The organism is Vibrio gangliei, assembly GCF_026001925.1.
In the GTDB taxonomy this organism is placed as follows: Bacteria; Pseudomonadota; Gammaproteobacteria; order Enterobacterales; family Vibrionaceae; genus Vibrio; species Vibrio gangliei.
In genome coordinates this window covers 57,672-173,014 of the sequence record NZ_AP021869.1, presented here as the reverse complement: position 1 = coordinate 173,014, position 115,343 = coordinate 57,672, and the positions used below count along the sequence as shown (strand labels likewise).

The 115,343-nt window shown below is 44.7% G+C and carries 93 protein-coding genes, 7 tRNA genes, 3 rRNA genes and 1 riboswitch (2 of these 104 cut by a window edge); of the genes, 48 read left to right on the top strand and 55 right to left on the bottom strand.

Annotated elements, in window-relative coordinates; translation table 11 throughout:
* A protein-coding gene (gene typA / locus Vgang_RS00805) for a translational GTPase TypA (RefSeq protein ID WP_105903649.1) crosses the window boundary here: on the bottom strand, positions 1 to 832 show its 5' portion. It extends 998 nt beyond the left edge of the window; the window shows 832 of its 1,830 coding nt (coding positions 1-832); it begins with the start codon at positions 830 to 832; its stop codon lies off the left edge, out of view.
* Positions 833 to 1,473: 641 nt separating this feature from the next.
* Between typA and glnA the strand changes: the two genes are divergently transcribed.
* The 5 genes from glnA to Vgang_RS00780 all read left to right on the top strand — a co-directional run bounded on the left by glnA (position 1,474) and on the right by Vgang_RS00780 (position 9,350).
* On the top strand, positions 1,474 to 2,883 hold the full coding sequence (glnA, locus tag Vgang_RS00800; protein ID WP_105903650.1) for a glutamate--ammonia ligase: 1,410 nt from the start codon (positions 1,474 to 1,476) through the stop codon (positions 2,881 to 2,883).
* 232 nt (positions 2,884 to 3,115) lie between these two features.
* Positions 3,116 to 3,781 carry a DUF4124 domain-containing protein gene (locus tag Vgang_RS00795; RefSeq protein ID WP_245879975.1) on the top strand — a complete coding sequence of 222 codons (666 nt, stop codon included), beginning with the start codon at positions 3,116 to 3,118 and terminating at the stop codon, positions 3,779 to 3,781.
* A 170-nt stretch (positions 3,782 to 3,951) separates the two neighbouring features.
* Positions 3,952 to 5,040 carry a nitrogen regulation protein NR(II) gene (gene glnL / locus Vgang_RS00790; protein WP_170066865.1) on the top strand — a complete coding sequence of 363 codons (1,089 nt, stop codon included), beginning with the start codon at positions 3,952 to 3,954 and terminating at the stop codon, positions 5,038 to 5,040.
* 61 nt (positions 5,041 to 5,101) lie between these two features.
* Positions 5,102 to 6,514 (top strand): nitrogen regulation protein NR(I), encoded by a 1,413-nt coding sequence (gene glnG, locus Vgang_RS00785; protein ID WP_105903651.1) that lies wholly within the window; start codon positions 5,102 to 5,104, stop codon positions 6,512 to 6,514.
* A 283-nt stretch (positions 6,515 to 6,797) separates the two neighbouring features.
* On the top strand, positions 6,798 to 9,350 hold the full coding sequence (locus Vgang_RS00780) for a bifunctional diguanylate cyclase/phosphodiesterase (RefSeq protein ID WP_170066866.1): 2,553 nt from the start codon (positions 6,798 to 6,800) through the stop codon (positions 9,348 to 9,350).
* Between the two features lie 312 nt (positions 9,351 to 9,662).
* Here the strand turns inward: Vgang_RS00780 and hemN are convergent, their stop codons facing one another.
* The 5 genes from hemN to Vgang_RS00755 form a co-directional block, all read right to left on the bottom strand.
* Entirely contained in the window at positions 9,663 to 11,036 is a 1,374-nt protein-coding gene (gene hemN / locus Vgang_RS00775; protein ID WP_211294121.1) for an oxygen-independent coproporphyrinogen III oxidase, read from the bottom strand.
* Between the two features lie 107 nt (positions 11,037 to 11,143).
* Positions 11,144 to 11,632 carry a DUF2489 domain-containing protein gene (locus Vgang_RS00770; protein WP_105903654.1) on the bottom strand — a complete coding sequence of 163 codons (489 nt, stop codon included), beginning with the start codon at positions 11,630 to 11,632 and terminating at the stop codon, positions 11,144 to 11,146.
* 54 nt (positions 11,633 to 11,686) lie between these two features.
* Positions 11,687 to 12,262 carry a Der GTPase-activating protein YihI gene (gene yihI, locus Vgang_RS00765; RefSeq protein WP_105903655.1) on the bottom strand — a complete coding sequence of 192 codons (576 nt, stop codon included), beginning with the start codon at positions 12,260 to 12,262 and terminating at the stop codon, positions 11,687 to 11,689.
* A gap of 18 nt (positions 12,263 to 12,280) precedes the next feature.
* On the bottom strand, positions 12,281 to 12,931 hold the full coding sequence (locus Vgang_RS00760; RefSeq protein ID WP_105903656.1) for a class I SAM-dependent methyltransferase: 651 nt from the start codon (positions 12,929 to 12,931) through the stop codon (positions 12,281 to 12,283).
* A 229-nt stretch (positions 12,932 to 13,160) separates the two neighbouring features.
* The gene (locus Vgang_RS00755) at positions 13,161 to 13,778 is read right to left on the bottom strand and encodes a c-type cytochrome (RefSeq protein ID WP_105903657.1); all 618 of its coding nucleotides are present in this window, start codon (positions 13,776 to 13,778) and stop codon (positions 13,161 to 13,163) included.
* Positions 13,779 to 13,961: 183 nt separating this feature from the next.
* On the opposite strand from Vgang_RS00755, the gene yihA reads away from it, so the two are divergent.
* Positions 13,962 to 14,672 (top strand): ribosome biogenesis GTP-binding protein YihA/YsxC, encoded by a 711-nt coding sequence (gene yihA / locus Vgang_RS00750; protein WP_319952079.1) that lies wholly within the window; start codon positions 13,962 to 13,964, stop codon positions 14,670 to 14,672.
* 850 nt (positions 14,673 to 15,522) lie between these two features.
* On the opposite strand, the gene polA is transcribed toward yihA, so the two are convergent.
* From polA to recQ, 4 genes are all read right to left on the bottom strand, one after another.
* A complete protein-coding gene (gene polA, locus Vgang_RS00745) occupies positions 15,523 to 18,348 on the bottom strand; it encodes a DNA polymerase I (RefSeq protein ID WP_105903659.1) in 2,826 nt (941 codons plus the stop codon).
* A gap of 1,005 nt (positions 18,349 to 19,353) precedes the next feature.
* Complete coding sequence (locus tag Vgang_RS00740; RefSeq protein WP_105903660.1) at positions 19,354 to 20,064, bottom strand: 7-cyano-7-deazaguanine/7-aminomethyl-7-deazaguanine transporter; 711 nt, start codon at positions 20,062 to 20,064, stop codon at positions 19,354 to 19,356.
* Between the two features lie 227 nt (positions 20,065 to 20,291).
* Positions 20,292 to 20,597 carry a DUF3630 family protein gene (locus Vgang_RS00735; RefSeq protein ID WP_105903661.1) on the bottom strand — a complete coding sequence of 102 codons (306 nt, stop codon included), beginning with the start codon at positions 20,595 to 20,597 and terminating at the stop codon, positions 20,292 to 20,294.
* A gap of 2 nt (positions 20,598 to 20,599) precedes the next feature.
* Positions 20,600 to 22,441, bottom strand: coding sequence for an ATP-dependent DNA helicase RecQ (gene recQ / locus Vgang_RS00730; RefSeq protein WP_105903662.1), 1,842 nt, complete (start codon positions 22,439 to 22,441; stop codon positions 20,600 to 20,602).
* 172 nt (positions 22,442 to 22,613) lie between these two features.
* Here recQ and rarD point away from each other — a divergent pair, with 172 nt between their 5' ends.
* The 3 genes from rarD to Vgang_RS00715 all read left to right on the top strand — a co-directional run bounded on the left by rarD (position 22,614) and on the right by Vgang_RS00715 (position 26,342).
* Positions 22,614 to 23,588, top strand: a complete 975-nt coding sequence (gene rarD, locus Vgang_RS00725; protein WP_406708289.1) for an EamA family transporter RarD — start codon at positions 22,614 to 22,616, stop codon at positions 23,586 to 23,588.
* The gene (locus Vgang_RS00720) at positions 23,585 to 24,235 is read left to right on the top strand and encodes a LysE family translocator (protein ID WP_105903663.1); all 651 of its coding nucleotides are present in this window, start codon (positions 23,585 to 23,587) and stop codon (positions 24,233 to 24,235) included. Before rarD ends, Vgang_RS00720 begins: the two co-directional genes overlap by 4 nt.
* A gap of 778 nt (positions 24,236 to 25,013) precedes the next feature.
* Positions 25,014 to 26,342 carry an IS4 family transposase gene (locus Vgang_RS00715; RefSeq protein WP_105903795.1) on the top strand — a complete coding sequence of 443 codons (1,329 nt, stop codon included), beginning with the start codon at positions 25,014 to 25,016 and terminating at the stop codon, positions 26,340 to 26,342.
* A gap of 58 nt (positions 26,343 to 26,400) precedes the next feature.
* Here Vgang_RS00715 and Vgang_RS00710 read toward each other — a convergent pair whose 3' ends face one another.
* Complete coding sequence (locus tag Vgang_RS00710; RefSeq protein WP_105903424.1) at positions 26,401 to 26,940, bottom strand: CpxP family protein; 540 nt, start codon at positions 26,938 to 26,940, stop codon at positions 26,401 to 26,403.
* Positions 26,941 to 27,148: 208 nt separating this feature from the next.
* Between Vgang_RS00710 and Vgang_RS00705 the strand changes: the two genes are divergently transcribed.
* From Vgang_RS00705 to trmL, 3 genes are all read left to right on the top strand, one after another.
* Positions 27,149 to 27,832, top strand: coding sequence for a response regulator (locus Vgang_RS00705; RefSeq protein WP_105903423.1), 684 nt, complete (start codon positions 27,149 to 27,151; stop codon positions 27,830 to 27,832).
* Complete coding sequence (cpxA, locus tag Vgang_RS00700) at positions 27,832 to 29,199, top strand: envelope stress sensor histidine kinase CpxA (protein ID WP_105903422.1); 1,368 nt, start codon at positions 27,832 to 27,834, stop codon at positions 29,197 to 29,199. Before Vgang_RS00705 ends, cpxA begins: the two co-directional genes overlap by 1 nt.
* A gap of 67 nt (positions 29,200 to 29,266) precedes the next feature.
* Complete coding sequence (gene trmL / locus Vgang_RS00695) at positions 29,267 to 29,746, top strand: tRNA (uridine(34)/cytosine(34)/5-carboxymethylaminomethyluridine(34)-2'-O)-methyltransferase TrmL (RefSeq protein WP_105903421.1); 480 nt, start codon at positions 29,267 to 29,269, stop codon at positions 29,744 to 29,746.
* Positions 29,747 to 30,242: 496 nt separating this feature from the next.
* Here the strand turns inward: trmL and Vgang_RS00690 are convergent, their stop codons facing one another.
* The gene (locus Vgang_RS00690) at positions 30,243 to 30,746 is read right to left on the bottom strand and encodes an FxsA family protein (protein WP_105903420.1); all 504 of its coding nucleotides are present in this window, start codon (positions 30,744 to 30,746) and stop codon (positions 30,243 to 30,245) included.
* A gap of 359 nt (positions 30,747 to 31,105) precedes the next feature.
* Here Vgang_RS00690 and aspA point away from each other — a divergent pair, with 359 nt between their 5' ends.
* The 8 genes from aspA to Vgang_RS00650 all read left to right on the top strand — a co-directional run bounded on the left by aspA (position 31,106) and on the right by Vgang_RS00650 (position 41,764).
* A complete protein-coding gene (gene aspA / locus Vgang_RS00685; protein ID WP_105903419.1) occupies positions 31,106 to 32,551 on the top strand; it encodes an aspartate ammonia-lyase in 1,446 nt (481 codons plus the stop codon).
* Between the two features lie 139 nt (positions 32,552 to 32,690).
* On the top strand, positions 32,691 to 33,992 hold the full coding sequence (locus Vgang_RS00680; RefSeq protein WP_105903418.1) for an anaerobic C4-dicarboxylate transporter: 1,302 nt from the start codon (positions 32,691 to 32,693) through the stop codon (positions 33,990 to 33,992).
* A 217-nt stretch (positions 33,993 to 34,209) separates the two neighbouring features.
* Positions 34,210 to 36,099 carry a protein-disulfide reductase DsbD gene (locus Vgang_RS00675; RefSeq protein ID WP_105903417.1) on the top strand — a complete coding sequence of 630 codons (1,890 nt, stop codon included), beginning with the start codon at positions 34,210 to 34,212 and terminating at the stop codon, positions 36,097 to 36,099.
* A gap of 122 nt (positions 36,100 to 36,221) precedes the next feature.
* Positions 36,222 to 36,857 carry a response regulator transcription factor gene (locus tag Vgang_RS00670; RefSeq protein WP_105903416.1) on the top strand — a complete coding sequence of 212 codons (636 nt, stop codon included), beginning with the start codon at positions 36,222 to 36,224 and terminating at the stop codon, positions 36,855 to 36,857.
* A 205-nt stretch (positions 36,858 to 37,062) separates the two neighbouring features.
* Complete coding sequence (locus Vgang_RS00665; protein WP_105903415.1) at positions 37,063 to 38,790, top strand: potassium/proton antiporter; 1,728 nt, start codon at positions 37,063 to 37,065, stop codon at positions 38,788 to 38,790.
* A 54-nt stretch (positions 38,791 to 38,844) separates the two neighbouring features.
* Complete coding sequence (locus Vgang_RS00660; RefSeq protein ID WP_105903414.1) at positions 38,845 to 39,468, top strand: MarC family protein; 624 nt, start codon at positions 38,845 to 38,847, stop codon at positions 39,466 to 39,468.
* Positions 39,469 to 39,783: 315 nt separating this feature from the next.
* Positions 39,784 to 40,050, top strand: a complete 267-nt coding sequence (locus tag Vgang_RS00655) for a DUF4212 domain-containing protein (RefSeq protein ID WP_105903413.1) — start codon at positions 39,784 to 39,786, stop codon at positions 40,048 to 40,050.
* Positions 40,051 to 40,060: 10 nt separating this feature from the next.
* On the top strand, positions 40,061 to 41,764 hold the full coding sequence (locus Vgang_RS00650) for a sodium:solute symporter family protein (RefSeq protein WP_105903412.1): 1,704 nt from the start codon (positions 40,061 to 40,063) through the stop codon (positions 41,762 to 41,764).
* A gap of 421 nt (positions 41,765 to 42,185) precedes the next feature.
* Here the strand turns inward: Vgang_RS00650 and Vgang_RS00645 are convergent, their stop codons facing one another.
* The 3 genes from Vgang_RS00645 to Vgang_RS00635 all read right to left on the bottom strand — a co-directional run bounded on the left by Vgang_RS00645 (position 42,186) and on the right by Vgang_RS00635 (position 47,226).
* A complete protein-coding gene (locus Vgang_RS00645) occupies positions 42,186 to 42,437 on the bottom strand; it encodes a hypothetical protein (RefSeq protein ID WP_105903411.1) in 252 nt (83 codons plus the stop codon).
* Positions 42,438 to 42,448: 11 nt separating this feature from the next.
* Positions 42,449 to 45,889 carry a hybrid sensor histidine kinase/response regulator gene (locus Vgang_RS00640; RefSeq protein WP_105903410.1) on the bottom strand — a complete coding sequence of 1,147 codons (3,441 nt, stop codon included), beginning with the start codon at positions 45,887 to 45,889 and terminating at the stop codon, positions 42,449 to 42,451.
* Positions 45,890 to 46,080: 191 nt separating this feature from the next.
* Complete coding sequence (locus Vgang_RS00635; protein ID WP_105903409.1) at positions 46,081 to 47,226, bottom strand: 3-phenylpropionate MFS transporter; 1,146 nt, start codon at positions 47,224 to 47,226, stop codon at positions 46,081 to 46,083.
* Between the two features lie 273 nt (positions 47,227 to 47,499).
* Between Vgang_RS00635 and Vgang_RS00630 the strand changes: the two genes are divergently transcribed.
* The 11 genes from Vgang_RS00630 (at position 47,500) to fis (ending at position 60,348) form a co-directional block, all read left to right on the top strand.
* The gene (locus tag Vgang_RS00630) at positions 47,500 to 49,386 is read left to right on the top strand and encodes a DUF294 nucleotidyltransferase-like domain-containing protein (RefSeq protein WP_105903408.1); all 1,887 of its coding nucleotides are present in this window, start codon (positions 47,500 to 47,502) and stop codon (positions 49,384 to 49,386) included.
* 5 nt (positions 49,387 to 49,391) lie between these two features.
* Positions 49,392 to 50,045, top strand: coding sequence for a 3'-5' exonuclease (locus Vgang_RS00625; RefSeq protein WP_105903427.1), 654 nt, complete (start codon positions 49,392 to 49,394; stop codon positions 50,043 to 50,045).
* Positions 50,046 to 50,641: 596 nt separating this feature from the next.
* Positions 50,642 to 52,588: an acetate--CoA ligase gene (acs, locus tag Vgang_RS00620; RefSeq protein WP_105903407.1), complete on the top strand. Its 1,947-nt coding sequence runs from the start codon at positions 50,642 to 50,644 to the stop codon at positions 52,586 to 52,588.
* 571 nt (positions 52,589 to 53,159) lie between these two features.
* A complete protein-coding gene (gene aroQ / locus Vgang_RS00615; protein ID WP_105903406.1) occupies positions 53,160 to 53,615 on the top strand; it encodes a type II 3-dehydroquinate dehydratase in 456 nt (151 codons plus the stop codon).
* Positions 53,616 to 53,719: 104 nt separating this feature from the next.
* Positions 53,720 to 54,187: an acetyl-CoA carboxylase biotin carboxyl carrier protein gene (accB, locus tag Vgang_RS00610; protein WP_105903405.1), complete on the top strand. Its 468-nt coding sequence runs from the start codon at positions 53,720 to 53,722 to the stop codon at positions 54,185 to 54,187.
* A gap of 53 nt (positions 54,188 to 54,240) precedes the next feature.
* Positions 54,241 to 55,584 (top strand): acetyl-CoA carboxylase biotin carboxylase subunit, encoded by a 1,344-nt coding sequence (gene accC / locus Vgang_RS00605; protein WP_105903404.1) that lies wholly within the window; start codon positions 54,241 to 54,243, stop codon positions 55,582 to 55,584.
* Positions 55,585 to 56,119: 535 nt separating this feature from the next.
* A complete protein-coding gene (locus Vgang_RS00600; protein ID WP_105903403.1) occupies positions 56,120 to 56,449 on the top strand; it encodes a YhdT family protein in 330 nt (109 codons plus the stop codon).
* A complete protein-coding gene (panF, locus tag Vgang_RS00595; protein ID WP_105903402.1) occupies positions 56,442 to 57,890 on the top strand; it encodes a sodium/pantothenate symporter in 1,449 nt (482 codons plus the stop codon). The genes Vgang_RS00600 and panF overlap by 8 nt, the downstream gene beginning before the upstream one ends.
* 98 nt (positions 57,891 to 57,988) lie before the next feature.
* A complete protein-coding gene (gene prmA / locus Vgang_RS00590; protein ID WP_105903401.1) occupies positions 57,989 to 58,873 on the top strand; it encodes a 50S ribosomal protein L11 methyltransferase in 885 nt (294 codons plus the stop codon).
* Positions 58,874 to 59,055: 182 nt separating this feature from the next.
* Positions 59,056 to 60,024, top strand: a complete 969-nt coding sequence (dusB, locus tag Vgang_RS00585; protein ID WP_105903426.1) for a tRNA dihydrouridine synthase DusB — start codon at positions 59,056 to 59,058, stop codon at positions 60,022 to 60,024.
* A 27-nt stretch (positions 60,025 to 60,051) separates the two neighbouring features.
* The gene (gene fis / locus Vgang_RS00580; RefSeq protein WP_027695356.1) at positions 60,052 to 60,348 is read left to right on the top strand and encodes a DNA-binding transcriptional regulator Fis; all 297 of its coding nucleotides are present in this window, start codon (positions 60,052 to 60,054) and stop codon (positions 60,346 to 60,348) included.
* A 113-nt stretch (positions 60,349 to 60,461) separates the two neighbouring features.
* Here the strand turns inward: fis and Vgang_RS00575 are convergent, their stop codons facing one another.
* The 3 genes from Vgang_RS00575 to Vgang_RS00565 all read right to left on the bottom strand — a co-directional run bounded on the left by Vgang_RS00575 (position 60,462) and on the right by Vgang_RS00565 (position 63,639).
* Positions 60,462 to 62,528 (bottom strand): starch-binding protein, encoded by a 2,067-nt coding sequence (locus Vgang_RS00575; RefSeq protein WP_105903400.1) that lies wholly within the window; start codon positions 62,526 to 62,528, stop codon positions 60,462 to 60,464.
* Between the two features lie 158 nt (positions 62,529 to 62,686).
* Entirely contained in the window at positions 62,687 to 62,857 is a 171-nt protein-coding gene (locus Vgang_RS00570; RefSeq protein ID WP_157946045.1) for a hypothetical protein, read from the bottom strand.
* Positions 62,854 to 63,639 carry an AraC family transcriptional regulator gene (locus Vgang_RS00565; RefSeq protein WP_105903399.1) on the bottom strand — a complete coding sequence of 262 codons (786 nt, stop codon included), beginning with the start codon at positions 63,637 to 63,639 and terminating at the stop codon, positions 62,854 to 62,856. The genes Vgang_RS00570 and Vgang_RS00565 overlap by 4 nt, the downstream gene beginning before the upstream one ends.
* A gap of 188 nt (positions 63,640 to 63,827) precedes the next feature.
* Between Vgang_RS00565 and Vgang_RS00560 the strand changes: the two genes are divergently transcribed.
* From Vgang_RS00560 to Vgang_RS00550, 3 genes are read left to right on the top strand one after another with little or no spacing between them, the layout of a single operon-like run.
* Entirely contained in the window at positions 63,828 to 64,121 is a 294-nt protein-coding gene (locus Vgang_RS00560) for a DMT family transporter (protein WP_264923457.1), read from the top strand.
* Complete coding sequence (locus Vgang_RS00555) at positions 64,066 to 64,362, top strand: DMT family transporter (RefSeq protein WP_264923456.1); 297 nt, start codon at positions 64,066 to 64,068, stop codon at positions 64,360 to 64,362. The genes Vgang_RS00560 and Vgang_RS00555 overlap by 56 nt, the downstream gene beginning before the upstream one ends.
* A 42-nt stretch (positions 64,363 to 64,404) precedes the next feature.
* Entirely contained in the window at positions 64,405 to 64,749 is a 345-nt protein-coding gene (locus tag Vgang_RS00550; protein ID WP_245879969.1) for a DMT family transporter, read from the top strand.
* 55 nt (positions 64,750 to 64,804) lie between these two features.
* On the opposite strand, the gene Vgang_RS00545 is transcribed toward Vgang_RS00550, so the two are convergent.
* Complete coding sequence (locus tag Vgang_RS00545; RefSeq protein ID WP_105903398.1) at positions 64,805 to 65,581, bottom strand: MalY/PatB family protein; 777 nt, start codon at positions 65,579 to 65,581, stop codon at positions 64,805 to 64,807.
* A 63-nt stretch (positions 65,582 to 65,644) separates the two neighbouring features.
* Between Vgang_RS00545 and malI the strand changes: the two genes are divergently transcribed.
* From malI to purD, 4 genes are all read left to right on the top strand, one after another.
* On the top strand, positions 65,645 to 66,667 hold the full coding sequence (malI, locus tag Vgang_RS00540; RefSeq protein ID WP_105903397.1) for a Mal regulon transcriptional regulator MalI: 1,023 nt from the start codon (positions 65,645 to 65,647) through the stop codon (positions 66,665 to 66,667).
* Positions 66,668 to 66,725: 58 nt separating this feature from the next.
* The gene (locus Vgang_RS00535) at positions 66,726 to 66,929 is read left to right on the top strand and encodes a hypothetical protein (protein WP_105903396.1); all 204 of its coding nucleotides are present in this window, start codon (positions 66,726 to 66,728) and stop codon (positions 66,927 to 66,929) included.
* A gap of 226 nt (positions 66,930 to 67,155) precedes the next feature.
* Entirely contained in the window at positions 67,156 to 68,748 is a 1,593-nt protein-coding gene (gene purH / locus Vgang_RS00530) for a bifunctional phosphoribosylaminoimidazolecarboxamide formyltransferase/IMP cyclohydrolase (RefSeq protein WP_105903425.1), read from the top strand.
* Between the two features lie 111 nt (positions 68,749 to 68,859).
* Positions 68,860 to 70,155: a phosphoribosylamine--glycine ligase gene (purD, locus tag Vgang_RS00525; protein ID WP_105903395.1), complete on the top strand. Its 1,296-nt coding sequence runs from the start codon at positions 68,860 to 68,862 to the stop codon at positions 70,153 to 70,155.
* A gap of 134 nt (positions 70,156 to 70,289) precedes the next feature.
* On the opposite strand, the gene Vgang_RS00520 is transcribed toward purD, so the two are convergent.
* The 3 genes from Vgang_RS00520 to Vgang_RS00510 all read right to left on the bottom strand — a co-directional run bounded on the left by Vgang_RS00520 (position 70,290) and on the right by Vgang_RS00510 (position 72,278).
* Positions 70,290 to 71,021 carry a DUF1481 domain-containing protein gene (locus tag Vgang_RS00520; RefSeq protein WP_105903394.1) on the bottom strand — a complete coding sequence of 244 codons (732 nt, stop codon included), beginning with the start codon at positions 71,019 to 71,021 and terminating at the stop codon, positions 70,290 to 70,292.
* Between the two features lie 94 nt (positions 71,022 to 71,115).
* Positions 71,116 to 71,388, bottom strand: coding sequence for a nucleoid-associated protein HU-alpha (gene hupA / locus Vgang_RS00515; RefSeq protein ID WP_086981777.1), 273 nt, complete (start codon positions 71,386 to 71,388; stop codon positions 71,116 to 71,118).
* Positions 71,389 to 71,684: 296 nt separating this feature from the next.
* Entirely contained in the window at positions 71,685 to 72,278 is a 594-nt protein-coding gene (locus tag Vgang_RS00510) for a YjaG family protein (protein ID WP_105903393.1), read from the bottom strand.
* A 109-nt stretch (positions 72,279 to 72,387) separates the two neighbouring features.
* Here Vgang_RS00510 and Vgang_RS00505 point away from each other — a divergent pair, with 109 nt between their 5' ends.
* Together Vgang_RS00505 and Vgang_RS00500 are read left to right on the top strand one after the other, a co-directional pair.
* The gene (locus tag Vgang_RS00505; protein WP_105903392.1) at positions 72,388 to 73,329 is read left to right on the top strand and encodes a D-2-hydroxyacid dehydrogenase; all 942 of its coding nucleotides are present in this window, start codon (positions 72,388 to 72,390) and stop codon (positions 73,327 to 73,329) included.
* Between the two features lie 36 nt (positions 73,330 to 73,365).
* Entirely contained in the window at positions 73,366 to 73,941 is a 576-nt protein-coding gene (locus Vgang_RS00500) for a uracil-DNA glycosylase family protein (RefSeq protein ID WP_105903391.1), read from the top strand.
* On the opposite strand, the gene Vgang_RS00495 is transcribed toward Vgang_RS00500, so the two are convergent.
* From Vgang_RS00495 to nudC, 6 genes are all read right to left on the bottom strand, one after another.
* A complete protein-coding gene (locus Vgang_RS00495) occupies positions 73,925 to 75,103 on the bottom strand; it encodes an ABC transporter permease (RefSeq protein WP_105903390.1) in 1,179 nt (392 codons plus the stop codon). The genes Vgang_RS00500 and Vgang_RS00495 overlap by 17 nt on opposite strands.
* Entirely contained in the window at positions 75,100 to 76,251 is a 1,152-nt protein-coding gene (locus tag Vgang_RS00490; RefSeq protein ID WP_105903389.1) for an ABC transporter permease, read from the bottom strand. The genes Vgang_RS00495 and Vgang_RS00490 overlap by 4 nt, the downstream gene beginning before the upstream one ends.
* Before the next feature lie 15 nt (positions 76,252 to 76,266).
* Entirely contained in the window at positions 76,267 to 77,253 is a 987-nt protein-coding gene (locus Vgang_RS00485; protein WP_105903388.1) for an HlyD family secretion protein, read from the bottom strand.
* On the bottom strand, positions 77,253 to 78,635 hold the full coding sequence (locus Vgang_RS00480; protein ID WP_105903387.1) for a TolC family protein: 1,383 nt from the start codon (positions 78,633 to 78,635) through the stop codon (positions 77,253 to 77,255). Before Vgang_RS00480 ends, Vgang_RS00485 begins: the two co-directional genes overlap by 1 nt.
* A gap of 175 nt (positions 78,636 to 78,810) precedes the next feature.
* Positions 78,811 to 79,878 (bottom strand): uroporphyrinogen decarboxylase, encoded by a 1,068-nt coding sequence (gene hemE / locus Vgang_RS00475; protein ID WP_105903386.1) that lies wholly within the window; start codon positions 79,876 to 79,878, stop codon positions 78,811 to 78,813.
* Positions 79,879 to 80,150: 272 nt separating this feature from the next.
* A complete protein-coding gene (gene nudC, locus Vgang_RS00470; RefSeq protein WP_105903385.1) occupies positions 80,151 to 80,942 on the bottom strand; it encodes an NAD(+) diphosphatase in 792 nt (263 codons plus the stop codon).
* A 187-nt stretch (positions 80,943 to 81,129) separates the two neighbouring features.
* On the opposite strand from nudC, the gene rsd reads away from it, so the two are divergent.
* Positions 81,130 to 81,621 carry a sigma D regulator gene (gene rsd / locus Vgang_RS00465; protein WP_105903384.1) on the top strand — a complete coding sequence of 164 codons (492 nt, stop codon included), beginning with the start codon at positions 81,130 to 81,132 and terminating at the stop codon, positions 81,619 to 81,621.
* Positions 81,622 to 81,682: 61 nt separating this feature from the next.
* Here the strand turns inward: rsd and Vgang_RS00460 are convergent, their stop codons facing one another.
* Entirely contained in the window at positions 81,683 to 81,898 is a 216-nt protein-coding gene (locus Vgang_RS00460; protein ID WP_264923541.1) for a DMT family transporter, read from the bottom strand.
* Positions 81,899 to 82,227: 329 nt separating this feature from the next.
* Here Vgang_RS00460 and Vgang_RS00455 point away from each other — a divergent pair, with 329 nt between their 5' ends.
* The gene (locus tag Vgang_RS00455; protein WP_055467088.1) at positions 82,228 to 82,560 is read left to right on the top strand and encodes a YnfA family protein; all 333 of its coding nucleotides are present in this window, start codon (positions 82,228 to 82,230) and stop codon (positions 82,558 to 82,560) included.
* A gap of 164 nt (positions 82,561 to 82,724) precedes the next feature.
* Complete coding sequence (locus Vgang_RS00450; RefSeq protein ID WP_105903383.1) at positions 82,725 to 83,141, top strand: hypothetical protein; 417 nt, start codon at positions 82,725 to 82,727, stop codon at positions 83,139 to 83,141.
* A 343-nt stretch (positions 83,142 to 83,484) separates the two neighbouring features.
* On the opposite strand, the gene Vgang_RS00445 is transcribed toward Vgang_RS00450, so the two are convergent.
* From Vgang_RS00445 to Vgang_RS00370, 16 genes are all read right to left on the bottom strand, one after another.
* Positions 83,485 to 84,279 (bottom strand): AraC family transcriptional regulator, encoded by a 795-nt coding sequence (locus tag Vgang_RS00445; protein WP_105903382.1) that lies wholly within the window; start codon positions 84,277 to 84,279, stop codon positions 83,485 to 83,487.
* 19 nt (positions 84,280 to 84,298) lie between these two features.
* Positions 84,299 to 84,910: a LysE family translocator gene (locus Vgang_RS00440; RefSeq protein WP_264923455.1), complete on the bottom strand. Its 612-nt coding sequence runs from the start codon at positions 84,908 to 84,910 to the stop codon at positions 84,299 to 84,301.
* A gap of 307 nt (positions 84,911 to 85,217) precedes the next feature.
* Positions 85,218 to 86,006, bottom strand: coding sequence for a DMT family transporter (locus Vgang_RS00435; RefSeq protein WP_105903721.1), 789 nt, complete (start codon positions 86,004 to 86,006; stop codon positions 85,218 to 85,220).
* A 148-nt stretch (positions 86,007 to 86,154) separates the two neighbouring features.
* Positions 86,155 to 90,354 carry a DNA-directed RNA polymerase subunit beta' gene (rpoC, locus tag Vgang_RS00430; RefSeq protein ID WP_105903722.1) on the bottom strand — a complete coding sequence of 1,400 codons (4,200 nt, stop codon included), beginning with the start codon at positions 90,352 to 90,354 and terminating at the stop codon, positions 86,155 to 86,157.
* Between the two features lie 88 nt (positions 90,355 to 90,442).
* A complete protein-coding gene (rpoB, locus tag Vgang_RS00425) occupies positions 90,443 to 94,471 on the bottom strand; it encodes a DNA-directed RNA polymerase subunit beta (protein ID WP_105903723.1) in 4,029 nt (1,342 codons plus the stop codon).
* 276 nt (positions 94,472 to 94,747) lie between these two features.
* Positions 94,748 to 95,116 (bottom strand): 50S ribosomal protein L7/L12, encoded by a 369-nt coding sequence (rplL, locus tag Vgang_RS00420; RefSeq protein WP_105903724.1) that lies wholly within the window; start codon positions 95,114 to 95,116, stop codon positions 94,748 to 94,750.
* 57 nt (positions 95,117 to 95,173) lie between these two features.
* On the bottom strand, positions 95,174 to 95,665 hold the full coding sequence (gene rplJ, locus Vgang_RS00415; protein ID WP_105903725.1) for a 50S ribosomal protein L10: 492 nt from the start codon (positions 95,663 to 95,665) through the stop codon (positions 95,174 to 95,176).
* A 285-nt stretch (positions 95,666 to 95,950) separates the two neighbouring features.
* Positions 95,951 to 96,655: a 50S ribosomal protein L1 gene (gene rplA, locus Vgang_RS00410; protein WP_105903726.1), complete on the bottom strand. Its 705-nt coding sequence runs from the start codon at positions 96,653 to 96,655 to the stop codon at positions 95,951 to 95,953.
* A gap of 6 nt (positions 96,656 to 96,661) precedes the next feature.
* Positions 96,662 to 97,090 (bottom strand): 50S ribosomal protein L11, encoded by a 429-nt coding sequence (rplK, locus tag Vgang_RS00405; protein WP_105903727.1) that lies wholly within the window; start codon positions 97,088 to 97,090, stop codon positions 96,662 to 96,664.
* Between the two features lie 144 nt (positions 97,091 to 97,234).
* Positions 97,235 to 97,783: a transcription termination/antitermination protein NusG gene (gene nusG, locus Vgang_RS00400; protein WP_105903728.1), complete on the bottom strand. Its 549-nt coding sequence runs from the start codon at positions 97,781 to 97,783 to the stop codon at positions 97,235 to 97,237.
* Positions 97,784 to 97,794: 11 nt separating this feature from the next.
* Complete coding sequence (secE, locus tag Vgang_RS00395; RefSeq protein WP_105903729.1) at positions 97,795 to 98,172, bottom strand: preprotein translocase subunit SecE; 378 nt, start codon at positions 98,170 to 98,172, stop codon at positions 97,795 to 97,797.
* 252 nt (positions 98,173 to 98,424) lie between these two features.
* Positions 98,425 to 99,609 (bottom strand): elongation factor Tu, encoded by a 1,185-nt coding sequence (tuf, locus tag Vgang_RS00390; RefSeq protein ID WP_264923430.1) that lies wholly within the window; start codon positions 99,607 to 99,609, stop codon positions 98,425 to 98,427.
* Positions 99,610 to 99,708: 99 nt separating this feature from the next.
* Positions 99,709 to 99,784 (bottom strand) — tRNA-Thr (locus Vgang_RS00385).
* 14 nt (positions 99,785 to 99,798) lie between these two features.
* Positions 99,799 to 99,873, bottom strand: a tRNA-Gly gene (locus Vgang_RS00380).
* A 67-nt stretch (positions 99,874 to 99,940) separates the two neighbouring features.
* A tRNA-Tyr gene (locus Vgang_RS00375) sits at positions 99,941 to 100,025 on the bottom strand.
* Positions 100,026 to 100,067: 42 nt separating this feature from the next.
* A tRNA-Thr gene (locus Vgang_RS00370) sits at positions 100,068 to 100,143 on the bottom strand.
* A 207-nt stretch (positions 100,144 to 100,350) separates the two neighbouring features.
* On the opposite strand from Vgang_RS00370, the gene coaA reads away from it, so the two are divergent.
* Positions 100,351 to 101,274 (top strand): type I pantothenate kinase, encoded by a 924-nt coding sequence (coaA, locus tag Vgang_RS00365; RefSeq protein WP_105903768.1) that lies wholly within the window; start codon positions 100,351 to 100,353, stop codon positions 101,272 to 101,274.
* A 12-nt stretch (positions 101,275 to 101,286) separates the two neighbouring features.
* On the opposite strand, the gene birA is transcribed toward coaA, so the two are convergent.
* Together birA and murB are read right to left on the bottom strand one after the other, a co-directional pair.
* Positions 101,287 to 102,261: a bifunctional biotin--[acetyl-CoA-carboxylase] ligase/biotin operon repressor BirA gene (birA, locus tag Vgang_RS00360; protein ID WP_105903764.1), complete on the bottom strand. Its 975-nt coding sequence runs from the start codon at positions 102,259 to 102,261 to the stop codon at positions 101,287 to 101,289.
* An 8-nt stretch (positions 102,262 to 102,269) separates the two neighbouring features.
* Entirely contained in the window at positions 102,270 to 103,316 is a 1,047-nt protein-coding gene (gene murB, locus Vgang_RS00355) for a UDP-N-acetylmuramate dehydrogenase (protein ID WP_105903765.1), read from the bottom strand.
* 66 nt (positions 103,317 to 103,382) lie between these two features.
* On the opposite strand from murB, the gene Vgang_RS00350 reads away from it, so the two are divergent.
* Positions 103,383 to 103,820: a GNAT family N-acetyltransferase gene (locus Vgang_RS00350; RefSeq protein ID WP_105903766.1), complete on the top strand. Its 438-nt coding sequence runs from the start codon at positions 103,383 to 103,385 to the stop codon at positions 103,818 to 103,820.
* Between the two features lie 85 nt (positions 103,821 to 103,905).
* Positions 103,906 to 105,246: a CDP-diacylglycerol--serine O-phosphatidyltransferase gene (gene pssA / locus Vgang_RS00345; RefSeq protein ID WP_105903767.1), complete on the top strand. Its 1,341-nt coding sequence runs from the start codon at positions 103,906 to 103,908 to the stop codon at positions 105,244 to 105,246.
* Between the two features lie 156 nt (positions 105,247 to 105,402).
* On the opposite strand, the gene Vgang_RS00340 is transcribed toward pssA, so the two are convergent.
* The 6 genes from Vgang_RS00340 to Vgang_RS00315 all read right to left on the bottom strand — a co-directional run bounded on the left by Vgang_RS00340 (position 105,403) and on the right by Vgang_RS00315 (position 110,744).
* Positions 105,403 to 105,479: transfer RNA gene (locus Vgang_RS00340), tRNA-Asp, on the bottom strand.
* A gap of 31 nt (positions 105,480 to 105,510) precedes the next feature.
* A 5S ribosomal RNA gene (gene rrf / locus Vgang_RS00335) occupies positions 105,511 to 105,626 on the bottom strand.
* Positions 105,627 to 105,762: 136 nt separating this feature from the next.
* Positions 105,763 to 108,650 (bottom strand): 23S ribosomal RNA (locus Vgang_RS00330).
* A gap of 295 nt (positions 108,651 to 108,945) precedes the next feature.
* A tRNA-Ala gene (locus Vgang_RS00325) sits at positions 108,946 to 109,021 on the bottom strand.
* A 36-nt stretch (positions 109,022 to 109,057) separates the two neighbouring features.
* Positions 109,058 to 109,134 (bottom strand) — tRNA-Ile (locus tag Vgang_RS00320).
* Positions 109,135 to 109,202: 68 nt separating this feature from the next.
* A 16S ribosomal RNA gene (locus Vgang_RS00315) occupies positions 109,203 to 110,744 on the bottom strand.
* Together the 16S, 23S and 5S rRNA genes with 3 tRNA genes alongside form the textbook arrangement of a ribosomal RNA operon.
* Before the next feature lie 583 nt (positions 110,745 to 111,327).
* Between Vgang_RS00315 and Vgang_RS00310 the strand changes: the two genes are divergently transcribed.
* Positions 111,328 to 111,774 (top strand): RNA recognition motif domain-containing protein, encoded by a 447-nt coding sequence (locus tag Vgang_RS00310; RefSeq protein ID WP_105903017.1) that lies wholly within the window; start codon positions 111,328 to 111,330, stop codon positions 111,772 to 111,774.
* On the opposite strand, the gene murI is transcribed toward Vgang_RS00310, so the two are convergent.
* Both murI and Vgang_RS00300 read right to left on the bottom strand, forming a co-directional pair.
* Complete coding sequence (gene murI / locus Vgang_RS00305; RefSeq protein WP_406708288.1) at positions 111,746 to 112,552, bottom strand: glutamate racemase; 807 nt, start codon at positions 112,550 to 112,552, stop codon at positions 111,746 to 111,748. The genes Vgang_RS00310 and murI overlap by 29 nt on opposite strands.
* Positions 112,553 to 112,672: 120 nt before the next feature.
* Positions 112,673 to 114,484 carry a TonB-dependent receptor domain-containing protein gene (locus Vgang_RS00300; protein ID WP_105903016.1) on the bottom strand — a complete coding sequence of 604 codons (1,812 nt, stop codon included), beginning with the start codon at positions 114,482 to 114,484 and terminating at the stop codon, positions 112,673 to 112,675.
* Positions 114,485 to 114,523: 39 nt separating this feature from the next.
* A riboswitch (cobalamin riboswitch) is annotated at positions 114,524 to 114,751 on the bottom strand.
* A gap of 168 nt (positions 114,752 to 114,919) precedes the next feature.
* Here Vgang_RS00300 and trmA point away from each other — a divergent pair.
* A protein-coding gene (gene trmA / locus Vgang_RS00295; RefSeq protein ID WP_105903015.1) for a tRNA (uridine(54)-C5)-methyltransferase TrmA crosses the window boundary here: on the top strand, positions 114,920 to 115,343 show its 5' end (the start). The gene runs 683 nt beyond the window's last position; only the first 424 of its 1,107 coding nucleotides appear in the window; it begins with the start codon at positions 114,920 to 114,922; the stop codon falls past the right edge of the window.

Genomic DNA, 115,343 nt, shown 5'->3' with positions numbered 1-115,343 from the left:
TGATGTCACCCGCGTTAGCTTGCTCAACTTCGTGACGCTCAAGGCCAAGGTAACCAAGCACTGTACCTACTTTACCGTTACGTTTTTTACCATCAGCACCAACGATAGTCACTTGTTGGTTAGGACGAACCGTACCACGAGTTACACGAGCAACACCGATAACACCTACGTAAGAGTTGTAATCAAGTTGAGAGATTTGCATTTGTAGCGAACCGTCGATGTCAACATTTGGACATTCAACGTTATCAACGATAGCTTGGAATAGTGGTTCCATGTTCTCGCCTGTTTCGCCTTCTTCAAGCGTCGCCCAACCGTTAAGCGCAGAAGCGTAAACCACTTGGAAGTCTAACTGTTCGTCAGTTGCACCTAGGTTGTCGAATAAGTCGAACACTTGATCCATAACCCAATCAGGACGAGAACCTGGACGGTCGATTTTGTTGATAACAACGATTGGTTTCAAACCGTGTGCGAACGCTTTTTGTGTTACGAAACGAGTTTGAGGCATTGGGCCATCAACTGCGTCAACAATAAGAAGCACAGAGTCAACCATCGACATGATACGTTCAACTTCACCACCGAAGTCGGCGTGTCCTGGAGTATCTACGATGTTGATGCGGTAATCATTCCAGTTAATTGCGGTATTTTTCGCAAGGATGGTAATACCACGTTCTTTTTCGATGTCATTTGAATCCATGACGCGCTCTTCAGCTTCACCACGAGATTCAAGGGTACCCGATTGTTGTAAAAGCTTATCAACCAAGGTCGTTTTGCCGTGGTCAACGTGCGCGATAATCGCGATATTTCTTAACTTATCAATCTGTGGAGTAGTCATGGAATTCGATTCACTTATAAAAGACGCCCAAACACTGGACGAACTTGATTAAAAAAACGGTCGTAAATGTACCAGATTTTGGAAAAAAACCTAGAAATAAGTCACATTAATGGACAAATATTACCCAGAAATGACGATTTAAGTGTAGACCACTCAGTACAAGGCCTGGACGAGCAACACAATTTTTCCTCTTCCTTTCATTTTTATCTTCTCTTTCTGATTGCGCGTTTTATTTTTCTTTTCCGTGAAGTGTGCCCTACGCACCATAGGGATGCTTTCCTTACTCATTACCTCCCCCCTTATTAATTACATTGACAAACCGTGCAATTCTCGGCTGAATAGGGAGAGTTATTTATCCTTTTTGCATCAGAATGGAACATAAAGCACCAATTTGGTGCAAATCGATTCCAAAACAGTGCAATGATATGCACTTAATTGGTATAGATAACTTTAATTCATTGTTTTTTAAGGATTTATATTTTTGGCACGATTTTAGCTTTAGTTTCAATAAGAAATAGTTTTAGCAACTAATAGTTTTGGCAAATTAGATTTGTATTTTAATCGAGATGCTTAAAGCTAGATATCCATTGGAATCGCTTTGATCGCTCAAACCATATTGTTAACACCGGAGGTTATCCAAGATGTCAGTAGAAAATGTTCTATCTCTGATCACAGAAAACGAAGTTAAATTTGTTGATTTACGCTTTACCGATACCAAAGGTAAAGAGCAACACATTTCAATCCCTGCACACCAAGTAGATGCTGACTTCTTTGAAGACGGTAAAATGTTCGATGGTTCTTCAGTTGCTGGCTGGAAAGGCATTAACGAATCAGACATGGTAATGATGCCAGACGCATCAAGCGCAGTTCTTGACCCATTCACAGAAGACGCAACGCTAAACATCCGTTGTGACATTCTTGAGCCTGCAACGATGCAAGGTTACGATCGCGATCCACGTTCAATCGCAAAACGTGCGGAAGATTACATGCGTTCTACTGGCATTGCAGACACCGTTCTTGTGGGTCCAGAACCAGAATTCTTCCTATTTGATGACATCAAATACGGCAACGACATTTCTGGCGCATTCTTCAAAATTGATGACGTAGAAGCCGCTTGGAACACAGGCACATCATACGAAGAAGGCAACAAAGGCCACCGTCCTGGTGTGAAAGGTGGTTACTTCCCAGTTGCTCCAGTGGATTCTTCACAAGATATCCGTTCTGCAATGTGTTTAATCATGGAAGAAATGGGGCTTGTGGTTGAAGCTCATCACCACGAAGTAGCAACCGCGGGCCAAAACGAAATCGCATGTCGTTTCAACACGCTAACTGAAAAAGCGGATGAAATTCAAATCTACAAGTATGTGGTTCATAACGTAGCGCACGCTTACGGCAAAACAGCGACTTTCATGCCTAAGCCACTGGTTGGCGACAACGGTTCTGGTATGCACGTTCACCAATCTCTAGCAAAAGACGGTGTAAACCTATTTGCGGGTGACAAGTACGGCGGTCTATCTGAACTCGCTCTTTACTACATCGGTGGTATCATCAAGCACGCGCGTGCAATCAACGCCTTTGCTAACCCATCGACTAACTCGTACAAGCGTCTAGTCCCAGGGTTTGAAGCACCTGTTATGCTTGCATACTCTGCACGTAACCGTTCTGCATCTATCCGTATCCCAGTGGTACCAAGCCCGAAAGCGCGTCGTATCGAAGCTCGCTTCCCAGATCCAGCAGCAAACCCATACCTAGCGTTTGCGGCACTGCTAATGGCAGGTCTTGACGGTATTAAGAACAAGATCCACCCTGGTGATGCCATGGATAAAGACTTGTACGATCTACCAGCAGAAGAAGCAGCTGAGATTCCAAAAGTAGCAGAATCTCTAGAAATCGCACTGAAAGCGCTAGATGAAGATCGTGAGTTCTTAACCGCTGGTGGCGTGTTCTCTGATGACTTCATCAACTCTTACATCAGCTTGAAATCAAAAGATGTAGAGCGCGTGAACATGGCGACTCACCCACTAGAGTTTGAATTGTACTACTCTGTATAATTTCAAGCTGGTGACTCTGTTCAGATTTTTTCTGTAACAGTGTAAACAATAAGAAAATTTTAGGCTCGCCTCTCAGGTGAGCCTTTTTTTTATTGTCGCTTTTTGACTATCAATTAAGCTAACTCTAACCTTCTTCTCTTTCGAGCATCTCTAGGAAGAAGAACAGCTCAAACGCAATGGAAAGTCGCCGTCATTGTGTGAATTAATATAAAACTGAAAAACGGTATTCATCATGAAATTGTTTCATCTCTCTATATTGTTTCATCTCTCTACAATGCTGGTTACCTTAGGTATTGGGCAAACGGCTCAGGCGGCACAAGTTTATAAGTGGACCGACAGTAAAGGCGTTACCCACTTTAGTGATAGCCCTCCGCCCTCTCAAGCGAGTAATAAAGAAACCGTATCGCTGCCCGATATCAAAGCGCCTGCACCAAAGCCACAATACGGTAATAGTCAGCAAATCGACGAATCTGTTGCCGCCGCAACGAGCTCTGCCGAGAGTACGTTAGCGCCGCAGACAGCAACAGAAGTAACAGAAGCAACAGAAGCAACAGAAGCAACAGAAGCAACAGACAAGGAGACCAGCACCAAAGCAGAGCAGCAAGAAGAAACCATCACGGTAACGCTAGCCAATTTACAGGACGATCAAACCATTCGTAGCAGCCGTGGCTATATCACGGTGCAGGGAGAACTCAGCCGTAAGCTCGGAATTAGCGAAGCACTGCAACTAATGATGGATACGCAACCTTATGGTGCACCACAAACTCCGGCCATTTGGGAATTGCAAAATATTGACCGAGGTACGCACACTTTTTCAGTCAATGTTGTCGAAAGCGGCAAGGTTATTGCATCATCTAAAACAATCACTGTGCACCTGCATAGAACAACAGTGAAATAGTTGCATCACTGCCTCATTGTGGAACTGAATCTGTGCCCCATTGAGCAAAGGCCACGATAAGTCTTTTATCTACAAACAAAAAAACACTTTCTGTTTGTGTTGATTTTTATCATGCCCCATACTGATGCTTTCAGGTGCACCATTTTAGTGCGTAAAAATGGATTTTGAGCATGATGACCCACAGTAGCTTTAACACTAATGAACTCTCGACCACCATACTCGGAAATATGGTGACCGCGACCTTATTATTGGATGAAAAGTTAACCATTCATTATGCCAACCCAGCAGCAGAACAATTATTCTCACAAAGCGCGAAACGTCTGATTCATATTCCACTGGCACAACTGATCCAACACGCTTCAATGGATTTGGCGCTATTTACTCAACCACTACAAAGCGGGCAAAGTATCACCGACAGTGACGTGACTTTTGTTATCAATGGCAAGCCTATGTTGCTAGAAGTCACAGCCAGTCCACTTTCAGTCAAATCAGACAACAAAACTCAATTAATGCTGCTGGTCGAAGTACGTAAAATTGACTATCAACGACGCTTAAGCCAAGAGCTCAATCAACACGCTCAACAACAAGCGGCCAAATTATTAGTTCGCGGCTTGGCACACGAAATCAAAAACCCACTCGGTGGGCTGCGCGGTGCAGCGCAATTACTGGGTCGAATGTTGCCCGACCCAAGCCTGAATGAATATACCCAAATCATTATTGAGCAAGCAGACCGTCTGCGAGCCTTAGTTGACCGACTACTTGGACCACAAAAGCCAGGCAAAAAATCACCGGTCAACTTACATGAAGTGCTAGAAAAAGCGCGTCAATTGGTGGAACTTGAATTTGGAAATCAAGTGATTATCGAACGCGATTACGATCCCAGTATGCCGCACATAGTGATGGATGCCGATCAAGTCGAGCAAGCCTTTTTAAATATCACCAGTAATGCCGCTCAAGTGTTAGCCCCCCAACCTAATGGCACCATCACCATCAAGACCCGCACCGTTTACCAAGCCAACATTCACGGCCAAAGGCACAAATTAGTGGCACGCATTGAAATCATGGATAACGGCCCGGGCATACCAGCAGAACTGCAAGATACACTTTTTTATCCTATGGTCAGCGGCCGTGAAGGCGGTACGGGCTTAGGCCTTTCTATCTCACAAAATATTATCGACCAACACAACGGCAAAATTGACGTTGAAAGTTGGCCAGGGCATACAGTTTTCACCATTTATCTACCAATTCAAACCGTCTAATGACGTATGGAGTATGCCTCATATTGTTTAACCTATTTACACTTGCGCAAGGAATTTGGATATGAGTAAAGGATTTGTATGGGTCGTCGATGACGATAGCTCAATCCGTTGGGTTTTAGAAAAAACATTATCTTCAGCCAATATACACTGCGAAACCTTCGCCGACGCCGAAAGTGTACTATTAGCACTTGAGCGAGAAACACCGGATGTCTTAATTTCAGATATTCGCATGTCAGGCATGGATGGATTAGCGTTATTAAAACAAGTTCAAGCCAGCCACCCAGATTTACCTGTGATCATCATGACCGCTCATTCGGATCTGGACGCAGCCGTCAATGCGTATCAGACGGGGGCTTTTGAATATCTGCCAAAGCCATTCGATATTGATGAAACCCTGACCTTGGTCGAAAGGGCAATTACCCATAGCCACGAACAAAAACACACCAGCACCAGTGAAGATGTCCTCAAAACCGTCACGCCGGAGATCCTAGGTGAAGCCCCAGCGATGCAGGAAGTGTTTCGTGCGATTGGTCGTTTATCACGTTCATCCATTTCAGTATTAATTAATGGTGAGTCGGGTACGGGTAAAGAATTGGTCGCTCACGCACTGCATCGCCATAGCCCTCGTTCTAAAAACCCGTTTATTGCTTTAAACATGGCAGCAATTCCAAAAGATTTGATTGAATCGGAATTATTCGGTCACGAAAAAGGCGCATTTACTGGCGCCAATAGTGTTCGCCAAGGCCGATTTGAGCAAGCCAATGGCGGTACGTTATTCTTAGATGAAATTGGTGATATGCCACTGGATATTCAAACTCGTCTATTGCGTGTTTTGGCTGACGGGCAGTTCTATCGAGTTGGTGGCCACGCTCCAGTCAGTGTGGATGTACGTATCATTGCGGCCACTCATCAAAACTTAGAACGTTTGGTAGAAAAAGGCGATTTCCGTGAAGACTTATTCCACCGTTTGAATGTCATTCGAGTACACATTCCCGCTCTGCGAGAACGTCGTCAGGATATCGAAAAATTGGCCACGCACTTTCTTGCCCGCGCGGCTGATGAGCTTGGCGTTGATGTCAAAACGCTACATAAAAGCACAGTCGAAACCCTTAACCGCCTACCTTGGCCGGGCAACGTACGCCAATTAGAAAATATCTGCCGCTGGCTGACCGTCATGGCCAGTGGTAGCGAAGTGTTACCTAACGATCTTCCTGCTGAATTGATTCATGAAAAACGAGCTAACAGCCAAGAGGGTGGAGCGGGTTCATGGCAACAACGCTTAGAATCCTGGGCACAATCGGCGCTTGCAGCTGGTGAATCAGAACTGCTGAATATTGCCCAACCGGAATTTGAACGCATTCTATTGCAAACCGCACTCACCCATACCAATGGGCATAAACAAGATGCCGCTAAATTATTAGGCTGGGGAAGAAATACCCTGACACGAAAATTGAAAGAGCTCAATATTGAGTAATCTTTATCGGCTTACTCTGTGAGAAATCATTATTACATTCACCGCATTTATAATTTAATGCGGTGAATTTTTTTTCATTTTTCAATCATGACCATTTCATATAAATACATCACATTTCATTTACAACAAGTAAACCAAAAAAGATTAATTAAATTTAAAATCAATAAGATAAATAACATCAATTAAAGTCTCATTTTTAAGACTTTTTTATCTTGTTAACTATTCTTGCCTAAAATTTTTTCCACTATAATTAACCATTCAACTTTTCAATATATAGATGCAGATGAAAGCACCTCGATTAACATTACGTACCGCCATTATTCTACCTTTGACACTCATTCTATTGCTCATGAGTGGCGTGATATACGTTATTCAATCGATCAGCTATGAAAACACCTTAAATGAGATCAGCCGTAAAGAATTAACGACCATGTCGCAAACCATCAAAGCGAACCTGGCCGATTACCTTTACCCTACTTTCATCATCAGCTCAGCTCTTAGCCAATCCGTTAAACACCAATTTTTGGCAGAAAACAGCACCTCTGAGAGCCGTATTCAATTTATTTTTGATACTTATAACCATATCAAAGACCAAGTCCCTCAATTAGATATGCTTAATATCGGGCTGAACAAAAGTGGTTATTACTATGGGTTCCGTCGTGAAGCTAATCAGTCGTTATCTCTATTGTTAAAAGATGAAACCACGCAAGACGATTTAGTGGTCTTCTCCGGCACAACCACTCACTCGACCCCAATTTACCGTGTTGAAAATTATGATATGCACCCAAGACCTTGGTTTGCCCCTGTCGTCAACGCTCGTAAGCAAATGTGGTCCGAACCTTATATCAATAACGACGAGAAACAAGACATCACCCTTTCTGCACTGACTCCAGTGTTAAACAACAATGAGCTCTACGGCGTAATTGCGGCGGATATTCGTATTTCCACCTTCAATAAATTCTTAACTGAACAAAAGAGCAAGCATAGTCGCTCGATATTCATCTTTGACTCAGAGCAACGCTTAATTGCCCAATCAGAAAATATAAACAACGTTTTTTCCGACAACGCGCCGAAAACAGAAGCCAATAGCCCACTTTCTATCAGTGGTGGTCGTCGTTCTATTTTTAATAGTAAAGACCCGTCCATCAAAGCAACGGCTCAAGCCTACGTGAATCTAGACCAAGTTGATGACACCGTATTCAGCTATGTGCTGAATAAGAAAAAACAATTCGCTTATGTGACCTCCTTCCGCGACGACTACGGGCTAGACTGGCATATCGCCATCTCGATTCCAGAATCAGAAGTATTAAGCAAGCTATCCAATCAACAAGACATGATGAACACTATGATCGTAGCCAGTACGCTCATTTTGTGTCTAGCTGGTTTTATCTTCTTAACTCGTGTGACATCGCCTATCACACAAACAGCCAAAGCAGCGCAGAAACTGGCGAAACGCGAATGGACGACACCACTGCCAGTGTCTGGTCAAACGTTTGAAACCTACAGCCTGGTGAAGTCTTTCAATGATATGGCGAGTGACTTACAAAATGCGTTTACCGACTTGCATAAACAGCTCGCGTATGACTCATTAACACAGCTCTACAGCCGTGAAGGGCTCATCGAAGCGGTCCAAAACATCAAAAAACTGGACGGTTTCGTGTTCGTCATTGGTTTTGATAACTTCCGTGATGTCAACGACAGTCTAGGTTACTTAAAAGGTGATCAACTACTGACGGCGATTGCGCAGCGTATTAAACATATCTCACCAGATACCAGCTACCATGCACGTATTGGCGGTAGTGAATTTGCCATTGTGATCCCATTCATGGAAGAAGGTTCCAAAGCCTCTTTTGTCAGTGTCATCCTAAAAGCCTTTGCCACCGCCATTCCAGTCGATATGGAAAACATCTTATTAGCGCCTTCCATTGGGGTCAGCCAAGCCGTCGATACACCTCAAGTTGAGCAATGGCTGCGCCAAGCGAGCATTGCACTCAGTCATGCCAAGAAGTTGCAACTGAAAGATGCGACTTATTCGGTTGAGCTTGAAGAAGCCTCGCTCCAGCGCACTAAGACGATTGTGCAAATCACTGAGGCGTTAAAACACCACGAATTTGAACCTTTCTATCAACCCTTGATTGATTTGAAAACCAATAAAATTGTCGGTGCTGAAGCCTTAGCTCGTTGGCTGTCACCTACTCGTGGCCTTATTCCACCATTCCAGTTCATTCCGGTGGCAGAAGAAAGTGGCTTGATTTTGCAAATTGGCCAGCAAATTTTAATGAAAGCCTGCCAAGATACGCAAAATGAAATCGACACCGGACGCTGGCCGAAAGACTTTCATCTGCACGTCAACATTGCGGTTGCCCAGTTAGCGTCAGAACAATTTATCTACGATTTAAAACACATCTTAGAGAAAACCCAAATAACGCCACACAACCTAACGTTAGAAGTAGTAGAAAGTAATCTAATCGATGATGAAACGGTACTGAAGAACATTAATGACATACGAGCACTCGGGGTCGGCATTGCCGTCGACGATTTCGGTACCGGTTATTCTTCATTGGCGTACTTACAAACCATTCCATTTGATTGCTTAAAAATAGACCGTGCTTTCATTAGTCCTTTAACACAAGAAAACTATGAAAACTCGATTGCTGCGGCCATTCTTTCTCTCATGAAAGATATGAAAAATGTCACCGTGGTTGCCGAAGGGATAGAAACAGCGGAACAAGCGCAAATCCTAGCTCAACTCGGCTGTGAACAAGTTCAAGGATTCTACTATGGCCGCCCAACACCAATTCAAGAATGGGCCACGCAGTTTCCATTAGATGTATAAAACGGCGACGATAGACCTTAGGGTCTGTTGACCTTTCGTGATTGTTTTTGCAGTGAATTGTTGGGTATTTGAACAAGGCAGAGGCTCCGTGGTGTAGCTAGCCTACACGAGGAGCCGATAACGCAGCACAAATGACCAACAAACGCTGCCCGAAGGGTTCGGCTAAAAGCATTTTATCTCGAACAAAATTTAACCACGAAAGGTCAACAGACCCTAACAACAAATAAAAAAATGCCGCGGTTCAATACATTTGATCCGCGGCATTTTTATCTCTAAATCGCTCTCAAAAATATAATATTTGTTATTTAACGATCAAATCACCCTAGAGAATTGCTGTTGACGCGCTCGGTTACGCAAATAAGTATCAAAGCACATACAAATATTACGAATTAATAAACGACCACGCAGGGTAACGCGGATATGCGAATCCGTCACTTCCACCAGCTCGTCATCAATGAAGGTTTGCAACAACGCTAAATCTTCAGAAAAATACTCATCGAATTGTAAATCAAAGGCCTTTTCAACCCATTCTTTATCGAGAGTAAAGTTACAAATCAGCTGCTTAATCACTTCACGACGGATCAAATCATCTTGGTTTAACACCACACCACGCCACAGAGCATGGCGCTGCTCGTCTACTTGCGCGTAGTATTTCTTTAATTCTTTCTGATTTTGCGCATAGCTGTTTCCGACCATCGAAATCGCAGACACGCCAAAACCAATCAAATCGCAATCGCCTTGCGTGGTATAGCCCTGAAAGTTACGATGCAGCACGCCTTCGCGCTGAGCCACGGCCAATTCGTCATCCGGCAAGGCAAAGTGGTCCATACCGATAAACTGATAACCTGCATCGGTTAAGGTCTGGATAGTATATTGCAAGATCGCCATTTTTTGCTCTGCACTTGGCATGTGCTCTTCTTTTAACTTCGCTTGGGCGGCAAACAATTGCGGCATGTGAGCGTAGTTAAAAATAGAAAGGCGACCGGGTTTCATCGCCAGCACTTTTTCTAGTGTATGAGAGAAAGTGGCGAGGGTTTGCTTTGGTAGCCCATAAATTAAATCAAGATTCGTCGAGCGGAAACCTAGCTCACGTGCACGTTCAACCATAGCGACAATGAAGTCCTCATCTTGCTCACGGTTCACTAGCTGTTGCACTTCTTTATCAAAGTCTTGCACGCCAATACTGAGGCGGTTAAAGCCTTCACCGCGCAAGTGATCTAACATGTCCAATTCGATTTCACGCGGATCCACTTCAATGCTGATTTCGGCATCGTCACTAAAGCTAAACTCAGCGCGTAATGCAGTCATAATGCGCGTCATTTGAATTTTAGTTAGGAAGGTGGGTGTGCCACCACCAAAATGCAATTGAGTGACGGTTCGCTGCTGAATAAGCGGAGCACGTTCACGGATTTCTTGAATCAAGACTTGCAGATAATCATCGGCTTTATGCTGATGACGAGTGATGACCTTGTTGCAGCCACAGTAGTAACACAGCTTGTGACAAAACGGGATGTGAACATATAAAGACAGTGGACGCTCAGGGTAATTGGCACACGCCATGTCTAAATCAGAAATGGTAAATGCCTCATGAAACTCAACCGCCGTAGGATACGAGGTATAACGCGGGCCAGAGTAGTTGTATTTCTCCAGCATAGCTTGATCCCACACGATTTGTTGTTTTGACATCTTCATTTCCACTTCACTTTTTACTACGACATTCAGGTGAGGTATCAATACTGGCTCTTTAGCAAAATTGATATACCCACAAAGGCTAGAACTGAACCAGATTTGTTCTACATCATTTTTATCGGAATTTGGTTATTCAGCGGTGCAATACGTTGTTTGAGTTCAGTCAGTTCTGCAATGATAGTCTCCGTTAGACGTGCTTCCGCTTTTTGACGCTCTAACGTCTGTTTCATGCGTACTTGTTTGTCTAACTTCTGCCTTTCATCGCCACGCGCCATATCTTTGACCACCTCATACAGCTCATAGATAGCAGGGTAATCCGCACTAAAATCAATTCGGTCTTCACCCTGCACATAATCCATGATGCAGTACACACGAATGACGATTTCCGATAAATCACACTGTTCGTGAATGCCTGCCATGCATAAAGTATGGACGTTTTCAAAAATATTAGCGTTACGTTTTTCGATTGCACGTTGCTGTTGAATTTCAATCAGATGCTTTTGCTTTTTTACTTTGATCAGTAAAAAACCAGCATAACTTGCTAAAGCAACAATAATGATGGCTCCAACTATGGCTAGCAATACGATAGACATAACACTCCTTACCCAATGCGACTATTGAAAAGCTGTGACTAGGATTGATTAACCCTATTTAAAATCATTAAGATCCAAATCTTCAAACTGAGAAAGCAGATCATCATCTGACGCTGGCTTTTTCGATTTAGACTGACGAGCGGGTTGCTCTTCCTGCTCTAATTCAGGCTCAGATTCTACCACGTCATCTTGCTCAAAAATGCCAAGTTGCTTCATTAATGCTTCTAAGCGATCTAATTTTTGATCAACGTACGCTTGCAGGCCTGCACCCAATTTTTCGCCATTATCTAAACGGTCGATCAACACATTCAATTGTGGATCATTTTGGATGGCTTCAAGCTCTTGCTCGGCATTTAATCGACGCTGCTGCTTACTTGGTTTCGCTTTCGCTTCCACCACTAATGGCACCGGTTTTTTACTGCCGTGACGCGGATCTTTCGCTTGAGATTGTGAGCGCGCTTGTTTGTTCTCTGCCGAGTCAGAATGGCGGCTGCCAGATTTCAGACCTTTACGCTTATTCAAACGCTTACGCAGACGACCTTCGACATCGGACTCTGAACGGTTACGAGTAACAATGATTTCATCTGCACCGGCTGAACCAGGCTTTCTCGATTTTTTCTTACGTGACATTCTTTTGTATTTCCTATTTTAAGCGCGAGATATTCGCTCGCCCTTTTTCAGTAACATGACGTCGTTACCGATAAATTCAAGTTGCAGTTGATCGCGCTTGGCTAAAAACTCAAAGGTAGCGCGGCTAAAAAACACCACATGAGTCGGATCATGGCGATAGTGCCAAGTCGCAAAGGCATCAACATCTTTGACCAATTTGGTCATCACTCCTAGCCAACCGCCCGGTTTCAAAAGGTCTAGCCACACCTGCCAGACTACATTCGGGCTAAATAAATGCTCGATCACTTCCGTGGCAGTCACAAAATCGTACTGCTGCTCAAGCACCTGTTTATTAGGGTAATAGTAATGATCATAAAGCGCTACTTGATGACCTTGCTCTTCAAGCATCATGGCAAGCGCCGGACCAGGACCACAGCCGAAATCTAACCCAGTCGAATTCGGTTCGATTCGTTCCAATATAGGATTGGCCATGCGAGATAAAAAGCGTCGGTAGCCAAGGTCTTGTGGATCATTTTCATGCAAATCATACACGGCTTTTTCAGCCTCGGCATCGACTCGCTGATCAGGATGAACAAACACCAACTGGCATGTCTGACATTGCCAATACTGGCGTTTATCTTCAAAGTAGATGTTGGTTTGCTGGCTTTCGCACAATGGGCAATGTGGCATCTGCTCCCCCTTTATATTAAGGATGCGCAACATACCAGAAATGGCGTTCGGAGTGGAGTTTTATTAATCAATATTCAGCATATTTTGTTGTAAAAGTCTAAATTAATCTCAGCTGAAGCATCACAATAAACAAAACCCTCAACAAACAAAGTCGCTGAGGGTTTCGATAAGTTCATAACGATGAGTGATTATTAAAATTCACGTCATCATTTTAATCCTACATATTCAATTAATGCAGGCCGCCAACATATTGTGACAAAATATTAATCTGCTCATCAGTGAGGTTTTTCGACACATCTTGCATCATGCCATTCATATCATTGTTACGATCACCTGAACGGAATTTTTCTAACTGAGCTTTAATATAATCGGCATTCTGACCTGAAATTTTAGGGAAGCCACCAAGCTCCATACCATGACCACGAGGACCATGACAGGCAGCACAAGCGGTTAAACCTTTTTCAGCATCACCAGCAAAATATAAGGCTTTGCCTTGTTCAACCACATTTTCAGGCGTAGAGCCTTCGCTTTGTGGAATAGAAGCATAATAAGCGGCTAAATCAGCAATGTCTTGATCGGTTAATGGCATTGCCATGGCGCTCATCACAGGATCGTAACGACCTTGCTTACCACCACTGCTCATGCCGAGTTTTAAATCATGTAATTGCTTTTCAAGATATTTGACGTGTTGACCCGCCAGTTTCGGATATTGCGCCACTAGAGCATTACCATCAGCACCATGGCAGGCCGCACAAGTGGCTGATTTTTCTTTTCCGGCTTCGATATCACCTTGTGCCCACACAGAGCAACTGGCAACTAAACTAATAAGGAGGACGATTTTTTTCATGACATTCCATTTATAATTATCAGCTTCCAGTACCACGATATAGAAAGGTTCGTGATACACTATGTCCAAGATTAGTTGGGCATTCTTTATTTTTAGTCTCGCCCAGATGAGTAAATCCCATTCTACACAATTATATAAAAAAGCAATCATTCCTCTACAAAAGTGGAGATGGAGTTAACAAATATGGAAAAAATCCATTATCAAAATACCCACTTTATTACGAGTGCCCCAGATATTCGCCACCTTCCTGAAGATGCAGGGATTGAAGTTGCTTTTGCTGGCCGCTCTAATGCGGGTAAATCGAGCGCCCTAAACCGCTTAACCAACCAAAAAAACCTGGCAAAAACCAGTAAGACCCCCGGTCGTACTCAATTAATAAACCTATTTAAGGTGACAGAAAATTGCCATATCGTCGATTTACCAGGTTATGGTTTTGCTCAAGTGCCTTTAGAAATGAAAAAGAAATGGCAGAAATCCCTGGGTGAATATTTACAAAAGCGCGAATGCTTAAAAGGCTTGGTGGTACTGATGGATATTCGCCACCCGATGAAAGATCTCGACCAACAGCTGATCTACTGGGCGGTCGAAGTGAACATTCCGGTACAAGTGCTACTCACTAAAGCTGACAAACTCAAGCAAGGTGCTCGCAAAGCGCAATTACTGAAAATTCGCGAAGCCTCCATGGCGTTTTGTGGCGATGTGCAAGTCGACGTGTTCTCATCTCTCAAAGGTATAGGGGTTGATCAGCTCCGTAATAAGCTCGATTCTTGGTTTGCTCCAGCCCTAATGACAGATGACATGATGGAACAACTGCGCCGTGAAGAACTGGCCGAGCAGTTTGCCGAAGAAGACGTAATCATTACCAATCCAGAACTGGATAATCACGACGATTAATCGCCTTGCCGACAAACAGGCTAACAACCAACGCCTAGCAACAAACAGATCAATAATAAGCAGCGGCCTATCCGCTGCTTTTTTTATTCCTACGAGAAATGAATGGATAAAAAAATCCCCAACAGCATGGCGGCCAGTGGGGACAATGGGAGAGAAATGGAGGTTTTCACTTTTTGTAATTTGTATGGATATAAGCATTAACGAGGATGAAAAAAAATTCAAATTGGTGATTTTTCCGTGCCCGGTTATCACACCATACCAAATTGAAAATCCAGCCAGATAGCCCCCATTTTCAATCCAATTACAAAATTTTCTCGAAGTATTTCACAACCTTGTTTTTAAGGCTGAATTAATGAGACAAGAAAGACAAGGTTTAGAAAGATGGGATTGTTATTTTACAACAAATACTGAAAGTGCGTTTCATATCCACGCCGAACAGATTGATATGGAAAGGTGTGGCAACCCAAGTAAGCGTAAAGAAAAATAATCGGCGAGATAACAAACCACAGGAAAAACCAAAATACCATTATAAATCAATAGCATTACATGACTTGAAACTTTTCTTTCGCCCAATAAAAAACGCCCCAGTCAAAAACTGACTGGGGCGGCTGAAACAGCCTAATCCAATAACGTGAAACAAAAGGTCTAAAAGATAGAACATCTTACCTCTGTACCCTACGCCTCTTAATTTACCGGAAATGATACTCAGATCAAGTTTTTTTTGTACTAAATTTACACATTTTTTATGAAAGCAACGATTTAATAAGCAAAATCAAAACTTTATTTAGAATAAAAAAAAGCCACCTCGTGAGGTGGCTCGTAAATCTAATGTAAATGTAACGGACTAGTCTTAGTGCGCCTGATCCCAATTATCACCATGGCCGAATTCTGCCACTAAAGGCACATTTAATTCTGCTGCTGATTCCATAAGAGATTGTATTTTTCTTTCAATTCGCTCCAATTCGCTTTCTTTGACTTCAAATACCAACTCATCGTGTACTTGCATCAGCAATTTCACTTCGCCGTTACCTTCGGCTTGGATCCATTCATCCACCAGCAGCATCGCTTTCTTGATAATGTCAGCCGCGGTACCTTGCATCGGTGCATTGATCGCCGCACGTTCCGCGCCTTTGCGACGCATCCCATTGCTCGATTTAATTTCCGGCAAATGCAGACGACGTCCAAATAAGGTTTCGACATAACCCTGTTGTGTCGCTTGTGAGCGTGTATCTTCCATATACTGCATTACCCCTGGGTAACGCTCAAAATACACATCCATGTATTGCTGTGCTTCTCCACGAGGAATACCTAATTGCTTGGCCAGACCAAACGCACTCATACCGTAAATCAAACCAAAGTTGACTGCTTTCGCACGACGACGTTGCTCTGAGGTCACTTGCTCAATACTGCACCCCATCACTTCAGCGGCGGTCGCAGCATGAATATCTTTGCCTTGGGCAAACGCTTCTACTAACGCTTTATCACCAGACAAATGAGCCATAATGCGCAATTCGATTTGAGAGTAATCGACCGCTAATATTTTCCAGCCATGTGGCGCGACAAAGGCTTGACGAATACGGCGACCTTCTTCATTACGAATAGGGATATTCTGTAAGTTTGGATCGGTAGACGATAAACGCCCTGTTGCCGTCACTGCTTGGTGATAAGAAGTATGGACTCGACCGGTTTGCGGATTGATCATTTTTGGCAGCTTATCGGTATAAGTCGATTTCAACTTAGCTAAACTACGATTTTCCAAGATCAATTTTGGTAATGGATAATCCAGCGCTAACTCTTGCAATACTTCTTCATTGGTAGAAGGTGCGCCAGAAGCGGTTTTCTTCACCACAGGCAAGCCCATTTTCTCAAACAAGATGGCTTGTAACTGCTTGGGTGAGTTTAAATTGAATTCTTGCTCGGCAATATCAAACGCTTTGGCTTTGAGTTCTTCAAGACGCGCTTCTAGCTCTTTTGATTGAGCATTCAGTAGCATGTCATCGATCATCACACCAGTACGTTCAATACGAGACAACACAGGCACAAGCGGCACTTCAATCTCTTGATAGATAGATTTCAAGCCGGCATCTTGCTCCAATGCCGCTTGCAGACGGTTATGCAAACGCAAGGTCACATCGGCGTCCTCTGCCGCATAAGGACCCGCCTCGTTAATATCAATTTGATTGAACGTCAGCTGGTTTTTACCTTTTCCAGCCAGAGATTCAAAGGAAATGCAGTTATGTTGCAAGAATCGGAATGCCAAGCTGTCCATATCATGCTTGCCACCGACACTATTAAACACATAAGAGGCCAGCATGGTATCAAATTTAATGCCTTGCATATCAATGTTATAGCGCGCCAACACGCTGGCATCGTATTTCAGGTTTTGCCCTACTTTCGCTTGAGCTTCGTCTTCTAAAATCGGTTTTAATTGTTCAAGTACCCAGGCGCGATCCAGTTGCTGTGGTGCATCTAGGTAATCATGCGCAACCGGCACATAGGCAGCCACACCTTCTTCAATCGCAAAAGACAACCCGACCAAATTCGCTTCCATGTAATTTAAACTGTCGGTTTCGGTATCAAAAGCAAAGACATCTGACTGTTTTAGCTTTTCTAGCCACACATTAAACGTTTCTTTATCGAAAATGATTTCATATTGACTGCGATCGATATTGGCTGGGCTCATGTCCACTTCTAACGCATCGGCTGTGGTAGCTGATTTAGTGGCGGTGTTATCCGCACGTTGTTCCGCTTTCACTTGCGCTAAGCCATCTACCGCCGCAATCTTGCCATCGCCACCTTCCAATAATTCATTTAGCCAAGATTTAAACGTCAATTCACCAAACAGCTTCATCAATTCATCTTTGTTTGGTTCGGCCTTGCATAAATCGGTAGGTTGGCAATCTAATTCCACGTCCAATTTGATAGTCGCAAGTTGATAAGACAGCTCGGCATTTTCTCGGTTTTCTTCAAGCTTTTTGGCCATGGTTTTCGAGCCACGGAACGACAAATCAGCAATTTTATCGAGGTTCTGATAAATGGATTCAAGATTACCTAACCCTTGCAGCAGTGCTACAGCGGTCTTATTACCCACACCCGGCACCCCCGGAATGTTATCGACTTTATCGCCCATTAATGCAAGGTAATCGATGATAAGCTCAGGCGGCAGCTCAAATTTATCAATCACGCCTTGGCGATCCATCACCACGTTGGTCATGGTATTTATCAACGTGACATTATCATCCACCAGCTGCGCCATATCTTTATCACCAGTACTGATCAATACCGGCATGCCTTGCTTTGAGGCTTGAGACGCCAGCGTACCAATCACATCATCCGCCTCTACACCGGGAACACAAATCAGCGGCAGCCCCATGGCACGAATAATGTTATGCAAAGGTTCGATTTGATCGCGCAACTCTTGCGGCATAGATGGACGATTGGCTTTGTAGTCAGCATACATCTCATCGCGGAACGTTTTGCCTTTCGCATCAAACACCACAGCGATACGTTCAGAAGAAAACTGCTTCATCATACTGCGCAGCATGTTAACCACACCGTATACCGCATTGGTTTGGATGTTACCGTTGTTCATACTCTCAGGGTAAGCATGAAATGCACGATATAAATAAGACGATCCGTCAATCAGAATCAATGAGTTGTCAGCAATTGTTGCCATAAGACCGATTACCTAAGCTAAGTAAAAATATTGATGGCCAATAGAATGCCACGTCTGGCTTTTTGAATCTATTCATAACTCGAAAGGCTGATCTTAATCACCTGTGGATAAGTTTGTTGTTAACTTTTCCAACAAAAATCTCAAAAAATCAAGATCATTATCACATTTCAAGAATAATCAAATGAAATCAACGACTTAAACAAAAAAGGATCATCATAGAACCAAAAGTAACATTGGGATCTTTTGTGGAAAACAGTTAACAACATCGGATCTTTAATCCCATTTGATTAGCTAATGACAACATTTCGCCGCTGAGGAAGTGGATAAGATAGAAAAAAGAAAGCGACACCGAATCGATGTCGCTTAGCAAAAGATGGTGAGATGTAAAACTGGTTCACCTACCACGAAAGCTTAAAATACACTGGAAGCAATGTGAGCAATGTCGTGTCTTAAAGAAGCTAAGAATCGAATACTTAAATGATTTAAAGTTTTCGTTTCTCTTTTTCCCTTCGACGGAGTTAATAATAATCATTCTCATTAATTCTTCAACCCCTAAATGAGAAAAAATATCATTTATTTAGCAAAAAAGTTAAAGGGTAAAATTAAACCATTGATATTTATAATTATTTAATCTAAAACTCTAGAAGGGATTTTATCGTTACTCGGGGTTCGGGCGCTACGCTGCTCGTGGCTAGGAAAAGATTGGGTCGAGATCCGTGAACGCTTCGCTCGAGAGCCGAAAAAATGTTTTGTTGCATATTAGAGGGTTCTAGGAAAGGGTGTTTCGTTATTCGGAAAAGATTGATCTCGTGATAAAAATCGTCATCCTGAAAAGCGACGAAGGAGCGCAGTTCAGGATCTCCCACCACGGTTTGAGTCTAATATGTGGCAGGAGATTCGATATAAAAGAAGGCTCGTGGCTTGAAAAAGAATAAGACGAGGTGCGCTTGCTTTTTCGCTTGTCCGAGAAACGAGCAAGCGCAGCGCCCGAGCAACGAGTCACGCTTACGCTTTCACTTCCTGTTGAGAGGAAACTTCAGCAACTGTCGTTAACTTCTTCATCAAGTAATTCAACAGCACGCCGTACATAGGAACAAACAGACCCAAACTAATGATCAATTTCACGCTGTAATCCACCAAAGCAATTTCTGTCCAATGCTCAGCCATAAATGGGTCGGTACTCATATAAAACGCAATCGAGAAAAACGCGATGGTATCAAGCGCATTACCAAACAAGGTTGAACACGTTGGCGCAACCCACCACTGCTTCAATTGGCGCAGGCGGTTGAACACATGCACATCCATAATTTGTCCCAGTAGGTACGCCATAAAACTCGCAATCGCAATGCGGGCAACAAACAGGTTAAATATTGCTAACTGATTGACCCCTTGGAATTTGCCTTCGAAAAACATCACCGACAAAACATAAGAAATCACTAACGCAGGTAACATGACCCAAAAAATGATTTTACGCGCCATACCCGCACCAAAAATACGTACGGTTAAATCTGTGGCTAAGAAAATAAATGGGAAAGTAAAGGCGCCCCAAGTGGTATGTAAACCAAATAAGGTAAAGGGAATTTGTACTAAGTAGTTACTTGACGCAATCACGATTAAGTGAAAAATAACCAACCAAAACAAAGCATTAGACTTTTGTCGTGGGGTGTATTGGACAGACGACAAGGCCGCCTGTTGAGCAGATTTAGAAGATGTCATATTGTGACCTTTTTTTAATATATGGGGGCGAGGGAACCCATAATTCCAATCAAATTTATTGCCTTTATACCTGACTAATTAGTCAACATATAAAACAGCGGGCGATTATACCGAAAAGCCCACCCACTTCAACTGTTCATTTTTAAAACAAGTTTCGAGTCGATTTTCATTCTAATTCTAGGAGCGAAGCGTAACTAGGGACTAGGGACTAGGGACTAGAAACCTAACTACCCCATCCCCATCGCAAACAACTTAGCCAAATACTGTAGTTCTTCTATGCCTTCTTGCGGAGACAGTGTTTCTAACCACAAGGTTTCTGAATAATGTTCACCACGTAAAAACAGCGGACAGCCTTCAAAATCAATCAACCAAGAATGCAAATCCGCATCGGCTTGCTTTTCGGTCACGCTGGCAGACAGCAGCGCCACTAATTCGCTAGCTAACTCAGCAAAAGAATCAAAATCAAAGCTTGGATTATCTAAAATCAATCGGCCAGCTTCGTCGTCAAATTCTCTTAAACTAAATGTCGCCATGGTTATATCTCACCTAAGGTAATGTGATCTTGAATCAAGTCTAAAAAGGCATCGGCGTATTTTTCTAGTTTGCGCTGGCCCACACCGTTCACCGCCAGCATTTCTCCGTAAGAAGTCGGCAAGATGTCCGCCATATCCACCAAAGTGGCATCACTGAACACCACATAAGGTGGCAAGCCATCTTCATCAGCAATGGCTTTGCGCAATTTACGCAACTTAGCAAACAGCTTCTTATCGTAGTTTTTGGTCACAAGCTTATCGTTTTTGGCAGCGCGCGCGGCGGTATCTAAACGCGGCACGGCCAACTCTAAGCTCATTTCACCACGCAATAACGGACGCGCTTCTTCCGTGAGCTGCAAGGTAGAATTGCGGGTAATGTTTTGGGTTAGCAAACCTTTATGGATCAACTGGCGCATAATGCTGACCCAATAATCATGGCTGTGTTCTTTACCTATGCCATAAGTGCTGATCTTATCGTGACCATTATCGCGCACGCGAATGTTTTGCATGCCGCGCAGCACTTCGACCACATAACCGACGCCGAAACTTTGATTAACACGATACACGCACGACAAGGCTTTTTGCGCCGCTTCCGTTCCATCAAAATGCTTAGGCGGATCAAGGCAAATATCGCAGTTCCCACACGGCTTGTGGCTGTATTCACCAAAGTAGTTTAACAAGACTTGGCGACGGCAGGTTTGCGCCTCGGCGAATGCATTCATAGCATTAAGTTTGTGGCTTTCGACTTGTTTTTGTGGCCCATCTTCTTTTTCATCTAACATGCGGCGCAGCCACCCCATGTCAGCAGGGTCATACAGCATCACCGCTTCAGCCGGCAAGCCATCACGACCGGCGCGGCCCGTTTCTTGATAATAGGATTCAATGTTACGTGGAATATCAAAGTGCAGCACAAAACATACATTCGGTTTGTTGATGCCCATACCAAAGGCAACAGTAGCCACCACAATTTGAAGGTCGTCTTTTTGAAACGCTTCTTGCACATAAGCGCGTTCGTCGTTATCCATCCCAGCGTGATAACCGGCCGCACGAATATGGTTGTTACACAACTTTTCGGTCACCATTTCCACTTTTTTACGGCTACCACAATAGATGATGCCGCATTGGCCTTTTTGTGTGGCTAAATAGCGGATCACTTGCGACACCGGCTTATGTTTTTCTAATAAGGTGTAACGGATATTGGGACGGTCAAAACTGCCTAGGTACTCAAACGGTTCATTAAGATGCAGGCGCGCAATGATGTCTTTGCGTGTGGCATCATCGGCGGTCGCGGTTAACGCCATAACCGGAACATGAGGGAAACGTTGCTTAATTTGTCCGAGTTGAGCGTATTCAGGACGGAAATCATGCCCCCATTGAGAAATACAATGCGCTTCATCCACCGCAATCATACTGATGGCTAAATGCTCTAAACGTTCACTAAAGTCACGGCTTAATATGCGTTCTGGTGAGATATACACCATTTTAAGCTGGCCATTATTCATGCGGTTATACACACGGATCAGCTCTTCTCTTTCCATACTGGAATTAATGCATTCCGCTGCGACACCATTGGCTTTGAGCTGATCAACTTGATCTTTCATTAACGAAATCAAAGGGGATATCACAATGGTTAAACCGGAATGCAGTAATGCGGGTACTTGGTAGCACAAGGATTTTCCGCCACCCGTTGGCATGATCACCAAACTGTCTCGACCATCCAATACACTGTCTATGACCTCACGCTGTCCGACACGGAAATCTTGGTAACCGAACACATCCCGCAGTGTTTGGGCTGGCGTCGCAGTGGACGATGTTAAAGCTGGTTCGGTTGACGTGGTCGACATGACATCTCAATGCAAATGGTGAATCAAAAAATAGCCGCCCATTGTAGTGCCCTTTGATGATGATTGAAACATGAAGAGCGGGCAATTTATCTATTCCTGTAATTCATTAGGTGAATTACATTTTGAATTTTATACTCTGCTTTTAAAAATCAAGAATATAAGAAAAACAATTATGGATGATGAATTAAAACGCACCCAACAAGGGGTGTTGCTCGCGGTTCTTGCCTATGTCATGTGGGGCATTGCGCCAATTTATTTCAAAGCACTCGGTGATGTTCCTCCTTTTGAAATCCTTTGCCACCGCGTGATTTGGTCATTTGTCTTTTTAGCCGCGCTTTTGTATCTCACTAAAGGTTGGCCAACCGTCAAAGCCACCCTGAAAAATAAGACTAAGTTACTGTATTTACTGGTCACCTCTGTCACCATTGGCGCAAACTGGCTGGTGTTTATCTGGGCGATCAGTATCGGTCATATGCTTGATGCCAGCTTAGGTTATTACATCAATCCACTCTTTAACGTCGTGTTAGGCATGCTGTTTCTCAATGAAAAGCTGCGTAAATTGCAGTGGCTTGCGGTTGCCTTAGCGACTATCGGTGTTGTGGTTCAGTTGGTGGTATTTGGCTCGGTACCGATCATTGCTATGCTACTGGCGTTTACTTTTGGCATGTATGGATTACTGCGCAAAAAGGTCAATTTGGATGCTTTTACCGGCTTATTTATTGAAACCTTAGTGCTGCTACCGATTGCCTTTTTATACCTGTTTGCCTTTGCCGATACCGCCACCAGCCATTTAGGTAATAATTCATGGCTATTGAATGTGCTGTTGATTTCCGCCGGCATCGTCACCACCTTACCTTTACTGTGTTTTGCCGGTGCTGCGGTTCGATTACGCTTAGCCACACTGGGCTTCATCCAATATATCGGTCCAAGTTTGATGTTTATTCTCGCGGTGTTTGTGTATGGCGAAGCATTCAGCAACGATAAAATCGTCACCTTTGCTTGTATTTGGGCAGCGTTAATCGTCTTTACTTGGGACGGCATCAAAAATAACGCCCACAACAAACGATTAGCCAAGCAGAAGCAAGACCCACTTGACGTGCCGATCACCAACGAAACCTTAACTCAGGAAGTCAACCAAACCAAATGAATGAGATCAGTATCCTTATTACGCTCGCCAGTGTTCATTTCATCGCTTTAATGAGTCCAGGGCCCGACTTTGCCTTGATCGTACAAAATACCAGTCATCATGGACGCAAAACTGGGCTCACTATTGCGGCGGGTTTATCGCTCGGTATTTTGATTCATTCTATTTTGAGTATTACTGGCATTAGCTATTTAGTTCAGCAACATCCCATTTTGTTTGCCGTGTTACAGCTGTTAGGGGGTAGTTACTTACTCTGGCTTGGAATTGGAGCGCTAAAATCGGTATATCATCATTACCGCACACCAGAAGTTGTTGCTGGTAAAGCCTCTCGAATCTTACATGATCAAACCAAAGCATTTTCCAAAGGTTTGATGACCAACTTACTTAACCCAAAAGCGCTGGTGTTTTTTGTCAGCCTCATGTCTTCGCTGGTTCCGGTGACCATGTCGGTCGCAGGTAAAACAGCGGCAGTGTTTATTTTATGGTCTCTCGCTTTATGCTGGTTTTCATTATTAGCTTGGATGCTATCAACCCAGAGGCTACAGCGTAAATTAGAGTCCGCCGCAATCTATATTGATGGACTGTGTGGCATTATTTTTACCCTTTTGGGTGGCGTTATTGTGACTCAAGCGATCTGGCACCTATTCTAACTTTGCAGATTTTCCACCAGCCTCGTGTGCGAGATCTCGCACAAATCGTTAAGAAAACCAATATAAATGCATAAATAAATCAGCCCAAAAACAGGACAAACTATTGATATATATAGAAAAAGGTAAAGTTACTGTCAATTTATTTAAAAAAATTTGAACTAACGCCATTGTTCAACATCGGTTTCTGGGTAATATTAACCCTGTCGGAAGGATGCTGACAGGAACAGGAAAGACCCAAGGATTGGTCATCTTCAGGAAGAAGATTTGGTTACTTAGGATGAGTAATCAGCATGGAGCAAACGGACATTGAATGGACGCAATCATTACTAGGATGGTAATGACTAAGGAAAGACAATGGACACCTCAGGATTGAGGCAAGGAACGAACATCAGGATGATGTAAGGGACACCGCTCATGGAACAAGTGATGCGCGCTAATTAGGATGAATTAGCAGGCTAGGATAAGGCCAAGGACACCGCTAGGAAGGCGATGAAAAGGAATACGCTGAAGGAAACAGCACTGCTATCAAGGATTTGATGCATGGAGCACTTTTAGTAGCCGGATTGCTGCGAGTAAGACTATAACCCCGATGGGCAAGATGCCCTCGGGGTTTTTCTTTTTCTGCGATTTATACTTGAGGTTATTTGGGTATATCAATCACACATAAAAAAGACAGCCCGTAAGCTAATGCCGATCAGTTAAGCAAAAAATGATCGGTTGAACGATCCTGCAGATAGCTTATAAAGGCTCTAAGTATTCCCACTTAGAGCCTTTTCTTTTGCAATTAACGACAGCCCTCTCACTCGCCAATAGCTATGCTTCAAATACAGAGCAACTAGGACAACTTAGTGACATCCTGTGCCCAGACTTCATTAATCAATGTCTTGAAACGTCGGGGGTAGCAACGGTTCGAAAGCGCAGAATCCCTCTTGATATGGCGGTTTGGTCTGTGATTGCTATGTCTCTCTATCGACAAGAACCTCTGTGGAGTATCGTTTCCAAAGCTCAATTGGCTCTGCCTGGAAAACGAGCGCTTGTCGCTCCTAGCGCCATCGTTCAGGCGAGACAGAGACTTGGTGAGCAGGCAGTGAAAGAAGTTTTTGTTCAAAGTCAGAAGCTGTGGAATGAAGTGGCTCAACATCCTACTTGGGCTGGCTTAAAGCTTCTTGCTGTCGATGGCGTGGTATGGCGAACACCGGACAGCGATGAAAATAGGAATACCTTTCAAGCCCCCTCGAACCAAAATAGCGAAGGCGCCTTCCCTCAAGTTCGTATGGTGTGCCAGATGGAAGTGACAAGTCATATGCTGATTGCAAGTGCATTCGATAGCTACAAAACCAATGAAATGGTATTGGCTGAACAACTCATCGACACGACACCAGATAATAGCTTAACCCTGTTTGATAGAGGCTTTTTCTCACTAGGTCTACTCAATCGCTGGGCATCGACAGGCGTTGAGCGCCATTGGTTAATGCCAATGAAGAAAGGTACGCAGTATACGATAATCAGTAAGCTTGGCAGGAATGATAGAATAGTCCGCTTGCAGTCTAGCCCTCAAGCCAGAAAGAAGTTCTCGGATTTACCAGAGTCAGTGACGGTTAGGCTCATAACCAAAACGATTAAGGGAAAAGAGGTCAATATCCTCACGTCGATGACCGATGCTTTGCGCTACCCTAGCGCAGAAATCGCTGACCTATACAGCCATCGATGGGAAATTGAGGTTGGTTATAGAGAAATGAAGTCATCGCTACTTAAGAACCAATTTACCTTACGCAGTAAAAAACCTGAGATGGTCCGTCAAGAGCTATGGGGGTTGCTACTGAGCTACAATATCATCCGTTATCAGATGATAAGTATGGCGAAACAAATCCCGGGGCTACACCCGAATCAGCTGAGCTTCACGACAAGCGCGAATGCCATTATCCACCTAATCCACAGCTTCTGGCTCGAGTCGGCTGGGACGATACCGAAACGAATAAATCACTTGCTTGAAGAAGCTCACCACCATGTTCTTCCTGTTAAGCGGGAAGATAGAATGTACCCTAGAGCGATAAAGCCCAAAGCGAAGAAGTACCCTAATAAAAAGAATGCCAGTCAGCTTAATTGACTGGCATTAGCCCGTAAGCTGCCTTTCAAGTCATCATTTTCATTAATGATGAAAGCGATTATTCGCCCATGTTACCTTCGCCACGTGGACCTTTCTTGCCAAAGTGGTCTTTCATTTCTTGCCACTTTTCCATGCATTGCTGATGTTGCTCGCCTTGCAGTTTAGAAAATTCTTGTTTTTGCTCTGGCGTTAATACGCTGAACATATCATGACGCGCTTTGGCCATTTTCACTTGACCTTCCACACGTTGATCCGCCATTTTCTGAGCTAACTCTTGTACCGCTGCTTGGTCGAAGTTATCGGCCATCACCAATTTTTGCATTTGTTCATGGTTAGCGCGCATTTCTTGCATATTCGCTTTAAAACCAGATTTCATCGCTTCGCGATCTTGCTGACGCAATTCCTTTAACTGTGTTTTCTGTGCATCCGTTAAGTCCAACTGCTTCCAGATACCACGTTCCATGCCCATACCACACTTACCATGCATTGGGCCTTTAGCATCATGCCCCCCCATGCCTGCTGCTAAAACAGACACAGAACCAAACGCTAACGGAGCAGCAAGTAAAACCAATGTTGTTTTCTTCATTAATGATTTCATAACGATCTACCTTCTATTAGAAGTTAATGCAGCAAACTGGATTCTATGCTGCGTTTCAGTGATGTTAGATAGAATAGAAGATGCAACGTAAAAGGGTGTATTCGTTGCGTAAAACAATGTAAATCCATGTCAAAGAAGTCGTTTTTCCAACAAAAACAGACATAATGCTATCATTGCACATAATCTCTCATTGTTTGGAAAGCGCCTTATGACACACATTCTTTTGGTCGATGACGACACCGAATTGACGGCATTACTTGAGGATATTCTCACTTTAGAAGGCTTTACTGTCTCGCAAGCCAATGATGGCATTCAAGGTCTAGCCGCCATCAATGAAGATATCGATTTGATCTTGCTCGATATCATGATGCCCAAAATGAACGGCATGGAAATGCTGAAACAACTGAGATTGCAATGGCAAACTCCGGTCTTAATGTTGACCGCCAAAGGCGAGGAAGTTGATCGCGTTATTGGCTTAGAGCTAGGCGCTGACGATTACCTGCCCAAACCGTTCAGCGACCGTGAATTAATGGCGCGAATTCGTGCCATTTTACGTCGTACTCAACCGCATAAACCTCAGGAAGAAACTGAAACGCCAACCCCACATGGTTTAAAAATTTTTCCTGGTAAGCAAGAAGCCTATTATCAAGACCATTTGCTCGAACTCACCACCACTGAGTTCTCTTTGTTGCAATATTTCTTAGATCATATGGGGCAGTCAATCAGCAAAGAAGATCTCAGTTTGGAAGTCCTCGGTAAGCGTTTAAGCCCGTTTGATCGTGCCATCGATATGCATGTATCTAATTTACGTAAAAAGCTATCAGAACACAGCGATCAAACCTTAATCAAAACTTTACGCGGTAAAGGCTACTTAATGATTGAGGACCAATAATGAACTTGCCGAAGTTCTCCAGTTTATACGGCCGTATCTTTGCCATTTTTTGGCTCACCATGTTATTGGTACTGATTGCGGTGATTGCCGCTTCACAATTCGATCCAAGACAATTGCATGATGTACCGAGTGGCCCACTGCAAGACATGAAAGAAAAAGGCCAAGAGATCACCTCTCGCTATCAAAATAGCCCATCATTACGCACGGCTTTGATGCAAATTGAACGTAATAATGTGGATAGAGGCAAACTAGACTATTACTTTAATGACACTAATGGACATTGGTTAAATCCACCAATGGGCATGAAAGTGCGCGCGCTCAATAACTTTATTACTCAATCCGATAAATCCGACCTGCCACAACAACGTTTGTATGGTCGTTTAATGTTGGCCGGCCCCATTCCTGTGGTCATCGCTAATCGTGAACTGCATATGTACTTCACGGTACGCTGGCATCAACCACCACCATTTTTATTACAACTGCTTGATAAACCGTTTCAATTACTGCTTGCGGTCATGCTAACCAGTACCCCATTGTTATTATGGCTCGCTTGGGCACTAAGTAAGCCGGCAATGCGGTTAGAAAAAGCCGCACAAAAAGTGGCACGTGGCGTGATAGAACTCGACCCTGAACTAGAAAAAGGTCCGAGTGAATTTAAACAAGCTGGCGCCAGTTTCAACCAAATGGTGATGGCGATTAACAATAAGATTTCCGAGCAACAACGTCTGCTATCCAATATCTCGCACGAATTACGCTCACCATTAACTCGTCTGCGTATGGCCAATGCGTTAGCCATTCGCAAGCAAGGTGAAAGCGCAGAACTCGCACGTATTGACACAGAAGCTGAACGTCTTGAGTTAATGATTAATGAATTGCTGGAATTATCACGCCGTCAAATCGATGCCCATCAAATTCGTCAACATTTATCCATTCAAGAACTGTGGGGTGACACCATTGAAGATGGCAAATTTGAAGCAGAGCAACAGAAGAAAACCTTGATTTGTCACCAAATTCCTAATGCTTTTATGACCGGAAACCCGAACCTACTCATCAGCGCGGTAGAAAACGTGATTCGCAATGCCATTCGATATTGTGAACGGTTTGTCTGGGTCGACTTTCAACATAATAATGGCGGATTAACCATTAAGATCGAAGACGATGGGCCCGGTGTTGATGAAGAAGAATTAGACGCCATTTTCCGGCCTTTTTATCGTGTATCGACCGCGAGAGATCGACACAGTGGAGGCGCAGGATTGGGCTTGGCGATCACTCACAGTGTGGTAACGCAACATAATGGTCACATCAAAGCCTCACGTAGTCAGCGTGGTGGATTAGAGGTACAAATTACCTTGCCAGTGGATTTGTAATTCACCCATTTATGGCTTGCTGCTATGATACGTGCAACTTTTATTATGGAAAGAACACAGGCTCAACATGTTTGATATTGCTTTATACGAACCAGAAATCGCCCCCAACACAGGTAACATCATTCGCTTATGTGCAAACTGTGGTGCGAATTTGCATTTGATTGAGCCACTAGGCTTTGATTTAGAAGAGAAAAAAGTACGTCGTGCTGGATTGGATTATCACGATTTAGCCAAAGTAAAACGTCATAAAAATTACGCTGCCTTCTTAGAGTATTTGCAACAAGAACACGGCAAAGATGTGCGTATTTTTGCTTGTACCACCAAAACCACCGGCCATCATGTGGATGCACAATTTAAGCAAGGTGATGTGCTGCTGTTTGGCCCAGAAACACGCGGCTTACCTGCCGATTTAATCGATGCCCTACCGATGGAACAACGCGTGCGTATTCCCATGATGCCTGACAGCCGTAGCTTGAATCTCTCTAATGCGGTGGCGATCATCGCGTTTGAAGCGTGGCGACAAATGGGGTTTGAAGGGGCGGTTTAAAAGCGAAAGACTAGGTTGCGAGTGCCTAGTTTCTAGAAAAAGATAAAGAGACCGTGGTGAGAGCTGTGGTCTTTTTCGTTTATCGGTACTCGGGCGCTACGCTGCTAGTGGCTCGAATAAAGAAAGGAACGGGATTCGGGGACGCTTCGCTCGAGAACCGAAAAGCACTTTTGTTGCGGGTAACGTGTTTCGGGTTGCCTGCAAGAGCGAAAGTAACTCGCTACCATTTTTTCGTCTATCGGTACTCGGGCGCTACGCTGCTCGTGGCTCGAATAAAGAAAAGAACGGGATTCGGGGACGCTCCGCTCGAGAGCCGAAAAAATTTTTTGTTGCGGGATACGAGTTTCGGGTTGCGTGTAAGAACGAAAACATCATCGCTCAGATGAACGACTCGCAACTCGGAGCGAAGCGTTCACGCATCTCGTCTCTATCTCTTTTCTTTTCGCTTTTTCGAGAAACCAGCAGCGCAGCGCCCGAACAACGAGCTCCGTAACCGCTATTTCTCTATCCTCTTATCCTCATCGGTTTGCTTTTCAAACTCCCCTTCATACACATCACCTTGCTGATCATGCTCTGAATTTTGAAATGGGTTCCCCTGAAACTGATTATCGCCATACTGAGTATGGAAGTGAGCCGAAGAGGCGTTGACTTTCACACGCTGCATGGCTTGTTTAGCCAGCCAAGCACGAGGAGCGGGAAGCAATACAAGCATACCCAAAGCATCCGTCATAAACCCTGGCGTCAGCAGTAAAACACCTGCCACGGCTAACATCACGCCTTCAATGATTTGTTGCGCCGGTAACTCACCTTGCTGCAGGCGCGACTGAACCGACATCAGAGTTTGTATGCCCTGACTTCTCACAAGCGAAGCACCAACAAACGCCGTGAGTAGCACAATCGCAATGGTAGGCCATAAGCCAATCAAACCGCCCACTTGAATAAATAACGCAATCTCAATGATGGGCACACAAATAAATAAAACGACTAGAATTGGAAACACAAGCACCTCCGATAGATTATGCCCCAGTGTAGGCGTTCATTCGCTTGACCTCAAATATTAACTCTTTCAAAACGTAACGCCCTAATAAAGCGAGTCTTTACGTAGAATGAGACGACTTGCAAATAGAGTAACACGTTGTTTTTCCTGTACAAATTATCACCAATTATTACCATGCCATCCAATAATTCTAAAAATGCTCAAATATTAGTATAAAAATTTGATCTATGATCTATTATTCCAATACTAAAGGAGTATGATTGCGGCTAAAACATAAGCCGCACGTATGCAGTGAAGGGACTCTAAGCAACCTAGGCCGAAAATTAATTTTTTTAGCGTTCCATGCTTATAGGATCCATCCAATGACTACATCAACTATTGATACTCCTGTTCAAAAATTCCGCATTGAAGAAGATTTACTCGGTACTCGTGAGGTGCCTGCTGAGGCGTATTACGGCATTCACACTGTACGCGCGGTAGAAAACTTCAACATCTCAACAGCGACTATTTCTGACGTGCCAGAATTCGTTCGCGGTATGGTCATGACCAAAAAAGCCGCTGCGCTTGCCAACAAAGAAATCGGCGTTCTTCCTGCTGATATCTGTGATTACATTATCCAAGCTTGTGACGTGATCCTAAGTACTGGAAAATGTATGGATCAATTCCCATCTGACGTATTCCAAGGCGGCGCAGGCACATCGGTGAACATGAACACCAACGAAGTGATTGCGAACCTAGCACTTGAGCTAATGGGCAAAGAAAAAGGTCAATACGAGTTCATTAACCCAAATGATCACGTTAACAAGAGCCAATCCACTAACTGTGCTTACCCAACCGGCTTCCGCATTGCGGTGTACAACAGCATCATGAAAACCATCGAAGCAGTTGAATACCTAAAAGGTGCGTTCGATCTTAAGAGCCAAGAATTCAACACCATCATCAAAATGGGCCGTACTCAGTTGCAAGACGCGGTGCCAATGACGGTAGGTCAAGAATTCCACGCTTGGTCTGTCACGCTAAACGAAGAAGTACGTAACTTACAGTACATTTCTAAGCTACTTCTTGAAGTGAACTTAGGCGCGACCGCGATCGGTACGGGTCTTAACGCTGCGCCAGAATATCAAGCGCTTGCAGTGAAACACCTATCAGAAGTGACAGGTCTTGAGTGTGTGCCTGCTGAAGACTTGATCGAAGCAACTTCTGACTGTGGCGCTTACGTGATGGCGCACGGCGCACTTAAACGTCTTGCGGTTAAACTGTCTAAGATCTGTAACGACCTACGTCTACTTTCTTCTGGCCCTCGCGCTGGCTTAAACGAAATCAACCTACCTGAGCTTCAAGCAGGTTCATCCATCATGCCTGCGAAAGTCAACCCAGTAGTACCAGAAGTGGTAAACCAAGTGTGTTTTAAAGTGCTAGGTAACGACAACACCATTTCGTTCGCAGCAGAAGGCGGCCAATTACAGCTAAACGTGATGGAGCCTGTGATCGCACAATGTATGTTTGAGTCACTAGAAATCTTGAAAAATGCGTGTGTGAACTTACGTGACAAGTGCATCGACGGCATCACTGTCAACAAAGAAGTGTGTGAAGCGTACGTATACAATTCAATCGGTATCGTGACTTACCTAAACCCATACATTGGCCATCACCAAGGTGACATCGTAGGTAAAATTTGTGCCGAAACCGGTAAGAGCGTACGTGAAATCGTGCTAGACCGTGGTTTATTAACAGAAGAGCAGCTTGATGAAATCTTCTCTCCTGAAAACCTAATGCACCCACAATACAAAGCGAAGCGTTATAACTAATCGTTGCTAATATAAAATAGGGAGCCAATAGGTTCCCTATATTTTTCAAACGAATAAAGTTGAAATTAACGTGCCCTGCAGATTTGAGTGATGAATCTGCATTTCAGGTTAATTTTTAAATTATGAAAAAGGCAACGTCATGTTATTACAACTGATTATTGTATTACTCTTTATCTACCTTGGCGCTCGTATTGGCGGCATCGGCATTGGTTTTGCTGGTGGTGCTGGTGTGGTGGTGCTTACTGCTATCTTTGGTCTCGATGCCGGTACTATTCCTATTGATGTCATTTTAATTATTGCATCGGTTATCTCTGCGATTGCGGCAATGCAAGTCGCAGGCGGTATGGATTGGTTAGTCCAATTGGCTGAACAATTCTTACGTAAAAACCCAAAACGCATTACCTTCTACGCACCAATCGTCACTTACTTCATGACCCTACTTGCGGGCACAGGCCACACGGCGTTCTCAACACTGCCTATTATTGCTGAAGTAGCGAAAGAGCAAGGCGTTCGTCCATCTCGTCCACTTTCTATTGCGGTTATCGCTTCGCAAATTGCTATCACAGCCTCGCCTATTTCTGCAGCGGTTGTGTTCTTCTCAGGCTTGCTAAAACCACTTGGCGTCAGCTACTTAACCCTATTAGCCGTTTGTATCCCAACTACCTTCATTGCATGTATGGTTGGGGCATTTGTTGCTAACTTCTTAGGCTGTGAGCTTAAAGATGACCCTGAATATCAAGATCGTATGGCTAAAGGCTTAATCAAGCTAAAAGGCGAGCAAAAGCGTGAGAAAGCAACGCCTGCTGCGAAACTATCGGTGTATATTTTCTGTGCTGCAATTATCTGTGTCGTCACTTACGCCACCTTGATTTCACCAGCCGTTGGCGTGATCACTCACCCTCATATCGTGTTAACTCAAGCGATCATGGCGCTGATGCTCACCGCGGCTGCGGCAATTGTGTTGCTATGTAAAATTGATGCTTCAGAAATTGCCGTCGCACCGACGTTTCGCTCAGGTATGAGCGCATGTATCTGTGTACTCGGTGTGGCTTGGTTAGGGGATACTTTTGTGTCTGCGCACATTGTGGAAATCAAACACTTCGCGGGTGATTTACTGCAACAATACCCTTGGATGTTAGCGATTACCTTGTTCTTTGCCTCTATGCTGCTTTACTCTCAAGGCGCAACGACGACGGCTCTAATGCCAGCCGCGCTTGCTGTGGGTGTCGCGCCATTAACCGCGATTGCTTCATTTGCTGCCGTGAGTGCGCTATTCGTTCTACCGACCTACCCAACATTATTAGCGGCGGTTGAGATGGATGATACCGGATCCACTCGTATTGGTAAGCTGGTGTTTAATCACCCATTCATGATCCCTGGCGTGATTACCATTGTCACATCTGTCGCACTGGGTTTTGTATTTGGTGGCATGATCTTATAAGCCATCGGCAAAAAACACGTCACTTTAAGCGAGCTTTCGGGCTCGCTTTTTTATTTAACCGCGCTTGAGGTCATTTACTACTTTGTGAGATGACAATTCAATCCCAATAATCCCGACGTGCTCTCGCTTATGGCTATGATATACTCAATCACGAAACCTAATGCCATGCTTGTGGTCTGACACTCATCGTTATTTTTTGTTGGAATCTCATAATCTTATGCTCGTGCTGCGCTCTGTCTTTATTTTATTGCTTGGCTTATTCGCCACAACCGTTCAAGCGGTTAACTTTGATTCAGCCGAAAATCCTCTGGTCGACTTTTCTGCGCCCTCTGTAGCCAGTAACAATCGCTTTGTACCTGTAGATCAAGCCTTTCCATTTAACTTTATGCAGCAAGGCAATCGTATTACCTTAGATTGGCAAGTGAAACCCGGCTACTATCTTTACCGTGAGCGTTTTTCATTTAAAGCCAATAATGCGCAATTAGGTGAAGTTCAGATCCCAGAAGGTACATTCCATCATGATGAATTTTTCGGTGATGTGCATATCTTTACCGACCCGGTCAGCGTAAACATTCCACTCAACAATATTACCGATCAAGCTGAACTCATTGTCCAATATCAAGGCTGTGCCACCACTGGTTTTTGCTATCCACCAGAAACACGCGTCGTACCACTGGATATGCCAGGCGCAGAAGCAGACCAAGTCATTGCGGTTCCAGCCGACCAAGAAACCAAATCCAATACCGGTAATACGAATACACTCGATAGCAACACGGCGACAGCAAATACCGCACAGCAAGCTCCAACCACCAGCACTAGCGATGCTCAAGATGCCAGTATTGCCGATCAGCTCGCCGAACATTGGTGGACTCCTTTCCTTTTCCTTGCGCTAGGTATTGGACTGGCTTTCACGCCTTGTGTATTGCCTATGTACCCGATTTTGACCGGTATTGTGCTCGGTGGTGGGCGCTTACCAGCCAAGCAAGCCTTCAAGCTGTCATTTGTTTACGTACAAGGTATGGCGCTTACCTACATGCTACTGGGCTTAGTGGTTGCCTCTCTTGGGGTACAATTCCAAGCCGCATTACAATCTCCAACCGTGTTAATTGGTTTGAGCATTTTGTTTGTATTACTGGCCTTGTCGATGTTTGGCTTATACACCATTCAACTTCCAAGTCGAGTACAAACTTGGCTTAACGCGCAGAGCAATAAACAGCAAGGTGGCAACTTAACGGGCGTATTCGTGATGGGTGTGATTTCTGGCCTAGTCTGCTCCCCTTGTACTACCGCCCCTCTATCCGGAGCCTTGCTGTATGTGGCGCAAAGTGGTGACTTATTGACGGGTGCGATTGCGCTGTATGCTCTGGCAATTGGCATGGGTATTCCACTGATCATTGTCGCGGTGTTTGGCAACAAATTACTGCCACAAGCAGGCGAATGGATGAACCGGGTTAAAGTATTGTTCGGCTTTATTTTGCTGGCGGCGCCGATTTTCTTGCTCGAACGTATTTTGCCTGAGATCTGGGCGCATAGCTTATGGGTTGCATTAGGTCTAGTGAGCTTTGGTTGGCTCTACCATGTCAAACAATCGATGCAAGCTGGCAAATGGCCGCAAAGTCTGGTGGGGATTGTGTCTATCTTAGGTTTGGTATTTTCCGCCTACTTTGGCCTGCAAACTGCAGGCGTGCTCTCTGCGCCACACTCACAGCAAAACCAACAAGCACAAGTAACCTTTACCCGAATTTCGACCGTGGCAGAGCTAGAGCAACAATTAGCCCAAGCTAAAACAGCGAACAAAGCGGTGATGTTCGATTTTTATGCCGATTGGTGCGTGGCTTGTAAAGAGTTTGAGAAATACACATTTCACGAGCCACAAGTCGCTTCGCAATTAGGCAACATGGTCTTAATTCAAGCCGATGTCACCGCTGCAACGCCTGACGACATCGCCTTGATGCAAAAAATGAAAGTCCTTGGTCTGCCAACGATTGAATTTTGGGATCCACAAGGCAAACACCTACCTAATGCCAGAATTACCGGTTTTATGAATGCCGCCGATTTCATGCAGCATCTTAATAACAATCAGCTAATTGCAGAGTCACGGAAGTAATCCGGGGACAATTATTAGACAAAAGTCGGATATGCTTCAGACTTTTTGACTTGCTCGGTTGAGACATGATGTAAACATGTTGATAATAGGTTCATTGTTACTTAAACAGTGAACTTATTGTCATGGATTCGACATACAACATTATCATTGCAGATGATCATCCACTCTTTCGTAACGCCTTATTTCAGTCTATTCACATGGCGGTCAGCGGTGCGAATCTGTTAGAAGCGGATTCTTTGGATGCTTTGTTGGCGTTACTCGAAAAAGTCGATGAACCCGATCTGCTTTTACTCGATCTCAAAATGCCGGGCTCCAATGGCATGTCGGGCTTAATTCACTTACGCGCAGAATACCCAGATTTGCCGATAGTGGTCATTTCTGCCAGTGAAGAACCGAGTGTCGTCAGCCAAGTAAAAAGTCATGGCGCGTTTGGCTTTATCCCCAAATCTAGCGACATGCGTGAGCTCAATAGCGCCTTAAACCAAGTGTTAAATGGCGACCCTTTCTTTCCCGAAAACCTATTGCAAAACAGTGAAGCCTGTGATGAGTTAGCGCAAAAGCTCGCGGCATTAACGCCACAGCAATATAAAGTGCTCAGTATGTTGTCCGATGGCTTGCTTAACAAACAGATTGCCTATGAGCTCAATGTTTCAGAAGCCACCATCAAAGCGCACATGACCGCGATTTTCCGCAAGCTGGATGTCAAAAATCGCACTCAAGCGGTGATCTTGCTGCAACAATTAGAAACAGATAATTAAGGGATCATTAACGACTTGTGTGATATTCACCGTAAAACGTGGTATTTTTTACAAGTCGTTTCACTCCCTTTTAATCCATCATGGTGCACCCTTGCGCTGATTTTGTACCGTCTTCATCTCCAGAACTCCAGAAGAAGGTAGCGAAGGTAGGACTCGACCCTATTTCTCTTTCATACCCATAATGTTTTTATGAAGAGTACCGCCTATGTTTATCATTGATCAATTGATTTTACTTGCTGCTGTCTTACTGGTTTTCGGTATTGTTTCCAGCAAACTCTCTGCTCGTTTAGGGCTGCCATTGCTAGTTATGTTCCTAATTGTCGGCATGCTTGCAGGTGAGGATGGCCCTGGCGGTATTTATTTTGATAACGCTGAAATTGCTCACGCCTTAGGGACACTGGCTCTGGCGATTATTTTGTTCGATGGTGGCCTGCAAACCCCTATCGCTTCAATCAAACAAGTATGGAAACCGGCCTCGGTACTCGCCACTTTTGGTGTATTAATCACAACGGTAGTCACTGGCGTAGCAGCTGCTTACATTCTCAATACCTCTTTACTATACGGTTTACTGATCGGTGCTATTGTGGGTTCCACCGATGCCGCAGCAGTATTCTCATTGTTAAGAAGTGCGGGAATTCATATTAATTCTCGACTTAAATCAACCCTTGAAATTGAAAGCGCAACCAACGACCCAATGGCGATTTTCTTAACCGTCGGCCTATTGGAATTACTCACCAATAAAATTGAACCTGGGATGCAGCTGTTTATTCTGTTCGTGCAACAAATGGGTATTGGTTCTTTAGTTGGTTTAGCATGTGGTTGGTTAGCGATTCGTATCATCAATCACATCAATCTCAATACTTCTGGCTTATACCCTGTGATGGTAGCCGCGCTAGGATTATTGTCTTTTGGTGCCAGTGCCAACTTAGGTGGCAGTGGCTTCTTAGCGATTTTCATTACTGGGGTGGTGATCGGTAATAGTCGTTTTGTCTTCCAAAGAAGCACCTTCTTGTTTCACGATGGCTTAGCCTGGCTTGGTCAAATCAATATGTTCGTGATTTTAGGATTATTGATCACCCCCTCTTCTTTGCTCGATGTCTGGCTTGAAGGTTTGCTGATCGCTATTGTACTAATCTTAATCGCCCGTCCATTAGCGATTTTCCCAGTTCTCAAAATATTTGATTTTAATAAGCGAGAAAGCGCCTTAGTGTCTTGGGTGGGATTACGTGGCTCGGTACCGATCATTTTGGCGATTTATCCATTAATGTATGGACTTCCCAATGCCAATTTGATTTTTAATGTGGTGTTCTTCGTGGTGTTAATTTCAGCGACAGTCCAAGGATCGACGCTCCCCTTAGCGGCCAGAAAGTTAGGGCTTACCGTGCCGCCGCCTCCAACGCCTGCGGCAACATTAGAGATCACCACATTGGGTGAAAGTGATACTGAAATTGTGCAATATCAACTCGGAGAAAATTCTCGTGCGGCGGGTCGTCGCCTATCACAAATGGCACTACCTGATGGCTGCGTAGTGGCGATGATTTCACGCGGTACGAAAGTGATTCCACCTCGCGGCTCTACCTTATTGCTGGCGGGTGATCATTTGTTCATTATGATGGCGCCCAATATGCGCGATTTTGTTGACCAGGCTTGTAGTAGTATTGATGAAGTGCCAGAGCCTACGATTTATAACAGTGAACTACTATTAAAAGGTTTCACTAAGGTTAGCGACATTCATTATTCATATGGTATTCATATACCCACAGAACAACACCTGTCGCTAGCCGAAGTACTGATGCAAGCGTTCGATGGCGCTCCACAGCAAGATGAAGCCAAAAATTTGGGCGATATAACTTTATATGTCCGTGATATAGTAGATAACCGAATTACCACTGTTGGTATAGCGCCTACAATGAGTGAATCTCAAGTGAGTTGAGACCGTTAGCAACTTTCCTTAGGGCATGCCAATACCAATCTCAAGGAGCGATGTTTGTTAACCATTCTCATCACACAATTTGTTGTTTTATGGGCGGTCATCGACCCTGTCGGCACCGTCCCCGTGTATCTTTCTCAAACCCATGGTTTAACTAGTAAACAAAAACGTTTGGTCGCCTTAAAAGCGGTCGGGATCGCCACCGGTGTCCTTTTATTCTTTTTGGTTATGGGCCAAATGTTATTGGAAGCGATGCAAATTCCATTACCAGCGTTCCAAGCTGCAGGAGGGTTGGTGCTTTTACTCTTTGCCTTGAGTATGATTTTTGGTGAAGGTAAGCCCGCGCAAGAAACCAAACTCGGAGATAAGCTCGGCCGTTCTGAACTGGCTAACCTCGCGGTTTATCCATTGGCTATTCCATCCATTGCGTCACCTGGTGCTATGATGGCGATCGTGTTACTGACCGACAATCATCGCAACTCAATCATCGACCAAAGCCTAACTGCTGGCGTGATGGTATTAGTTTTACTGGCCACCTTGGCTCTGCTACTCGGCGCTAGCAGTATTCATAAACTTATCGGTAATGTTGGCGCAGCGATTATCAGCCGTGTGATGGGTTTGATATTAGCGGCTGTTGCAGTGAACAACCTTTTGATGGGTATCCGAGATTTCTATTTTTAAGCCTCTGAAAATTAAAATCATGGTAAATACCACAAAGCGTGATCATCGCTCTCATTTACCGTATTAGACCTTAGACTAACCTTATTAGACCTTAGCCTAGCCCGAACTTCGAGCTAGGCTAAATTATTTCAATCTACCTCACAAAAATGCCCATTCCATTCAATTTCATCACTTTTTTCGCCCGACTAAAGTTGAAAAGCTGCTTTTAAATAGTGCTGCTATCGTTTGCTTGTAACCTTTTATTAACAACAAAGGTAATAAAAAAAGCCCCTTGCTACTTGAGGGAAATTACAAGTAAAACAAAGGAGAATGGCCATGTCGTTTGAATCTGACCAACATGCCCAAGCCTATTGGAAGGAAAACCTAGGCATTATGGCGACGCTACTTACCATTTGGTTTGTGGTGTCTTACTGTGCCGGCATTTTATTTGTCGATGCACTCAACACAGTACAATTTGCAGGCTTTAAATTAGGGTTCTGGTTTGCTCAGCAAGGATCGATTTATACCTTCGTTGCGCTGATCTTCGTTTACGTCGCGCGTATGAATGCGCTGGATAGAAAATACAAAGTTCAGGAAGACTAAGAGGCTTAATATGGATATTCAAACTTGGACGTTTATTCTGGTTGGAATTACTTTTGCACTGTATATCGGTATCGCGATTTGGGCACGAGCAGGATCAACCAGTGAATTCTATGTCGCAGGCGGTGGTGTTCACCCTGTCGCGAACGGCATGGCAACGGCAGCAGACTGGATGTCAGCCGCATCGTTTATCTCAATGGCAGGTATCATTTCATTCGCCGGCTACGATGGCTCCGTTTATTTAATGGGTTGGACTGGCGGTTACGTATTATTAGCACTTTGTCTAGCCCCTTATTTACGTAAATTCGGCAAATTCACCGTTCCTGATTTCATTGGTGACCGTTACTACTCACGTACCGCTCGCTTAGTGGCCATTTTCTGTGCCATTTTCGTGTCGTTCACTTATGTAGCTGGCCAAATGCGTGGTGTGGGTGTGGTATTTGCTCGCTTCTTAGAAGTTGATATCAACCTTGGCATCATCATTGGTATGGCGATTGTGTTCTTCTATGCGGTATTAGGCGGCATGAAAGGCATTACCTATACTCAGGTAGCGCAATTCTGTGTGCTTATTTTCGCATTCCTTGTTCCTGCTGTATTCACATCGATCATGATGACTGGTCACGTGTTCCCACAAATTGGTATGGGCTCGACCATTTCTGGTTCTGATGTGTACTTAATGGATCGTCTTGAAGGCTTAACTCAAGAGCTTGGCTTTAACTCTTACGTTGATGGCTCAAAAAGTACCGTCGATGTATTCTTTATCACTGCAGCACTAATGGTGGGTACAGCAGGCTTACCACACGTAATTATCCGTTTCTTCACTGTACCGCGTGTACGTGATGCGCGTATCTCTGCGGGTTGGGCACTACTGTTCATTTCATTGCTTTATACAACCGCTCCTGCAGTTGCATCATTTGCTCGTGTAAACTTGATTGAAACCATTAATGGCCCAGATCTGAAAGGGGTTCCTGCAGAAAACGCACCAAGCTGGTATAAGAACTGGGAAAGCACAGGCCTTGTGGCTTGGGAAGATAAAAACGGTGATGGTCGCATGACTTACACCGGTGATGAGAGCAACGAAGTTCAAATCAACCGTGACATCATCGTATTGGCTTCACCTGAGCTGGCCAAACTGCCTAACTGGGTAGTAGCACTATTGGCAGCAGGTGGCTTAGCGGCAGCACTCTCTACCGCAGCGGGCTTGTTATTGGTTATCTCAACATCGATTTCCCACGACCTACTCAAGAAAGAGTTTAAGCCCAACATGAGTGATAAACAGGAACTGTTATTTGCTCGGGGTGCCGCAGCACTGGCGGTCATCGGTGCGGGTTACCTAGGTATTAACCCTCCAGGCTTCGTAGCCCAGGTGGTGGCGTTTGCCTTCGGCCTTGCCGCAGCCTCCTTCTTCCCTGCCATCATCTTAGGTATTTTCTATAAGAAGATGAACAAAGAAGGGGCGATTGCTGGTATGGTGACAGGTATTACTTTCACCGCAGCTTACATCATTTACTTCAAGTTCATTAACCCAGCGGCTAGCACGCCAGATAACTGGTTCTTCGGCATCAGCCCAGAAGGCATCGGTACATTGGGCATGTGTTTGAACTTTGTGGTGTCAATTGTGGTCAATAAATTCACCGCAGAAGTACCAAAAGATGTACAAGATATGGTCGAATCGATCCGCTTCCCGAAAGGCGCAGGCGCAGCACACGATCATTAATCTGAATAGCGAACATTATATCTAAAACCAACAAGCCCGAAGTGTCATGCTTCGGGCTTTATTTATATACGAGTTTCGATTTTCGGGCGCTACGCTGCTCGTGGCTCGGAAAAGCGAAAAAACAAAAAAATAGTGACGAGATGCGTGAACGCTTCGCTTCGTGTTGCGAGTAAAAGCAAGAGCAAAACACTGCAATAAGCTGATCGCTCTAGGTTTCTTTTCTTTTCGGCTCTCTAGTGAAACGTCCCCGCCACTCAGCTCTTCTTTTACTCTAACACGCGACACGAACCTCGCTCTTTCTTTATCGAGAAACGAGCAGCGCAGCGACCGAGCCCCCGAGAATCGAAAAAAAGATCGCAGCTTTCACCACGATCTCTGTGCTTTTTTCCCAGGAACTAGAAACTAGGGACTAAAACCCCTTTTATCCTTTCTCCACCTCAATCCCAAGCACATCCGCTACCGCTTCAAGCTCCGCTAAATCTTCAACAAACAGCAGCGCATTGGAATCATCAATGGCGAGGTAAAAACTGCCTTGCCCATCAGGCGTATTGATCGTAATCGCGTGAATATTGTCCACTTTATCACTGACCACTAAGCCGCCATTGGCAATACGTACTTGCCCTTGGTAGATCTCCACTAATACACCTTGTTTAGTTTGGTATTCACCCATCATGTTTTACTTCCTTATAAACGATTCAATATACCCCTTAATTTCAACGGTTTGACTGGCTTAGTCAAGAACTGATAACCCCCTTGGTGAATGGCTTGATTGACATCATCGGAGCGATCGGCGCTGATGACCACTCCGGCGAAACTGTCACCAAGTTTTATTCTCAATTGTTCCAGCACTTCCAAGCCGGTGCGGCCATTGTCGAGGTGATAATCGGAGAACACCACTTCTGGGCACCAATCTTGTTCTATCGCTTGTAAACTCTGTTTTAAATCAACCGCCGTGCGAACTTCACACCCCCAACGTTCGAGCAAGGTGCGCATACCGAGTAAAATGTCAGGCTCATTATCGACACACAATACTTTGATGTTAGCCAGTGGTGCGTGCTCAACCGGTTTTTCTACCGTTTCTACCGAAGGCACGTTGTAACAGCGTGGTAAGGTGACAGAAAATACCGTGCCTTGTTGCGGCCAAGAACGCAGATCTAAACCATGGCCAAGTAAACGTGTGATCCCTCGGGCAATCGCAAGCCCTAGGCCTAACCCTTGATCGGCGCGGTTGGCATCCACTCGGGTAAACTCTTCAAAGATTTCCCCTTGCTTCTCATAAGGTATACCGATACCGTTATCCCAGACTTCAATTCGCACTTCATCTTTAATTCGGCGCACACCGAGCAACACTCGCCCTGTGCGGCCTTCTTGCTGACTATAACGAAACGCATTGGTGAGTAAGTTTTGCAATACTCGGCGCAGCAATTTCGGATCGGATCTGACGTTGAGTTGTGTCGCCACTCGTTCAAACTCCACGCCATGCTCTGCACCCAGTACGCTAAATTCGGCATCCAACTTATCTAACACTTCATGCAAGGCAAAACAATGCACATCGGTTGGTACTTTTCCTGACTCCAAACGGGAAATATCCAATAAGTCACTGATCAAGTCTTCCGCCGCCCCGAGCGCACTTTCGATATGAGCGGAAAACTGTTTGGTGTTGTCGTCTTGAGCGGTTTCCGTTAATGAAGAAGCAAACAAACGCGCGGCATTCAGTGGCTGCATCAAATCATGGCTCACGGCGGCCAATAAACGGCTTTTTGATTGTGAGGCTTGCTGCGCATCTCGCGTTGCCGCAACCAGCTTAGTATTGAGATTTTCCAGCTCATGAGTCCGCTCTTGTACTCGGTCTTCCAGTGTTTCATTGGCTTCTTTTAACGCTTGTTCTGCGCGGCGGAAGGCGGTGATATCAGAAAAACTCATGACAAAGCCACCGCCTGGCATCGGGTTACCTTGCACTTCAATCACTTGTCCATCGTCACGCACGCGAGATGATGTATGCTTGGTTCCGCGCTCTAAATGTTCAACACGGCGACGCACGTGTGCTTCGGGATCGCCCGGCCCGCATAAGCCTTGTTGTGCATTATGGCGAATAATATCGGCAATCGGTCGCCCCACTTGAATTAAGCCCGGTGGGAAATCAAAGAGTTCTAAATACCGTTGATTCCACGCCACCAGCCGCAGTTGTTTATCCACCACCGCAATCCCTTGGCTGACATGCTCAATCGCTCCTTGCAATAAGCCACGGCTAAAGTCGTATAACTCAGAAGCCTCATCCACAATGGCTGCCACTTCTTCCAACTGCATGTTGCGACCTTGCAATGCCGATGTCAGCACTAATCTTGCCGATGAAGCACCAAACACCCCCGCCAATACCCGCTCTGTATGACGAATTAATGGCGCTGAAGCTTGTTGCTGTGGTAATTGCGTTTGTGGTTGCTGCGCCCAAAAAAGTTGAAATGCCATACGCGCGCGTTTACGTCCCACAAAGCGAGAGGCCAGCATTTCTAGTTCCGCCACGCTCACTCGGCTTTGATACAAACTGACATCTTCACTTTCAGGGAAAGGGGTACCAACAAAAGAGGCCGCTTGTAATCGGTCACTCAAACTGGAGCGGGTCATGAGCGATACCAAAATGTACGCGGCGGTATTCACCACCAAACTTAACGCCATGCCCCAATCAGACGACTGCAACTTCAAGGCTTGTAACCATTCCGGTGGCGTCATCATCCACACTAAGAAGTTAGTATCTTCGCTGCCAGCCAACATATTAGTTTGCAGCATTAACGTGAACAGCCACACAATGAAGCCCGCAATCAAACCGACGTACACGCCCTGTCGATTCCCTTTGCGCCAATACAAGCCCCCTAATAAAGCAGGCGCAAACTGAGCGATGGCAGCAAAAGACAATAAACCAATCACGGAAAGCGAAGGCACTTTATCTAAAATTTGATAAAAGCCCCACGCACCTAGCAATAGCAAAGCAATCAAGGTACGGCGAACATTGAGCAATAAGCCGCCAATTTGACCAGATCTGGCTTGAGATAAACGCATTCGGCGCAGTAACATCGGCCACACTAAATCATTTGATACCATGATGGTTAGCGCAATGGTTGAGACAATCACCATGCCACTGGCCGCTGACGTACCACCAAGGTACGCCAACAAAGCAATGGTGTCGGCACCAACCGAAAGCGGCAAACTGATCACATAAGAATCGGCGCTGGTGCCAGTAAGGAGCGCTTGCCCAGCCCAAGCAACGGGCAGTACAAAGAGCCCCATCAGCAGTAAATAACCGGGGAAAACGCGTCTCGCAACATGCAAATCTTTGGCTTGATCGTTTTCCACAATCATTGTGTGAAACTGACGCGGCAAACAGATGATCGCCGCCATGGTCAACACCATGTGAATGATCAGCTTGGGCATGTTCGGGGCTTGATAATACTGTTGGCTCAATTGAGTGAAGCTGATGTTTGGTGATTGGTAAATCAAATACACCACAAACAAGCCGACGACTAAGAAAGCAAACAACTTGACCACAGACTCAAACGCCACAGCCATCATAATGCCGCGATGGTGCTCGGTGTTATCAATATGGCGCGTGCCAAACAACATGGTAAACACCGACATCACCAACACCACAAACCACGACACTTGCAGATCTTGGTAACCCAATTGTTCCATCAGATTGGGTGCAACCAATTCAAGCCCCATGGTAATACCACGCAACTGCAACGCGATGTAGGGTAAAATACCAATCACGGCAATGATGGTGACGGTAATCGCTAAGCCTTGAGATTTGCCATAACGTGCGGCAATAAAGTCAGCAATCGAGGTAATGTGTTCACGCTTGGTAATTAAAATCAGGCGCGCCAAAATACGCCAACCAAAGGTAAACACCAGAATAGGCGCTAAGTAGATAGGAAGAAACGACCACATATCAGTACTGGCTTGCCCCACCGTACCGTAGAAAGTCCAAGAGGTGCAGTACACCGCAATTGACAGGCTATAAATCCAAGGGCGCCAGCGATATAGCCAGCTTTTCTGTCTATCGCCATACCATGCGATTAAAAACAATATCCCCAGATATGCCAATGACACGGGGATCACTATCCATCCTTGCATACGCCCTCAAACCATACATCCATGTATTTACACAAATTGTGCTACGAGGGCGAGTGAGTCTCAATCAGTTTGATGTTGAAGTGTGGGCCAAGTGCAAAAACTCGCTGAGTTCAGCGCACTCACCCTGTACTCTAGTTATCCGCAGCTGAGGTTATTTAACTTCAGCAAAGGTTCTTTAACTTCAGAAAAGATTATTTAGCCCGCTCATCCAGTTTGATGAATATCGCCAACACACCCATCGCGGCCATCACCCAGAAGATCCCTGCGTGTAAATACTCATAACCCCAGCCACTCAATGCGGTCATCGCCGCGACAAATGCGCCCAAAGGAATAGCATTATAAAGCGATTGCAGGGGCACCATTTGATTATCGTCGGCCTGTTGAATATAGCGAATAGTGGCAAAATGCGTCAGAGCGAAAGTAATGCCGTGCAGCGTTTGTAATATCGCTAGCAGCCAAACCTCATGAGTTAACGCCAAACCACTCCAACGCACAATCACCGCCAATGACGCCAATAAAAACATGCTTCTTAATGACCAACGAGCAAACAAACGCGCGCTAAATGCAAACAGTAACACTTCGGATACCACCGAAAAGCTCCACAAATAGCCTATGGCCGACTCCGCGATGCCGGCTTCTTTCCAATAAATCGAGCTAAAACTGTAATAAGCTGCATGCGAGCCCTGCAACAACGCCACCAACAATAAAAACTTAATCACTGGCCATTGCTTTAATAGCTCGAGCAAAGGCGGTCTGGCTTTCTTTGCATCATCCGCTTGAGTAACGGGCATTTGTGAAGGTTGACGTAACGACATCAGCACCGTCACTAATAGACCCGCGGCTGCCGTGTAAATAATCATATCGCTGCCAAATCCATTGGCGAGATAACCGACCAAGGTTGAACCCACAATAAAGGCCACCGAACCCCATAAGCGACTGCGGCCATAATCAATCAATTTGAGTTTGCTGTAATAATTGGCCACCGAATCCGATAAAGGCATCCCCGGCCCAAAACAAGCGTTAAATCCGATCACCGCTAATGCCAACCAAAGAAAACTGCCCCCTGCGGCTAAATGCAGACTGGTAAAAATCAGACAACCCAAGGTTATAATGCGTAATGCAGGCAGTAGATGTTCGACTTTATGTAAGCGAGGCGTCACCATCAAGTTGACCACACAACGCGTGGCAAAACCGAGCCCAAGTAAAACCCCGATGTCAGCCGCAGACACCCCTTGCTCTGAAAGCCAAATTCCCCAGAAAGGCAGGTACACCCCGTACACAAAGAAAAAACCAAAGAAGTATTGGGATATCCAACCAAAAGGAGAAGGAGTGAGCATGGGAAATTTCGCCTACAACATTGAAAAACAAAGCGCCATTATGCCTGTGACTCACCGCTAACAACACACCTTTTTACACTAACGAATCCATCTATACCCAAGTGATCTCACGATGATTTTTTCCGTCAAATGAATAAATGCCGATAGAAAACTCCACCAGCAAGTACGAGAAACACATCTTGAAGTTAGTTAGATATAGACCAAAGTCGTCTAGCGTCCACAATTGAAAATAGCCACACTCAAGACTCTTGTAATCGTGTGAGTGATGTTGCTATGCCGGATAAATTCAACATGACATTAGCGCCATTTGATCGCTTATCGACCGCACAACAAACCTTGCTGCGTTCAAGCCTTGATGTCGCCTATTTTCGCCAATCCGACACCATACTCACCCCGGGAAAATGCGACGGCCATTTGTATATTCTGATCAAAGGTGGCGTTGAAGAAACCAGCGATGATGGCAAAGAAGTGTTCGCCCATTATGCCCATGAAGATATGTTCGATGTGCGTGCCGTATTGGATGGCGCAATCAAGCATAGATATACCGCTTTAGAAGATACTTTGGCGTATTTACTGCCACGAAAAGTATTCCTCAATCTATACCAAACCAATCACGATTTTGCGGCCTATTTTGATAGCAATCTGTCTACTCGCCAGCAACCAATGGAACTGGCGCACAATCAACAAAATTTGGCCGAATTTATTCTGACTAAAGTCGATGAGGCCATCTACAGCCCAGCGCTTGTGATCGAGCCACAAACCAGCCTGAAACAGACGGTCGAGCGTATGCAGCAACAAGGCACCGATGCGGCTCTCGTTCCCTTGCCTGCAACGGTTTTATCGTCCTATTCAAATACATTGTCTTCCAGCCAAGAATCGCCCAACAAACAAGAGCCAGCAAAGAAGCAAGAGTCGGCGAAAAAGCTGAATTTTGGCATTGTGACGCGTACCGATTTGCTGCACGCCATCACGTTAGACAACTATTCACCACAAAGCCCGGTTGAACAGATTGCTCGCTTTCCGGTACATCATGTTGAACAAGGGGAATACCTGTTCGATGCCATGATCACCATGACACGCCATAAATGCAAACGCCTTGCCGTGACACAAGACAGCCAAATCGTTGGCATGTTGCATCTCACTCAAATTTTAAGCGCTTTTTCAACCCACTCGCACGTTCTCACCCTACGCATTGCCAACGCCAATAATTTGGACGATTTATACCAAGCCGCCAGCCAACAACGAGAATTAGTGCAAACGCTGCAACACAATGGCATCCGCACGCGCTTTATCATGGAGCTCATCTCGACCATTAACGAGCAAATCATGGAAAAAGCATTTGAATTGATTGTGCCTGCGCATCTGCATGATCACTGTTGTTTGGTGGTTCTGGGCTCAGAAGGTCGCGGCGAACAAATTCTGAAAACCGACCAAGATAATGCGCTGATTGTCAAAGATGGCCTGCATTGGCATCAATTCGGCCCGTTGATGGAAACATTCAGCGCAGCGCTGCAAAAACTCGGCTACCCGCCTTGCCCGGGGAAAGTCATGGTGAATAACCCAGATTGGGTCAAGAATCAATTAGATTGGAAAAAGTGCCTGCAAACTTGGGCGCAACAAAGCAACCCAGAATCGGTGATGAAATTGGCGATTTTTTCGGATGCCAGAGCCATCGCAGGTAATGAGTCGTTACTCGCACCATTACACCAGCACTTACACCAAGTGCTGCACAATAATGAAATCGCACTGATGGAATTTGCTCGGCCTGCGCTTGGGTTTGCCGTGCCATTGACCTTCTTTGGACAAGTAAAACAAGACAAGCAAGGCATTGATATTAAACAAGGCGGCATTTTCCCTATCGTCCATGGCATTCGAACCTTAGCTTTAGAGCACCAAGTCATATGCAGTAATACTTTTGAGCGGATTGAGCAGCTACAAAACCAACACATTTTAGAGCCGCTCACTGCCGACAACCTGTCAGAAGCATTAAAGCTCTTTATAAAATGGCGACTTGAACAGCAACTCGCCAAGCAACACAACCACAATCGATTGGATGTGCAATCCCTAAACCGAGCCGAACGTGATCTTCTACGTCACAGCTTACATGTGGTGAAAAAGTTCAAACAATGGCTCGGCTATCACTATCAGATCCGTGAGTAATGCCTATGAATAGATTGCAGCGTTTATGGTGGTTCTACCGCCTAGCCAATTCTCCTTATCAATCACTCTTTGGCTCAATTCCAAAAGGCGAGTTTGTGTCATTAGATTGCGAAACCACCAGCTTAAACCCACAACAAGCTGAACTGGTTACGGTCGCCGCAACCAAAATCATCAACAATAAAATTGTCACCAGCGAGCCGTTTCATATCAAATTCAAAGCGCCCAAATCATTAACGAGCCAATCGATCAAAATTCATCAATTGCGCCACCATGATTTGAACGAAGGTTATAACGAGCCAGAAGGGTTAACTAAGCTGTTAGCCTTTATAGGCAATCGACCGTTAGTGGGTTATCACATTCGTTACGACAAAACGATTTTAGACCGAGCTTATAAAAAACACTTTGGTTTCCCCTTGCCTAACCCTTTAATCGAGGTGAGTCACTTGTACCATGAGCAACTCGAACGTCAGCTGCCTAATGCCTATTGTGACTTGAGCCTAGAAGCCATTTGTCGTCACTTAGAACTGCCACTGCAAGAACGACATGATGCGCTGCAAGACGCCATTACCGCAGCCATGATTTATGTGCGACTCACCTATGGTCATTTACCCAATCCAAGCTTGGCGTATAAAAAACATTATACCAATCACACTAATTAGATGGTCAGAAATTGCGAAGGAAAAAGGCTTGAGAACAAGGAGAAAATTTTCGATAAGTAGTTATTCTACAATCAAAATTTACAACGACGTTATCGAGCCTTTTAACAAGCAAGGATGATCAGATAATTAGTACGATTGGTATTAGATCGAGCTCGCATTTTCTGGCTGGACCACGGATAAAATCCCTTAATTTACAAGCTCTAAGCCTAAAGTCTAATTGTAGAAAAATTCGGATGAGCAGAAAGTAAACACATATACCCAAGTGACTTCAAGGTGCAGAATTCAGAGCTATCATCCAAGTCTTTAAACAAGGAAGATTCGCGTAGGAATGTAAGCACCTTTCAAACGAATCTGACGCCGAATAAAGGCTTGGATGAAGCTCCCGAAGGGCAAGTTAAAACAAGCTTTATGCTGCGTTAAATTGAACAGAGATAGAATCACTATGATCATATTCAATTTGCCTTGCCTAAAACTTGTTTTAATCTTGCTGAAACTCGCACCTTGAAGTGACTTGGGTATAAACCAATAACAACAAATCATCCCTACACAATTTAAAAATCCAAATCATTGAGTCTAACTCAAGCAAGGAGAGCCCCATGAGTGAAGTGCATATTCATCCTGTCAAAGACAACATTCTTAAACAAACCCATGCTGATAATGAAACTTATCTCTCCATGTACCAAGAGTCTGTCAATGATCCGCAAGGTTTCTGGGGCAAACACGGCAAAATCGTGGATTGGATTAAGCCATTCACCCAAGTGAAAAACACCTCGTTTGAGCCAGGCAACATTGATATTAAATGGTTTGAAGATGGCCAATTGAACGTATCGGCGAACTGTATTGACCGCCATCTTGCCGAACGTGGTGATGAAGTCGCGATTATTTGGGAAGGCGATGACCCGAAAGATGACGCTCAAATTACCTTCAATCAATTGCATGACAAAGTATGCCGCTTCTCAAACGTACTTAAATCACAAGGCGTGAAAAAAGGCGATGTGGTGTGTCTTTACATGCCAATGGTGCCAGAAGCCGCTGTGGCTATGCTAGCGTGTACCCGTATTGGCGCGATTCATACCGTGGTCTTTGGTGGCTTCTCACCAGATGCTTTGGCAGGCCGCATTATTGATTCGAATGCCAAAGTCGTGATCACCGCGGATGAAGGTATTCGAGGCGGACGTGCTGTGCCATTAAAAGCCAACGTAGATAAAGCACTACAAAACCCAGAAACTGATGTGCGTAGCGTGGTGGTTTTCCAACGCACTGGCGGGCAAGTGGAATGGAATAGCGAGCGTGATATTTGGTGGCACGAAGCCGCAGAGCAAGCCTCTCCTGAGTGTGCTCCCGAGCCAATGAACGCTGAAGATCCACTATTTATTCTTTACACTTCTGGCTCAACCGGTAAACCTAAAGGTGTATTGCATACCACAGGTGGCTACTTAGTATATTCCACCATGACGTTTAAATATGTATTCGACTATCAACCGGGCGATGTGTTCTGGTGTACCGCTGACGTAGGTTGGATCACAGGTCACACTTACTTGGTATACGGCCCGTTATCGAACGGCGCGAAAACCATCTTATTTGAAGGCGTGCCAAACTACCCTAACACTAGCCGCATGAGTGAAGTGGTGGATAAACATCAAGTCAGCATTTTATACACCGCGCCAACCGCGATTCGTGCTCTGATGGCAAAAGGCGATGAAGCGATTAAAGGCACGTCTCGTTCGAGCTTACGCGTGATGGGTTCGGTAGGTGAACCCATTAACCCAGAAGCGTGGGAGTGGTATTACAAAACCATCGGTGATGAGCGCTGCCCAATTGTCGATACTTGGTGGCAAACGGAAACAGGCGGTATTTTGATCACGCCATTACCAGGCGCGACCGAGCTCAAACCGGGTTCTGCGACTCGCCCATTCTTTGGCGTACAACCAGCACTGCTCGATAACGAAGGCAACCCACTGGAAGGCGCGACCGAAGGTAACCTTGTGATCACCGATTCATGGCCAGGTCAAATGCGCACCATTTATGGCGATCATGAACGTTTTGAGCAGACTTACTTCTCTACTTTTAAAGGCGTTTACACCACAGGTGATGGTGCGCGTCGAGATGAAGATGGTTACTACTGGATCACAGGCCGTGTCGATGATGTATTAAACGTATCAGGTCACCGCATGGGTACCGCAGAAATTGAATCGGCTCTGGTGGCATTTGATAAAATTGCTGAAGCGGCGATAGTGGGTATTCCACACGACATTAAAGGCCAAGCGATTTACGCCTACATCACGCTTAATGATGGCGAATTCCCATCCGCAGAATTGCACAAAGAAGTAAAAGACTGGGTACGTAAAGAAATCGGTCCCATCGCGACGCCAGATGTATTGCACTGGACGGACTCACTACCGAAAACTCGCTCCGGTAAGATCATGCGCCGTATCTTACGTAAGATTGCAACGGGTGACACCAGCAACCTAGGCGATACTTCGACCCTAGCGGACCCAAGTGTGGTGGATAAGCTTATCGAAGAAAAAGCGAATTTGGTGTAATCGGCAGCGATCGCTATATCTAAAGTGTAAAAATCAACGACAGAAACCGTGGCTTAGGCTGCGGTTTTTTCGTTGCTCGGTTCTCGGGCGCTACGTGTCTCGTGTCTCGTGTCTCGTGTCTCGTGTCTCGTGTCTCGTGTCTCGAAAAAGCAAAAGCAAAAGCAAAAGCAAAAAACTTTCTCAAACATCGCATAGAATTCCACTAGAGAATTAGAGAATTAGAGAATTAGAGAATTAGAGAATTAGAGAATTAGAGAATTAGAGAATTAGAGAAAAATCATCAGACTAAGGTATAGGTTTTAATACTTTTATAATGGAAATTTTTAAAAGCGATCTGAATTTCAACATTGTCGATAAGCATTCCACATCAATATCGAGCTACGAGTTACGAGCCTCCGAAAATCGATTTAAACCTCATTAGACCAGTAATTTGCTGCGATTTGCGTTGAATTCGCTATAATTAGCGAAATTAGTATATGCATGGTCAATTTTTTTGCTATCTTACTTAGCAAAGCATCAAAAATATGACATGATGCATTTTACATTCAATTTAACGGATATTAGCCACACAATGTCAGCAAAATTACGAGTTCTTGTCTTAAACGGACCGAATCTTAATTTGCTCGGGTTACGTGAACCGACGCATTATGGTTCGAATACATTGACCGATATTGTTGCTCGCTTGGAAGCACAAGCCAAAGACTTAGGCATCCAACTGTCGCACCTTCAGTCGAATCGTGAATATGAATTGATTGAAGCGATTCATGCGGCACACGACAGCATCGATTTCATCATTATCAACCCTGCGGCGTTTACCCATACCAGTGTTGCACTGCGTGATGCCCTGCTTGGGGTTAATATTCCTTTCATTGAAGTTCACCTATCGAACGTACATGCGCGGGAACCTTTTCGCCATCACTCCTATCTATCAGATAAGGCAGTGGGCGTGATCTGCGGCTTGGGCGCTCAAGGTTATCAATTTGCACTGTCGGCGGCGCACGCACACTTAAGCCAAGCATCGGCTTAGTGCACTCGTCTTCGATATCAGCAAGTCAACTTGTCTTGCTAACACATAAACGGTAGCCAAGCTATTGTTTGGACATGAATTATTAAACTAATAGAGAACATATTATGGATATTCGTAAAATCAAGAAGCTTATCGAATTAGTAGAAGAATCTGGTATTGCTGAACTTGAAATCTCTGAAGGTGAAGAATCAGTACGCATCAACCGCTACAGCAATCAAGCGGCTCCTGCGGCTCCAGTTCAATACTCTGTAGCACCAGCTCAAGCAGCGCCTGCGGCTGCACCGGCTCCAGCAGTATCTGAAGAAGCAGCACCGGCTCCAGCGGCAGCAGTAGAAACCGGTCACAAAGTCCTATCGCCAATGGTGGGTACTTTCTACCGCTCTCCAAGCCCTGAAGCGAAATCTTTCATCGAAGTTGGCCAAACGGTTAAAGAAGGTCAAACACTTTGCATCGTTGAAGCGATGAAAATGATGAACCAAATCGAAGCAGACAAATCAGGTGTGGTTAAAGCTATCCTAGTGGAAGACGGCCAACCTGTTGAGTTTGATCAACCACTTGTTGTGATTGAGTAAGTCTGTTTTTTAACAGCGCATTCCCCATTCACACAGCAACAAGAGGCAATACAATGCTAGATAAAATTGTCATCGCGAACCGAGGTGAAATCGCCTTGCGTATTCTTCGCGCATGTAAAGAGCTAGGCATTAAAACGGTCGCGATTCACTCAACCGCTGACCGCGATTTAAAACACGTACTACTTGCAGACGAAACGATTTGTATTGGTCCTGCGCGTAGTTCTGACAGCTACTTAAACATTCCACGCATCATTTCTGCGGCTGAAGTTTCAGGCGCAGTGGCGATTCACCCAGGTTACGGCTTCTTATCTGAGAACGCTGATTTCGCTGAGCAAGTGGAAAAATCAGGCTTCATTTTCGTTGGCCCGAAAGCAGAAACCATTCGCCTAATGGGTGACAAAGTGTCTGCTATCAACGCCATGAAAAAAGCAGGCGTTCCTTGTGTTCCGGGTTCTGATGGCCCGCTTGACGATGACGACGCGAAAAACCGCGCTTTTGCTAAACGCATTGGCTACCCAGTGATCATCAAAGCCTCTGGTGGCGGCGGCGGTCGTGGTATGCGTGTGGTTCGTAAAGACGAAGATCTGGTTGAAGCGATTGCGATGACACGTTCTGAAGCAAAATCGTTCTTCAACAATGACATGGTTTACATGGAGAAATACCTAGAAAACCCTCGTCACATCGAAGTTCAAGTGTTGGCTGACGGTCAAGGCGGCGCGATTCACTTAGGTGAGCGTGACTGTTCTATGCAACGTCGTCACCAAAAAGTGGTGGAAGAAGCACCAGCACCAGGTATCACTGAAGAGATGCGCCAATACATCGGTGAACGTTGTACTCGCGCATGTATCGAAATTGGTTACCGCGGCGCAGGCACATTCGAATTCCTATACGAAAACGGCGAGTTCTACTTCATTGAAATGAACACCCGTATTCAGGTAGAGCACCCAGTGACTGAAATGGTGACCGGCATCGACCTTATCAAAGAGCAATTACGCATTGCAGCAGGTCAGCCTTTATCCTTCACGCAAAACGACATCAAGATCCGCGGCCATGCGGTGGAATGTCGTATCAATGCGGAAGATCCAGTGCGCTTCCTACCTTGCCCAGGCAAAATCGAACATTTCCACCCACCAGGTGGCATGGGCGTTCGTTGGGAATCTCACGTGTATGCTGGCTACTCAGTACCGCCACACTACGATTCAATGATCGGCAAGCTGATCACATTCGGTGAAAACCGTGATGTAGCGATTGCTCGTATGAAGAATGCATTAGGTGAAGCGATCATCGATGGCATCAAAACCAACATTCCTCTGCAGCTCGACATCATGAATGATGAAAACTTCCAACACGGTGGTGCGAATATTCACTACCTTGAGAAGAAGTTAGGCTTACAATAAAAGTCGGTTGCTAGGGTCTAGTCCCTAGTTACTAGGAAAAGATAAGAGACCGTGGTGAGAACTGCGGTCTTTTTTTTGCGATTCTCGGTGCTCGGGCGCTGCGCTGCTCGTTGCTTGAAAGAGAAAGAGCGTTAATAAGTGATACAAAAAGCTGTCATCCTTGATGAGTCTAGGCGACATCGAGGATCTATCTTCAGCGCGCTGTGATTAGATTCCCGCTCTCGCTAAGGCTCGGCAGGAATGACAGTTTCTTTGTTGTGAATGGTATATTTCGAGTAAAAGCAAGCGTTCTTGGAACCGATCTTCCACGCGACACCAAACTCGTAACGCGCAACAGAATTCTTTTCGGCTCTCGAGCGGAGCGTCCTCGAATCCCGCTCCTTTCTTTATTCGAGAAACGAGCAGCGAAGCGCCCGAAATACGAGCCACACTTTCCTAGAAACTAGGCACTCGCCCCCTATCTGCCTATCATCATTTGTCTTTCCGCCTATTGTTTGCAAAAATGCCCTCCCTCATCCATTCAACAGGTCGCTTCATGAAAACTCTTGATGCACGCTATCAACAAGCCCACAAAGAAGCTAAGTGGGCGATTGGGCTTGCCTTGGCTTATATGGCTTGGTGGGCGATTTCTGCGTATGGCTTAGCGCCAGATCCTGACAATATGGCTGCGATGCCAAGGTTATATTTCGGTTTTCCTTTATGGTTTTTGGTTGCCTGCGTGATAGGCCCGATTGTGTTTACGTTATTATGCGCCGCGATGGTGAAATGGATTTATCGCGATATGTCACTAGAAATAGAGCATGAACACGATATGCAAGACAACAACGCAATCAACAAAGCTAAGCAAGAAGTCCATCATGAATAACCTGATTTTAATCCCACTCATTCTTTACTTAATTGCCGTATTCGCACTGGCGTTTTGGAGCAGCAAGCACAGTAATAAAAAAGGCTTTTTAAACGAATACTTAGTCGGTGGCCGTAGCATGGGCGGATTTGTGCTGGCGATGACACTGGCTGCCACCTATGCAAGTGCGAGCTCTTTTATTGGTGGACCGGGTGCGGCATATAAAATGGGCCTAGGTTGGGTATTGCTGGCGATGATCCAACTACCGGCTACTTGGTTAACCTTAGGCGTATTAGGTAAGAAGTTTGCCATTGAAGCGCGTCGTCATAATGCGTTAACCCTCAATGACATGCTGTACGCTCGCTATCAAAATCGTGGCGTGGTGATTTTTGCCTCTCTGTCATTATTACTGGCTTTCTTTGGCACCATGGTAGTTCAGTTTGTCGGTGGCGCGCGTTTGCTGCAAACCGTTACTGGGCTTTCTTATACTCATGGTTTGATGATTTTTGCCATCACTGTTGGCTTGTACACCACCATCGGCGGTTTTCGCGCGGTAGTGATGACCGATACGCTGCAAGGCATCATGATGATCATCGGCACCATTGCCTTACTGGTGGGCATTGTGCACGCCGGAGGCAGTATTGGCGAAATCGTCACAGATTTACACAATATCGACCCAGCACTGATCACGCCTTATGGCCCTGATCATTTCCTCACTGGCCCGTTTATGATGAGTTTTTGGGTGCTGGTGTGCTTTGGTGTGATTGGCTTGCCGCACGCGGCGGTGCGGTGTATGTCGTACAAAGACAGCGCCTCTCTGCACAAAGGCATGGTGATCAGCACCATCATGGTCGCGTTACTGATGCTTGGAATGCATTTAGCCGGCGCGTTTGGCCGTGCCATTGTGCCGGATATCGGCAGCCCCGATCAGATCATGCCAACCTTGATGATCACCGTATTACCTCCAGTGGTTGCGGGCATTTTCTTAGCCGGCCCAATGGCGGCAATTATGTCGACCATTGATTCACAGCTCATTCAAGCGTCAGCGACCCTGCTCAAAGATTTATACATCAACTACATCAACCCTTCGATGGCGCAAGGTGAAAAAGCCGAAAAAAGCCTGCCAAAACTGTCGCTCTGGGTCACGGGCATCTTTGCTGCCTTGGTGTTTGTGGCGGCACTGAATCCGCCCGATATGATCATTTGGCTCAACCTACTCGCGTTTGGCGGCATGCAAGCGGTGTTCTTATGGCCATTGGTATTAGGGCTGTACTGGAAAAACGCCTCAGCCACCGGCGCCTTTGCTTCCATGATTGTGGGATTAGTGTCTTATATCGGCTTTAGCACTTTTAAACCTGATATGGCGGGAGTCAATGCGATTGTGCCAACGCTACTGTTTGGGTTAATCACCTTTATCATTGGCAGTAAACTCAAACCCAACACGCAACTGCAAACCGCATAATAAGAAGACTGTATATAATCTCTACAAGGCGAAGCGCATCTGCTAAACTTCGCCTCAATTTCTATTTATCCGAATTAACCTAACTAGAGGCCGATCCCATGCCTTGGATTCAAATCAAACTCAACGCGACCGACACCAACGCCGAAGCCATCGGTGATATGTTAATGGAAGAAACTGGCGCATTATCTGTCACTTTTCTGGACGCCAAAGACACGCCGGTGTTCGAGCCATTACCGGGTGAGACGCGCTTATGGGGCGAAACCGACATCTTAGCGCTGTACGATGCGGAAGTTGATACCCAACACGTATTAAGCCAAATCAAAGGCAGCAACATGCTTAGCGACGATTTCGCTTACAAAATTGAGCAAATTGAAGATAAAGACTGGGAACGCGAATGGATGGACAACTTCCACCCAATGCAATTTGGCAAACGTTTATGGATTTGCCCAAGCTGGCGCGAAATTCCAGATCCAACCGCCGTCAACGTGATGCTAGATCCTGGTCTTGCATTTGGTACTGGCACCCATCCAACCACTTCTGTGTGTTTAGAGTGGCTAGAAGGCCTCGATTTAACAGGCAAAACCGTGATCGACTTTGGTTGTGGTTCTGGCATTCTCGCGATTGCCGCCATCAAATTGGGCGCAGCTAAAGTGATCGGTATTGATATCGACCCACAAGCCATTCTAGCTTCACGCGATAATGCCGAGCGCAATGGCGTCGCCGATCAATTAGAGCTGTTCCTACCTCAAGACCAACCTGAAGGCCTAATCGCTGACGTCGTGGTCGCTAACATCCTAGCAGGCCCTCTACGCGAGCTTTCAGGTGTCATCACAAACCTAGTCAAACCAAACGGCTTACTGGCGATGTCTGGCGTACTCGACTCACAAGCGGCCGATGTCGCGACCTACTACCAAGACGCGTTCGAGCTTGATCCAATCATTGAGCTACAAGAATGGTGTCGCATTTCTGGTCAAAAGAAATAGGGCCAAAAGAAATAAGACTAAAAGAAAGCCTAGCCATTTATTTCAGCTTGGGCAACGAGCTAATTGACTGAAAATCAGACGATTTACAAAACTATTTGTGAAATGGTTAAATATTAGTCTTTTCACACCTCGAAAAAATGCGTAAAATGCGCGCCCTTGCTGTGATGAACTGTGATGCTGTTTTGAAAATCGGAAATTACACACTACCGAATAACCTCATTGTTGCCCCAATGGCTGGAGTAACCGATAGGCCATTTCGTGAATTGTGCCTTCGATATGGGGCAGGAATGGCCGTCAGTGAAATGATGTCCTCTAACCCAAAAGTTTGGAACACATCCAAATCACTCCAACGCATGGTACATGAAGGCGAATCGGGCATTCGCAGTGTACAAATTGCGGGAGCGGATCCTGATCTCATGGCACAAGCTGCGCAAGTCAGTGTTGAAAATGGTGCGCAAATCATCGACATCAACATGGGCTGCCCAGCAAAAAAAGTGAATAAAAAACTGGCAGGCTCCGCGTTATTGCAGCGCCCTGATCTTATCAAACAGATATTGAAAGCTGTGGTGAATGCAGTTGAGGTTCCGGTAACCCTAAAAACGCGCACGGGATGGGACACAGACAATAAAAACTGTGTTGAGATTGCCAAGATGGCCGAGCAATGTGGCATTCAAGCGTTAGCGCTCCACGGGAGAACTCGCGCTTGCATGTACAAAGGCGACGCAGAATACGACAGTATCAGAGCCGTGAAACAAGCTATCTCAATCCCATTGATTGCCAATGGTGATATTGATAGCCCAGAAAAAGCGAAATACGTACTCGATTACACCGGTGCGGATGCTCTGATGATAGGTAGGCCCGCCCAAGGTCGACCGTGGATTTTTAAACAAATCCAACACTATTTACAAACGGGAGAGCACTTGCCACCGCTTCCAATGGAAGAAGTGCAAGACATCCTCATTGGTCATGTTCAGGCTTTACATGAGTTTTATGGCGAGTTTTTAGGGCCTCGTATCGCACGTAAACACGTCGGTTGGTACTTAAAAGAACATGATGATGAAGGTGAGTTCCGCCGTGTTTTCAACGCCATCGAAGATGCCTCACAGCAAATCGATGTGCTGAGAAATTATTTTTATACCAAGAGTATTTAATTACCAGAAGAAGAGCTAAGACTAATTATGTTCGAACAAAATCTGACTTCAGAACCATTCACAGTTACTACTGTTACATCACAAGACCAGATCACACAGAAGCCACTTCGTGACTCTGTTAAAGCATCTTTAAAGAACTACCTTGCTCAGTTAAATGGCCAAGACGTTAACGATCTTTACGAATTAGTATTAGCAGAAGTTGAACAACCAATGCTAGACATGGTGATGCAGTACACTCGCGGCAACCAAACTCGCGCAGCGAACATGATGGGCATCAACCGTGGCACACTTCGCAAGAAGCTAAAAAAATACGGCATGAACTAAGATTAAATTAGTTTGAATAAGAAAGGCTTACGATAATTCGTAAGCCTTTTTTATATCAGATAACCCCTTCACATTTGAAAATACTATTGCAACAACTTGTGTATAAGCATAAGTCAGATACAGTTCTCTAATGCTGTCCAAGTATTATTTTTATAACAAGTAGCTTGTTTAGTAGTACTAAGGTCACTGCTTTGATTGCTGCCATTATTACTAAAAATCAGATTGAGACTTTCAATTGATTCTGAAAATTCATAACAATATTGATTTCCAACTTGCGTTAACGGTACACCTGGCCAAGTAGCATCGCTGATGCTACTACCTGATTCTGTTACTACATTCCAATAGTAAATTGTCGGACTATCGAAGTATTGGTTATTGTCGTAACACACCTTAGCAAGGTCACTTACCGGTAAACTAGGATTTGAAGTCGTCACGTTAAAGCCACAATCCGCTAACGATTTCCATGTCCCGTTATCGTAACAATGATTACCTTGCATTCGTAAATCTTCCGTTTGGTTAGCACCATTATCATTGAAAATAATGTTGATGGCATCAGTTTCTGCGCCAAGATCATAACAATGATAATTTCCTTTTTTCACCATACTTTCTCCTGGCCACGTAGCATTTACTACGCGTTCAGAAGGTTGTGCCCCCCAAAAATACACAGTTGGATTCGTAAAGCTTCGATCGTTACTCAAACAGACTGCTGTACTGGCTATTTCTAGCGTAATGGGGTTTGGATCGGGGTTGCATTCACTACCTGAACAACCGCCAATTTTAGCACCGATGTGTATTGCTGAGGCACTAACCGTATTCACGGTAAAATAAGCCATACCTTCGGTATTAACCGAGATAGTTGGTCCGCTGCACGTATGTGTTGCTTCATCGTAATTTCCGTTAATAATGTCGCAATATTCTCCCGCAGGCATACTTGTTTGGAAGCTTCTATTTATAGCCTTATTATCGTCTCGGTTAATCACCACAAACCCTGAACTGCCTCGACCAAAAGCAATTTGGTTATAACCGTCATCCCACCAATTGTTAAGCATAAATTCATTGGCGGTATGATTTCGAAAAGACACCATATTGGCGATACCACGCCAACGGTGCTCACAAACCCAATCTCCACCATCAAATCCACATGCATTGCCAGAGTTAGCGCCTGAACTTGGTGGGCCCTGATCAAAATTCCCGCCAAAATAATAACCCGACATCACCTTCGGGTAACCATATGGGTAAGCCAACATAAAAATGTTTCCGATATAGTACAAATCACCTACATCTAAATGGGTTAACGTGGCCCCTTCATTGTGTCGTTCATCATCATGGTTAGCAACGAAGACTACTGCACTATCGCTTGGTAGCATGCCCGGCCATGTTTTTAAATCTTTTAACTCGTTAATTCCTCCATTTTGAAATTTATCCCCAATCGCCCTTTCGTAGCCAAATTCCGTCACATCTCCATTTCCTGTATATTCAAATGGCGTAATAGGTTCACCATAGGCACCAATTACCTCTTGGAAAATATAAGGGCTGCCCGTTAGCTTAGATTTTATCGCGGCAATATCTTCGCTAGGTATATGTTTGGCGGCATCAATTCGAAAACCAGCCACCCCTATTTGCGTCATATCGTTGAGGTAATCGGCAATTTTTTGACGTACATAATCCGACCCAGTCTTTAAATCATTCAACCCAGAAAGATCACAGTTTTGTACCTGCCAACGATTTTGATAATTGATTGGCGTCGTGCAGTTATTAAAGTCATTAGAGGAATAAGGCACTCGGGGGAAGTCTCGATTCCAAGCGGCCATATGGTTAATCACCGCATCAACATAGATATCAACGCCTGATGCCTTGCAACGTTGGACCATATTAATAAAGGCATTACGATCACCACTTCGTCCTGAAATTTCATAACTTACTGGTTGGTAACGCGTCCACCAAGCCGAGCCATCTATACTCAAGTTCGGAGGGGATACTTGAACCGCTGAATAACCTTTAGGTCCTAAAATAGTTTCACATTCCGTGGCAATATCAGCCCATGGCCATTCAAATAAATGTACAAATGCTGTTCTCGGTACATTGACTTCCTGAGCCAAAGCCGAAGATACATTCCCTCCCAGAGCAGCACTAAAGCCAATTAAAGCGGCTATTTTCGATATTTTATAATGACGATACATTCAAACAGCTCCTTGTTTATTATTTACTCTTGTGAGCACCTAAAAATAAACAAGAAGTTTCTTTTCTACAAAGCTGAATATCCCAAAAAAGCGGAATTATCACTATAAGTGCAATCATGCGGATAACAATCATGTCCCAACAATGTATTACCTCACATTTAGTGTAACGCCATTCTTAACAACTCCTGCTGCGCGGCATACTTTTCTGCTTTTGATTGTCCATCGGTGGTAAGTGCCTGTAGCTGCTTATCACTCAATTGTGCTAAATACGAAAAATCTTGTGGCTTCCCACCTGATAGTGCCTGCGTAAACTTTTTAAATAAACTCATAAGATTTCCTTTTCTAAAGTTTCAGTGATTTTTTGTCGATAAACAGCAGGCGTTAATCCGGTATGCTTACGAAACATCTTAATAAATGCCGAAGCATCACTGTAGCCTAACTGATAAGCCACTTGGCTGATCGACTCTTCTTGCTTCAATAGTTGCAAGGCCGTCACCACCTTCAACCTCTGACGCCATTCATTAAAACTCATGCGTAAATGCTTTTGAAAGCGCCGATGTAATGTGCGTTCGGTGGTAAAGGCTCGCTTGGCCCATTCAGACATTGGGCAATGATTAGCCGGATTGGCTTCGAGTTCTGCCAATATTGGTTGTAATAACGGATCGGTTGTTGTGGGTAAAAAGTCATCCACTTGGTGAGCGCTTGCTAACCGCGCAAGTAGTACATCGGTTAAACATCTATCTTGATGGCTGTCGATTTTATCCACTTTGCGTGCTACGAGATCATCAATAATCGCCAGCACTAAAGGTGGCAGGGCGATCATACAAGCCTGATTTGGCAAACGATGAGAGTGCGAAACATCAATGTTGATCGCGCAATATTCAATATCTTGGCGGTTAAACGCTCGATGAGGGGTTTGCGCTGGAGTCCAAATCGCAAAACCAGCAGGAGAGACCATTTTGCGTCCATTGACTTCCATCTCAAGCACACCTTGTTTGATCAAATGCACCTGCCCCCAATCATGCTGGTGAGTCATGGTTTCTGTGCCACCCGCAATATGAAAATAATGCACAAACACTGAGCTTGGCAATTGTTCCACTAACTTAGGCATAAAGGTTGGATTTGATGTTTTTTCTTTGTCATGTTACTGACTCCGGTATCAACTTGTCTGAATCTGCCAACTCTCTGTCCGATCGAACCTACTGGCTATCCAACTTTTCGTGCCACACTCTAGCCTAGAGGTAAAACGTTTTATCAAAACTTAAAACAATGGACAGATAACACTCTCCACGAGGAACGATGATGACCATATTGAACCGTAGATTATTTATTCAGTGCTTATTTCCCATTTTTGCCGTCGCAATTTGGGCGACCAATGCCGTTGTAAGCAAAATGGCAACTGCAACCATTGAGCCTGGGGCGATTGCTTTTTATCGTTGGTTTGTCGCCTTACTCGTACTCAGCCCTTTCTGTTTACTCTCAGTAATAAAGCAATGGGGCGTGGTTAAACGTCACTTAATCAAACTCACCGTACTCGATGGTGCTCAATCAAAGTTTGGCGTATTACGCGGCCTACACCACCAGCACCACTAACATTGCGATATTTCTGTCTCTAATGCCATTGATTGGCCTTTTCCTTGCGGTGCCTCTGTTAGGCTCTCAGTTACGTAAAACCACATTCATCGGTGCGGCGATTTCTTTCTCTGGCTTACTGTATATGCTGACTGAAGGAAACCCTTTGCAATTAATGGAACAAGGCTTAAAACAAGGTGATCTGTTGATGCTCGCCTCTACTTGTGCCTATGCCTTGTATTCCGTGCTACTTAATAAATGAAAACTGCCTTTAACAACGTGGTGCGCGGTCTATTGTCAGGTATTGCTTGGCGCGTTATTACAGCTGCCGCTACTCTTTTCAAGCCAGCATTGGGGCATTGAAAACAACGCTTGGCCAATGGTCGGTTTTGCGGCCCTTGCCGCCTCGATTATTGCCCCTTGGTGCTGGTTAAAAGGCGTGGCTTTCATTGGCGCAGAACGGGCGACTTTATTTATGAATTTAGTGCCGATCTTTACCGCTAGCATTAGCGTGCTGCTACTGGGTGTGCATCCTACTCAGTTTCACTTAACTGGTGGTGGTTTGGTTTTTGTCGGCTTAACGCTGGCTCAATATAAGCCCAAACTTCATCCCAAACACCCTTCTAAGCTTATTATCAACGAAAGTTAAATTTACCTTGCTTAATAAGGTCGCCCTAGATAACTCCTCTAGGGCTTTTTCTCAATTAACCTTGATGTTGTAGCGTTTTAATCGCCGTAATTAAGGCCTTTAAGCCCGTTGCCACTTTACTGCGTGGGCAGCCGACATTCAGGCGTACATACCCTTCACCTTCTTGACCATAAGTATCCCCTCGCATAATCGCGACCTTATGCTCTTCAATCAAAATCCGTTGTAATTCATCCATATCAATATTAAGCGGCTTTAAATCAATCCAAGCTAAGTAAGTACCTTGAGGAACTTGATAGTTTAATTGCGGGAACTCATGACCTAATTGTTCAGCAACATAAATCAGGTTGCCGTATAAGTATTGTTTTAGTTCCTCTAACCATGATTCACCTTGTTGATAAGCGGCAATATGAGCAATCCCCCCTAGAATCGAAGGTGATGACAAACCATGCGCCGCTTTTAATTGAGTAAGATAGGCATCACGATGCACTTGATTGGGGATAAACGCATACGTCCCCGTTAGAGCTGGAATATTAAACGACTTAGAACCTGAGCTAACTAACGCCCATTCGTCATCTAAAGCCACCTGTGACCATGGAATATAGCGCTGATACGCCATATCCATATGAATATCATCTGAGATAACTTTGACATTATGTCGCTGGCAAATCTGCGCCATACGTTGCAACTCATCGTGAGTCCACACGCGACCAGTTGGATTCTGTGGGCTACAAAGCAATAAAATTTTACATTGTGGCAGTGCAGCTTGCGCTTCAAATTGTGGCCAATCGATCTCATAACTGGTGTCAGTTTTCATTAACGGACTGGTGAGCATTGTTTGATTTTGTGATCGCGATAAAAGAATCTATCTCTATACACTTCTATTCATTGGCGGACCATGAGTACACCAAAACCGAAAATCACCGATGTGGCAAAGCATGCTGGCGTTTCTGTCTCAACCGTATCATTAGCATTAAGCGGTAAGGGGCGAATTTCCGAAGCAACCATTATTAAAGTTAACCAAGCGATTGAAGCTTTAGGCTATGTCCGTAACACTGCAGCAGCCAATTTACGTTCCAACACCTCCAATTTAATTGGCTTAATCGTCAAAGATATTACTGACCCTTTTTATATGAAGATCACTTCCGGTCTTTCAGAACAACTAGAAAAGCAAGGCTATATGCTCTTTTTAGCTCAGTCGGGACATACTAAAGATAAACAAATTCAGTGTCTGAAATCGATGCTGCAACAAGGCGTCGCGGGATTAATTTTGTGCCCAAGTCGCGATGGTACACAATCCATTTTTGATATGATTCATCAAGCAGAAGTCCCTGTAATCAGCATTGCTCGAGCCGAAATTAATGCCAACATCGATTATGTCGGCCCAGACAACACTCATGCAGCAACGTTAGCAACCAAGCACCTGATTGAGCAAGGTCACCGGCATATTGCCTATTTAGGCGGCAGTGGCGAATCACTCACTCGTGCAGAACGCATTGGAGGTTACTGCGCAACCTTGATGCAATACGGACTACCGTTTAAAAATGAATGGATAGTAGAGTGTGATAAAAACCAGCAATCCGCCGCGAAGGCCGCGCAACACCTGCTCAGCAAATACCCTAAAATTACCGCCATTCTTTGTCACCACTCTAGCACCACAATAGGCGCACTTTATGGCACCAAGGCAGCAGGTAAAACCATAGGTAAAGATAATTATATTGGACAAGAAGTTGCCCTTCTCGGCTTTGATGATGTGCCGGAAGCCGAACTCACTAGCCCGACATTAAGCTTTGTAAACACGCCTCCTCGACAAATTGGCCAACAAGCGGCCATTCAAATATTGCGTAAAATACAACAGCCCCATTTACCACCACAGCGAATTATTGTGCCAGCGAATATCATTACTCGCGAGTCAGCTTAACAAGTGCGCAACAACAGGTTATGATTTAGTCACCTTTTGTGATTTCAAGGATTGGAGCATGAAGAGAACGACATCTATCATAATCACCCTGGCGGCATTCTTGACGCTATCTGCTTGTGCGCACCAAGATCAGCAAGAGTTCAAAGAAAGTGCGCGTGATGCTGCGCAAGCTACCAAAGAAGCAGGCCGAACCATTGGCCATGCGACGCGAGATGCAGCCAAAGAAACTGGCCACTTTTTCCGTGACATCTTCAAAGACTAATTAACTGATTTTAAAGCAAAACGTAAAAAGCCAAACGATTGCGCGAGCTTTTTATAAAGAAGTTGGTTAGAATACGCCCCAACAAATCTTGGAGTAACGTTTCGGTTGCTCAGTTAAAAACGGTAAGGTCTTTACCAAAGCGCTGCCTGCTAGCCTTGGTTTGAGTGTCGCTTTGGCAAACATCTTTCTTTGTTTTTAACTCCGTGATTTAAGGAATATGGAAGCCATGCAAAACGCTCGCCCAATTCGCCGCGCTTTAATCAGCGTATCTGACAAAACTGGTATTGTTGAATTTGCCCAAGCACTAACGCAACGTGGTGTGGAAATTCTTTCAACAGGTGGCACATTCAAGTTGCTGCAAGATAATGCCATCACCGCTACAGAAGTCTCTGATTACACAGGTTTTCCTGAAATGATGGACGGTCGTGTTAAAACTCTACATCCAAAAGTGCACGGTGGCGTTCTAGGCCGTCGCGGTACGGATGAAGCAGTCATGGAAGAGCACGGCATCAAGCCAATCGATATGGTGGTGGTGAACCTTTATCCATTTGCTGCAACGGTGGCTAAAGAAGGCTGTACTCTAGAAGATGCCGTTGAAAACATCGACATCGGCGGGCCAACTATGGTGCGTTCTGCGGCTAAAAACCACAAAGATGTGACTATTGTGGTTAATGCATCAGACTACGATCGCGTGATTGCAGAAATGGATGCCAACGACACGTCTCTTACCCTAGAAACCCGTTTCGACCTTGCGATTGCAGCGTTTGAACACACCGCCGCTTACGATGGCATGATCGCTAACTATTTCGGCACTATGGTTCCTTCTTACGGTGAGAACAAAGAAGGTGACGAGGAAAGCAAGTTCCCGCGCACTTTCAATCAACAGTTCGAGAAAAAACAAGACATGCGCTACGGTGAAAACAGCCACCAAGCTGCTGCATTCTATGTTGAGAAAAATCCTCAAGAAGCCTCAGTTTCAACGGCGCGTCAAATTCAAGGTAAAGCACTTTCATACAACAACATTGCGGATACTGACGCCGCGCTTGAGTGTGTGAAAGAATTCAACGAGCCAGCATGCGTTATCGTTAAACACGCCAACCCTTGTGGCGTGGCGCTAGGCTCTGACATTCTTGAAGCATACAACCGCGCTTACCAAACTGACCCAACGTCAGCATTCGGCGGCATCATCGCGTTTAACCGTGAGTTAGATGCAGCAACCGCAACTGCGATTGTTGAGCGTCAATTTGTTGAAGTGATCATCGCGCCTTCGGTTTCAGCCGAAGCCATCAAAGTCGTGGAAGCGAAGAAAAACGTGCGTCTACTTGAGTGTGGCGAATGGACAACTAAGACGACTGGCTTTGATGTTAAGCGTGTCAACGGTGGCCTTTTAGTGCAAGACCGTGACCAAGGCATGGTGACACTGGATGACTTGAAAGTGGTATCGAAACGTCAACCAACAGAAGAAGAGCTAAAAGATGCCCTATTCTGCTGGAAAGTCGCCAAATACGTGAAATCAAACGCGATTGTATACTCTAAAGGCGACATGACTATCGGTGTGGGCGCAGGCCAAATGAGCCGTGTATACTCAGCGAAAATCGCCGGTATTAAGGCGGCAGATGAAGGTTTGCAAGTTGAAGGTTGTGTGATGGCATCGGATGCGTTCTTCCCATTCCGTGATGGTATCGACGCGGCTGCCGAAGCGGGCATCAAATGCGTGATTCAACCAGGCGGTTCAATGCGCGATGATGAAGTGATTGCCGCAGCCGATGAACACGGCATGGCGATGATCTTTACCGGCATGCGTCATTTCCGTCATTAATATTTTCGTTTCTCGTATTACGTTTCTCGTTGCTCGATGTATCGCTTTTGATTTTCCGAGTAACGAGACACGAGTATTCGAGATACGTTTTTAACAAGAGATTGAATTAATATGAACATTTTAATTATTGGCTCCGGCGGCCGCGAACACGCACTAGGCTGGAAAGCAGCGCAAAACCCTGAAGTGGAAACCGTGTATGTCGCGCCTGGTAATGCGGGTACAGCGCTTGAACCTAAGCTTGAAAACGTCAACATTGGCGTGGAAGACATCGACGCTCTAGTGGCGTTTGCCAAAGAAAAACAAATTGAGCTGACGATTGTTGGCCCTGAAGCGCCACTGGTTATTGGTGTGGTGGATGCGTTCCGCGCAGCAGGTTTGCCTATCTTCGGCCCAACCAAAGATGCCGCGCAACTAGAAGGCTCTAAAGCGTTCACTAAAGACTTCTTAGCGCGTCATAAAATCCCAACGGCTGATTACGCTAACTTTACCGACATCGAGCCAGCCTTGGCTTATGTACGCGAAAAAGGCGCACCGATTGTGGTCAAAGCCGACGGTCTTGCCGCAGGTAAAGGCGTGATTGTTGCCATGACGCTAGAAGAAGCCGAAGAAGCCATCAAAGACATGCTGGCGGGTAACGCATTTGGTGAAGCAGGCAGCCGCGTAGTAATTGAAGAATTCCTTGATGGTGAAGAAGCAAGCTTTATCGTGATGGTCGATGGCTCAAGCGTTTTACCAATGGCCACCAGCCAAGACCACAAACGTGTGGGCGATAAAGATACCGGTCCAAATACGGGCGGCATGGGCGCTTACTCTCCTGCGCCAGTAGTGACGCCTGAAATCCACCAGCGCGTACTTGATGAAGTTATCTACCCAACCGTGCGTGGTATGGATGCAGAAGGCTACCCTTACACAGGTTTCCTCTACGCAGGCCTCATGATCATGGCCGATGGCACACCTAAGGTAATCGAATATAACTGCCGCTTTGGCGACCCTGAAACTCAGCCTATCATGATGCGCATGCAATCAGATTTGGTTGAACTGTGCTTAATGGCGATTGATGAAAAGCTCGATGAAGCGGAATCCCATTGGGACCCTCGCGCTTCTATTGGTGTTGTTCTCGCGGCAGGCGGCTACCCAGGTGATTACGCCAAAGGTGATGTGATTAACCTACCAAGCGGCGCAGAAGTGGAAGGCGAGAAAATCTTCCATGCTGGTACGGCAAACAATACCAGCGGTGAAGTGGTGACCGCTGGTGGTCGTGTATTGTGTGCCACCGCACTCGGTAACTCAGTGTCCGAAGCGCAACAACGTGCTTACCAACTAGCGAAACAAGTGAGCTGGAATGGTATGTTCCACCGCAATGACATCGGCTATCGTGCTATTGCTCGTGAAAAGAATAGATCGTGAACAAATGGTTCGTGAACAGCAAGGCGAGTAATTAAGCCAGCTTTTTCATACAGCTGCACCCAATAAAAAAGGCGCTCAATTCAACTATGAGCGCCTTTGTTGTATCTGAAACTGGTTAATTAGTGTTAGAGCTATTACTGCATAATGAGATGAGCTCGCTGCACGCAGCCATGCTCCGCCTCATCTAGCGATAACAAGTGCTCGATCGCCACCGTCTTGCTTTTCTTATCTTTAGAGCCAATAAAGGCAGCATAGCTGTTCAAACTATTGATACGTTGTTTAATCATCTGCGGCATATTTTCCGCCTGTTCGAACTTAATATTGCGATATTGCACACCATCACAAGAATCGAAGGTGCTGCCATTCCAAATACCTTGAATCAATTCGTAACCTTGATCATGAATATCATCAACCTTCTTCACTAAGATGTCAGCTTGATTGGAATAATAATCTAAGTCCGTTTGATTGAGTGGCAATATTTGGTTATCGAGACGATAACGCTGATAAATCGCCTCACCTTGGCTACTAAAACGAATATGCACTAGGAAGGGTTTTAACCCACCATCAGGCTGTTTCATTTCCCCTTCACGCACGATTTCTTTAATCACGCCATCTTGCCATTGGTAGCTACTTTTATACCAAGCATCTGAGTTCAGCATGACATAATCTGATGCGACGGTCGGTTTTGATAAGGCTCGAGTATACCAATAAAAAGATTTTTTCTGATTGGTTAATTCACCGCCAGAGAGGTCAACCGGTTCAACTGAACCACTGAAAGCACTGCTGATATGATCTGTCCAAGAGCCTGGCGATGAGCAGCCAGCAAGGAGAGATAAGAGAAGAATTGAAAATATTGGACGCTTCATAAAAAAACTACGCTGATATGGTACTCAGCGTAGTATATACATAAACAAGCACGGTGTGCGAGTTGCAATCAGCCACAATGAGGCTGAAATTGAATTATTTTACTGCGTCTTTAAGTGCTTTACCGGCAGTAAATGCAGGAACGTTTGCAGCAGAGATTTGGATTTCAGCACCTGTCTTAGGGTTACGACCTGTGCGAGCTGCGCGATGGTTGATTTTAAAAGTACCAAAACCAATTAGTTGTACTTGATCGCCATCTTTTAGCGCTTCAGTCACACCACCAAGCGTTGCTTCAAGAGCAGCTTTAGCTTGAGCTTTAGATAGGTCTGCTTTTTCAGCAATGGCATCGATTAATTGAGTCTTGTTCATTCTAGGTTTCCCTTCTCATTATTTTGGAGATCGATTCTTGTTGAGGATCGATTGTTTTAAGGTCTGAATCCACTCTAAATCATAAACGCCCCGTCTGGCAAAGGTTTGTGGCGTTTCTTTTGCTCTTATGACGTAAATTTAACCAGAAATTGAGCCTTAACTCACATTTTGTATTTTTATAGGCAAAATGATGAAAAATTTATGAATTTTCAGCTATTGGAGACTTATTTACCACGTTAAGATTCTTGAGGCGGAATATTCAACAAAACAATAATCCGCCCCAGAAAGTTAACTAATTAGTGCTCGACACTGATACCAATATTACTGATCCCTTCTTCACGCAACTCTATGCGTAATTCCTTGATCAATTCAATATCACGCGTTTCACTTTCACGTAGCGGACGGAATAATGCCCACTGCACATCCCATTCTTGGCAAACCGCTTCGTTTTGTTTTTGGTTGTCGTTGGTAATTTCTTCACTGCCTTGCGCTTCTTCTAATTGTGCGACAGTTTTTACCGACAATTGGCTCAAGTCGATCATCGCTTCAAACATTTCTTCGCGATCGAGCAAAGCATGCAACAGAATAGACAAACCAATACAGGCATCAATCGCAGGGTACACTGCGTAAAACTCATACTCTTCAGAGCTTGGGATTAATTCTTCTAATTTTTCTAGCTGCTTTTCAAAATTCACCTTCGCCGTTTTAACCGTCAGCACTTCCCATACGCTATCCAAAATCTCACGATATTTACGTGCGTCAGCAAATTGCGTATTTTCACAGAACAACGCGTAATTCGGATACATGCGCTCACATAGGCAAGCCATAAAGGTTATTTGCTGCCAAGGGACAAATTTTTCGAGGCGGACTTGAAGTGGATTCTGTAGCATAATGATGTCAATTATTCCGGTTAAGACTAAACACAGGAAGTGTACTTGATAATGGTTTTATTTACTTAAAAAAGTACACGCATTCGCCAAAAAAAGGAGTTCCGCGGGCATGAATTCACAGTATCCAAAAACAACGCCTCACTACCTCTATATTCTTTCCGAGCAGCAACCTAAGTATTTAGAATTATGGAAGCAGGAAAAGATAAGCGGAATCTCCCTCACGGAAAACCCAACTGAGGCGACCATTGTTTTAGCCGATCCTCCCAAGCTCGCCAAGCAGCTGAATGACTTCCCGAACCTCCAGTGGGCTCAGTCTACTTTTGCTGGTATTGATACCTTAACCAAATCGCACTTACGCCACGATTACCAACTCACCAATGTGAAAGGTATTTTCGGCCAATTGATCAGTGAATATGTACTGGGTTACAGCCTAGGTTATTACCGCCATCTTGCCCAATACCGCCAACAACAAGCCAAACAACAATGGCAACCGATTGAATATCAATCCGTTGTAGGAAAAACCATGTTGATACTCGGTACGGGCTCAATAGGCAGTAAGTTAGCCGAAACCGCCAACGCACTCGGGTTCAAAGCCGTGGGGGTGAATCGCAGTGGACAAGCACCAACACCAAGTTGCTTTTCCCATTGCTATTCGATCGATCAGATCGACCAAGCACTCGCACAAGCGGATATTGTGGTCAATGCCCTGCCGAGTACAGAACAAACACGTGGTTTGTTAAACCGAGAACACTTGAGTCATTGCCAACAAGCCTTACTATTTAATATTGGCCGAGGTGATGCGGTCGATGAACAAGGGTTATTGGCTGCATTAGAACAAAACTGGCTCAGCCACGCTTACTTAGATGTGTTTCCTGTTGAACCTCTGCCGCCACAAAGCGCTTATTGGCAGCATCCAAATGTCACCATTACCCCACACATTGCCGCTAACAGCTTTCCCGAGCAGGTGTTTGCTATCTTTAAACAAAACTGTCAACACTGGCTAGCCAATGAGCCACTGGAAAACCAAGTGGATTTTCAACGCGGATACTAGAGTTACCAACAAGGTAGAACGTCGCAAGGTGAAAAGATGAATTCGTTTGAACAACTGATACAACAAATTGACCAATGTCGATTATGTGCTGCGCATTTAGCTGATGGTTGTCGCCCAGTGGTTCAAGCGCATCCACAAGCAAAAATTTTGATTATTGGTCAAGCGCCGGGGCGTAAAGTGCATCAAAGTGGCGTGCCTTTTGATGATGCCAGTGGAGATAGACTGCGAACTTGGCTAGGCATAGACAAAGCCACATTTTACGATGCCAGCCAGATAGCGATTATGCCAATGGGATTTTGCTTTCCTGGCACTGGCAAAAATGGAGACTTACCACCAAGAAAAGAATGCGCCCCAACTTGGCATCACGCGCTCTTGCAGCAACTCCCTAATATCGAGTTAATCGTATTAATCGGCCAATACGCACAAAATTATTATCTGCCAGATAAGCCTAAAACCCTGACTGACACAGTAAAAGCGTGGCAACAATTTGCACCGCGTTATTTGCCTTTGCCGCATCCCTCGCCACGCAATAATATTTGGCTCAAGAAAAATCCTTGGTTTGAATCCGAACTTATCCCTCAGTTGCAGCAAACCATCACTCGGTTACTCTAACCTTATTAGGATTCGCTTGGGTTTGGCAATTTCTTCTCATTAACCATAATGCCACCGCGCCATACACAAACACTTGCAGCCACAGTTGCCACACGTAAGGTAGCACCTGCTCTAAACTGGCTCCCATTTGATTTAAACGTAAAAAGCCATTAATCGCAGGGGTTGAAGGCGCCAGTTGTGCTAACCATTGTAATGGCATCGGTAATTCAGCTGTCGGCCACACAAAGCCTGCGCAGAACACCAAAGGCAGCGAGCTCAATACCACAATCAGAGTCGCTAATTCTTTACGTGGGATCAGCTCTCCCATGATCATGCCCAGTGCGATCACCGCGAGTAAGAATGGAATGATCAAAACAAACAAATTCGACATGGAAGCCAAGCGGTTAATGCCATAAAACTCGAAACTAAAGCCGAAGTAGTACATCACCAAAGGGATATAAATCAAAAGCAGAATAATCCCTCTTGCCGACCACATATCGAATGCTTGAGCATGCTGCCAATACCCTGCTCGTTTAACACTGCGCTGCTCATTAATGCTGCCGCCCAATAACCCTGCTGCGATAAGTAAGGTTTGATGCAATATCAGCACAAACACCGCCGGCACAATGTAGTTGATATAGCCATTGGTGGGGTTAAACACCGGCTGCATTGAAAGCTTGATCGGCGCGTATTGCTGCGCCGCTAATACTAAATTTTCACCTGACATCACCATGCGTGACACTTTGGCTTGTGCTGATAGTGTTCCTCCAGCGGTCGCTAACCCTTCGACAACGGTGCCATACACTAGAAAGTACGCGGCATCTCCGGCATAAGCGAGTGTCGGGCTTTTGCCTAATAAAAGATCTCGGCTGAAATGACGCGGGATCAATAAAATGCCATGCACTTTGCCTTGATTAAAAAGCGCTTTCGCCTCTTCCAAGCTATAAGCGTGCTCAGTGATCTTCACTTGCGGCGTCGCATCAACCATTCTTTCTAATTCACGACTTTTGGATGAATTGTCCAAGTTGACCACCACAATCGACTGCTCACGCGGTAGTTGTTGACTGTATGGCAAAGGGTATAAAAAGGAATACAGCACCACGCCACCAAATACCGTCAAGAGTAAAGCAGGGTTAGTGAAAATCGCTTTCAACTCGCACCGAAATACTTGCCACCAACTCATGAGGTCGCTCCCACTTTAAGCGCCAAGGATTTCGCCCTTACCGCCACCAGCAAAAGTAGCAAGGTAAAGCACCCTAACGACAATAAAGAGCTCGCCGCTTGCCCCCAATCAACCCCATTATTGACTTGTTTGACTTGCACATCGATGTAGTGACTGACCGGTAAGAGGTTACGCCAAACCAGTCCAAGTAATGGCATATCTGAGGTTGGGAACGTGATACCCATAAACGCAAAAGCGGGGGCAGTAAACGCGGCCACAAAACTCATTGAACGAGTAGCATCTAAAGTCAGCATGAAAAACAACGCGCCGACACTTTGGCAAGCCAACACCATCAACAGTTGCGCCAATAATAAAATGCTCCAATGACCATGCATCGGCCAATCTAGCCACACATACATCACCAGTAAGAAGATAATACCTTGCACTAAATAAAACGGCGTGTAGGCGATAATCTTGCTTAGCAACTGACGAATGGGATCGGGTGTCAACCATTTGGCAATCCCTTGCTGACGCTGCTCTAGTGCAAAACTCAATACCGTGGTGGCGACAATAAAGATTTGCCATAACGCCGGAATGGCCGCCGACACCAAAAACTGACCATAGTGACTGTTGCTATTAAATAACGCGGTAATTTGAGTTTGAATCGGCACCGCTTGGGCTAACGCTTGCTGCGGTAGCGTATTGCCTTTACTCATATTTTTTTCCGCTTCAATTTGGGCGTTAAACGTGCCTTGCGCTTGTTGCATTGCTGCAGTCACAAGCTTACCAATCAGAATGAACTGGCTATTATAAAATGTGGTTATAGTCGGAGGGTGCCCAAGTAATACGTCTCGAGTTAAATCATCGGGAATGACCACCAGAGCATAAATTTTTCCCGCTTGTAAATCCTGCTTACCTTGCTCTATCGACGTATAAGACTGGATTACTTGCAAAGTTGGGCTGGTATCGTAATAACGGATCACGCCTCTCGACAGGCTGCTGTGCTCAAGGTCAACCACACCAATGGGTAAATCACGGGCGCTGCCGGTCGAGAATATCCACCATAATGCGAAAAAAAGCACACAAGGTAGCCACCACAACATGGCCTTTAACCAGGGCTGCTGGGTGATTTGCGACCACTCTCGTTGCAGGGCGTGAGATTCAATCATTCAATTGATCCCAATTTATGGTGCAACGCTATCAAACAACACGCTCATGCCCACTCTCAAGCCCTCAATCGGCTTAACAGGACGTGCTTCTACTTCAAAGGTACGCATATCAAATCCCTGATTCGCATCGGTGGTGCGCCAAGTGGCAAAATCGCCCATGACCGCCACATGTGACACCACAAAGTGATAAGACTGATCCCCTAAAGCGGGAATTCGAACCTTGAGTTTCGTGCCCTGCTTAAATTGCTGTAGCTTATCTTCTCGGACATGAAAAATCGCCCAAGCGTCCTTCATATCGACAATGGTCACCACTGGAAAACCTTGCGGCGCTAATTCACCTGAGTGCAATAAAATGTCGCTCACTTCCCCGGCGTGCCAGCTTTCAATTTGCGTATCGGCCGCATAGGCTTCGACTTCCGCGACCGCGCCAGCAGCCTGCTTTTCTTGTTGCTGAGCGGCTCGTTTAGTTTCATCACGAGCCCCTTCTAAGGCCATTTGGTACATTTGATAAGCCGCTCGTTCTGTGTATTTAGAGGCTTGCCATTGGGTATAAGCTTCATCGCGTTTTTGTTCAGCCACCACACCATCGTTATAAAGGTTCTGCACCCGTTGGTAGGTTTTTTCCATTAAGTTTTCTGCCGCTTTCGCCTGATTCCATTGATCTTTGGCTGCCGCTATTTCTTGGTTTCGAGCGCCTTTTTCAGCTTGTTCCGCCATCGCACCCGCTGCACCTTGGGCCGCTTTCGCTTGAGCTAATTTTGCTTCAATTTCTGGACTCAACAAGGTAAAGATTTTCTGCCCTGGCTCAATTTGATCGCCTTTTTTAACTAACACCTGATCAATTCGTCCTGGTACTTTTGAGGAAATCAAATATTGCTGAGCTTCAATCTGACCTTGAAATCGTTCCGCTTTCGGTTGATAAGCCAGCCAAAAAATATAGCCAAGCCAAATCACCACTAGAGCAACAACGATGGAAAATATGACGACTTTTTTTGAACGCATCATTGCACCTCTAACCCTTGATATTGTTGGTATTGATTAAAACTATCGATTTCACTGCTGACCGCTAATAAGCGTGATAGCGACAGCACATATTGATAAGCCGCTGCTGAACGTTGAGTTTTAATGCTATTAAGATAAAGCTCAGCATCCACCACATCTAATGACGTCGCTAAGCCCTGACTGAATGCTTTTTTCTGTAGGCGGATATTTTCTTCGGCCATAGAAACACTCGATGCTAAACCGTCGTATTCTTCTAACGCTTGATTGGCTTCACGATACGTTTTCTCCACCAGCAGAGACAAATCTTGCTTGGCTTGTGCACGTAAATAGCCGACTTTTTTAATCGCACTGTGTGCGGCGCCAACATTTTCTGAACGACCCGAAGTATCAAGTAACGGAATGCTCACCCCAACCCCAACTAACCAGTCAGGGGCATTATTACCGACCAGCGTATCATCATGATATAAATTGTAATTACCGTAGACATACACTTCTGGGTAGTACTTGCCTTTTTCGACATCCACTAAACCATTGGCTTGTTTTTCTTTCGCATCGAGAATACTGAGACCGGGATAATCCTGGAGCGTTTTATCCATAAAGGCCTGCATCGGCGGTAAACTTTTATTGGTGAACAGGTGAGTGGATGGCTCAACCAAGGAAGAGGATTTAATTAAACGGGTCAGCGCCATTTGAGCAATTTCGAGATCACGTTGTGCTTTTTTGGTATCCACTTTGGCTTTGTCATAAGCCGTTTGGGCTTGCAAAAGCTGAATTTGAGCGATTTGACCTTGCTGTTTCATTTTAACCGCATGATCTAAATGCTCTTTCAAGCCATTCTCAACTTCTTGCCGTGTAGCGAGTACTTGCTGCGACAGAACAACACCAAAATAGTATTTGGATAAATCTTCAAACTTTCCTTGTTGTTTCATGGCTAACAAATATTGCGCTTCTTCTGATTTGGCTTTGGCAATATCTTGCGCCGCTGAAATGCGTCCACCGGTAAAAATAGGCCAAATGGCACGAATCGAACTGGTAAAAACATCCTTTTCAACCAAGGTAGACGTCAGCATGCCATCAAAGGCTTGAGTTAATGCACTAGAACCTAGGGAAGTACTATCGGCCAACTCAGAAGGTGAGACACTAATATCATCATCCAATCGCGTGTAATTGGCACTTAGGGTAATGCTGGGAAGGCTCAAAGCACCGGCAGCATCTTGCTTATATTGGGCTTGCTCTACACTCGCCTTTTCTGCTGCAAGACCATCATTATTTTCTAATAGCGCTTGCCATGCTTGGTAGAAAGTGACTTCTTGCGCGACACTGGCAAATGAAGGAAGTAATAAGGCTAGACTAATACATGTGGTCAACTTCAATTTAATCATGGTGTTATCGTTGCTTCCTAACTTAGTCACTTGGGTATATAGATTAGAACTTGTGCAGATAAACTGCAATAGACTGATCGGAGCAGTTAACTGAAATCCGCTAACCAACATACAAAAAAGCGTAAATCTAAGATCTACGCTTTTAACTCAATATCAACAGTATCAACCTTAACGGTTATTTATGGTACGGCTTAGATAACTCGTGTACCGCATCGACAAACACGCCGGCATTTTCAGGCGGCACATCAAGGTGAATACCATGACCTAAGTTAAATACGTGGCCGGTACCGGCATCACCAAAGCCCCCAAGAATGGTGGCAACTTCTTGGCGAATACGTTCTGGTTGAGCGTACAAAATAGATGGGTCCATATTGCCTTGTAGTGCCACTTTATCACCCACACGTGCGACCGCATCTTGGATATTAATGGTCCAATCCAAGCCAACGGCATCACAACCGGTCGCCGCAATTTTTTCTAACCACATACCACCATTTTTGGTAAATAGTGTCACGGGTACACGGCGACCCTCATTTTCACGGATCAAGCCATCGACAATTTTGTGCATGTATTGCAAAGAAAAATCGTTGTAATCACGCGGGGTTAACACGCCACCCCAAGTATCAAAAACCATCACAGATTGCGCGCCCGCTTTGATCTGAGCATTTAAGTATTCAATCACGCTATCTGCCAACTTATCCAACAACGCATGCAAAATCGCTGGCTCGGCGTACATCATTTTTTTGATCTTGGTGAAGGCTTTCGAGCTGCCACCTTCCACCATATAAGTGGCTAGGGTCCAAGGGCTGCCTGAAAAACCGATAAGCGGCACCTCACCTTGCAGGTCTTTACGAATTTGGCGTACTGCATTCATCACGTACTGCAACTCACCTTCTGGATCGGGCAAGCCAATTTTATCGACATCCGCTTTGCAAGTGATTGGACGTTCAAACTTTGGCCCTTCACCAGCTTCAAAATACAAGCCAAGCCCCATCGCATCTGGAATAGTTAAAATGTCGGAGAATAAAATCGCCGCATCCAGTGGGAAACGTTTCAATGGCTGCAAAGTCACTTCGGATGCTAATTCTGCATTCTTACATAGCGACATGAAATCACCCGCGACACTGCGTGTTTGACGATATTCTGGTAGGTAACGACCTGCTTGGCGCATCATCCATACTGGCGTGTAATCTACAGGTTGCTTCAATAACGCACGTAGATAACGGTCATTTTTCAATTCGGTCATTTTTCTATCCTAAAAATTAGCTTGCTTATCTCGCTGCTATTCTAACATTGCACAGCGCACATTTTGCTAATGGTTTGTAATGCAGATCATGTTCTTGAACATTAATCATTGGCGAAATTTGCCACAATTACGTGATTTGTTAATACTTTGCTGGCTAGCACAATTATAACGAGCTTGAACACACGATGTTCAGCATCTCATAACGACATCTTACTTACCCCTCCGGCGAACCCGGAGGTTTTTTTTTATTGTCTGCGTAATTGAACCTTCAGCTAAGTATTACTTATTACATCTCGATTTTGTTCTATTTCACAACCTAGTGTGTGTTCAATCAAAGCGCGAGCAATGGTGCCTTTCGGAGCAACATCGGGAATATTATCAGCGCTAAACCAGCCCGCTGACGATAATTCAAATTCATCAACCCGAATCTCACCACGGTCATAATCGGCTAAAAAGGCCATCATAATGCTCGATGGAAATGCCCAAGGCTGGCTGCCAAAGTAGCGAATATTCTTAACCACAATACCGGTTTCTTCTTCCACTTCTCGGGCAACGCATTGCTCCAAGGTTTCACCTGCCTCAACGAAACCGGCAATGACCGTGTGCATTCCCCCTTTATGTCGAGCATGTTGCGCGAGCAGAATTTGATTGTCTTTTCTCACCGCAACAATGATGCATGGAAAAATACGTGGGTAATGCAAAGTGCGGCAATCATTACACTGCATCGCTAACTGATTATGGTTGAGGTGATTACGCCCACCACATTGCGAACAAAAACGTTGCGAAGTCGACATATAGCCATATTGTACCGCTCGGCTGGCCATTAAAAACAGCGCCTCTGGCTGCATTAACATCTCACGCAATGGCGTCATTTCTAGATCTTCATCTATCTCACTCGCATTCAGCCAGGCGCAAGGGACACCGTCTAACTCACCGATGAGGGTTGCATGCTCAAGCGGAAAGTTTAGTTCCTGAGCTGATCCGTAAGGCAAGGTTTTGTCGTGTAAATGTAACGCGCTACCATCAACGATACACCAGTTTACTTTTTGATCTTTTTTTATCATCGGGTCATCTCATTGCTTGAAGTTGCACCATTTTACTGGCACTCTAATTTCATACCAGTGCTTATCGATTTGCTGTCTATAACCACTCATAACCCCCATGGTATACACTATCAAAAGGACCCTCTATTCGATAAATAGAGAGGCTAGACGCCAAACAAAAGGCGTTAGCTATTATGAGGATACAGCCATGCTAAATAAACTTAAACAGACACAAGCACAATTTGGCGGTTCCAGTGACGTTATCGACCATTGGCTCGATACTCGGCAAAACCTGATTGTTGAATATTGGAAATTAGCAACGCTAAAACCAACTCATCACAAAAAAACCGCTCTCGCAAAACTGCCTTCCCCACAAGAGTTACAGAACTTTTGTCAGCATGTGGTCGATTATATCTCTGAAGGTCATTTCAAAATTTATGACATGGTGATGGATTCTTGGCAATCCACAGGGTTCTCACCTACGGAAGAAATCAATCAAACCTATTTCAAGATTGTCGAAACCACAGAACCTCTGCTCAACTACACCGACAAATATGCCGATGTGGATGCCGAGGATGAATTGGAAGACTTCGATGCCGATTTGTCTCAGATTGGCGAAGTGCTTGAAGAGCGTTTTGAGTTAGAAGATGAATTAATCCAAATGATCGCAGAGAGTTTAGCGATTCCGCCAGGGGCGTAAACTCATATTGATGTAATGTTCGGCAACAGAATCCAACCCATTCTTGTTGCCGAAGTCATGATTATTTTTGCGGCACTTTTGCCATCATAGGTTTAGTGCTGTGACTTCTTTGGGCCAAAATCACGCCACCAATGATCATCGCCATGCCACTGTAATGAAACAGTGTCAGTTGTTCATGCAAAATCAAACTGGCGAGTATCGCGGTCACCGCAGGCATCAAGTTCATAAAAATCGCGGCCTTATTGTGAGAGAGTAATAAAGTCTCATACCAAGTAATAAAGATTCATACTTAGTATTAAAGTATCATACTAAAATGGCAGCGATCGCAATCGATACGCTGCCATTCCTAAATCGAAAATGCCCCATTCCTTCGTTACAGCAAAGATCACTACTATCAACTGTACTTACGTAGCCTTAATAAAACTTATCTCTGATGAACGGTGGCAGTGTGTCAGAGCGATGTGTTGCCTTTAAGAAATTAATCAGTTGTTCTTTGTTGTGTCTGGATTCATAAATTGAAGCAATAGCCAAGCATCATTGAGAGCTGAACGTTACAATCGTCATATTCAGTGCTAAGTCGGTCATAAATAATATGAGGAAATTGAGTTGGTAGAAGCAAAAACTATCGGGTTGTTCTTTATTACAGCAGTAGCAGAAATATTGGGGTGTTATCTACCTTATCTCTGGTTGAAAGACGGGAAATCTGTCTGGCTTTTACTACCAGCAGCTCTATCCTTAGCACTATTTGCTTGGTTACTTTCTCTTCACCCAACAGCGGCTGGTAGGGTTTATGCTGCTTATGGTGGGGTTTATATTTTTGTAGCAATACTATGGCTGTGGATAGTTGATGGTATTCGACCAACTTTATGGGACATAGTAGGTGTAACGGTAGCGTTGATCGGCATGGCTATCATCATGTTCGCACCACGGCACGTATAACAACGTTGATTTCTTCAACCATTGAAACTTTTCAACGTCGGGGTATGAGCAAGCACTACCTCAGTTTTGCCCCTTTATGTGTTTCGAAACAGATATTACGTTACGGCTAGTAGTCCATTATGCTATAAATTTTCTAATGCCATTTTCGAATTGAGAAGTAAGTTATGAGTAAAAAACGGTTGTCAGAAAAAGAACTGATTGAGGGGATGACACCTCATACAGCACATGCTGATGAGCTTGCTACTACTAGTGAAAGAGATTGGGGCAGTTATTCAGAAAATGTAGATAAAGCTGATGATGATTTCTTAATCCAAAGGGATGATGTTTTCGATGCATCCCGAATGGAAACACTGTTAAAAATGGCTGAACGCTTTAATAAAAATGGAACTCTTGATGGTGAGACCCTTAAGAAGATTAAAGGGCTTACTGAATTGAATATGCCTTCCGAAAACGACTACCGAATGGCTTTAAAGAGAATTGAAGCCATATTCGATGCGAAGCTAGGTACACCTGAAGGTGACGAGCTTGAACAGCTAATTTCTTTTGTTGAAGCATATGAAGAAGAACACTATCCAATATAAATGGAGTAGCAGTGTTCTATCGCTTCTCAAAGTTACTCATTCCCTCTCAATAAACGATAAGAGCCACATAAGTGACTCTATCACGCGCTACCTGCGGTCAATACTCTATGAGCGGAAGAGAACAGGGTTATTTGAATTCATTTGTCTATGAGTGGAGCCGAAGCCGCGTTTCTCATAGCAAGCACCAATATTATATTCTTGTAACCTGTCGATTTCAAACCTGACTGATTATGCGGGACTTACTGGCAAACTTATGCCCCAAACTGTGCTAGAGCATACAGCTACAGTGTTTCCACAAAAGTTTCTTTGACTTAATTTTAGTTATCGGAAGACGACATTTTCCTTATTTTCTGTATTCGGCAGGAGTGGTCGCAACGAGTCTCTTAAAGCTGCGATGAAAATGACTTTGATCATTGAAACCAAGTTCACTCGCAACAGCTGCAATATCTTGTCCTTTTTTCAACAACGCCTTAGCTTCATTAATTCGCATAGAGACTTGCATTGCATGAGGCGTTATCCCATACGATTTTCTAAATGCGTGGATGAGGTGGTATTCACTTAACCCAGAGTTTCGAGCAATATCTTTGACTGAAATGCATTTTTTGAAGTTATCGCCTATATAACTATACGCCTTTACAATATTTATTCTTGGTATCGGTTTGTTCAGTGCGCCTGTGTTGGTCTCATGGAATAAACGGGAGAAGAACATAATGCATTCTTCCTCTATTTTCATGTTATCGGTGTTGGCGATAATGGAGTTTGCTAGGGATTGAAACTGCCTGTAGAGAACAGGGTCGTCAGTATGTATTTGAGAAAATGGAATAAAGTTTTTTGACGGGTTATCGACCGTCATTGTTTGAATATAACCTAACCATTTCGGGCATACGTAAAGCATTTTATAACTCCAATCCATATTTAGTGCTGGATTACACGAATGCACTTCCAGTGGATTCACTATGACAAGAGAACCCACACCAATCTGCGTCTCGGTATTGGTGTTAAAGTAGACGCTATGTCCTCCATCTACTGAACCAATAGAAAATTCTTCATGAGTATGCTTGCCGTAGCACGCCTTAGTACCTGTGGAGCAGCGTAGTTCAACAGGAACTACGCTTGAACGATAGAACTGTGGCTTCACTTTATTAACTGGCTCTTTTTTAGCTAGACATAAAAAAAGTATATAGAACAGTTGTCGCTAGTAATAGTCCCATAGAAAGGTTGAATAGTCTCAACTGTGAAGGCGTTTCTAACACTGAACGAATAGTAACTCCAAGTACCGCCCAAACAGAAATCGACGCATAACAGATAACAAAAAATATTGCACAAAACTGGAGTAGCACGGTTAATTTTAAATCTTGGCCAGTATAAAAAACCGAAATGCCAGCGAGAGAAACAATCCATGCTTTTGGGTTGAGCCACTGGCACATCATACCCTGTAAAAATGAAGGGGCAGCGCTGTTTAACTCAGTATCTTCATTTTTTGTTGTCGGTTTTTGGATAGCCACTTTATAGGCAAGGTACAAAAGAAAACCTCCACCTAAAAATGTCATGCTTTCCGACAGATAAGGGATCTGAGTGATGAATTTAGACAACCCAAAGCCCAATAAGAAGAGAATAGAAACAAATCCGAAAGTCGCTCCAGTAATATGCGGCATTGTACGTACATAACCATGATTTGCTCCAGTTACGGTTGCCAGTATGTTGACTGGACCAGGTGAGATCGAAGTGATCAAGGCGAAGGTCCCCATTGCTATAAGTAATGTCGTCATTATGTAGTCCATTTGTATATTTTAGTTACACAATAACGATTCATTGAGCGTGATGATTGTACAAAATTGTTGTTTTTACGAGACGAAGCGATTCAGACAGACTAGGCTGCAAACTGAGCGACCTTCCCATACCTAAGGTAATTCATGAAATGCTAATATTCTATTCTACGAAACTCATTTATGTCCAAAAACGAGTTTGAAAGCGTTGGTTGGGGCTGTGATGAAGAAACCAGTATGATACTTTAATACTCAGTGATAGCCCGATTCAGACTTGGTTGTAGAAATTAGTATGAATCTTTTTTTGGGGTTACGTATCATTTAGAACGGTACGAACAGGGTTATTTGACTGTTTAGTATGAAACTTTATTCCTCTCCCACACTTATCGGCACCTAAATGCTCGATCCCCATCATCCAACACCAAGGTGCAATAATGGATGCGAGTAATCCAGCATACATCACTAATGGTACCGTCTGTTGATTCAATGTCACTTGTTCACTCGTCATAAATAGCGGAAACAGCATCACAATCGCAAAGCACACTTGCACATAGACCGATTGCCAATTAGAAATCGGCATGCGCCAACGTTTAATCAACACCACATATAAAGCGTATGCCAGCGTACCGAGCAACACTAAAATATCCCCTTGATTAATGCCATTAGAAAATAATGCACTGACATCACCATGGCTCAGCATTAATAATAAACCGGCAAAAGAAATGACCGCGCCAAACACCGCATAAACCGTTAGCCTTTGGTTAAGCAGCGGAATACTCAAAAATAATCCCATCAAAGGCACTAGCGAGGTGATAAGCGATAAATTCAGTGCTGTGGTGGTCAGTCCGGCGTAATAGCCCAGGGATTGATTCAGCACCATACCAAGGAGTGATAAGAAGCCTAACTTAGGTAAATATGGCCAAATTTGCTTACGATATTTCCAAGTCGGTAACGCCAAAAACGGGGTTAAAACAATAAACGCCACCAGCCAACGATAAAATGAAATCGCCCCAGGATCGATAACCGAAGACGCCATTTTATTAATGATCGCATTCCCTGCCCAAATAAATACAGTGACCATGGGAAAGATATACAACATAGCAAATCTCAGAAGGGGGGAAAGAAAGCTCGGATTATACTCTTTATCAAACTAACGAAAAGGACAAAAACTCAAGATGACAATTTCCAGATATTAAAAAAGGCACCCGATGAAGGGTGCCTTTGTCGATTCAACGTCTCTCTAACGATTACTCTTCAGAGAAACCAGCGTTTAGTAGCGCTGCTAGGTTGTCAGTTGCTTGCTCAGCTGATGGGCCTTGCTCTTCACCTTCGCGTTGTTTTTGACGCTCTTGGTGGTAAGCATAACCTGTACCTGCTGGGATCAAGCGACCCACGATAACGTTCTCTTTCAAGCCACGTAGATCATCACGTTTACCAGAAACAGCCGCTTCTGTTAGTACGCGCGTCGTTTCTTGGAACGATGCTGCCGAGATGAACGACTCAGTCGCTAGAGACGCTTTAGTGATACCTAGTAGGTCACGCTCGTAACGCACAAGCTCTTTGCCTTCCGCTTCTAATTGACGGTTAGCAATCTTAACTTGTGAGTATTCTACTTGCTCACCTTCTAAGAAGTCTGAATCACCCGCATGAGTGATAGTACACTTACGTAGCATTTGACGAACGATAGTTTCAATGTGCTTATCGTTAATCTTAACGCCTTGTAAGCGGTAAACTTCTTGTACTTCGTTAGCAATATATTGAGTAACAGCGTGAATACCACGTAAACGTAGAATGTCATGCGGTGTTTCTGGACCATCAGAGATCACATCACCACGTTCCACTTTTTCACCTTCAAACACGTTCAACTGGCGATGCTTAGGAATCATTTCTTCATAAGTCTCACCACCCTCACGAGTGATAATTAGGCGACGTTTACCTTTGGTTTCTTTACCAAACGATACTGTACCAGTGTGTTCTGCAAGGATCGCAGGCTCTTTAGGCTTACGAGCTTCGAACAAGTCAGCTACGCGAGGTAGACCACCGGTGATATCTTTGTTACCGCCAGATTTCTGAGGGATACGAGCTAGAGTATCACCGATACCCACTTCCGCACCGTCTTCAATGTTCACGATAGCTTTACCAGGTAGGAAGTATGCTGCTGGCATATCCGTACCAGGGATCATTACATCGTTGCCTTGCTCATCAACCAGCTTGATTACTGGGCGCATATCTTTACCCGCTGATGGACGCTGTGCTGGGTCTACAACTTCACTTGAAGATAGGCCAGTTAGCTCATCAGTTTGGCGAGAGATAGTCACACCATCAATCATGTCTGCGAACTGGATACGACCTGCCACCTCAGTGATGATTGGCATGGTGTGCGCTTCCCAGTTAGCGACAACTTCACCCGCAGTAACGGCTTCGTTGTCGCCTTTGCTTAGCATAGAACCGTATGGCAGTTTGTGTTTCTCTTTAGTACGACCGAATTCATCAATGATAGTCATTTCTGATGCACGAGACGTAATAACAAGCTTGCCATCTTTGTTGGTTACAAACTTAGCGTTGTGTAACTTAACAGTACCGGTTGTTTTCGCTTGGATGCTGTTTTCTGCTGCTGCCGTTGACGCCGCACCACCGATGTGGAACGTACGCATGGTTAGCTGTGTACCCGGCTCACCGATAGATTGTGCTGCAATAACACCTACCGCTTCACCTTGGTTCACTTTATGACCACGAGCTAGGTCACGACCGTAACAGTTTGCACAACAACCGAAGTCAGAATCACAAGTTACCACTGAACGTACTTTGATCTTATCAACCGATTCTTCTTCAAGAATTTGACACCACTTCTCATCAAGTAGCGTGTTACGTGGGATCAATACTTGTTCTGTACCTGGTTTCACCACGTCGTCAGCAACAACACGGCCAAGAGCAAGTTCAGATAGAGCAACTTTAACGTCACCACCTTCGATATGAGGCATCATATCTAGGCCTTCGAAAGTACCACAGTCGTGTTCTGTTACCACAACGTCTTGCGCAACGTCTACGAGACGACGAGTCAAGTAACCGGAGTTCGCAGTCTTAAGTGCCGTATCGGCAAGACCCTTACGAGCACCGTGGGTTGAGATAAAGTACTGAAGTACGTTCAGACCTTCTTTAAAGTTCGCTGTGATCGGCGTTTCGATGATTGAACCATCTGGACGCGCCATCAGACCACGCATACCCGCCAACTGACGAATCTGAGCGGCAGAACCACGAGCACCTGAGTCAGCCATCATGTAGATGCTGTTAAACGATTCTTGTTGTTCTTCTTCACCGTCACGGTTGATCACAGTTTCAGAAGAAAGGTTATCCATCATTGCTTTTGCAACGCGGTCGTTGGTAGACGCCCAGATATCGATAACTTTGTTGTAACGCTCACCCGCAGTCACAAGACCAGATTGGAATTGCTCTTGGATTTCACGTACTTCTTCTTCTGCTTCAGAAATTTCAGTGTATTTCGCCGCTGGAACAACCATATCGTCGATACCAACAGACACACCAGAAAGTGCTGCGTATGCAAAACCTGTGTACATGATTTGGTCAGCAAAGATTACGGTATCTTTAAGACCAAGTTTACGGTATGCCTCGTTCAATAGGTTCGAGATTTGCTTCTTACCTAGTTTTTGGTTCACGATGCTGAAAGGTAGACCTTCAGGTACGATTTGCCAAAGCATTGCACGACCGATAGTGGTATCAACCATACCCGTTGACGTTGTGCTGTTACCGTCTTCATCAACCACAGTTTCAGTGATACGTACTTTAACGCGAGCGTGTAGCTCAGCCGTCTTAGTACGGTATGCCTTTTCAGCCTCTGCAGGGCCAGCAAGGTACATACCTTCACCTTTTGCATTGATCTTTTCACGAGTCATGTAGTAAAGACCCAATACTACGTCCTGTGAAGGTACGATGATTGGATCACCCGATGCTGGTGAAAGGATGTTATTGGTTGACATCATCAATGTACGTGCTTCAAGCTGTGCTTCTAGAGTTAGAGGCACGTGAACCGCCATTTGGTCACCATCGAAGTCGGCGTTGTATGCCGCACACACAAGTGGGTGAAGCTGAATCGCTTTACCTTCGATCAGTACAGGTTCGAATGCTTGGATACCAAGACGGTGCAGTGTTGGTGCACGGTTTAGTAGCACTGGGTGTTCACGAATCACTTCGTCTAGGATATCCCAAACTACCGCTTCTTCGCGCTCTACCATTTTCTTCGCCGCTTTAATCGTTGTAGCCATGCCACGAGATTCTAGCTTGCTGTAGATGAATGGTTTAAATAGCTCTAGTGCCATCTTCTTAGGAAGACCACACTGATGTAGACGCAAGTATGGACCTACTGTGATTACAGAACGGCCAGAGTAGTCTACACGCTTACCAAGTAGGTTCTGACGGAAACGACCTTGTTTACCTTTGATCATATCAGCCAAAGATTTCAGAGGACGCTTGTTAGAACCTGTGATCGCACGACCACGACGACCGTTATCTAATAGAGCATCAACAGATTCTTGCAGCATACGTTTTTCGTTACGTACGATGATGTCTGGTGCTGCTAGGTCTAAAAGACGCTTCAAACGGTTGTTACGGTTGATCACACGACGGTATAAATCGTTCAGATCTGAAGTCGCAAAACGACCGCCATCTAGTGGTACTAGAGGACGTAGATCTGGCGGAAGAACTGGAAGAACAGTTAGGATCATCCACTCAGGGTTGTTACCTGATGCAATGAACGCTTCAACCAATTTCAAACGCTTAGTGATTTTCTTGCGCTTAGTTTCAGAGTTAGTGGTTTCTAGCTCTTCGCGCATTTGCTCTGCTTCTGCAGGCATATCCATGGTGTGTAGCAGATCTTTGATCGCTTCAGCGCCCATTTTCGCAACGAACTCATCACCCCACTCTTCTAAGCGGTCTAGATATTCTTCTTCCGTCAGCATTTGACCTTTTTCAAGATCAGTCATGCCTGGTTCAGTCACTACATACATTTCGAAGTAAAGAACACGTTCGATGTCACGTAGCGGAATATCCATTAATAGACCGATACGAGATGGTAGTGATTTAAGGAACCAAATGTGTGCTACTGGAGAGGCAAGCTCAATGTGGCCCATACGGTCACGACGAACTTTAGTTTGTGTAACTTCTACGCCACACTTCTCACAGATAACACCACGGTGTTTCAAGCGCTTGTATTTACCACAAAGACATTCGTAGTCTTTTACTGGACCAAAAATACGCGCACAGAACAAACCGTCACGTTCTGGCTTGAACGTACGGTAGTTAATAGTTTCTGGCTTTTTAACTTCACCAAAAGACCATGAACGGATCATGTCTGGTGAAGCTAGACCGATTTTGATTGCATCAAATTCTTCGGTCTTATGCTGTGCTTTTAGAAAGTTCAGTAAATCTTTCACAATCAGCTCCTGTAAGGAGTTAAAAGGCGTTCGGCTGAACGCCTTTTTTCTACCGGGTTAATCTGAGCCCACTTACAAATGTACGTAGTTACTCTTCGTCTTCTAGCTCGATGTTAATACCTAGTGAGCGGATCTCTTTCAACAATACGTTGAACGATTCTGGCATACCAGGTTCCATGCTGTGATCGCCATCTACGATGTTCTTATACATCTTAGTACGGCCGTTCACGTCATCAGACTTAACAGTTAGCATTTCTTGTAGGGTGTAAGCAGCACCGTATGCTTCAAGTGCCCATACTTCCATCTCACCGAAACGCTGGCCACCGAACTGAGCTTTACCACCAAGTGGTTGCTGAGTTACTAGGCTGTACGAGCCAGTAGAACGTGCGTGCATCTTGTCATCCACTAAGTGGTTCAGTTTCAGCATGTACATGTAACCCACAGTTACAGGACGCTCAAACTTATCACCTGTACGACCATCATATAGGTCTAATTGACCTGATACAGGAAGGTCTGCAAGAGCAAGCAATTCTTTAATTGCTGGTTCGTTTGCACCATCGAATACTGGCGTTGCGATTGGTAGACCGCCACGTAAGTTTCCGATTAGAGTACGTACTTCATCATCAGATAGCTCGGCAATGTTTACTTCCTGGCGTGTATCACCTAAGTCATAAACTTTTTGCAAGAACTCACGGAATTTCGCTAGCTCTTGTTGCTCTTTCACCATCTGGTTGATCTTGTCACCAATGCCTTTAGCAGCAAGACCTAAGTGTACTTCTAAGATCTGACCGATGTTCATACGTGATGGTACACCCAGTGGGTTTAGCACGATATCAACAGGTTGACCTTTTTCATCGTATGGCATGTCTTCAACAGGGTTGATCTTAGAGATTACACCCTTGTTACCGTGACGACCCGCCATCTTATCACCAGGTTGAATGCGACGTTTAACTGCTAGGTAAACCTTAACAATCTTCAGTACGCCCGGTGCAAGATCATCACCTTGAGTGATCTTACGACGTTTAGTTTCGAACTTCTTATCAAAATCAGCTTTTAGCTCATCCCACTGTTCAGCAAGTTGCTCTAGCTGAGATTGAAGTGCGTCATCTTCCAGTGTTTGCTCTAACCACTGCTTACGATCGATAGCGTCTAGTTTCGCTTCAGAGAAGCCACCAGAAATCAACAGTGAACGAACACGAGCTAATAGACCACCTTCAAGAATTTGGAACTCTTCAGTTAAGTCTTTCTTCGCGTCTTTCAACTGCATTTGTTCAATTTCAAGCGCACGCTTGTCTTTTTCTACACCATCGCGAGTAAAGACTTGAACATCAATGATCGTACCTGAGATAGAGTTAGGTACACGTAGAGACGTATCTTTAACATCAGACGCTTTTTCACCGAAGATAGCACGTAGTAGCTTCTCTTCAGGAGTCAGTTGCGTTTCACCTTTAGGGGTTACTTTACCAACTAGGATGTCGCCACCCTTAACTTCAGCACCGATGTAAACGATACCTGACTCGTCTAGTTTAGACAGAGCAGACTCACCTACGTTTGGAATATCTGCTGTAATTTCTTCGCTACCAAGCTTGGTATCACGAGCCACACAAGAAAGCTCTTGGATGTGAATCGTCGTGAAACGGTCTTCTTGAACTACGCGCTCAGATACTAAGATTGAGTCTTCGAAGTTGTAACCATTCCAAGGCATGAATGCGATACGCATGTTTTGGCCAAGCGCAAGTTCACCAAGGTCGGTTGAAGGACCATCAGCAAGAACATCACCACGTGCTACTGGTTCACCCGGTAGTACAGTTGGACGCTGGTTGATACATGTGTTTTGGTTAGAACGTGTGTATTTAGTTAAGTTGTAGATGTCGATACCCGCTTCACCAGGTACTAGCTCATCTTCATTAACCTTAACAACGATACGTGATGCGTCGACAGACTGAATCATACCGCCACGTTTTGCGACAGCCGTTACACCTGAGTCAACCGCTACGTTACGTTCAATACCTGTACCAACTAGAGGCTTATCAGCTTTCAGTGTTGGTACCGCTTGACGTTGCATGTTCGCACCCATCAATGCACGGTTAGCATCATCGTGTTCTAGGAACGGGATAAGCGATGCCGCGATCGATACAACTTGGTTAGTTGCAACGTCCATGTAGTTAACATGGTCACGTGGGTGAAGACCAGATTCACCTTTTTGACGAGCTGTGATCAGTTCATCAGCAAAACGACCTTCTTCAGTCAAGTGTGCGTTCGCCTGAGCGATAACAAACTGACCTTCTTCGATCGCAGATAGGTAATCGACTTCTTCTGTTACCACACCATCAACAACTCGACGGTAAGGGGTTTCAAGGAAGCCATACTCATTACAACGAGCAAACGCTGATAGTGAGTTGATCAAACCGATGTTTGGACCTTCAGGCGTTTCGATCGGACATAGACGACCGTAGTGAGTTACGTGAACGTCACGTACTTCAAAGCCGGCACGCTCACGTGTCAAACCACCAGGACCTAACGCAGAAATACGACGTTTATGCGTCACTTCTGACAACGGGTTGTTCTGATCCATAAATTGGGAAAGCTGTGATGAGCCGAAGAACTCTTTCACTGCTGCCGAAATCGGCTTAGCATTGATAAGGTCTTGAGGCATGATCGCATCTAAATCACCAAGACTTAGACGTTCTTTCACTGCACGTTCAACACGGACTAGACCAACACGGAATTGGTTTTCAGCCATTTCACCAACAGAACGGATACGACGGTTGCCAAGGTGGTCGATATCGTCCACTTCACCAATACCGTTACGGATACCGATCAGTTTCTTCATTACCGCAATGATATCCGTTTCATCAAGGATACCTTGGTCTTGTGCATCTTCACGTTCGATAGAGCTGTTAAACTTCATACGACCAACAGTCGATAGATCGTAACGCTCTTCAGAGAAGAACAAGCTTTGAAATAAAGATTCTGCTGCTTCTTTCGTTGGTGGCTCACCAGGGCGCATCATACGGTAGATTTCTACCAGTGCAGAAATGCGATCCGTAGTGCTGTCAACACGTAGCGTGTCAGACATGAATGGGCCATGGTCTAAATCATTAGTAAACAGAACTTCAAGCTTCTTGTAACCCGCTTGAGAAAGGTTTGCTAACGCTTCTAGTGAAATTTCTTGGTTCGCTGCAACGATAAGTTCGCCAGTTGATTCATCAACATAATCTTTAGACGCAACTTTACCAACGATGTACTCAACCGGTACTTCGATAAACTCAACGCCATCTTTTTCAAGATTACGGATATGACGAGCCGTTACGCGACGGCCTGCTTCCACGTAAACCGTACCATTTGCTTCAATATCAAATGATGCCGTTTCACCACGTAGACGATCAGGTACCAACTCCATAAGTAGAGTTTGGTCTTTCACTTCGAAACGTACTTTTTCAAAGAAGATATCTAGGATTTCTTCAGTGGTCTTGCCAAGTGCACGCAAAATGATTGATGCAGGTAGCTTACGACGACGGTCGATACGTACGTATAAGTTATCCTTAGGATCGAACTCAAAGTCTAACCATGAGCCACGGTAAGGAATCACACGTGCGTTATAAAGTACTTTACCTGAAGAGTGGGTTTTACCCTTATCGCTGTCGAAGAACACGCCTGGGCTTCGGTGCAGCTGGGATACGATAACCCTCTCGGTACCATTGATTACGAAGGTACCATTGTCTGTCATAAGCGGAATTTCGCCCATGTAGACTTCTTGTTCTTTAATGTCTTTTACGGTACCTGCTGGTGCGTCTTTATCAAAAACAACTAGGCGCAGTTTAACGCGTAGCGGCTTCGAATAAGTGACACCACGAATTTGACATTCTTTAACATCAAATACTGGCTCACCAAGACGGTAGCTAACGTATTGCAGCTCAGAGTTGCCGTTGTAGCTCTGGATTGGAAATACAGAACGGAAGGCAGCTTCAAGACCATATTGACCTTCTGGATCCTGTTCAATGAACTTGTCGAATGAATCGAGCTGGATCGATAGCAGATATGGGACGTCCAATACTTGTGGACGCTTACCAAAATCCTTACGGATGCGCTTTTTCTCGGTATAAGAGTAAACCATGGGGTTCCTCAGCTAGCTGATAAGTGACCCAAACTGCCCAAAACACGTTGATATCAACCTATTGATATCACGGGGACAGTGACTAACAACACTGTTTATGTGGTGACACTCTAACTTCATCTGAACGGTGGTCGCACAGCAGAAGTTTTGAATGTTTTTTGCTTGGATATAGATGTCTAAACAGCGGGAAAATTAATCTATACCCTACAGCGCAAAAAGGCCGGTGGTCAATAAACCACCAGCCATTAGCCTTTCGGCTAAGAAATTAAGTATAAATTACTTAACTTCAACAGAAGCACCAGCTTCTTCTAGTTGTGCTTTAAGAGCTTCAGCTTCTTCTTTAGAAACGCCTTCTTTAAGCGGAGCTGGAGCACCGTCAACTAGACCTTTAGCTTCTTTAAGACCTAGGCCAGTTGCGCCACGTACTGCTTTGATTACAGCAACTTTGTTACCGCCAGCAGCAGTTAGGATTACGTCAAATTCAGTTTGCTCTTCAGCAGCATCACCTGCAGCTGCGCCACCAGCAACAACAGCTGCTGCAGCAGAAACGCCGAATTTTTCTTCCATAGCTTCGATAAGCTCAACAACTTGCATTACAGACATTTCTGCAACTGCGTCTAGGATTTGCTCGTTAGTAATAGACATAACAATTCTCTTTTAAGTTAACAATAAGTTTATTTAGCAACCAATAAAATGCAAGGCTTAAGCAGCATCTTGTTTTTGATCGCGAACAGCAGCGATAGTACGTACCAACTTCCCAGCAGAAGCTTCTTTCATGCACATCATTAGTTTTGCAATCGCTTCGTCGTAAGTAGGTAGAGTCGCTAGTACATCAGCGTCAGTTAAAGCGCCTTCAAATGCAGCAGCTTTGATCTCAAATTTTTTGTTCTCTTTAGCGAAGTCTTTGAAAAGACGCGCAGCAGCACCTGGGTGCTCGTTAGAGAAACCGATCAAAGTAGGACCAACGAATACGTCAGTTAGACATTCGTAGTCTGTACCAACTACTGCACGACGTGCTAGTGTGTTACGAACAACTTTCAAGTAAACGCCAGCTTCACGAGCTTGTTTACGTAGAGAAGTCATCGCGCCAACAGCAACGCCACGAGAGTCAGCAACAACTGCAGAAAGTGCACCACTGGCTGCTTCGTTAACTTCAGCAACAATTGCTTGTTTGTCTTGAAGGTTTAAAGCCATTTGGATTTACTCCTGGTTGTAGTTACACCACTCATTAAAATAACAAGTGTTCTTTCGGTGCATTCCCAAATGAATATTTCTAACGAAATACGACCATCAGTTCGGGCACCATCTACGTAGGTATTATTAAGTTAAGCCAATATAAATATCAGTTAACGCCTACGGTCTTGGATGGAAGCATCATTTGCTCTGTCTATTTCTACGAAAGAATTCGACAAAATAAGCAACACTCCAACCATAATTAGGCGCAAAATTATACACAAATTTCGCGCCTAAGCAAATTAATTAAGAAACTTGAGTGTTCAAGCTCGCTTGATCAACAGCAACACCAGCACCCATAGTAGTAGAGATGCTTACTTTCTTCAGGAAAGTACCTTTCGCTGAAGATGGTTTAGCTTTCTTAAGTGCTACTAGAAGAGCTTCTAAGTTCTCTTGTAGTTGGTTAGCTTCGAAAGATGCTTTACCGATAGTAGTGTGGATGATGCCGTTTTTGTCGTTACGGTAACGAACCTGACCAGCTTTAGCGTTTTTAACTGCTTCAGCAACGTTAGGCGTTACAGTACCAACTTTAGGGTTTGGCATTAGACCGCGTGGACCTAAGATAGTACCTAATTGACCAACTACGCGCATTGCATCAGGAGAAGCAACAACTACGTCGAAGTTCATTTCACCTTTCTTCACTTGCTCAGCAAGATCTTCCATACCAACGATATCTGCGCCAGCTTCTTTAGCTGCTTCAGCGTTTGCACCTTGTGCGAATACTGCTACGCGGATTTCACGGCCAGTACCATGTGGAAGTACAGTTGCGCCACGAACGTTTTGGTCAGATTTACGAGCATCGATGCCTAGGTTTACAGCAACGTCTACGCTTTCTACGAATTTAGCTGTTGCTAATTCTTTAAGAAGAGCGATAGCTTCGTTGATTTCGTATTCTTTAGTCACATCCACTTTTTCGCGGATTGTTTTCATACGCTTAGTAAGTTTTGCCATGATCTATTATCCCTCTACCACTAGGCCCATTGAACGAGCAGTACCCGCGATAGAACGCTTCATCGCTTCGATGTCTGCGCCAGTCATGTCTGCAGCTTTAGTTTCAGCAATCTCTTGTAGCTGAGCGTCAGTAACAGTACCAACTTTCTCAGTGTTTGGACGGCCAGAACCAGACTTGATACCAACCGCTTTCTTAAGAAGAACTGCAGCAGGTGGAGTCTTAGTTACAAACGTGAAAGAACGGTCGTTGTATACAGAGATAACAACTGGGATTGGAAGACCTTTCTCAATAGATTCTGTTTTTGCGTTGAACGCTTTACAGAATTCCATGATGTTTACACCGTGTTGACCTAGTGCAGGACCAACCGGTGGACTTGGGTTTGCCATACCAGCTGCAACTTGCAGTTTGATATAAGCTTCTACTTTCTTAGCCATTTTAATTCCTAAATGTTGGGTACAAACGCTAGTTTCTATTCACCAGCTCCCCGTTGTTTTACATGAATACCTGTAAAAAGGCGCGAAATTATAGGAAAACTTCACGCCAAAAACAAGTCTTTTGATGCTTTATTAAGCAAATTCTTAGTTCGATTTTTCAACCTGACTGAATTCAAGCTCAACCGGAGTCGCACGACCAAAGATCGATACCGACACTTTTAAGCGGCTTTTTTCGTAGTCAACTTGTTCAACCGTACCATTGAAGTCAGCAAATGGGCCTTCGGTAACACGAACCACTTCACCTGCTTCAAATAATGTTTTCGGTCTTGGAGCTTCACTCGCTTGCTCTAAACGATTCAAGATAGCATCGGCTTCTTTATCTGTAATCGGAGCAGGACGGTCAGAGGTGCCACCAATAAAGCCCATAACACGCGGAATGCTGCGTACTAAGTGCCATGACTCGTCATTCATAACCATCTGAACTAATACATAGCCAGGGAAGAATTTACGCTCACTCTTACGGCGTTGACCAGCGCGCATTTCAACAACTTCTTCAGTCGGAACTAATACGTCACCGAAAAACTCTTCCATAGCGTGCATTTTGATGTGTTCACGAAGAGATTGTGCAACACGGCCTTCAAAGCCAGAAAAGGCTTGAACGACATACCAGCGTTTTTTTGGTGCTTCACTCATGTTTAAACCCCTTACACTCCAGTTGCTAGAGCAATGAGACGGACCATGATGCCGTCAATACCCCAAAGCAATAGAGCCATTACAATACTTACAGCTAATACGATAAAGGTAGTTTGCATTGTTTCTTGGCGTGTTGGCCAAACCACTTTACGAACTTCCAATTTTGCTTCTCGAGCAAAGACTATCGCAGCTTTACCTTTCGTTGTTAATGCAGCTACACCAAGCGCAGCACCAATTAAAATAACAACGGCTGCTGCACGAATAGCAACAGACATTTCACCATACAGGTAATTACCCACAACGGCAGCAGCTAACAATGCAAAAGTGATAAACCACTTAAAAGCATCGGCCGCTTTTGAGCTCTCGTGAGTTTCAGCTTTGGCTTTCATAAACAAACCTGTGATAAGTTTTACTAAAAACGACAATAACCCCGCATAGGCAGGGCTAACTCATTAGTTTAGGGCAAGCCATCAACTAAATAAATTAGATCAAAATCTAATACAATTCTTCGCTGATTCAATTACAAAACCGCCAAATTACGGCTACATTTTGTTCAGCGTAGAAAAAGGGCATCAAATGATGCCCTTTTTAGTAGCTGTTAGTCAAATACAATTCGTATTTAAACTATAAAGTCTAGATGATTAAGCGATAACTTTCGCTACAACACCAGCACCAACTGTACGGCCACCTTCACGGATAGCGAAACGTAGACCTTCGTCCATCGCGATTGGTGCGATTAGAGTAACAGTCATTTGTACGTTATCACCAGGCATTACCATTTCAACACCTTCTGGTAGTTGAATGTCGCCAGTTACGTCAGTTGTACGGAAGTAGAACTGTGGACGGTAACCTTTGAAGAATGGAGTGTGGCGACCACCTTCGTCTTTAGAAAGTACGTATACTTCTGATTCGAAAGTTGTGTGTGGGTTGATTGACTTAGGAGCTGCTAGTACTTGACCACGCTCTACGTCATCACGCTTAGTACCACGTAGAAGTGCACCAACGTTCTCACCCGCACGACCTTCGTCTAGAAGCTTACGGAACATTTCAACACCAGTACATGTCGTTACTGTAGTGTCTTTGATACCAACGATTTCTACTTCGTCACCTACGCGTAGGATACCACGCTCGATACGACCAGTTACAACCGTACCACGACCTTGGATTGAGAACACGTCTTCAATTGGTAGTAGGAATGGTTGGTCTACTGCACGCTCTGGCTCTGGGATGTAGTTGTCTAGCGCTTCTGCTAGTTCAACGATTTTCGCTTCCCATTGCTCTTCACCGTTTAGGGCACCTAGAGCTGAACCTTGGATTACTGGTAGATCATCACCTGGGAAGTCGTACTCAGAAAGAAGTTCACGAACTTCCATTTCAACTAGTTCTAGAAGCTCTTCATCATCAACCATGTCACATTTGTTCATGAATACGATGATGTAAGGGATACCAACTTGGCGACCAAGTAGGATGTGCTCACGAGTTTGAGGCATTGGACCGTCAGTTGCCGCAACAACTAGGATACCACCGTCCATTTGCGCAGCACCAGTGATCATGTTTTTAACATAATCGGCGTGTCCTGGGCAGTCTACGTGTGCGTAGTGACGAGATGGAGTATCGTACTCTACGTGAGAAGTAGCGATTGTGATACCGCGCTCACGCTCTTCTGGAGCGTTATCGATTGATGCGAAGTCACGAGCTGCACCGCCGTACACTTTAGCAAGTGTAGTACAGATAGCTGCAGTAAGAGTTGTTTTACCGTGGTCAACGTGGCCGATAGTACCAACGTTTACGTGCGGTTTCGTACGTTCAAATTTTTCTTTAGACATGGATAGTCCCTCTAGGTACGGATTTAGGTGGCTTTGATGACCACGCAACCAAAAAAATGGTAATTAAGTATATATCAAAAGGAAAATATTGCTTAGAGCTGGTGCTGATAGGCGGATTTGAACCGCCGACCTCACCCTTACCAAGGGTGCGCTCTACCAACTGAGCTATATCAGCAACACAAGTACGGCTGGAGCGGGCAGCGGGAATCGAACCCGCATCATCAGCTTGGAAGGCTGAGGTAATAGCCATTATACGATGCCCGCACACGTGTAACTCTGAGCGCTATTTTCGCAATTTTTTGCATTCATCGCGTTACGATCAATGCCAATATGGTGGAGGGGGACGGATTCGAACCATCGAAGGCGGAGCCGGCAGATTTACAGTCTGCTCCCTTTGGCCACTCGGGAACCCCTCCAAATTTTGTGTTGCTTACACTTTCCTCATCAAAATAGAAAAGTGGTGCCGACTACCGGAATCGAACTGGTGACCTACTGATTACAAGTCAGTTGCTCTACCTACTGAGCTAAGTCGGCGCAAGTGGTGCGAATTCTATTGAATGTTCGAAAAGCTTGCAAGAGTAAAATGCAAAAAAGCACTATTTTCCCTAATGGAATAGGAATTTGTGCATAAATGCAGCAAAAACTCTACAGTTTATTAGGAAAGTCGACTTATGGTTGTTTGAAAAGCGCGGCGCTTGGTGTATCTTCGCTCATCCTTTTTGGTTATTTTTGAGTCTTTTTATGAACCCTTACCTTTCATACGACAGAAGTCAGTGGTCAGAATTACGAAATTCTGTTCCGATGACCCTTACACCTGAAGATCTGAAAGAGTTACAAGGGATCAATGAAAATCTCTCCATGGACGAAGTCACTCAAATCTACTTACCATTATCCCGATTACTCAATCTCTACGTAGAAGCAAGACAAAGTCGCAATCAAGTATTGCATCAGTTTTTTAATAAGCAGGAAAAATCTCCACCGTTTATTATTGGTATCGCCGGTAGTGTTGCGGTAGGAAAAAGTACCACAGCTCGCCTCCTCACTGCCTTGTTGTCACGCTGGGAGAACCACCCGAAGGTTGAGCTCATCACCACTGATGGCTTTTTACATCCTAACAAAACACTATTAAATCAGAACTTAATGACCAAAAAGGGGTTTCCGGAGTCGTACGACACTAAAGCCTTAGTCGATTTTTTAACGGATGTGAAAGACTGTAAACGCCATATTCATGTACCGGTTTATTCACATATTACCTATGACATTACCGATGAAGAAAAAATTGTCGATCAGCCTGACGTTCTGATTATTGAAGGTCTGAATGTCCTACAAGGTGGAAATGATTACCCCAACAATCCATTTAAAGTCTTTATTTCCGACTTTTTAGATTTTTCAATCTACGTTGATGCAGATACGACTCAAATTGAAGAATGGTATATTTCACGCTTTATGAAATTACGTAAAGGGGCGTTTACTAAACCTGGCTCTTATTTCAGTCATTACACTCAACTGACAGAACAAGAATCGATTGAAAAGGCAAAAAGCATCTGGCGTACCATTAATGGTATAAACTTGCAGCAGAATATTCTACCAACCCGTGATCGAGCGCAATTGATTTTGCGTAAAGGACAGGATCATCAAGTAGAAGAAGTGCTACTGAGAAAATAGCACCGTCTTTCGTTATGCCTTTCGCAGTGAAATCTCGCCCCCGACATAGGTTTCTATACCTTGATCAGTCTGCAATAAAATTCCGCCTTGGGCATTAATACCTTTGCCGATTCCATAAATTTCTTTATTACCCATAAGAAGTTTAATCGGCTTATCTTTGAAATTATCTAACGCGTTCCAACGCTCGACAAAGCTGGCCATACCTTGCTCTTCATATTGATCTAACACCTGCTTCCAAGCTTGAATCAAAGCAATCACTATCTGGTTACGCGTTGGCATTTCAGCGTCAAAAACTTGGCTTAAATTCGCCCAAGGCTGGTCAATGCTATTGTCGCCCACTCTCATATCAATATTCAGGCCCATGCCGATCACGAGATGTGCTTCACCACCGGTTTGACCGGACATTTCAACTAAGATGCCGGCCAATTTTTTATCTTGATAATATAAGTCATTTGGCCATTTAAGTTTAAGATCACGAGCGCCTAACGACTCAAGGGCATCCACAATCGCCACACCGATCGCCAAGCTTAACCCCATCGCAGCCGCAACCCCTGCTTCAAGCTTCCAATACATTGAAAAATAGAGATTTGAACCATAAGGAGATTGCCATTTTCGGCCGCGGCGACCTCGTCCTTGCGACTGATATTCAGCAATACACACGCAACCACTCTCACGTTGATGAAAGGTCTCCAGTAAATATTGATTAGTTGAATCAATCACTGGAATCAGCTCAACAGGGACAGTTGCCGATGCTTGAATGACTTTCTGATCCAATAAGTCCATTGGCCGTGCGAGTTGATAACCTTTTCCTTGTACACGCGCAATATCAATGCCCCACTCTTGAATACCTTTGACATGCTTACTGATGGCAGCCCGAGAAATACCTAGTGACTCACCGAGGTCTTCACCGGAATGAAACTCACCATCGGATAAAAATTTGATAATTTGCAGCTTCACGGTGTGCTGTTTGTATTTATTATCCTGCATGCCCAATCCTAAACACTTTGTGCAAAAATCGTTTCTAAACGCGTTTCTTTATTCTCATCAAAAAAACGCACTTCATGTTCTAACTCTACGCCGTATTTATCTAATACGGCTAACTTAATAAACCATGCCAAATCTAGGACATCTTTTGCTGTGGCATCACCGGTATTCACAATGACCAATGCTTGTTGTGGATGAACTTGAGCGCCACCAATTTGATGCCCTTTCAACCCACAGCGATCTATCAACCAACCTGCCGCTATTTTCACTCCTTCATCCACTTCATAGCCACTTAAATCTGGGTATAGCGCTTGTAGCTTATCGTAACTTTGTTGGCTAATAACCGGGTTCTTAAAAAAACTGCCGGCATTACCGGTCACAGCCGGATCGGGTAGCTTAGTACCACGAATATCACAAACTAAATCAAACACTTCTTTTGGCGTCGTTAGCAGTTCCTTTTCAGCTTTAAGCGGGCCATAAGTTAATGTTGGCACCCAAGTTTCTGGCAAATTCAGCCCCACCTCGGTTATCACCACTTTTCCGAGAAGTTCGTGTTTAAAAATGGAATCTCGATAACCAAATTGACACTCTTGCGCAGTCAAGCGAGTGATTTTAAAAGAGAGTAAATCCAGATATTCTACATACTCACAAACATCTTTAAATTCAACGCCATAAGCACCAATATTTTGAATAGGTGCACTACCTGCACAACCTGGAATCATGGCTAAATTTTCTATCCCTGACATGCCTTGCTCAAGTGTCCATTCCACCAAACTAGGCCAATCTTCTCCGCCAGCGACAGACAATAGAATATAATCATCTTGGGTCGTAATCGTTTTTCCAAGCAACTGATTAATAATAACCACACCATGAAAAGGCTCTGTAAAAAGAACGTTGCTGCCTTTCCCCAAAATCAGTTTAGGTAATTCATCCCATTCTGGGTTGGTATAGGCTGCAATTAAATCATCAACCGTGTTGGCTTCGACTAACACATCACAAGGCACGTCAATGCCAAAAGTATGGTAAGGCTTAAGATTTACGTTGTTATTTACATTCATAGATTTGATTACCTAAACTTGTGTCGTACTATTCTACCTTATACACCTAATAAACACAGTCTCTGTATGATTGAAGTTAACTTTCAGCAACTTGATAGCATTAAGCTGCCACTCTTAAAGCCGATTTATAAACAGTACTATCCATCAGCGAAAGCTAAAAAATCGGAAACCATTATCGTCGGGTACGATGAGAACCAAATTGTTAGTGTTGTTCGCTTTCGTCCGATTGAGAACTTTTCTTTACTGACAGGAATGTTGGTTATTCCTGACTACCGCTCACAAGGCATAGCCAATCAGATGTTGCACTTTTGCCAAACCGAATACTTAAATCAGGCAACGTATTGCTTTGCTTATGAGCATCTTGAAAAGCTATATCAAGCTGCCGGTTTTCAAACGCTACCATTAGAAAACCTTCCCCCAACTCTCAAACAATTGTTCTTACGTTACACTGCCAATGGTAAAAAACTGTTACCCATGCAATATAAAGCAACAGTTCTGACATAACTTAGGCGTGATTTATAGGAATCTTTTGCGGTAGTTTGATAAAATACCTTCCTTAGACATAAGCAGCATGTAAGGTTTAATAAATATGATAGCTAGTAAGAACTTACTCGAACAGCTACCAACCATAGCGCAAGATCCTAAAAAATTTGAAGTGCTCTTTTCTGCACAACAATTTCGCGATCGGCTTTTGTCTGAAATAAAGAATGCAACCAAGAGAATCTATCTCGTCGCACTTTATCTAGAAAATGATGAAGCAGGGCGCTTGGTCTTAACTGAATTATACGAAGCGAAACAAAGAAATCCGCAGCTTGACGTAACCGTTTGTGTCGATTGGCATCGAGCTCAACGTGGTTTAATTGGCGCGCAAGAGAGTGAAGGCAATGCCGCGCTATATAAAGAGTTTGCTCAGAAATACCAACACCCCATTTCCATTTTGGGCGTACCTGTCCGAGGTAAAGAAGTGTTTGGCGTACTGCATCTCAAAGGTTTTATCATTGATGATACCGTCATATACAGTGGCGCTAGCTTAAACAATATCTACTTGCATCATAATGATAAGTACCGCTTTGATCGCTATCACGTGATGACCAACACTGATCTCGCGAATAGCATGGTGACTTATATCCAAAAACATATCAGTAATCATGAAGCGGTTAACTGCTTATCACAACCTGAACGGCCTAGCACTAAATCACTCAAAGCAGCGATTAAACAATTCCGTATACTTCTGACGCAATCCAACTATGAGTTTACCCCGCAACATGTCGATGAAGGATTTATTGGTATCACACCTTTAGTTGGAGTAGGTAAGCGACGTAATAAACTCAATTTACACATCAATAATTTGATTGCTTGCGCTGAAAAAGAAATTACGATTTTAACGCCTTATTTCAACTTTCCCAAAAGCATTGCCAAGGAAGTGAAACGGGCCATTAAACGTGGCGTGAAAGTGAATATCGTCGTGGGTGATAAAACCGCAAATGACTTTTATATTCCGCCAGAAGAAGAGTTTAAAACCATTGCTGGTTTACCTTACCTTTATGAGATCAATCTTCGTCACTTTGCACGTATCAATGAAGCGCATATAGCAAGTCGCCAACTTTCTATTTACCTCTGGAAGCACAATAACAACAGTTTCCATCTCAAAGGTATGTGGGTAGATAAGGAGTACATGCTCTTAACTGGTAATAACTTGAACCCAAGGGCCTGGAAGTTAGACTTAGAAAATGGCCTTCTGATTAAAGATCCTGGCCATCAATTAGTAGAGGCTTTTGAGAGTGAACTTGAATCCATTTTACAGCACACAACTCTCATAGGAAGCTATAAGCAACTAGAAACTATCGAAACGTACCCCGAGGATGTGCAAAAGCTGATCAGAAAAATCAAGCGAGTTAAAGCCGATAGAATTCTCAAACAAATTCTATAAGCCGTTCCCTCACTTTAAGCCTAACTATTTGTTAGGCTTTTTCATATCAAGATAGCAAGTCCCCAACGCCTACACATAGCGACCATCTGAATAAGAGCGATTATTATAGACACAAAAAAGCCTGACTCTTTCGAATCAGGCTTTCTCATTAATAAGTGGCGGAGCGGACGGGACTCGAACCCGCGACCCCCGGCGTGACAGGCCGGTATTCTAACCAACTGAACTACCGCTCCGCAGCGTCTATTCAGCTTAGTGCTATTCAAAGCCTGGCGATGTCCTACTCTCACATGGGGAAACCCCACACTACCATCGGCGCTACTTCGTTTCACTTCTGAGTTCGGCATGGAATCAGGTGGGTCCAAAGCGCTATGGTCGCCAAGCAAATTCTTTTGTTAATCGCCGATAGGCGCTTAACTTAATTCGGAAAGCTGTTTGCTATCTCTAGCTAAAGTCTCATCACTCATTCAAGTGCTTATCTGTATTCTTTTGAGTCCATCAAAACCCTTTAGGTGTTGTATGGTTAAGCCTCACGGGCAATTAGTATTGGTTAGCTCAACGCCTCGCAGCGCTTACACACCCAACCTATCAACGTCGTAGTCTCCGACAACCCTTTAGGACGCTTAAAGCGCCAGGGAAGACTCATCTCAGGGCTCGCTTCGTGCTTAGATGCTTTCAGCACTTATCGATTCCGAACTTAGCTACCGGGCAATGCCATTGGCATGACAACCCGAACACCAGAGGTTCGTCCACTCCGGTCCTCTCGTACTAGGAGCAGCCCCCTTCAATCTTCCAACGCCCACGGCAGATAGGGACCGAACTGTCTCACGACGTTCTAAACCCAGCTCGCGTACCACTTTAAATGGCGAACAGCCATACCCTTGGGACCGACTTCAGCCCCAGGATGTGATGAGCCGACATCGAGGTGCCAAACACCGCCGTCGATATGAACTCTTGGGCGGTATCAGCCTGTTATCCCCGGAGTACCTTTTATCCGTTGAGCGATGGCCCTTCCATTCAGAACCACCGGATCACTATGACCTGCTTTCGCACCTGCTCGAATTGTCATTCTCGCAGTCAAGCGGGCTTATGCCATTGCACTAACCACACGATGTCCAACCGTGTTTAGCCCACCTTCGTGCTCCTCCGTTACTCTTTGGGAGGAGACCGCCCCAGTCAAACTACCCACCAGGCACTGTCCTCACCCCGGATAACGGGGCTAAGTTAGAACATCAACACTACAAGGGTGGTATTTCAAGGACGACTCCACAACCACTGGCGTGATTGCTTCAAAGTCTCCCACCTATCCTACACATGTAGGGTCAATGTTCAGTGCCAAGCTGTAGTAAAGGTTCACGGGGTCTTTCCGTCTAGCCGCGGGTACACTGCATCTTCACAGCGATTTCAATTTCACTGAGTCTCGGGTGGAGACAGCGTGGCCATCATTACGCCATTCGTGCAGGTCGGAACTTACCCGACAAGGAATTTCGCTACCTTAGGACCGTTATAGTTACGGCCGCCGTTTACCGGGGCTTCGATCAAGAGCTTCTCCGAAGATAACCCCATCAATTAACCTTCCGGCACCGGGCAGGCGTCACACCGTATACGTCATCTTACGATTTTGCACAGTGCTGTGTTTTTAATAAACAGTTGCAGCCACCTGGTATCTGCGACTCCCGGCAGCTTAGAGAGCAAGTCTCATCACCGCTAGGAGCGTACCTTCTCCCGAAGTTACGGTACCATTTTGCCTAGTTCCTTCACCCGAGTTCTCTCAAGCGCCTTGGTATTCTCTACCCGACCACCTGTGTCGGTTTGGGGTACGATTCCTTACAAACTGAAGCTTAGAGGCTTTTCCTGGAAGCATGGCATCAATGACTTCACGCCCTTGGGCGCTCGACGTCGTGTCTCGGCCTTAAGATTTCCCGGATTTACCTAAGAAATCAGCCTACGCACTTGAACCTGGACAACCATCGCCAGGCCCACCTAGCCTTCTCCGTCCCCCCATCGCATTTGTAAGAAGTACGGGAATATTAACCCGTTTCCCATCGACTACGCCTTTCGGCCTCGCCTTAGGGGTCGACTTACCCTGCCCCGATTAACGTTGGACAGGAACCCTTGGTCTTCCGGCGAGGGAGTTTTTCACTCCCTTTATCGTTACTCATGTCAGCATTCGCACTTCTGATACCTCCAGCAAACTTCTCAGTTCACCTTCAACGGCTTACAGAACGCTCCCCTACCCAGCATACTAAAGTATGCTGCCGCAGCTTCGGTGTATAGCTTAGCCCCGTTACATCTTCCGCGCAGGCCGACTCGACCAGTGAGCTATTACGCTTTCTTTAAATGATGGCTGCTTCTAAGCCAACATCCTGGCTGTCTGAGCCTTCCCACATCGTTTCCCACTTAGCTATACTTTGGGACCTTAGCTGGCGGTCTGGGTTGTTTCCCTCTCCACGACGGACGTTAGCACCCGCCGTGTGTCTCCCGGATAGTACTTACTGGTATTCGGAGTTTGCAAAGGGTTGGTAAGTCGGGATGACCCCCTAGCCTTAACAGTGCTCTACCCCCAGTAGTATTCGTCCGAGGCGCTACCTAAATAGCTTTCGGGGAGAACCAGCTATCTCCAGGTTTGATTGGCCTTTCACCCCTAGCCACAAGTCATCCGCTAATTTTTCAACATTAGTCGGTTCGGTCCTCCAGTTGATGTTACTCAACCTTCAACCTGCCCATGGCTAGATCACCTGGTTTCGGGTCTATACCTAGCAACTCGACGCCCAGTTAAGACTCGGTTTCCCTACGGCTCCCCTATACGGTTAACCTTGCTACTAAATATAAGTCGCTGACCCATTATACAAAAGGTACGCAGTCACACCACGAAGGTGCTCCTACTGCTTGTACGTACACGGTTTCAGGTTCTATTTCACTCCCCTCACAGGGGTTCTTTTCGCCTTTCCCTCACGGTACTGGTTCACTATCGGTCAGTCAGGAGTATTTAGCCTTGGAGGATGGTCCCCCCATGTTCAGACAGGATATCACGTGTCCCGCCTTACTCGATTTCACTTAGTATACGTTGTCGGTTACGGGGCTATCACCCTGTATCGCGGCACTTTCCAGAGCCTTCACCTGACGCATATAAAGCTTAAGGGCTAATCCAATTTCGCTCGCCGCTACTTTCGGAATCTCGGTTGATTTCTCTTCCTTCGGGTACTTAGATGTTTCAGTTCCCCGAGTTCGCCTCTTAACACTATGTATTCATGTTAAGATACATGCTTATGCATGTGGGTTTCCCCATTCGGAAATCGTAGACTCAAGTGGCTGTTACTGCCTAATCTACGCTTATCGCAAGTTACTACGTCCTTCATCGCCTCTGACTGCCTAGGCATCCACCGTGTACGCTTATTCACTTAACCATACAACCCAAAAGGGTCTTATGTATGTTCAACTAAATAAGGTTTTAGTTTTTGATGATTAAGAGGGTTAGTCTTAGTCATCGTTGCCGGACTCAATAGAACAAACAATGAATTGTTTGTTTGAATACAAGACACTTGAATGTGTGTTGTGTGTTTATCTTAGAGATAAACATTGAGAACTTTTATTTGATAAAACATAAAATGTTTTATCAGTCAGCTTTCCAAATTGTTAAAGAGCAAGTTAAGTCTTTCGAATTAACCATTTTTAAATATTTTCAGTGAAAACACTTAAAGATGGTGGAGCTATGCGGGATCGAACCGCAGACCTCCTGCGTGCAAGGCAGGCGCTCTCCCAGCTGAGCTATAACCCCATCGAAATTCATGTCAGCCAATCTTTTAGGAAAGATTGGTGGGTCTGAGTGGACTTGAACCACCGACCTCCCGCTTATCAGGCGAGCGCTCTAACCAGCTGAGCTACAGACCCAACATGAAACTCTTACTTTCTAAACCTAATCAATCTGTGTGAACACTCATCAATGCACAATCTTTACGTAAGGAGGTGATCCAGCCCCAGGTTCCCCTAGGGCTACCTTGTTACGACTTCACCCCAGTCATGAACCACAAAGTGGTAAGCGTCCTCCCGAAGGTTAAACTACCTACTTCTTTTGCAGCCCACTCCCATGGTGTGACGGGCGGTGTGTACAAGGCCCGGGAACGTATTCACCGTAGCATTCTGATCTACGATTACTAGCGATTCCGACTTCATGGAGTCGAGTTGCAGACTCCAATCCGGACTACGACGCACTTTTTGGGATTCGCTTACTCTCGCAAGTTCGCTGCCCTCTGTATGCGCCATTGTAGCACGTGTGTAGCCCTACTCGTAAGGGCCATGATGACTTGACGTCGTCCCCACCTTCCTCCGGTTTATCACCGGCAGTCTCCCTGGAGTTCCCACCCGAAGTGCTGGCAAACAAGGATAAGGGTTGCGCTCGTTGCGGGACTTAACCCAACATTTCACAACACGAGCTGACGACAGCCATGCAGCACCTGTCTCAGAGTTCCCGAAGGCACACCTGTATCTCTACTGGCTTCTCTGGATGTCAAGAGTAGGTAAGGTTCTTCGCGTTGCATCGAATTAAACCACATGCTCCACCGCTTGTGCGGGCCCCCGTCAATTCATTTGAGTTTTAATCTTGCGACCGTACTCCCCAGGCGGTCTACTTAACGCGTTAGCTCCGAAAGCCACGGCTCAAGGCCACAACCTCCAAGTAGACATCGTTTACGGCGTGGACTACCAGGGTATCTAATCCTGTTTGCTCCCCACGCTTTCGCATCTGAGTGTCAGTATCTGTCCAGGGGGCCGCCTTCGCCACTGGTATTCCTTCAGATCTCTACGCATTTCACCGCTACACCTGAAATTCTACCCCCCTCTACAGTACTCTAGTTTGCCAGTTTCAAATGACCTTCCGAGGTTGAGCCCCGGGCTTTCACATCTGACTTAACAAACCACCTGCATGCGCTTTACGCCCAGTAATTCCGATTAACGCTCGCACCCTCCGTATTACCGCGGCTGCTGGCACGGAGTTAGCCGGTGCTTCTTCTGTTGCTAACGTCAAACGATAAGAGTATTAATCTTACCGCCTTCCTCACAACTGAAAGTACTTTACAACCCGAAGGCCTTCTTCATACACGCGGCATGGCTGCATCAGGCTTTCGCCCATTGTGCAATATTCCCCACTGCTGCCTCCCGTAGGAGTCTGGGCCGTGTCTCAGTCCCAGTGTGGCTGATCATCCTCTCAGACCAGCTAGGGATCGTCGCCTTGGTGAGCCCTTACCTCACCAACTAGCTAATCCCACATAGGCGTATCCAATAGCGCAAGGCCCGAAGGTCCCCTGCTTTGCTCCGAAGAGGTCATGCGGTATTAGCCATCGTTTCCAATGGTTATCCCCCTCTACTGGGCAACTTCCTATGCATTACTCACCCGTCCGCCGCTCGTCAGCGAGAAAGCAAGCTTTCTCCTGTTACCGCTCGACTTGCATGTGTTAGGCCTGCCGCCAGCGTTCAATCTGAGCCATGATCAAACTCTTCAATTAAAGTTTTGTTGAAGCTAAAAGCTTCGGCTCAATGAATTCTGATATTTAGCATTACTAAGTAATGTTGAATTGACTGTGCTCGATACCGAAGTATCAAATTGGTCACTCAGTTCATTGATAAATCTTTTTTGATTATCATCAACGAGTGCCCACACAGATTGATAGGTTTAAATTGTTAAAGAGCGTTGTTCTTATTGAGATTGCTTAGCGCATCTCGCTGAACAGGGCGGCCATTCTAGCTCAATAAACCATGGTGTCAAACACTTTTTTGATTTATTTTCTAAAGTCTTTTTTAAAGAGACTTTTGACCTCTGAACCGTGCTGCAGTCTGGCTGCGTGCTCCGTGTCAGTGAGGGCGCATTATAGGGAGTTCTTTTCCCTTGGCAAGGCTTTTTTATAAAATAATTTTCAAGTGCTGTTTTTTGAAGCAAATCATTATTTTGTGATTATAATTTAAACATTTGAGCAGTATCACAGCAATTCGTTGGTAAATATCGGCTATTAAACGTAAGATCGAAAAGTCTATCTTATACTTATAGACGCATTCTTATTTTTTCTTTTATTCAACTAGTAGTATTCCAATATGAACTCTAAAAAATCGACCGTTATGGTTATTGCTATTGCAGTATTGGGCGCTGTTATTTTTTCAGTAACAGATGTCATCCCAGCATGGGGAAGCTTCTTGATTGGTGTGATTGCCACTTTTGTCGTTACAGCAAACTCTTCATCAAGCCAATCTCAGGACTCATCAGAAAAAGCTTCAACTCAAACACTTTATGTCGGCAACCTGCCTTATAAAGCAAACGAATCCAATGTTCGCCAGTTATTTTCGGAATATGGTGAGGTGTTTGCTGTTCGTCTCATGAAGGACAAGCGTACAGGTAAGCGTCGTGGATTTGGTTTTGTGGTTGTTGCCGAGTCAGATACCGATGGAGTAATTTCAGCACTTAATGAAAAGGATTATATGCAGCGCACTTTAAAAGTTCGTGTTGCTAATGATCCTAAACATGAAGGCGGAATGGCTGAATAGCTTTAAAGCCAAACTGAGCAACCCCTTTATTCAGTGCCGCGCCCTCCCAAGGTGCGGCACTGCTGTATATAGCGTGTTGTTTTTGTAGCACGACTTCACTTTGTTCCAGTTTCAATATCGTTCCAACTCGCTTTGCTATTGCTAGACCAGAGTCCACCAGCACAACCCCACTACCGAATACTTGTGCAATTTCAGCTTTTAATAACGGAAAATGGGTACACCCCAAAACCGCGACATCAATTTGTCCGATGAGTGGCTGCAATATATGCGTTAATTCGTCCAAATTAACGGTTTGACCACGCAGTTTTTCTTCTGCCATGGTAACAAGGCGCGTCGACCCCAGCAGTTTCACATCTGTGTAAGGAGAGAATTCTTCAATCAATTGATGAGTATAAGGTCGCTGAACGGTAGCTGGTGTTGCAATCAGCCCAATCGCTCGTTTGGCAAGTTGAGCTGCGGGTTTAATTGCAGGCACCACTCCGACTACGGGAATCGTAAGCGCTTGTCGTAAATGCGGTAAAACAATAGTGCTAGCCGTGTTACAAGCGATGACGACTATGTCCACCTGCTCTTGCTTAGCCATTGTCACCACAAGGTTCATCACTCGCTCAATCAACACGTGTTCTGGCAATTCACCATAAGGGTAGCCTTCATTATCAAATAAGTAGAGATAATCAAGTTGCGAGTAGCTTTGCTCTATCTGTTGATAGACTGACAAGCCTCCAACACCAGAATCAAAAACCAATACCTTAGGAACTGAAGTAATAGAATTATCCACGCTACCCACTTAAACACTGAAATGCACTGGGTGGCATAATACTCGGCTTATTATGGGAATGGAAATATTGCGGAAATAAAATGAAAGTGCCCCGCTGAGGAGGCACTTAGTTTGTAATCATTAGAATTGGTAAGCAATCGAACCGTAATAAGTCCTTTCAGGTTCAATATAGGTTGACGCAGTTTCATAATCGGCATCGAATAAGTTATCAATACGAGCGGAAACTACCCAATTCGCAGTAAGGTCATAACTTGCCGCCAAATTAACTAGACTGTAGCCATCTAAACGAACGTTACCAGAGTCATAGCGCTTCCCTTGATAGACATAACTTAAGTTCGTTTGCCAATTATCACCTTGATAGCCAACTTGCCATTTATAGTTCTGACGAGCAATACGAACGGCGTCTTGACCACTGTCTTTATCCTCTGGCTTTAAATATTCCAAAGACACTTGGTGGTATAGCGGACCTGTTTCAAAATTCCCCACCCATTCAACGCCTTGAATAATCACATTGTCATTATCGCAAGTTGAATAAACAGGCTGGCAAGAAATCCGATTATCAATATCATTATAAAAACCCGCTAAACGCCAATCTAACCAACTATGCTCACCTTCTAAAGCCACTTCATAGTTGGTTGATTCTTCCGGTTTTAAATCAGGGTTCCCAAAGCCTGGGTAATAAAGGTCATTAAAGGTTGGTGCTTTAAATCCTGTGCCAACATTCGTTGTTAGCCTTAATGATTCAATAAGCTGCCAACCTGCCCCAAATTGCCATGTTGTTTTATCGCCAAATTGTTCATTGTTATCAAAGCGCACACTTCCTTCTAATTGAAGAATTTCACCATTATGACCTAACGTTAAATAGGCTGCTTTATTATCACGTTCTTGCACATCATAAGCAGTATCTGAATCACCAACGTCATTATTTAAATATTCAGCACCAAAACCGATCGAATCCGCTTGAGTGATTAAGACATTATTTCTCCAAGTTACTTGATTGCTTTTAGTGACAGTTTGCGATGAAGGTACATTGTGTTGAGTTTTCGATTTATCCTGACTGTTACCATAAGTCAGATTAGACACAAAACGTTCTGAGGTATAAATCACCTGACCATTAATATTGTAATTATTGGTTTTATTCTGATCAGCGCTCGCGCCCCAAGCTGGATCATAGTCATATTCAGTTTGACCTTGGTGATAATAGCCATTCATACGGATCAACCAGTTATCATCTAACTGCACACCCCAATCAGCGATGACATTTGTATTTTCATAACCATCACGATCATCATTACCAAATTCCGCTACATTATAGCCATCGCTATGCTGATATTGAGCAGTCACATTGGCCCAAGCTTTTTCACTCGGCACCATCGCCACAGATCCCGTATAAGCTTGATAACCATTTGAACCACCCGTCGCTTTCACTGTCCCTGTGCTTTCTTTATTATCACCACGAGTGATGATGTTGATTACCCCTGCACTGGCATCCGCACCATATACGGCCGCGCGAGAGCCGCGTAAATACTCGATCTTTTCCACTCCAGCTAATGGGATTTGGCTAATATCGGCATACCCTAACGTTGCACTACCTAAACGTACGCCATTAAACAGCACTACGACATTATTACTGCCACGTACGTAAACACGAGCGGGTTGATTTGGACCACCATTATGAGTTAATTGAACGCCAGGTAACTGACGCAGAACATCACTCAACGTATTTGCTTGAGAATTAACAATATCTTGTTTAGAAATTTGGATAATAGGGGTAACAAGATTAGTCACAGGCTCAGTACGCTTAGTGGCCGTCACTAGCATCACATCGGTGGTAGCGGATTTTTGCTCAGCAGTTTGAGCATAAGAAGGAAAAGACAGTAATACACCGCTCGCAACAGCACTCAGCCCTGTCGCAATAGTTATTTTTTTCATTTTGTTGTAAGTCCTAAAACGCGAGAAACATAATGAGCATAGCGCTCTGATTCACTGGTAGGTATTCGGACTTAAAGCTCGATAGGCATTGCTCGCTATCTCCTACTCCTTTCGACTTCCCACCCACAGGTAGTGTTTGGCTCTTAACCAGAAAGTTTCGTTCTTATCACCGCTGCGCGTCAGTTCTGGATTTGCACCAAATTCCCTTTTCAGCCACCACTCACTTTGTATAAAAATGAGTCTGGCACCAGCTGTTAGAATCCTAAAGTGCTAAGATTTTGATGTCCACTGATTGTTAACTGAAGTCGATATTTTTCGTTATTTCATGCAAAAAATGGATAGATGCACGACAAAACTGGACATCTGGTGCTCGATGGATAAAATCTGCGCTCCTTGTTCTAAACCTGTTCAGTTGTAACTAAAAGGCTTTCATTTATGGCAAACATCACCCCAAACACCACCAGCTATGCAGAGCAACTCGATGACAAGCTGCAGCGACTAGGCGATATGTTTGCTGAATTCACTACGCCTGACATCGAAGTGTTTGAGTCACCTGAACAACATTACCGTATGCGTGCAGAATTTCGCGTTTGGCATGAAGGCGACGACATGTACTACATCATGTTCGATCAAGCCACCCGCCAAAAGTACCGTGTTGATCAATTTCCCACAGCCAGTCGCTTAATCAATGATTTAATGCCACTGCTGATGGATGCAATGAAAGACAACCCGGTGTTACGCACCAAACTATTCCAAGTGGATTTCTTATCGACGCTAAGTGGTGAAGTATTGGTGTCTTTGCTTTATCACCGCCAATTAGACGATGAATGGCAGCAGCAAGCCCGAGCACTTAAGCAAC

What these genes read in the sequence shown, in the direction of transcription:
- glnA (WP_105903650.1), top strand. Translation starts at nt 1,474, where the DNA reads ATGTCAGTAGAAAATGTTCTATCTCTGATCACAGAAAACGAAGTTAAA.
- Vgang_RS00795 (WP_245879975.1), top strand. Translation starts at nt 3,116, where the DNA reads ATGAAATTGTTTCATCTCTCTATATTGTTTCATCTCTCTACAATGCTG.
- glnL (WP_170066865.1), top strand. Translation starts at nt 3,952, where the DNA reads ATGATGACCCACAGTAGCTTTAACACTAATGAACTCTCGACCACCATA.
- glnG (WP_105903651.1), top strand. Translation starts at nt 5,102, where the DNA reads ATGAGTAAAGGATTTGTATGGGTCGTCGATGACGATAGCTCAATCCGT.
- Vgang_RS00780 (WP_170066866.1), top strand. Translation starts at nt 6,798, where the DNA reads ATGAAAGCACCTCGATTAACATTACGTACCGCCATTATTCTACCTTTG.
- hemN (WP_211294121.1), bottom strand. Translation starts at nt 11,036, where the DNA reads ATGTCAAAACAACAAATCGTGTGGGATCAAGCTATGCTGGAGAAATAC.
- Vgang_RS00770 (WP_105903654.1), bottom strand. Translation starts at nt 11,632, where the DNA reads ATGTCTATCGTATTGCTAGCCATAGTTGGAGCCATCATTATTGTTGCT.
- yihI (WP_105903655.1), bottom strand. Translation starts at nt 12,262, where the DNA reads ATGTCACGTAAGAAAAAATCGAGAAAGCCTGGTTCAGCCGGTGCAGAT.
- Vgang_RS00760 (WP_105903656.1), bottom strand. Translation starts at nt 12,931, where the DNA reads ATGCCACATTGCCCATTGTGCGAAAGCCAGCAAACCAACATCTACTTT.
- Vgang_RS00755 (WP_105903657.1), bottom strand. Translation starts at nt 13,778, where the DNA reads ATGAAAAAAATCGTCCTCCTTATTAGTTTAGTTGCCAGTTGCTCTGTG.
- yihA (WP_319952079.1), top strand. Translation starts at nt 13,962, where the DNA reads ATGGAAAAAATCCATTATCAAAATACCCACTTTATTACGAGTGCCCCA.
- polA (WP_105903659.1), bottom strand. Translation starts at nt 18,348, where the DNA reads ATGGCAACAATTGCTGACAACTCATTGATTCTGATTGACGGATCGTCT.
- Vgang_RS00740 (WP_105903660.1), bottom strand. Translation starts at nt 20,064, where the DNA reads ATGACATCTTCTAAATCTGCTCAACAGGCGGCCTTGTCGTCTGTCCAA.
- Vgang_RS00735 (WP_105903661.1), bottom strand. Translation starts at nt 20,597, where the DNA reads ATGGCGACATTTAGTTTAAGAGAATTTGACGACGAAGCTGGCCGATTG.
- recQ (WP_105903662.1), bottom strand. Translation starts at nt 22,441, where the DNA reads ATGTCGACCACGTCAACCGAACCAGCTTTAACATCGTCCACTGCGACG.
- rarD (WP_406708289.1), top strand. Translation starts at nt 22,614, where the DNA reads ATGGATGATGAATTAAAACGCACCCAACAAGGGGTGTTGCTCGCGGTT.
- Vgang_RS00720 (WP_105903663.1), top strand. Translation starts at nt 23,585, where the DNA reads ATGAATGAGATCAGTATCCTTATTACGCTCGCCAGTGTTCATTTCATC.
- Vgang_RS00710 (WP_105903424.1), bottom strand. Translation starts at nt 26,940, where the DNA reads ATGAAATCATTAATGAAGAAAACAACATTGGTTTTACTTGCTGCTCCG.
- Vgang_RS00705 (WP_105903423.1), top strand. Translation starts at nt 27,149, where the DNA reads ATGACACACATTCTTTTGGTCGATGACGACACCGAATTGACGGCATTA.
- cpxA (WP_105903422.1), top strand. Translation starts at nt 27,832, where the DNA reads ATGAACTTGCCGAAGTTCTCCAGTTTATACGGCCGTATCTTTGCCATT.
- trmL (WP_105903421.1), top strand. Translation starts at nt 29,267, where the DNA reads ATGTTTGATATTGCTTTATACGAACCAGAAATCGCCCCCAACACAGGT.
- aspA (WP_105903419.1), top strand. Translation starts at nt 31,106, where the DNA reads ATGACTACATCAACTATTGATACTCCTGTTCAAAAATTCCGCATTGAA.
- Vgang_RS00680 (WP_105903418.1), top strand. Translation starts at nt 32,691, where the DNA reads ATGTTATTACAACTGATTATTGTATTACTCTTTATCTACCTTGGCGCT.
- Vgang_RS00675 (WP_105903417.1), top strand. Translation starts at nt 34,210, where the DNA reads ATGCTCGTGCTGCGCTCTGTCTTTATTTTATTGCTTGGCTTATTCGCC.
- Vgang_RS00670 (WP_105903416.1), top strand. Translation starts at nt 36,222, where the DNA reads ATGGATTCGACATACAACATTATCATTGCAGATGATCATCCACTCTTT.
- Vgang_RS00665 (WP_105903415.1), top strand. Translation starts at nt 37,063, where the DNA reads ATGTTTATCATTGATCAATTGATTTTACTTGCTGCTGTCTTACTGGTT.
- Vgang_RS00655 (WP_105903413.1), top strand. Translation starts at nt 39,784, where the DNA reads ATGTCGTTTGAATCTGACCAACATGCCCAAGCCTATTGGAAGGAAAAC.
- Vgang_RS00650 (WP_105903412.1), top strand. Translation starts at nt 40,061, where the DNA reads ATGGATATTCAAACTTGGACGTTTATTCTGGTTGGAATTACTTTTGCA.
- Vgang_RS00645 (WP_105903411.1), bottom strand. Translation starts at nt 42,437, where the DNA reads ATGATGGGTGAATACCAAACTAAACAAGGTGTATTAGTGGAGATCTAC.
- Vgang_RS00640 (WP_105903410.1), bottom strand. Translation starts at nt 45,889, where the DNA reads ATGCAAGGATGGATAGTGATCCCCGTGTCATTGGCATATCTGGGGATA.
- Vgang_RS00635 (WP_105903409.1), bottom strand. Translation starts at nt 47,226, where the DNA reads ATGCTCACTCCTTCTCCTTTTGGTTGGATATCCCAATACTTCTTTGGT.
- Vgang_RS00630 (WP_105903408.1), top strand. Translation starts at nt 47,500, where the DNA reads ATGCCGGATAAATTCAACATGACATTAGCGCCATTTGATCGCTTATCG.
- Vgang_RS00625 (WP_105903427.1), top strand. Translation starts at nt 49,392, where the DNA reads ATGAATAGATTGCAGCGTTTATGGTGGTTCTACCGCCTAGCCAATTCT.
- acs (WP_105903407.1), top strand. Translation starts at nt 50,642, where the DNA reads ATGAGTGAAGTGCATATTCATCCTGTCAAAGACAACATTCTTAAACAA.
- aroQ (WP_105903406.1), top strand. Translation starts at nt 53,160, where the DNA reads ATGTCAGCAAAATTACGAGTTCTTGTCTTAAACGGACCGAATCTTAAT.
- accB (WP_105903405.1), top strand. Translation starts at nt 53,720, where the DNA reads ATGGATATTCGTAAAATCAAGAAGCTTATCGAATTAGTAGAAGAATCT.
- accC (WP_105903404.1), top strand. Translation starts at nt 54,241, where the DNA reads ATGCTAGATAAAATTGTCATCGCGAACCGAGGTGAAATCGCCTTGCGT.
- Vgang_RS00600 (WP_105903403.1), top strand. Translation starts at nt 56,120, where the DNA reads ATGAAAACTCTTGATGCACGCTATCAACAAGCCCACAAAGAAGCTAAG.
- panF (WP_105903402.1), top strand. Translation starts at nt 56,442, where the DNA reads ATGAATAACCTGATTTTAATCCCACTCATTCTTTACTTAATTGCCGTA.
- prmA (WP_105903401.1), top strand. Translation starts at nt 57,989, where the DNA reads ATGCCTTGGATTCAAATCAAACTCAACGCGACCGACACCAACGCCGAA.
- fis (WP_027695356.1), top strand. Translation starts at nt 60,052, where the DNA reads ATGTTCGAACAAAATCTGACTTCAGAACCATTCACAGTTACTACTGTT.
- Vgang_RS00575 (WP_105903400.1), bottom strand. Translation starts at nt 62,528, where the DNA reads ATGTATCGTCATTATAAAATATCGAAAATAGCCGCTTTAATTGGCTTT.
- Vgang_RS00570 (WP_157946045.1), bottom strand. Translation starts at nt 62,857, where the DNA reads ATGAGTTTATTTAAAAAGTTTACGCAGGCACTATCAGGTGGGAAGCCA.
- Vgang_RS00565 (WP_105903399.1), bottom strand. Translation starts at nt 63,639, where the DNA reads ATGCCTAAGTTAGTGGAACAATTGCCAAGCTCAGTGTTTGTGCATTAT.
- Vgang_RS00560 (WP_264923457.1), top strand. Translation starts at nt 63,828, where the DNA reads ATGATGACCATATTGAACCGTAGATTATTTATTCAGTGCTTATTTCCC.
- Vgang_RS00555 (WP_264923456.1), top strand. Translation starts at nt 64,066, where the DNA reads ATGGTGCTCAATCAAAGTTTGGCGTATTACGCGGCCTACACCACCAGC.
- Vgang_RS00545 (WP_105903398.1), bottom strand. Translation starts at nt 65,581, where the DNA reads ATGCTCACCAGTCCGTTAATGAAAACTGACACCAGTTATGAGATCGAT.
- malI (WP_105903397.1), top strand. Translation starts at nt 65,645, where the DNA reads ATGAGTACACCAAAACCGAAAATCACCGATGTGGCAAAGCATGCTGGC.
- Vgang_RS00535 (WP_105903396.1), top strand. Translation starts at nt 66,726, where the DNA reads ATGAAGAGAACGACATCTATCATAATCACCCTGGCGGCATTCTTGACG.
- purH (WP_105903425.1), top strand. Translation starts at nt 67,156, where the DNA reads ATGCAAAACGCTCGCCCAATTCGCCGCGCTTTAATCAGCGTATCTGAC.
- purD (WP_105903395.1), top strand. Translation starts at nt 68,860, where the DNA reads ATGAACATTTTAATTATTGGCTCCGGCGGCCGCGAACACGCACTAGGC.
- Vgang_RS00520 (WP_105903394.1), bottom strand. Translation starts at nt 71,021, where the DNA reads ATGAAGCGTCCAATATTTTCAATTCTTCTCTTATCTCTCCTTGCTGGC.
- hupA (WP_086981777.1), bottom strand. Translation starts at nt 71,388, where the DNA reads ATGAACAAGACTCAATTAATCGATGCCATTGCTGAAAAAGCAGACCTA.
- Vgang_RS00510 (WP_105903393.1), bottom strand. Translation starts at nt 72,278, where the DNA reads ATGCTACAGAATCCACTTCAAGTCCGCCTCGAAAAATTTGTCCCTTGG.
- Vgang_RS00505 (WP_105903392.1), top strand. Translation starts at nt 72,388, where the DNA reads ATGAATTCACAGTATCCAAAAACAACGCCTCACTACCTCTATATTCTT.
- Vgang_RS00500 (WP_105903391.1), top strand. Translation starts at nt 73,366, where the DNA reads ATGAATTCGTTTGAACAACTGATACAACAAATTGACCAATGTCGATTA.
- Vgang_RS00495 (WP_105903390.1), bottom strand. Translation starts at nt 75,103, where the DNA reads ATGAGTTGGTGGCAAGTATTTCGGTGCGAGTTGAAAGCGATTTTCACT.
- Vgang_RS00490 (WP_105903389.1), bottom strand. Translation starts at nt 76,251, where the DNA reads ATGATTGAATCTCACGCCCTGCAACGAGAGTGGTCGCAAATCACCCAG.
- Vgang_RS00485 (WP_105903388.1), bottom strand. Translation starts at nt 77,253, where the DNA reads ATGCGTTCAAAAAAAGTCGTCATATTTTCCATCGTTGTTGCTCTAGTG.
- Vgang_RS00480 (WP_105903387.1), bottom strand. Translation starts at nt 78,635, where the DNA reads ATGATTAAATTGAAGTTGACCACATGTATTAGTCTAGCCTTATTACTT.
- hemE (WP_105903386.1), bottom strand. Translation starts at nt 79,878, where the DNA reads ATGACCGAATTGAAAAATGACCGTTATCTACGTGCGTTATTGAAGCAA.
- nudC (WP_105903385.1), bottom strand. Translation starts at nt 80,942, where the DNA reads ATGATAAAAAAAGATCAAAAAGTAAACTGGTGTATCGTTGATGGTAGC.
- rsd (WP_105903384.1), top strand. Translation starts at nt 81,130, where the DNA reads ATGCTAAATAAACTTAAACAGACACAAGCACAATTTGGCGGTTCCAGT.
- Vgang_RS00450 (WP_105903383.1), top strand. Translation starts at nt 82,725, where the DNA reads ATGAGTAAAAAACGGTTGTCAGAAAAAGAACTGATTGAGGGGATGACA.
- Vgang_RS00440 (WP_264923455.1), bottom strand. Translation starts at nt 84,910, where the DNA reads ATGACGACATTACTTATAGCAATGGGGACCTTCGCCTTGATCACTTCG.
- Vgang_RS00435 (WP_105903721.1), bottom strand. Translation starts at nt 86,006, where the DNA reads ATGTTGTATATCTTTCCCATGGTCACTGTATTTATTTGGGCAGGGAAT.
- rpoB (WP_105903723.1), bottom strand. Translation starts at nt 94,471, where the DNA reads ATGGTTTACTCTTATACCGAGAAAAAGCGCATCCGTAAGGATTTTGGT.
- rplL (WP_105903724.1), bottom strand. Translation starts at nt 95,116, where the DNA reads ATGTCTATTACTAACGAGCAAATCCTAGACGCAGTTGCAGAAATGTCT.
- rplJ (WP_105903725.1), bottom strand. Translation starts at nt 95,665, where the DNA reads ATGGCTTTAAACCTTCAAGACAAACAAGCAATTGTTGCTGAAGTTAAC.
- rplA (WP_105903726.1), bottom strand. Translation starts at nt 96,655, where the DNA reads ATGGCAAAACTTACTAAGCGTATGAAAACAATCCGCGAAAAAGTGGAT.
- rplK (WP_105903727.1), bottom strand. Translation starts at nt 97,090, where the DNA reads ATGGCTAAGAAAGTAGAAGCTTATATCAAACTGCAAGTTGCAGCTGGT.
- nusG (WP_105903728.1), bottom strand. Translation starts at nt 97,783, where the DNA reads ATGAGTGAAGCACCAAAAAAACGCTGGTATGTCGTTCAAGCCTTTTCT.
- secE (WP_105903729.1), bottom strand. Translation starts at nt 98,172, where the DNA reads ATGAAAGCCAAAGCTGAAACTCACGAGAGCTCAAAAGCGGCCGATGCT.
- tuf (WP_264923430.1), bottom strand. Translation starts at nt 99,609, where the DNA reads ATGTCTAAAGAAAAATTTGAACGTACGAAACCGCACGTAAACGTTGGT.
- coaA (WP_105903768.1), top strand. Translation starts at nt 100,351, where the DNA reads ATGAACCCTTACCTTTCATACGACAGAAGTCAGTGGTCAGAATTACGA.
- birA (WP_105903764.1), bottom strand. Translation starts at nt 102,261, where the DNA reads ATGCAGGATAATAAATACAAACAGCACACCGTGAAGCTGCAAATTATC.
- murB (WP_105903765.1), bottom strand. Translation starts at nt 103,316, where the DNA reads ATGAATGTAAATAACAACGTAAATCTTAAGCCTTACCATACTTTTGGC.
- Vgang_RS00350 (WP_105903766.1), top strand. Translation starts at nt 103,383, where the DNA reads ATGATTGAAGTTAACTTTCAGCAACTTGATAGCATTAAGCTGCCACTC.
- pssA (WP_105903767.1), top strand. Translation starts at nt 103,906, where the DNA reads ATGATAGCTAGTAAGAACTTACTCGAACAGCTACCAACCATAGCGCAA.
- Vgang_RS00310 (WP_105903017.1), top strand. Translation starts at nt 111,328, where the DNA reads ATGAACTCTAAAAAATCGACCGTTATGGTTATTGCTATTGCAGTATTG.
- Vgang_RS00300 (WP_105903016.1), bottom strand. Translation starts at nt 114,484, where the DNA reads ATGAAAAAAATAACTATTGCGACAGGGCTGAGTGCTGTTGCGAGCGGT.